Raw genomic sequence first — 110,927 nt, 5'->3', positions numbered from 1 at the left:
GATGATGAAACTGAGATAGAGGAAACTGTCGCAACGACCCTTGAGCCATCATGTGCAGAGCTGCCCCACCGGTCGAAAAACCCGGAATCCGGGCATCGGTACTGCGTCGGTATCACGTCGGTATTGCGTCGGTGCGCCGGGCCGTTGCGTGGCCCGGCCCGCAACACCCGTGCAAAACCTCAGCCGAGCGCGTAGCCCGCGCCGCGGACCGTGCGCAGCGGGTCGTTGCCGCCGTACTGGCACAGCGCCTTGCGGAGCCGTCCGATATGCACGTCGACGGTCCGGGTATCGACATAGATGTCGCGGCCCCAGACGCGATCGAGAAGCTGTTCGCGCGACCAGACGCGGCCCGGTTTTTCCATGAAGGTCGTGAGCAGCCGGAATTCGGTCGGACCCAGCTTCAGCACGTTGCCTTCGCGCGTCACTCGGTGGGTTTCGCTGTCGAGGATGATGTCCTCGTATTCCAGGCGCTCGCCGACGGTGGCGGGCCGCGTGCGGCGCAGCTGGGCGCGGACACGGGCCATCAGCTCGATCACGGAATAGGGTTTGACGACGTAATCGTCGGCCCCGGTTTCCAGCCCCCTCACCCGGTCGACCTCTTCCGATCGGGCCGAGAGCATGATGATCGGCACGCCACGGGTTTCGGCGCGCATCTTGAGCTGACGGCAGACCTCGATCCCGGAAACATTCGGCAACATCCAGTCGAGCACGATGATATCGGGTGCGGCTTCGTTGACGAGCATCAGGGCTTCTTCGCCGTTTTCAGCGCGGGAGACCTGGAATCCCTCGGCTTCCAGGTTGTAGGCCAGAACCTCGCGCTGAGCAGGTTCGTCTTCGACCACCAGGACGGTGGGTTGATCAGGCATTTCTCTTCATTCCGCTTAGGACGCCTGAGGAGACAGCGACGTGTCGGTCGATGTCTTGTCCTGCTTGGTCCGGTCTTCTTCCGGCGTGTCGCCGGTGACGAGGTAGATCACCTGTTCGGCGATGGACGTCACGTGGTCGCCCATCCGTTCGGTGTTCTTGGCCATGAAATGCAGATGCATGCAGGCCGTGATGTTGCGCGGGTCTTCCATCATGAAGGTCAGGAATTCGCGGAACAGCGCATTGTACATCTGGTCGACATCCGCGTCGCGGTGGATGACGTCCTGCGCCTTGGTCACGTCGCGCTGGATGTAGCTGTCGAGCGCGTCCTTGAGCATCTCGTTCACCTCGCGCGCCATGCGGCGCAGCGCGGCCTGGGAGCCGTTGATCGGGCTCATGTTGGCGAGGATCGAGGTGCGCTTGGCCATGTTCTTGGCGTAGTCGCCGATGCGTTCGAGGTTGGCGGAGATCTTCATCACCGTCAGGACGAGGCGCAGGTCTCCCGCCGTGGGCGCGCGCAGGGCAATCAGGCGGGCGGCGTCCTCGTTGATCATCTCTTCGAGTTCGTCGATGGCCTTGTCCCCTACCCTGACCTTCTCGGCCAGTTCCTCGTCGCGGGTCTCGAGCGACTGCGCGGCGTCGAGGATCGCGGCCTCGACGAGGCCACCCATCTTCATGATCTTGGCCTGGATGCCTTCGAGGTCGCGGTCGAAGGCCGAGGCGATATGCTGGTCAGTCATTATGTCCTCCGTGGGCGGTGTGCCCCTGGGAATGGGCTTAGCCGATACGGCCGGTGATGTAGCTTTCGGTGCGCTTGTCGACCGGGTTGGTGAAGATCTGGCCGGTCTCGCCGTATTCCACGAGGTTGCCCAGGTGGAAGAAGGCGGTCTTCTGGCTGACCCGTGCGGCCTGCTGCATGGAGTGGGTCACGATGACCACGCTGTAATTCTCGCGCAGTTCGTCGATCAGTTCCTCGACCTGGCCGGTGGCGATCGGGTCGAGCGCCGAACAGGGTTCGTCCATCAGCAGCACTTCGGGTTCGGTGGCCACGGCGCGGGCGATGCACAGACGCTGCTGCTGACCACCGGACAGGCCGGTGCCGGGCGCATGAAGTCGATCCTTAACTTCATCCCATATCGCCCCGCGGCGCAAGGATTTTTCCACGATCTCGTCGAGGTCGGCCTTGTTCTTGGCCAGGCCGTGGATCCGGGGGCCGTAGGCGATGTTGTCGTAGATCGACTTGGGGAACGGGTTGGGTTTCTGGAACACCATCCCGACCTTGGCGCGCAGCTGCACCGGGTCGACCTTGGCGTCGTAGATGTCTTCGCCGTCCAGCAGGATGTCGCCCTCGACACGGCAGATGTCGATGGTGTCGTTCATCCGGTTGAGGCAGCGCAGGAAGGTGGACTTGCCGCAGCCCGAAGGGCCGATGAAGGCGGTCACGGTCTTGTCTTCGATCTGGACGTCCACGTCCTTGATGGCGTGGGTGTCACCGTAGAAGACCTGCACCTTGTGTGCGGCGATCTTGGTCGTATTCTGGGTCACTTTCTGCTCCGATGCGGGTGCGTCGTACATGGGTCTAACTCCTTCTTACCACCGGCGCTCGAAGCGTCGACGCAGAATGATTGCGATGATGTTCATGGTCATGAGGAACAGCAGCAGGATGATGATGCCGCCCCAGGCCTTTTCGTAGAAGGCCACATCGGCGCGGGCCGCCCATGTGTAGATTTGTGCGGGCATGGCCGAGTTCGGATCGACAAAGCCGGCGGCGATGCCATCGGGATAGCCGCGGGCGACGAAGCCGACCATGCCGATCAGCAGCAGCGGCGCGGTTTCGCCGAGCGCCTGGGCCAGGCCGATGATGGTGCCGGTCAGGATGCCGGGCATGGCCAGCGGCAGCACGTGGTGGAAGACCGCCTGCATCTTGGAGGCCCCGACCCCGAGCGCCGCATCACGGATCGACGGCGGCACCGCCTTGAGCGAGGCACGGGTCGAGATGATGATCGTCGGCAGGGTCATCAGCGTCAGCACCAGGCCACCGACCAGCGGCGCGGATTGCGGCAGGTGCATGAACTGGATGAAGACGGCAAGGCCGAGGATACCGAAGACGATCGACGGCACGGCGGCGAGGTTCGAGATATTCACCTCGATCAGGTCGGTCCAGCGGTTCTTGGGCGCGAATTCCTCGAGGTAGATGGAGGCCGCGACCCCGATGGGCAGCGCCAGGAAGAGCACCACCAGCATCATGAAGAAGGAGCCCACCACGGAGGCGCCGATGCCGGCCCCGCCGGGGTTGTCCACGCCCGAGTCGGCGCCGGTGATGAAGTTCCAGTTGAAGGCCTGGCGGATGATCCCGGCCTCGGCCAGGGCGTCCACGAGGTCGAGGTCGCTGAGCTGGAGGAAGCGGCTTTCCTGCAGCCCCTCGCGGGTCACGCGGCCCTTGTAATAGCCGTCCACGCGGGAGGACGACGACAGCTCGAAGCTGACCGGCTGGCCCAGTTGATCGGGGTTGGCCTGGTAGAATTCGCGGATATTGCCGCCGACCTTGCCCATGATCCGTTCGATCGCGGCGGCGTCGAACTCGACCTGCATGCCGCTTTCGGTCAGCTGGTCCTGCAGCTGGGCGATGAACAGCTGCTCGTAGGCCTTGGTCTTGAAGAGCTGGCTTTCCGCCTCTTCGTACTGGGCCTGGGTCACGGTGAATTCCACGTCCGCCACCGTGGTGGTGTAGGCGGGCAGACCCGAGCGCAGGATCGAGAACAGCAGCACGATCAGGAAGAAGAGCGCGACGGCGATGGCGGTGATGCCGTAGGCCTTGAAGCGGGCCTCGCTGGCATTGCGGCGGCGGGTGCGGTCGTCGAGCGTCAGCAGGGACGATTTGCGAGGGGTCGCCGCGCCGGGGTTGGTGGCTGCGTCGGTCATTCGTACTGCTCCCGGTATTTGCGCACGATGAAGAGCGCGAAGATGTTGAGCCCGAGCGTGATGACGAAGAGCGTCATCCCCAGGGCGAAGGCAACGAGCGCCTCGGGCGAGGCGAAATCGGCGTCGCCGGTCAGCTGCGACACGATCTTGGCGGTGACGGTGGTCATCGCTTCGAACGGGTTGAGCGACAGCCGGGCCGCGGCCCCTGCCCCCAGCACCACGATCATCGTCTCGCCGATGGCGCGGGACGCGGCCAGCAGGACGGCGCCGACGATGCCCGGCAGCGCGGCCGGCATGACCACCTGCTTGATCGTTTCGGACTTGGTCGCACCCAGGCCATAGGACCCGTCGCGCATGGATTGCGGCACGGCGTTGATGATGTCATCGGACAGCGAGCTGACGAAGGGGATCAGCATGATGCCCATGACGAGGCCCGCGGTCATCACGGCGGTGCCCGCCTGCATGATGCCCAGCCCTTCGTCGCCGAAGACCTTCAGCAGCATCGGCCCCACCGTCAGCAGCGCGAACAGGCCGTAGACGATAGTGGGGATGCCGGCCAGCACCTCGAGCATCGGCTTGGCGACCGACCGCACGCGGGAGCTGGCATATTCCGACAGGTAGATCGCGGCGAAGAGCCCGATCGGCACCGCAACGGCCAGCGCCACGATGGAGATGTAGAGCGTGCCCCAGAGCAGCGGCAGCACGCCGAGGTCGGACGACCCGCCGCGACCCGAGAAGCTGGGCGCCCAGTTCAGGCCGAAGAAGAAATCGGCCGCCGGGTAGAGGCGGAAGAACTCGATCGTGTTGAAGACCAGCGACAACACGATGCCCAGCGTCGTCAGGATCGCGATGGACGCGGCCCCGATCAGCAGCATCCGCACGCTGAATTCGACGGTGTTGCGGGCGCGGAAATCCTTTTGCGACTCGCGCAGGCCCCAGGCCGCGCCGAGCAGCGCCAGAAGGATCACCGCGATGGACATGTACAGCTGCAGGCTGGAGGACAGGACCCGGTATTCCTGCGCGGCGCGCATGATCGGCTGGGTCACTTCGGAGGTGACGATCTGGCCCGCATCCTTCAGACGCTGGGTGACATCGGCCATGTCCGCGCGGGCGCTGGTGGCGAATTCCTCGGTCATGAGGCCCTGGTTGACCGCGTTGCTCAGACCTTCGGCGGTGCGGCGCACTTCGGACATGACCAGTCCGCGCGAGGAGTTGTCGGGGATCGCCGTTTCCGACAGCATCCCGGAGACGTGGGTGTTGATGTAGACCGGCTGGACCAGCAACCAGATCACCATCAGCACCAGCGCCGGAACGACGGCTTTGATCGCGACATTGGAGCCGTAGTAGGACGGCAGCGAATGCAGGTGGCGGGCGTCGCCCCCCGCGGAGGCCATGGCGCGCTGCCTGCCCAATATGTATCCGACCGCCCCTAGCGCGAGCACGATCAGAACAAGCCACAAAATCGGCATTGTTCCTGTCCTTCGTTTCGAGAAATTACCAAAAAGGAAAAGGAGGCGGCTGAATATGCCGCCTCCTTCCGGTCAGGCTGAATTACATGCCCGAGCCCATGGTCTCTTCGTTGGACACGGCCGCCTGGGTGTCGGCCAGTTCCGGATCGGCCACCAGGCCGTAGTTGGACAGCGGGCCGCCGGGGCCTGCGATTTCGTCAGCGACGAAGAACTGGGCGTAGTCCTTCAGGCCGGGGATCACGCCGATATGTGCTTTCTTGACGTAGAAGAACAGCGGGCGCGACACCGGGTATTCGCCGGACGCGATGGTTTCGGTGGACGGGGAGATGCCGCCCATGGTCGCCACTTTCAGCTTGTCGGTGTTGTTCTCGTAGAACGCCAGGCCGAACACGCCGATGCCGTTGGTGTTGGCGTCGATACGGGCCAGGGTTTCGGTGTAGTCGCCGTCGATGTCGACCGACTTGCCGTCCTGACGCACGTCGAGGCAGGCGTCTTCGGCGTCGTCTTCGGACATGCCTGCGGACATCATGGCTTCCATCGCGCCGGTGGCTTCGCAGCCTTCCAGCAGGACCTTGTCTTCGAAGACTTCACGGGTGCCGTGCTTGGTGCCCGGGATGAACATCGCGATTTCGGCATCCGGCAGGTCGCCGTTGAACTCGGACCAGCTGTTGTAGGGGTTGTCGACGATTTCGCCGTCAACCAGCACCTTGGCGCCGATGGCATTGAAGATGTCGGAGGGCTGGAACGCGGTGAAGGCCGGGCCGGATTGCTGGGATGCAAAGACGATCCCGTCATAGCCGATGCGGACTTCGATGATGTCGGTCACGCCGTTTTCGGCACAGGCCTTGATCTCTTTTTCGCGGATCGCGCGGGAGGCGTTCGCCACGTCGATGGTGTTTTCGCCGACGCCTTCGCAGAAGCGCTTCAGGCCAGCGGAGGAGCCGCCGGATTCGACGACCGGGGTCGGGTAGTCGGTGTTTTCGCCGAACAGCTCGGCCACGATGGAGGCGTAGGGCAGAACGGTGGAGGACCCGGCGACCTGAACGTTGTCACGGGCGGCAGCGGCGGTTGCGGAAACGGCAGCGATCGCCACGGCAGAGGCGGTCAGTTTCATCACGGACATGGATTGCTCCTGGATTTGTGTGCTGGCCACCATCCCCGGTGACCTCACTGTGCCTCCTATTGGGGCGCTGCTATGCTTTTGTGAACGTTTTGTAACGGTTTCATGACAGTGGCCTTTGACGTGTCGTCAGCCTGGTCGCGATTTCCGGCAGGGCGCCAGGGTGACGGGCGACGCAAAGGATTGCCGTCGCGCAATTGCGCACGGCCTTTTAGGGATTTTTCCTAATATTTCCAGAGCTATGCAGGCGTTACTGCATCGGCAGGCTGATCACGAAACACGACCCCTGCCCCGGTTCGGACAGGATGCGCAATCTTCCGCGGTGCCGTGTAACAATATGCTTAACGATGGCCAGGCCCAGCCCGGTCCCGCCCATTTCCCGCGATCTGTGACTGTCGACGCGGTAGAAGCGTTCGGTGAGTCGCGGAATGTGAACGAGGTCGATCCCCGGCCCCTGGTCGTGGAAGGCGATCTCGACCCCCGGGCCGCGCAGGGCGGCGACATCTTCGGAGGTCGTGACCTCGACCCGGACCTGCTTGCCCTTGCCGCCATATTTGATCGCGTTCTCGGCCAGGTTGGTCATGACCTGGCGCAGCTGATCCTCGTCGCCCAGCACGCGGACGTCTTCGGTGGGTCCGGTCTGCACCAGCGACACATCCGATTCCGCGGCGACCGGTTCCAGCGCCCGCAGTACCGATCCGAGAATCGCCGCCACGTCGACCCGGTCGGTCGGGCGCACCCGTTCCTCGGCCTCGACCCGGCTGAGCGACAGCAGATCGCGCACCAGCCGTTCCATGCGATGCGCCTCGCGCTCCATGATGCCGAGGAACCGGTCCTGGGCGGCTTCGTCCCGCCGGGCCGGGCCGCGCAGGGTTTCGATGAAGCCGATCAGCGCGGTCAGCGGCGTGCGCAATTCATGGCTGACATTGGCGACGAAATCCCGCCGCATCTGCCCCACCTGTTCGAGCGAGGTGACATCCTCGAAACAGAGCAGCACACCCTCCCCCGCGCCGGTGTCGATATGAGAGGCCGTGACCTCATAGGTCAGATCGCGCCCGGCCTCGCTGGTCAGGTGGCGGGTACGGCGGACCTGGTGGTCGCGCAGGCATCCCTCGACCGCGTCCAGCACGGCCGGATGGCGGATCGCGGTGATGAAATGGCGCCCGATGATGGCATGGCCCAGCATGGTGCGGGCACCGCTATTGGCAGCCAGGATGCGTTCGCCCCGCCCGATCAGCACCGCGGGCAGCGGTATGGCCTGCAGAAGCTGGCTCAGGAAGGCTTCGGTCATCGGTGGGGTCCTCGGACGGTCAGAGCGGTTTCAGACCGTCCCGAAAGCGGCGCATGTTGTTCTGGTAGCTCAGGGCAGAGGCGGCGAGGCGCTGTTCCCATTCCGGCCCCAGCTCCTTGACCACCTTGCCGGGGCTGCCCAGCACCATGGAATTGTCGGGGATCACCTTGCCTTCGGTGACCAGCGCACCGGCGCCGATCAGGCAATTCTTGCCGATGACGGCGTTGTTGAGGATCGTGGCCCCCATGCCGATCAGCGAATTGTCCCCGATCGTGCAGCCATGCAGCATCGCTTTGTGACCGATCGTGCAATTCTCGCCCACGGTCAGCGGACAGCCCATATCGGTGTGCATCACCGTGTTTTCCTGCACGTTGGAGCCCCGCCCGATCACGATGGGTTCGTTGTCGCCCCGCAGGGTTGAGCCGAACCAGACCGAGGCGCCGCTTTCCAGCACGACCTTGCCGATGACATTGGCGTCGGGGGCGACCCAGAAGTCGCCATCCTCGGGGGTTTCTGGCGCGTGGCCGTCAAGCGCGTACAGGGTCATTGGCTCTCCTCGAATTCCGAATGAAGTTTCAGGACGTGGTCGGTCAGGCGTGGCTGCTGGGTGCGCCGCAGGCGGGACGCGGTGAGGATCGCGCGCAGCTTTTGCTCGGTCGCGTCCAGATCGTCGTTGATCAGGACGAAATCATAGGCATCCCAATGGCTTATCTCGTCCCAGCTTTTCTGCATGCGCTTGGCGATGACCTCTGCGCTGTCCTGGGCGCGTTCGTTCAACCGGCGATGCAATTCGGTGATCGAGGGCGGCAGCAGGAAGATCGACAAGGTGTGCTGACCCAGCGATGAATTGCGGATCTGCTGCGCCCCCTGCCAGTCGATGTCGAACAGAACGTCCTGCCCGGCATCGATCGCCTCCTGCACGGCGGCCTTGGGGGAGCCGTAGAAATTGCCGAACACATGGGCATGTTCCAGCATGCCCGATTGCGCGACCTGGGACTTGAATTCCTCTTCCGACAGGAAGTGATAATCGCGGCCATCGACCTCTCCGGGACGCGGCGCGCGGGTGGTGGCGGATACCGAGAAGCTGATGCTGGGATCCCATTCCCGCAGCCGCTTGGCCAGGGTCGACTTCCCCGCGCCCGAAGGCGAGGACAGGATGATCAGCAATCCGCGGCGGTTGGTCTGGGTCTGTGTCTGGGCCATGGCCCCCTCCGATCCGCGGGCGTCGCGTTACTGTGTCACTTGACCGGGAATTTGCAGGTTTTTGGCCGCAGGGCAAGCCGATGGGCGACGGGGTGCCTTGCGCGGAATATAGCTAAGTCACTGTATCAGTTGGGTATCAACAAAAATGTCGGGTTTGGGAAAGCATTCTGCCGTGTCAGAGGGGCGCTGCCCCTCGGCCTGCGGCCTCACCCCGGAGTATTTCTGGCAAGATGAAGCGGGGGCGTAGCACCCCTATTCATCTGGCCGACAAATATCCCGGGATTCTCAAGGGCAGCGCCCTTGAGCGCCCTTGCGGCGTGAGCAAAATCAAATCCTGTGCGCCGCAGGCGCGCCTATGGGTCGGGTGGGGTTATTCCAGGTTCTGGACCTGTTCGCGCATCTGTTCGATCACCGCCTTCAGCTCCAGCCCGATGGCTGTCAGGCCCTTGTGCTGGGATTTGGAACAGAGGGTGTTCGCCTCACGGTTGAATTCCTGGGACAGGAAATCGAGCTTGCGACCGGCCGGGCCGTCATCCTGCAACAGCGCGCGGCCGGCGGCGACATGGGCGGTGAGGCGGTCAAGCTCTTCGGTGACGTCGGCCTTCACGGCGATCAGGGCAAGCTCCTGGGCGAGGCGCTGTTCGTCGGCCTGGATCTCGGCCTCCTTCACGCGGGCCAGCGCGGCGTGAAGCGCGGCCTGCATGTCGGCGCGGCGGGTGTCGAGCAGTTCGGTCGCCTCGCCCACCAGCGCCTCGATCCGGTCGAGATGGCCCATGAGCAGATCACAGAGCGCCCTGCCCTCGCCGGCGCGCATGGCCAGGAAGCTGTCCAGCACAGGCGCGAAATCGGCCAGCAGCGTGGCAGTCAGCGCCTCCACGTCGTCCTCTTCCACAGCGGTTTCGAGCACGCCCCGCATGGCCAGGATGTCGGTCGGAGTCGAGGGCGCGAGCGAGACGCCACGCTGCATCGCCGTATCCTCGACCGCCGTCAGGGCGTTCATCACCTGGTCCAGCACATGGGTGTTCAGGGCCAGCCCGCCATGGCTGTCCTCGCGGGTGATCCGCAGGCCGAGGGTGACATTGCCGCGGGCGACGGCCTCGGTCAGGCGCGACTTCAGCTGCGACTCGAGCCCGGTCAGCCAGTCGGGCACGCGGATCCGGATATCGAGCCCCTTGGCATTGACGGAGCGGAGGTCCCAGCTCCAGCTATGGGGCCCCTTGCTACCCTGGCCCGCGGCGAATCCGGTCATGGAGTGATGCATCTGCCTGCCTCTTTTTGGTCATGAATCCCGGGGATTCTGGTTACCACATTCTTTCACGCGGACCGGGGCCAGGCAACGCGCCCATTGGAAACAGCCTTGTTCTCTTGAGCGTTAACCATTTCCTGAAAATTCGCAGCGAATGGGGCGAGAATGTGGCATATTCATACTTGAGTAACCGACATGCATTAGAGCGTTAAAGTCTGCGGGGGCAGGACGGGCGCGCCTGGTGCGAAAGATAGCCCATACAGGACCCTCATCATGCCCACGGACCCTCATTCGGACCAGAAGGTCGTCACAATGTCCCAATTCGCCTCTGCCAACCGGTATCAGCCTCTGCGCGAGGTCGACGCCTATTGGGAAGCCCTCCGCGCCGGGCGGCTGGTGCCCCGGCGGTCGGATATCGACCCGAGGGGCATCGAACGAGCGCTGGAATATGCCTTCATCCTGGAACGGATCGCCCCCACCCTGGCGCGGCTGCGGATCGCCGGGTCGCATCTGACCGACCTGATGGGGATGGAGGTGCGGGGCATGCCGTTGTCGGCGCTGTTCGCATCCAGTTCCCGCAACGCCATCGGGGATGCGCTGGAAGAGGCGTTTTCCGGCCCGTCCAAGGTCGAGTTGGTGCTGCGTGCCGAACGCAGCCTCGGCAAGCCCGAGATGGAGGCACGGATGATCCTGTTGCCGCTGAAGAGCGACCTGGGCGATATCAGCCGCGTGCTGGGCTGCCTGTGCACTTATGGCGCCATCGGACGGGCGCCGCGGCGCTTCGAATTGCTGAACCAGGAGGTCACCCCGCTGCTGGGCGATGCCCGGATCCGCGAAGGGATCGAGACCGCGCCGGATGACGAGGAAGACGACGACATGCCGGAGGTCGAGGCGCCCACGAAACGCAAGGGCAAGCCGCGCCGGACCCGGCTGGGTCTGTCGGAGGACCAGACCCGTTTCGAACCCGGCCCGAAGCCTTACCTGCGGCTGGTGCGCACCGATACCGAGGAGTGATCGGGGGCCTTCCCCGCCTTCACCCGGGACACAAAAAAGGCGCCGTAACCTACGGCGCCTTTTGTGTTTTCCGTCAGTCGGGCGTCAGCCGTTGGCGACCAGCCGGCTTTCACGCAGCTGGGTCAGCTCCTCGGCGACGAGGAAGGCCAGTTCCAGCGATTGCGACGCGTTCAGGCGCGGGTCGCAGGCGGTGTGGTAGCGGTCCTTGAGGTCTTCGTAGGTCACCTCTTTCACGCCGCCGACGCATTCGGTCACATCGAGGCCGGTCATCTCGAAATGCACGCCGCCGGGGATCGTGCCCTCGGCCCGGTGCACCCCGAAGAACTCCTGCACTTCGCGCAGGACCGCGTCGAAGGGACGGGTCTTGTAGCCGGAATTCGACTTGACCGTGTTGCCGTGCATCGGGTCGCAGACCCAGACCACATTGGCCCCTTCGGAGCGCACGGTGTCGATCAGGCGCGGCAGGTTTTCCGCAACCTTGCCGGCCCCGAACCGCGCGATCAGGGTCAGGCGGCCCATCTCGTTCTGGGGGTTCAGCTTGGCCATCAGGACCTTGAGATCCTCGGCGGTCATCGAGGGGCCGCATTTCAGGCCGATCGGGTTCTGGACGCCGGAGGCGAATTCCACATGGGCACCGTCGGGCTGACGCGTCCGGTCGCCGATCCAGATCATGTGGCCCGACCCCGCCAGCCAGCGGCCGGTGGTGGAATCGACACGGCAGAGCGCCTCTTCGTATTCCAGCAGCAGGGCCTCGTGCGAGGTGTAGAAATCCACCTGACGCAGGGTGTGCTGACGCTCGGCGTTCACACCGGCGGCGCGGATGAAGTCCAGCGTGTCGGTGATCCGGTTGGCCATGTCGCGGAAGCGTTCGGCCTCGTCCGACTCGGTGAAGCCGAGGGTCCAGCGGTGCACCTCGTTCACATCGGCATAACCGCCGGTGGAGAAGGCGCGCAGCAGGTTCAGCGTGGCCGCGGCCTGGGTGTACGCTTGCAGCATCTTGGCGGGATCGGGGATCCGCGCCTCGGGCGTGAAGTCCAGATCGTTGATGATGTCACCGCGGTAGGAGGGCAGTTCCACCCCATCCATGGTTTCGGTGTCGGAGGACCGCGGCTTGGCGAACTGGCCGGCCATGCGGCCGACCTTGACCACCGGCACCTTGGCGCCGAAGGTCAGCACCATGGCCATCTGCAGCATCACCTTGAATGTGTCGCGGATGCCGTCGGCCGAGAACTGGTCGAAGGCTTCGGCGCAATCGCCGCCCTGGAGCAGGAACGCCTCGCCACGCCCGGCCTGGCCGAGCGCCTCTTTCAGGCGGCGGGCCTCACCGGCAAAGACCAGCGGCGGATACTTGGACAGCTTCGACTCGACGGCCTCAAGGGCTGCCTGATCGGGATAATCGGGCATCTGGATCCGCGGTTTGCTGCGCCAGCTGCTTTTGCTCCATCCGGTCATCTTTGGCTCCTCCGCCAGGATTCAATGTGCGCGGGGTTATAGACAAGGCTGGCGGTGAGCGCTACCGCCAATTGCCCGGTTGCGGCAACAGTGTTTCACGCAGCGGGTCATAAACGACACTTGCGGTCGCTCAAACACCGTGACAACGTCTTTCAATTCTCGGAACCAGGAGCTCGGGGGCCATCACATTGACCGACAAAGCGTCGCATTTTGTGTTTGTCCTGTTGGACAATTTCTCTCTGTTGTCATTCGCATCGGCCGTCGAGTGCCTGCGCATCGCCAACCGCATGTCCGCGCGGACCATTTTCACATGGGAGCTGCAAAGCGAGGGCGGCGGCATGGTGAGTTGCTCCGCCGGCACGACCTTTGCCACGGATGCGCCCCTGGGAGAGCTGCGGCGCGAGGATACGATCCTGATCTGTGGCGGGCTGGACATCCAGAGCGCCACGACGAAACCCCTGCTGAACTGGCTGCGACGCGAGGCACGGCGCGGGCTGGCGATCGGCGGGCTGTGCACCGCATCCTACACGATGGCACGCGCGGGCCTGCTGGACGGCAAGCGCGCCACCATCCACTGGGAGAACCAGGACAGTTTCTCGGAAGCCTTCGAGGACGTGAACCTGACCAAGTCGGTCTTCACCCTGGATAACGGGCGGATGACCACGGCCGGCGGCACGGCATCCATCGACCTGATGTTGAAACTGATCGCCGACAAGCAGGGCGAGGACCTGGCCAATTCGGTCGCCGACCAGCTGATCTATTCCTCGATCCGGACGGACCAGGACACGCAGAGGTTGTCGGTGCCGACCCGGATCGGCGTGCGCCATCCCAAGCTGAGCCTCGTGATCCAGATGATGGAGCAGAATATCGAGGAACCGATTTCGCCCGCCATCCTGGCCCGCGATGTCGGCATGTCGACCCGCCAGCTGGAGCGGCTGTTCCGCCGCTATCTGAACCGCTCGCCCAAGCGCTATTACATGGAGCTGCGGTTGCAGAAGGCGCGCAACCTGCTGATGCAGACCGATATGAGCGTCATCAATGTGGCGCTGGCCTGCGGGTTCTCTTCGCCCTCGCATTTTTCGAAATGCTACCGGACGCAGTACAACACCACCCCCTATCGCGAACGCGGATCCCAATCCACGCGCCTGCCGATCTGACCCGCAAGGAAGGCTGTCGGTCGTCCGATGCCGGCGGCTTGGTTGTGCCTGCGGTTTTTTTCGGTGCGCTATAGGCTGACAGGTTCACGGTGAAAATGTCAGAAAAGGGAAAGCTGATCGCCCTTTCGAATGGGATAAGCGAACAAATCGGTTCGTAATGGGATGCTTTGCGTTTCGAACCCCAGCCGTCGGGCGGCATGGTCGAAGCGGGCACCGATCATCTTGGCATAGACGCCCTCTCCGCGCATGCGGCGGCCCCACTGCGCATCGTAAAGCTGCCCGCCATGCATTTCCCTGAGCCGGTTCAGCACCTTGTCGGCCCGGTCGGGGACGTGGGTGCGCAGCCATTCCTCGACCAACGGCGCGACTTCCAGCGGCAGGCGCAGCATGATCCAGGACGCGGCGCGGGCCCCGGCCTCACGCCCCGCCTCGAGCAGCGCCTCGACCTCGGTATCGGTGAGACCGGGCACGATGGGCGAGGTCATGATGCGCACGGGGATGCCGGCCTCTGACAGGGCGCGGATCACCTGGAGCCGCTTGGCCGGGCCGGGCACCCGCGGCTCCATCCTACGGGACAGCGCCGGATCGAGCGTGGTGACGGAGATACCGACGGAACAGAGCCCCTGCCCGGCCATGTCAGACAGGATGTCGAGATCGCGGAGGATGCCCGCCCCCTTGGTCACGATCGCCACGGGATGGCGATAATCGCGCAGCACCTCGAGACAGGCGCGGGTGATCCCGCGATCATGTTCGACCGGCTGATACGGGTCGGTATTGGTGCCGATGGCAATCGGCGCGACGCGGTACTTGCGGGCCCGCAATTCCTTTTCAAGCACCTCGGCCCCGTTGATCCGGGCCGTCAGCCGGGTTTCGAAGTCGAGCCCCGGCGAGAGGCCCAGATAGGCATGGGTCGGCCGGGCAAAGCAGTAGATGCAGCCATGTTCGCAGCCGCGATAGGGATTGATCGACCGGTCGAAGGGCAGATCGGGGGACTTGTTGTAGGTGATGAAGCTGCGCGCGACCTCCTCCCGGACCTCGGTGCGGATCTGGGGCAGGTCCTCTTCCATGTCCCAGCCGTCGGATTCGGTCAGCCGGTCCTGCGCCTCGAACCGGCCGGAGCGGTTGGACACGGCCCCGCGCCCGCGCCGCTGCTGCGGGTCGATCTGCTGATCGGGTCGGGAATCGCGAAGGTCGGGCCTGGACATGGGCGCAAACATGGAACGAAACAGGAACGTTCGCAAGATGCCGCAATATTCACCGGAGGGCTTCCCCATGATCTAGATGAATATTTTTCTTATTCGTCCCTTAGTGAATATTCGCTAAGGTCGGAACATCACCCTGTCATGTCGCAAAAGGCGAAGTGCCCCTGCGACAAAAAGGACAAGGCTGAAGACGAACAGGCATTCCGCCAATACCCGAGGTAGCCAATGTCGGACGACGAAGACGATATCATCCTTTCCGAACTCAACGACGAGGAGCTGGTCGAACAGATGTTCGACGATCTCTATGACGGTCTGAAAGAAGAGATCGAGGAAGGTGTGAACATCCTGCTTGAACGCGGATGGCAACCCTATGACATCCTGACCAAGGCACTGGTTGGCGGCATGACGATCGTAGGCAACGATTTCCGTGACGGTATCCTCTTCGTGCCCGAGGTTCTTCTGGCGGCGAACGCCATGAAGGGCGGGATGGCCATCCTGAAGCCGCTGCTGATCGAAACCGACGCGCCCCGCATGGGCAAGATGGTGATCGGCACCGTGAAGGGCGACATCCACGATATCGGCAAGAACCTGGTTTCCATGATGATGGAAGGCGCCGGATTCGAGGTGATCGACCTGGGCATCAACAACGCGGTCGAGGCCTACCTGGAAGCCATGGAATCGGAAAAGCCCGATATCCTGGGCATGTCCGCCCTGCTGACCACGACCATGCCCTACATGAAGGTCGTGATCGACACGATGAAGGAACAGGGCATCCGCGACGATTACATCGTTCTGGTCGGCGGCGCGCCGCTGAACGAGGAATTCGGCAAGGCCATCGGCGCAGACGCCTATTGCCGCGACGCGGCCGTTGCGGTGGAAACCGCCAAGCAGATGGTCGCGCGCAAGCATAACCAAGGCGTGGCGAGCTAAGGCTCCCATGCCGGGCCCAGTGCCCGAAAGGACCAAGTCATGCATGCTCCGAGTGATGCGGAGTTGACGGAACACGGGATGGCGGCCACGGGAACGGGCCGCCTTCTTGTTCTGGCCTGTGGGGCCCTGGCGCGGGAAATCCTCGCGCTGATCCGGGTCAATGGCTGGGACCACGTGGACCTGCATTGCCTCCCCGCCATCCTGCACAATTACCCCAACAAGATCACCGGCGCGGTGCGAGAGGCGGTGATCGAGCGGCGCGATGGCTATGAAAAGGTCTTTGTCGCCTATGCGGATTGCGGCACCGGCGGCGATCTGGAAAAGGCCTGTGCGGAGCTTGGCGTCGAAATGATCCGCGGCCCACATTGCTATGCCTTCTTCGAAGGGCTGGACGTGTTCACCGGGCGGGACGAGATCTATTCCTTTTACCTGACGGATTTCCTGGCCCGCCAATTTGACACGTTCATCTGGCGCGGGCTGAAGATCGACCGCCACCCGGAGCTGTTGCCGATGTATTTCGGCCATTACCGCACGCTGGTTTACTTGGCACAGACCGATGACCCCGCGCTGACGGAAAAGGCGCAAGCGGCGGCGGAGAAGTTAGGGCTGCGTTTCGAACGGCGGTTCACCGGCTACGGGGAGTTGGCCAGCGCGCTGGAGGCGGCGGTTTGATCCCTTCATTGACCGAGGATTGCGGCCAGTGCGCCGCGCTGTGCTGTCTGGCGCTGGCCTTTGACAAGGGCGAGGATTTCGCCATCGACAAACCCGCCGGCACGCCCTGCCCGCATCTGGCGCAGCATGCGTGCAGCATCCATGCGCGGCTGGAGGATGAGGGCTTTCCCGGCTGTATCCGCTATTCCTGCACCGGTGCCGGGCAGCGTGTCGTGCAGGAGATTTTCGACGGCCAGAGCTGGCAGGACGACCCGGCGCTGACCCGTCCGATGATCGACGTGTTCCGCGGCATGCGCGAGGTGCAGGAGCGCCTGGCCCAGCTGAGCGCGGCGCGGGCCTTGTCGCTGGATGAAGCGGACCGGGCGGAGTGTGACCGGCTGATCACAGGCCTGTTGCCCGATCACATCGACCGCGCGGCGGTGGAAAATTTCCCCGGCTCGGCGCAGCAGGACGAGATCGACCGCTTCGTGAAATCGCTACGGCGCTACGTCTTCAAGGGCTAGGACCGCTTCGCGCGGGGTCTGAGCCGTGGCACGTAAGCGATTGGGATCAGGCGGCTTCCGCCGCGACCTCGCGGATGCGACCGATCATGGCGCGCACTCCGTTCGATCGCTGCGCCGACAGGTGATCCTGCAGGCCAAGCCGCGCCAGTTCGCCCTGTGCATCGACGCTGGTGACCTGGCCCACGGGCAGGTCATTGTAGAGCGCGCGCAACACCGCGATCAGCCCACGCACGATCATCGCGTCGCTTTCGCCGTCGAAGCGGAAGGTGCCATTGTCGATCTTGGGAAACAGCCAGACCTGGCTGGCGCAGCCATCGACCTTGTTGGCCGGCACCTTGAGCGCGTCCTCGAGCGGGTCCATCGCCTTGCCAAGCTCGATCACGTGGCGATAGCGGTCTTCCCAGTCTTCCAGAAACTCGAAATCCTCGACGATCTCTTCGAATGCCGGTTGCGCCATGATGCTCTCCTGGTGTCGTGGCGGTGAGGTAAGCCGGGCGGGCGGGCTTGTCCAGTCGCCGGAACCGCTTTTCAAGCGCCCGCCAATGCGTTACCCCATGGAGGCCCAAGAAAGGTCAGAACATGCGCAAGACGATCCCGCTTCTTCTGATGACTGCGCTGGTGGTGGCCAGCTGCGGTCGTGTTGCCGATAGCCGGTTCAATCCGCTCAACTGGTTCGGTCGCGCCGAATCCCGTGCGGTGAGCGCTGGTGAGGCGAACCCGCTACTGCCGCGCCGGGCCCTGACCCTGCGCCCGGCCGAGCTGGACAATCGCACGCCCGTTGCCCAGATCACCGGACTGAACGTGGAACGCCTGCCCGGCGGTGCCATCGTGCGCGTCACGGCCGTGTCGGCCCGCCAGGGCGCCCATAATGTCGGTCTGAAGCCGGTTCTGGACGAAACGGTGCCTGCGGATGCACTGCGCTTCCTGCTGGTGGCGGATCAGCCGGGATATCCCGTGGGGTCCGAACCGACGCGCCGGATCAATGCCGGGGTCAAGCTGACGGATCAGGACATGGCCGGGATCCGCCGGATCGAGGTTCAGGGCGCACAGAACATTCTGACCGTGCGCCGCTGACCTGACAGCGTTTCAAAGTTCGACGATATCGACCTTGCCGTTGCGTGCGGCGAGGCCGACCTCACCATTGCACAGCCGCATCGCCGCTTCGCCGAAGACATCGCGCCGCCAGCCCTGGAGCGCGGGCACGTCGCGTTTGCCTGCGGACATCGCGTCGAGGTCCGAGGTCGCGGCGATCAGGCGGGGCGCGACCCCTGCCCCGTCGGCCTTGGCCTTGAGCAGAACGCGCAGCAGATCGGCGAGCGCCGGATCGACCTGGAGCTTGTCGCGTTCCTTGTCAGGCTTGGGCAGGTCATCGGCAGAGGCCTCCATCCCGCGTTTGACCGCGGCGAGGATACCGTCGGCGATCTCGCCCTTGCGGGCCTCGCGCAGCAGCAGGCGGGACCGGCTGAGATCCTTCATGCTTTGCGGTTTGGTCGAGGCCAGTTCGACCAGCGCATCATCCTTGTAGACCCGGTTGCGGGGGACGTTATTGCGCTGCGCGTAGGCTTCGCGGAATTCGGCCAGTTCCTTGACCAGCCCCAGGAACCGCGCGGAGGAGGTACGGGTGCGCACGCGCTGCCAAGCTTCTTCGGGGCGGGAGATATAGGTTTCCGGCGAGGTGAGCGTCTGAAGTTCTTCCTCGACCCAGGCGGCGCGTTTCTGCTTTTTCAGCTTGTCGGCCAGGAATTCGTAGATCTTGCGCAGGTGGGTGACATCGGCCACCGCGTATTTCTTCTGCGCATCGGTCAGCGGACGGCGCGACCAGTCGGTGAAGCGCGAGGATTTGTCGAGCTGTTCCTTGGCGATGCGTTTCACCAGCGTTTCATAGCCGACCTGTTCGCCGAAACCGCAGACCATCGCGGCGACCTGCGTGTCGAATAGCGGTTCGGGAATGACCCCGGCATCGACATAGAAGATCTCGAGATCCTGGCGCGCCGCGTGGAACACCTTGACCACGGAGCGGTCGCGGAAAAGCTCGTAAAGCGGTTCGAGATCAAGACCGTCGGCCAGCGGATCCACGAGAACCGCGTTCTCGTCGGTCTCGCCGGGCATGGCGAGCTGGATCAGGCAAAGCTGGGAGTAATAGGTCCGTTCCCTCAGGAACTCTGTATCGACAGTGACATAGTCGAACTGGGCGGCTTCCGTGCAGAACTCGGCGAGTTCTTCGGTCGTGGTGAGTGTTCGCATAAGGCCCTTGGCATGGTGAATACGAGGTCGGGTCATCCGACGGTCTAGCCCGTATATGCCATTCCGGGGGCCTTGGGAACCTGTTAAGGCGCGAGGTCCAATCGCGTCCGGTCACCGGCGGCAAAGCGGCGCAGCGCCTGGGGGTAGAGGCGGTGTTCCTGGGTCAGAACCCGGGCGGCCAGCGCATCGGGCGTGTCCTCGGGCAGGATCGGCACGCGCGCCTGGCCAAGGATCGGTCCGTCATCCAGTTCGGCGGTGACCTCGTGCACGGTGCAGCCGGCCTCCGTATCGCCGGCCTCGATCGCGCGAGCATGGGTGTGCAGCCCGCGATACTTGGGCAGCAGCGAGGGGTGGATATTGAGCATCCGCCCCGCGTAATGGCCGGTGAAGGTCTCCGTCAGGATGCGCATGAACCCGGCGAGGCAGACGATATCGGGCGCGGTGGCGTCGATCACGCGGATCAACTCGGCCTCGAATGCAGACCGGTCGCCCTTGAAGGGGCGGTGATCGACGATTGCCGTGGGCACGCCCATCTCGGCCGCCTTGCGGATCCCGCCCGCATCGGCCTGGTTCGACAGGACAAGAACGGGGCGCGCGGGATGGTCGCCCTGCATGCTCTCCACCAGCTTGACCATGTTGGAACCGCCGCCGGAAATCAGGATCGCGACGCCTTTGGTCAAAGAAGGTGGCCCTTGTAGGACACGCCGCGGCCCGCGGCGACGCGGCCCAGCTGGCACACGGTTTCGCCGGCTTCGGTCAGGGTTGCGGTCAGCGCCTCGGCCTGATCGGCGGCCACGACCACAACCATGCCGATCCCGGCATTGAAGGTCTTGAGCAGTTCGGCCTCGGCCATGCCGCCTTGCTGGGCGAGCCAGGCAAAGACCGGCGGCAGGCGCCAGGCATTCAGGTCGACTTCGACCCCCAGCCCGTCGGGCAGGACCCGGGGCAGGTTTTCGGTCAGGCCACCGCCGGTGATATGCGCGAGGCCATGCACGCCACCGGCGCGGATCGCGGCAAGCGCGGGCTGAACGTAAAGCCGGGTCGGCGCCAGCAGTGCCTCGCCCACGGTGCCATCCTGCCAGGGGCACATGTCGGACCATTTCAGACCGGACGTCTCGACGATGCGGCGGACCAGCGAATAGCCGTTGGAATGCACCCCGTCCGAGGCGAGGCCCAGCAGCACGTCGCCATCGCTGACACCGGCGGGCAGGTCGGCGCCGCGTTCCATCGCGCCCACGGCAAAGCCCGCGAGGTCGAAGTCGCCGTCATGGTACATGCCGGGCATCTCCGCGGTCTCGCCCCCGATCAGCGCACAGCCCGACCCTTCGCAGCCCTTGGCGATGCCTTCGATGATGCTGGTCGCCTGGTCGAGCTCCAGCTTGCCGGTGGCGAAATAGTCGAGGAAGAACAGCGGCTCCGCCCCCTGGCAGACCAGGTCGTTGACGCACATGGCGACAAGATCGATGCCGATCGTGTACACGTGGCCCGTGTCGATGGCGATCCGCAGCTTGGTGCCCACGCCGTCGGTGGCGGCGACGAGGATCGGATCCTCGTAGCCCGCGCCCTTGAGGTCGAACAGAGCGCCGAAGCCGCCCAGCCCGGCCATCGTGCCCGAGCGCGCAGTGCGCTTGGCCGCCGGTTTGATCCGTTCGACCAGTTCGTTGCCGGCGTCGATATCGACCCCTGCATCGGCATAGGTGATCCCGTTTTTCTTGTCGCTCATCTGGCCCTCCGGATGGTTGCGCCTGCGATAGAACAGAGCGGAGGGCATGTCCATGGCCAGAGGCCCGGATGCGTCAGTTGATGCGCCTGGTCAGGCGCTCAGATCGCGGTCAGGCGATAGCCGATGGGCGCCTTTTCCACCCGCCACGGGCCGGGACGCGGTACATGGGGGCCGGTGATCGGCGTGCCGTCCTGCGCAATTTTGGCAAAGAGCGCCTGACGCGTGGCGCGGGCCTGGTCCGGGTCGATGTCGAACAGCACGCCCCAATCGGGTTCGGCCACCTGGAAGGTCGCGGAATGGATGATGTCGCCCCAGATCAGCAGGCTGTCGCCGCCATCGTCGATCCGGATGCCGCAATGGCCGGGCGTGTGACCGGGCAGCGGCACCATGGTGAGGCCGGGGGCGATCTCCGTTTCGCCGGTGATCTCGCGGCGTTGCTGGGCATAGGGCAGGCAGGCGCGGCGCGTCACATCGATGGAGGCCTGTTCGCGCCCCCCCGGTTTCTTGCTGGCATAGAAGGCGTCATCGAAGAAATGATCCCAATCCCCTGCCCCTGAGACCAGCTGCGCATTGGGAAAGCGCATGGTGCCGTCGGGTTCGACCATCTGGCCTACGTGATCCACATGCAGATGGGTCATGGCCAGTCGGGTGACGCGGGTCGGGTCGATGCCCGCCTGCTCCATTGCCGCGACGAATTTGCCGGTCGTGTCGGAATAGCCATCGGGTGCGCCGGCATCGACGATGGTGATCTCGTCCCCGTCCTGGATGGCGAAGCCCTGGATCGGGATTTCCACAGTCTGGCCGTCATATTCGTGGCCGGCCTGATCGGCGGCGGCGCGGGCGCGGTCCATGTCGAAATTCGGGAACAGCGTGTTCGGCGCCCGCCCGTAGCCATCGACCAGCCACGTCACCGTGAACCGGCCCACCTTGTGCGAATGCGTCATCGACCCCTCCCCGGGTTTGTTAACCGTCGGGTCAGGATAGGACGGAACGGGAAAGGACGCCAGAGCGGCGCCCTTTCCAAACTCTATGGGATCAGAAATCCTTGACGAATTGGGGTTCGCCCTTGTCGTCATCCGCCGAGCCCTTGGTCGAGGCCAGGCCGCCACCGCTGGTGCCACTGCCCAGCTGGGTGCCGATGATCAGCAGCAGCATCCCCAGAACGACGACGCTGGCGGCGACGCCGGCATTGTTGGTGCCGCAATTGGTGTAACAAGCCCTGGCCGGGGCCGGTGTGACCGCAAGAGAGCCGGCAACGCCGACGGCGCAGAGGAATGTGGTAAATTTCTTCATTTTCATACCCTTTGTTGTCCTTACCAGTTTTCAGGCGTTAACCCGCCCTTGATTGGCCCCTGCACGAACAAGCGGTGTCAGGTTACCCAGTTGATCCAGTTTGCCCAAAGCTTTTATTTCGGTCGCACTTCCCTTGCGTCAATTTTGATGGCCGATCAGCCACACCCGCTTCGGCAAAGCCCGTGATGCTTGACGCTATTTGGCGCTTTGCCTAATCAGGGATCAGGCGGGCCTGTAGCTCAACGGTTAGAGCAGAGCGCTCATAACGCTTTGGTTGCGGGTTCAAATCCTGCCGGGCCTACCAAACCTCCGCCAATCGCCTAACTTCCCTGCATGCGTTTCGAAGATGTGCTGCATCCGACGCCCCAGGGGCTGTATTCTCCGCCGGGGGATTTCTGGATCGACCCGGTCGTTCCGGTGCCCCGCGCATTGATCACCCATGGCCATGCGGATCATGCGCGGGCCGGGCACGGCGCGGTTCTGGCGACGCGGCAGACGCTGGACATCATGGCGCTGCGCTATGGCGAGGGTTTCACCGACACGCGGCAGGAGGCCGGGGCAGAGCCCGTCGATATCGGCGGCGTCACGGTGCGGTTCGTGCCTGCCGGTCACGTCCTGGGATCGGCGCAGATCGTGCTGGATCACGGCGGCAAGCGGTTCGTCGTGTCGGGCGATTATTGCCGCCATCCGAACCCCGCCTGCGCCCCGTTTGAGCCCGTCCCCTGCGACGTGTTCGTGACCGAGGCGACCTTTGCCCTGCCGGTCTTCAAGCACCCCGATCCGGCCGAGGAAATCGCCCGGTTGATGCAGTCGCTCGCGGCCTTTCCCGACCGGGCGCACCTGGTCGGAGCGTATGCGCTGGGCAAGGCGCAACGGGTCATCGCCCTGATCCGGGAGGCCGGCTGGGACAAGCCGATCTATATCCATGGCGCGTTGCAGAAATTGTGCGATTACCACGCCGACCAGGGTATCGCACTTGGTGAGCTGCGCGCCGCAACCAGCGACAAGACCGACAAAAAAGCCTATGCCGGGCAGATTGTGATCGCGCCGCCCTCGGCCTTCAACGCGCCCTGGGCGCGGCGCTTTCCCGACCCGCTGATCGGCTTTGCCTCGGGCTGGATGCAGATCCGGAACCGGGCCAAGGCGCGGGGGGTGGAGCTACCGCTGATCCTGTCGGACCATGTCGACTGGCCCGACCTGACCCGCACCATCGAAGAGCTGGATCCGGAGGAAACCTGGATCACCCATGGGCGCGAAGATGCGCTGATGCGGTGGTGCGAGATGACGGGCCGCAAGGGGCGTCCGCTGCGACTGGTGGGCTACGAGGACGAGGTGCCGGAATGATCGCCTTTGCCGACCTGCTGGAGCGTCTGGCCTTTACCCCGGCGCGGAACGGAAAGCTGCGGCTGCTGGTCGATTTCTTCGGCGCGCGCAGTGACCCGGAACGGGGCTATGCGCTGGCCGCCCTGACGGGCGATCTTGAGCTTCGGTCCGTAACCCCGTCGCTGCTGCGGGGGCTGGTGGCGGAGCGGGCGGACGAGACGCTGTTCGCGCTGTCCTATGATTTTGTCGGGGACCTCGCAGAAACGATCGCCCTGATCTGGCCGGAACCCGACGACCCGGTTTCGCCGCCCCTGCCCGACCTGGTCGAGGAATTGCAGACGACCGGCAAGGCCGCCCTGCCCGGGGTGATCGCCGCACGGCTGGACCAGATGGTCCAGTCTGAACGCTATGCCTACCTCAAGCTGGCCACCGGCGGGATGCGGGTCGGGGTGTCGGCGCGGCTGGCGCGGTCGGCGCTGGCGCAATACGGCGATCTGCAGGTGACCGAGATCGAGGAGCTGTGGCACGGCCTCGAGCCGCCCTATACCGTGCTGTTCGCCTGGGCAGAGGGCGGTGAGAAGCCGGTGAATGCCGCCCGCGCCCCGTTCCGCCCCGTGATGCTGTCGACGCCCATCGACCTGGATGACCTGCGCGCCCTGCCCCCCGACGACTACGCGGCCGAGTGGAAATGGGACGGGATTCGCGTGCAGGCCGTGTCGGACCAGGGTGAAAGGCGGCTCTATTCCCGGACCGGAGAGGATATCTCGCGCGCCTTTCCCGACCTGATCGACGCCATGGCGTTCGAAGGCGCGTTGGACGGAGAGCTGCTGGTCAAGCGCGGCGATCGCGTCGCGCCCTTCGGCGATCTGCAGAAGCGCCTGAACCGAAAGACCGCGCCGAAAAGCCTGCTAGCCTCTCATCCCGCATTCTTGCGGATATATGATATCATGGTCGAGGATGGACAGGATTTGCGAGAGCTTCCTTTCACAAAACGGCATGATCGGTTGTCGGCGATGGTTTCGGCGCTGGATCCGCTACGGTTCGACCTGTCGCCGCGACTGGACTTCGCCACATGGGACGACTTGGCCGCCCTGCGCGCCGATCCGCCCGACCAGGTGATCGAGGGCGTCATGATCAAGCGGCGCGACAGCCCCTACCTGGCAGGCCGGATCCGGGGCCATTGGTACAAGTGGAAACGCGATCCCATGCGCATAGACGCGGTGCTGATGAATGCGCAGCGCGGGCATGGCAAACGGTCGGGCTATTACTCGGATTTCGGCTTTGGCGTCTGGGATGGCGATACGCTGGTGCCGGTGGGCAAGGCCTATTTCGGCTTTACCGACGAGGAGTTGGTCGAGCTGGACCGTTTCGTGCGCCAGAACACGACCGACCGCTTCGGGCCGGTCCGCGCGGTCAAACCCGACCTGGTGCTGGAGATCGCGTTCGAGGGGCTGAACCGTTCCAAGCGGCACAAATCCGGGGTTGCCATGCGCTTTCCCCGCATCGCCCGGATCCGACGGGACAAGCCCGCCGCCGAGGCGGACCGGATCGAAACCCTGCGGGAGATGCTGCCGGATCCGGTCGATCCGGCCTAGCGCGCGATCACGATATCGGCCTGCAGACCACCCAGGCGATCCGACACGCCAAGGCGCAGCACGCCGCCATGGGCGCGGGCGATATCCGTGGCGATGGCCAGCCCCAACCCCACGCCCGAACCCTTGTTCTGGTTGCGCGCAGGTTCCAGCCGGGCAAAGGGGCGCATCGCCTCCTCCCGCCTGTCCGGAGGGATGCCGGGGCCGTCATCCTCCACCCGGATCCGCAGGGACTTGTCCGTCAGGTGCACCGAGACCTCGGCCCGCGTGCCATAGCGCTGCGCATTGGACAGCAGGTTTTCCACCGCCCGCCGCATGGCCATGGGGCGCAGGCGGATCTCGCCTTCGCCCTCGGCCTCGGCCAGGGTCACGGCCCCGCCCATCCGGTCGGCATCGGCCACGATATGCGAGACAAGCGCGATCGGATCGGTCTTTTCCACCTGTTCGGACGCCGCACCACGGGCGAAGGCGAGGAATTCCTCGATCAGCATCTGCATCTCTTCGACATCGCGTTCCAGCGGTTCGCGCTCTTCGTCGTCGAGCATCGACAGGCCCAGTTTCAGCCGGGTCAGCGGCGTGCGCAGGTCGTGACTGACCCCCGAGAGCATCAGCGTGCGCTGTTCGATCTGCCGTTCGATCCGCGCCCGCATCGCCAGGAAGGCGGCACCGGCGGCCCGCACCTCGACCGCGCCGGCGGGTTTGTAGGGCATGGTCTGGCCCTTGCCGAACGCCTCTGCCGCCTTGGCAAGCCGGGTGATGGGGCGCAGCTGGTTGCGCAAGTAGATGAAGGCGACGATGGTCATCAGCCCGCCGAAAAAGACCATGTTGACCAGCAATTGATGCGGGTTCGAGGCCGACACCTGGCTGCGCGGGAAGGTCAGGCGCATCGGCCCCTCGTCACTGTCGAGATAGGCGCGCACGATGTAGTCGTCGGGCATTTCGACCGCCAGCAATTGCGGCAGGCGCTCTTTCAAGGTGCGAATGACCGACACGCCCGACAGGTCGTACCAGCGCCGCAGATCCCGCGGTGGCACGCTTTCCGCGGGCGCGACCGTGATGTCGAGCGCATTGGCCAGCGCGTCCCGCTGATCGGGCGGGATTTCCGCGACCAGAGCCAGTTCGGAGCTGATCGCGCCGGTCATCTGGGTGGTCACGCCCTCGAAATGGCGCTGAATGAAGACGACGGACACGACCAGCTGCACCACCACCACGGGCAGCACGAGGATCAGCGCGGCCCGGCCATACAGGCCGCGCGGCACATATCGTTTGAGCCAGGCAAAGGTCATGGTCTAGGTTGCACCCGTTGAAGACAAGCCGACAGAAGCACAGGACTTTCCCATGTACCACCCCGATGCGTTCAATCCCGTTCCCGGCCGCCCCGAAGAGGTCGCCCCGGGCGTCCGGCGCATCCTGTGTGACAACCCGTCGGCCTTCACCTTCCGCGGCACCAACACCTACCTGGTGACCAATGGCGGCGGCGTCGCGGTGATCGATCCCGGCCCGCTGGACGTGATGCACCAGCAGGCGATCCTGGATGCCCTGCGCGATGGCGAGACGATCACTCATATCTTCGTCACCCACGCCCATTCCGATCACTCCCCCCTCGCCCGGCCGCTGGCAAAGATGACCGGCGCCCCGGTCCTGGCCTATGGCGATGCCACGGCTGGCCAGTCCGATGTGATGCGGGCGCTGGCCGCGCAAGGCGGGCTTGGCGGCGGCGAAGGGTCGGATACCGGATTCGCCCCCGACATCGTCCTGGAGGACGAACAGATCGTCGAGGGCGATGGCTGGCGTCTGCAGGCGCTCTGGACGCCTGGGCATCACAGCAACCACATGTGTTTCGACCTGGCGCTGGGCAACGGGGGATTCGGCACCGTCTTCGTGGGGGACCTGGTGATGGACTGGTCGACATCCATCGTGTCGCCCCCCGATGGCGACCTCACCCAGTTCATGGACAGCTGCCGCCGCATGCGCGCGCGCCCCGCCGATCTGTACCTGTCGGGCCACGGCGACCTGCTGCGCGCCCCGCATGAGCGGCTGGACTGGCTGATCACGCATCGCGAACACCGCGAGGCCGGCATCCTGACCGCGTTGGAGGCCGGTCCGGGCAATGCAACCGACCTAGCCGCGCGGGTCTACACGGATATCGACCGCAGGCTCCTGCCCGCCGCCGCGCGGAACGTCTTGGCGCATCTCATTGATTTGCATTCGAAAAATATGGTTTCGCATGACGGAGAGTTGACCGCCGACACCGTCTTCGCCCGCATCTGAGGGCCTTCGAAGAAAAATCACAGCTTTATGTCGAAAAGGCTCTGGACGGGGGATTCCGCTGTTGCTATACGCCCCCTCGTGTTCCGGCGTAGCTCAGCGGTAGAGCAGTTGACTGTTAATCAATTGGTCGTAGGTTCGATCCCTACCGCCGGAGCCAAAATCCTCTGAAGCCTTGTGACAGACCTGATCTGTCGGGCTGATCCGAAGGTGGATCGAGAGGTTTCTTCTACGCAATAATCCGTTTGGCATCGCGCGAGGCATCCCCTTGCGACACAACCGTTTGCGCCCAGCGAAAAACCCCGCGCCACGAGGTCGGGGCACGGGGTTTTGAGACGTGATCGTTTCGACTTCAGGTCGTTACGCGGCACCCTTTGGATGCCGCGCAAGGCTCAATTCTCGCGGGTCAGGCGTTTGAGCAGGGACGAGGTATCCCAGCGGCCGCCGCCCATGCGTTGCACGTCCTTGTAGAACTGATCGACCAACGCGGTGACGGGCAGCGAGGCGCCGATCTCGTCCGCGGTGGTCAGGCAGATATCCAGATCCTTGCGCATCCAGTCCACGGCAAAGCCATGGTCGAACTCGTCATCCAGCATCGTCTGGTAGCGGTACTGCATCTGCCAGGAGCCCGCTGCACCCTGGGAGATCACCTCCACCACCGCGGCGCCGTCCAGCCCGGCCTGCTGAGCGAAATGCAATGATTCCGACAGGCCTTGGACGAGGCCGGCAATGGCGATCTGGTTGCACATCTTGGTGATCTGGCCCGCACCGATTCCGCCAAGGCGACGGCAGATCTTGGCATAGGCGTCGATGATCGGTTCGGCCCTGGCAAAGATGTCCTCCTCACCGCCGCACATCACCGACAGTGCGCCATTCTCGGCCCCGGCCTGACCGCCGGAAATCGGCGCGTCGACATAGCCGATGCCGCCACCGGCGGCGATGGCGGCCAGGTCACGGGTAACCTTGGCGGATACGGTGGTGTGATCGACGAGGATCGCGCCTTCCTCCATGCCGGCGAAGGCCCCGTCCTTGCCGGTGCAGACCGAACGCAGATCGTCATCGTTGCCGACGCAGGTCATCACGAATTCGGCACCTTCCGCGGCCTCGCGCGGGGTCTTGCCCATGGCGCCGCCATGCTGCTTGACCCAGGCCTCGGCCTTGCTGGCGGTGCGATTGTAGACCGTGACCTCGTGGCCGGCGGCCTGAAGATGCCCGGCCATGGGATACCCCATCACCCCGAGCCCCAGGAATGCGACTTTTGCCATGCTCTTTCCCCCTGTTCCGGCTTGCCCTATAGCTTGTGTCGGGCTGACAGATCAAAAGCAAGGGCCGAAGGCAAGGCCAGGACAAAGGACGGGGCGCATGTTGGGCAAAGTGTTTCAATGGCTGTTCCGGATCGCGACCGGTCTGGTCGTGCTGGCCGTGATCGCGGTGTCGCTGGTCTACTGGTTCGCCGCTCGGTCCCTGCCCGACTACGACAAGACCCTGAGCGTCGAGGGACTGAGCGCCCCGGTCGAGATAGTGCGCGACAGCGCCAATGTCCCCCATATCTTCGGTGAAACGGACGAGGACGTCCTGTTCGGCCTCGGCTATGCCCATGCGCAGGACAGGATGTGGCAGATGCTGACCATGCGCTGGACCGTGCAGGGCCGCCTGTCAGAGGTGTTTGGCACGCGTACCGTCGATATCGACAAACTGCTGCGTCGGCTCGACCTCTACAATGTTGCGCGGCGCTCGCTGGAGGTCCAGGACGACGCGACCCGGGCCAAGCTGGATGCCTATGCCGCCGGGGTGAATGCCCGCCTCGACGAGGTGAATAACGAAGCCCTGGGGCGCGGCGCGCCGGAACTGTTCCTGTTCAACGCGCCGATCGCCCCCTGGACGGCCGCGGATTCGCTCGCCATGGGCAAGATCATGGCGCTGCAACTCTCGGGTCACATGGCGAACGAGGTGATGCGGGCCCGGACCTCCCTCGCCCTGCCCGACCCAGAGCGGCTGCGCGACATCATGCCGGACGCCCCCGGCGCCGGGATCGCCGCGCTGCCCGAATATGCCGCGATGTTCCCCGGCCTGCCCCGCTATGCCGAGGGCGCGGGGTTCTCGGAGGATCCGTTGTCGCCGGTCAATCCCGTGGCCCTGGCCGGCGCGTCCAACGGCTACGCCGCCGCGCCCTCGCGTTCGGCCGCCGGTGGCACGCTGCTGGCCAATGACCCGCATCTGGGCTTTACCGCGCCCGCCATCTGGTACCTTGCCCGGCTGGAGCTGCAATCGGGCGGCGTGATCGGCGGCACGATCCCCGGCATTCCGTCGGTGCTGACGGGACGGTCGGAACGGCTGGGCTGGGGGCTGACCTCGTCCTACATGGACGACCAGGATGTGCATATCGAACAGCTGAACCCCGAAAACAGCGAGGAATATCGCGGGCCCGAGGGGTTTGTGCCGTTCGAAACCCGCCGGTCGATCATCCGCATCAAGAATGCCGACCCGATCACCATCACCCTGCGCGAAACCGTCAACGGCCCGGTCCTGTCGGGCAGCGATTACAACCTGTCGACCGTGACCCCGCCGGGCCATGTCGCTTCGGTGTCCTGGACCGCGCTGGAGGACGAGGATTACACCATCGCCGCCGGGATCCGGCTGATGTCGGCGGGCGATATCGACGAGGCGCTGACCGCGCTCGAGGGCTTCACCGCGCCCAGCCAAGTCATCACCCTGGCCGATCAGCGCCGGATTGCCATGAAGGTGCTGGGCAAGATGCCGGCGCGGGATCCGGCGCACCGATCTGAAGGACGGCTGCCGACACAGGGCTGGCTGCCGGAAAACCGCTGGAACGGCTACCTGCCCGACAGTTCAAACCCGGTCTTCATCGACCCCGAGGGCGGCATCCTGGGCAATACCAACAACAAGATCGTCGACCGGGCCTTTCCCGAACATGTCTCCTTCCTCTGGGGCGACACGCAGCGCATCCATCGCTGGCGGCGGCTGATGCAGAACCGGCAGGTCCATACCCGCGACAGTTTCATCGAGGCGCAGCTGGACACCGTGTCCTTCACCGCGCGGTCGCTGCTGCCGCTGATCGGCGCCGATCTGTGGTTCACCGGAGAAGCCGCGCCCGAGGGCACGCCGGAACGCCTGCGCCAGCGTGCGCTGGAACTGCTGGCCGACTGGAACGGAGAGATGAACGAACACCTGCCGGAACCGCTGATCTATTCCGCCTGGCTGCGCGCCTTGCAGATGCGCCTGATCCAGGACGATCTGGGCCCGCTGGCCGAGGAATTCATCCACGTCCAGCCGCTCTTCATCGAACGGGTCTATCGCGATATCGACGGTGCCTCGGCCTGGTGCGATGTCCGGCAGTCCGGCCCGACGGAAACCTGCGTGGACATTGCGCGCATGGCCCTGGACGATGCGCTGATCTGGATCGACGAGACCTATGGCGACGCGCTTGAAAGCCTGCGGTGGGGCGATGCGCACCAGGCCACCCATGATCACCAGATCCTGGGTGACGTGCCGGTGCTGCGCCATTTCGTCAACATTCGCCAATCCACCAGCGGCGGCACCAACACGCTGCTGCGCGGGGCGACCAAGGGCACCCTGCCCGACCCGTTCCTGAACGTGCATGGCGCGGGGTATCGGGGCGTTTACGACTTTGCCGACCCGAATTCTTCGGTCTTTGTCACGTCGACGGGACAATCCGGCCATCCCCTGTCGCAGCATTACGACGACCTGGCTCAGTTGTGGCGGCGCGGGGAATACGTGCCCATGTCGCTGGATGCGGACCTGGCCCGCGCTGCGAACGAAGGGATCACCGTCCTGCAACCCCGGCAGTGAGCCACACCGCCCTCCTCGGGGGGTGCCAAGCTGCCTTTGCCGCGCTACCCTTGGTGGCGAAGAGGAACATGACATGACACCGATCGCGCTTGGCCGCTCCGGCCTGACCATTTCCCCCGTCGTCTTTGGCGGCAACGTCTTTGGCTGGACGCTGGACGAGGCGGGCTCCTTCGACATGCTGGACCGGATGGTCCAGACCGGGATCACCACAATCGACACGGCGGACGGATATTCCCGCTGGGTCGAGGGCCATGAAGGCGGTGAAAGCGAAACGATCATCGGCAAATGGTTCGCCAGCCGTCCCGGAATGCGGGACAAGGTGCAGCTGATAACCAAGGTCGGGACCGAGGTCTTCGGCGGTGGCGGGCTGTCGAAAGACTGGATCACCACGGAGGTTGAACACTCATTGAAGCGCCTTCAGACCGACCGGATCGACCTCTACTTCTCGCATTTCCCCGATGACGGCACCCCGCACGAGGAAACGCTGGCCGCCTATGACACCCTGATCAAGGCCGGCAAGGTGCGCGCCATCGGCGCGTCCAATTTCACCGCCGAGCAGCTGACAGCCGCGCAATCGGCGGCAGAGGCGAACAGCCTGCCCGCCTATGACGTGATCCAACCGGAATACAATCTCTATGCCCGCGAGCGGTTCGAAGGCCCGATCGCCGACTTCGCCCAAGCGCATAACCTGGGTGTCATCCCCTATTTCGCACTGGCGGCCGGGTTCCTGACGGGCAAGTACCGGACAGAGGCCGATCTGAAGGGCCCGCGCGGCGAACGCAGCATCGGGCGCTACATGAACGAGAAAGGCCAAGCCATTCTGGCAGCAATGGATTCTGTCGCCGAAGATACCGGTGCAAGCCATGCCGCCATCGCGCTGGCCTGGATGCGGCAACGGCCCGGTGTGACCGCGCCGATCGCCTCGGCCACCTCGGCCACGCAATTCGAGGCGCTGATTGAAGGCGCGACGCTAAGTCTTTCGGATGACGCGATGAATGCCCTGACCAAGGCCAGTGCCTGACGCTCAGAGCGTCGCGAACTGCGCCTTCTGCTTGGCGGTCCAGCGCAGGGTCAGGTCGAAGCCTGTTTCGGTCTGAACCTCTTCCAGCACGACCCCCTGTTCGAACAGCCAGGCGCGGGATTTGCCCGCGTCGAAGGGCAGTGAGATCGTTTCGGTCACGTGGCCGGTTTCCAGCCCCTGCTCAACCGCGCGCAACAGGTTCTCCAGCCCGAATCCGGTGATGGCCGAAATCGGATAGGTGTCCTCTTCGCGCTCGGCGCGGGCGATCAGTGCGGGACCTTCCTCTTCGCCCAGACGGTCGACCTTGTTCCAGACCTCCAGCACCGGCACGCCCTCGGCCAGCCCCAGATCCGACAGGATATCCAGCACGTCCTGCGCCTGCTCTTCTGTCTCAGGATGTGAGATGTCGCGCACATGCAGGACAAGGTCCGCTTCCAGCACTTCTTCCAGAGTGGCGCGGAACGCGGCGACCAACTGCGTCGGCAGATCCGAGATGAAGCCCACCGTGTCGGACAGGATGACCTCTGGCCCGTTATCGGGCAGCCGCACCCGACGCATAGTCGGGTCGAGCGTGGCGAACAGCATGTCCTTGGCCAGAACATCCGCCCCGGTCAGCCGGTTGAACAGCGTGGATTTGCCGGCGTTGGTGTAGCCCACCAGCGCGACGATCGGAAACGGCACCTTGGCCCGCGCCTTGCGGTGCAATTCGCGCGTCTTGACCACCCGTTCCAGCTGTCGCCGCAGGCGGGTCAGCTGTTCGTCGATGGCGCGGCGGTCAGCCTCGATCTGGGTTTCACCGGGGCCGCCGACGAAGCCCAATCCGCCCCGCTGGCGTTCCAGGTGGGTCCAGGCGCGCACCAGCCGGGTCCGCTGATAGCCAAGCGCGGCCATCTCGACCTGCAGCACACCTTCACGCGTGCGGGCACGATCCGAGAAGATCTCGAGGATCAGCCCGGTCCGGTCCAGAAGCTTCACGCCCCATTTCTTTTCAAGGTTCCTCTGCTGCTTGGGCGATACGGGGCCGTCCACCAGGACAAGCTCCACCTCGTTTTCCTTCAGCAGAGCGCCGAGTTCCTCGATCTTGCCGGTGCCGAACAGCGTCGCCGGGATCGCCTTGGCCAGACGCACAATGCCCGACCCGATCACCTCGAGGTCAGGGAGCGCATGGGCCAGCGAGACCGCCTCCTCCAGCGCATATTCCGGCGCATGGCGGGTGTCTTCGCCTTTCAACTCGGGATGCAGAACCCAAGCCCGTGTGAGGGGCTTATCGTGCGGGATCACTGGTTGTCTTCGCCCTCATAGAGGCTGATCGGCTGGGCGGGCATGATCGTGGAGATCGCATGCTTGTAAACCAGCTGAGACTGCCCGTCTCGACGCAGCAATACACAGAAATTGTCAAACCAGGTGATGACGCCCTGAAGCTTTACACCGTTGATCAAGAAAATGGTGACGGGAACCTTGGTCTTGCGCACATGATTAAGGAATGCGTCTTGAAGGTTCTGTCTGTCGGAAGCCATATTTATTAGCCTTTTGTTCTTGTTCTTTGTCTTCACTGTGCCGCAATGCGGCATTACCCTCTAGCGCGAACCAGTATGGGCATGGAAACCGGCCATTTCCAGCCCCATTTTTTCAATTTATGCAACAGAGACGCCATTTTGCGTCAGTCACGCCACAGATCTGCGTTCAACAATGCAATGATCGCCAGCAATTCCAACCGGCCCAGCACCGTACCGGCGGCAAAGACCAGTTTTGCCTGCCAGCCAAGGTCCACCAGATGGATCGGATTGTCCCCAGCCAGCGCCAGCAACGGCCCCGTGGAGGTCAGCGCGGCAATCGACAGAATCGTCGCCTGTTCGAAGCCCTGCCCGAACAGCGTCAGCAGCGCCATCAGCAGGGCCAGCGTCATCGCGAAGAGCATGAAGAAAATCCAGGCGTGGTAGGCGCCCTCGCGCCCGATCCGCCGCGCAATCACACCCAGCCCCGAAACAGAGTTCGGATGGACCAGTTTCTGCATCTCGCGCAACCCGTTGAGGTAAAGCGCGAAAACCCGCATCAGCTTGACCCCGCCCGCGGTGGTGGCGACCCCGCCGCCCATGATCGCCAGCCCCATCAGAACCATGCCCGGTGTGTTCAGCCCGGACCAGACCTGCGCGGCGTTCCAGTCCGCGCTTTCGAAGCCATTGGTCGTCAGGAAGGACAAAACGGTGAAGAGCGCGCCCCAGAGCGCCCGAAGCCCCAGCATCAGGTTCTCGCCGGCATCGACCTCGAACGCGGCGATCCAGTGGCGCAGGAACAGCAGAAGCGGCACACCGACGACGATCATCAGGGCCAGACGCAATTCCGGGTCCTGATGCAGGGCAAACCGCGACACGGCGGTGTCGGATGTGAAGCTGACCCGGCTGAGCGCGAAGATCAGGAACAGGAAAATCACCATTTCCCCCGCAATCCCGCTTTGGGCATTGGGCAGGCCGCCGACCGGGGATATCCCGCTGGTCGCCATCGTCGACATCGCGTGGCACAGTGCGGTCAGCGTGGTTTCTCCGTTGACCAGCAACAGGATCCACAGCACGCCCGTCAGGAAGGTGTAGACCGGGGCCAGCTGCATCGTGTTCCGCACCACGCGGCGCAACAGGTCGGCGCGCTGGAACCGGGTGATCCCGGCATCGGACTGGCCGGGCGCCGCGGCGAATGTCACTTCGAACCCGCCCAGGTTCAAGGGCGCCAAAACGGCCGCCGCCGCCACCCAGATCAAAAGACCGCCCATCCAGCCGACCTGCGCGCGCCACAGCTCCAGCGCCGGGTTCAGGCGGCCGGGCATGTCGAAGATCGTGGCGCCCGTCGTGGTCAGGGCCGACACCATCTCCACGTAAGAGTTCAGGAAAGAGGTCGAGCGCAGCGCCTCCTGGAACGGCACGGCGAGATAGGCCGGGATCAGCACGTAGGTCCCCAGCAGTGACAAAAGGCCGATCAGGTCGTTGTTTCGCCCGGTCAGGCTGCGCTTGCCCCGGGCCAGCGCGATCAGCAGCGTGGCGAACAGGCCCATGAGCCCTGCGTAGAAGAAACTCCGCGCGGTGTGGAATTCCTCGATCGCCAGCGCGAAGATAGCGGGCACCAGCATGGAGGCCGCGGCGACCGCCACGAGGACAAGGAACAGGGGTTGTTCTGAAAAGCGCAGGCGCATCGGTTCAGAAATAGTCGATGGAGACCTGGAGCAGCCGTTCCACCTCTGGCACGTCATCGGCAAGCGCGAAGATCAGGATGACGTCGCCCGCCTCGATCTTGGTGTGGCCCTGCGGCTTGATGACCTTGCCGTTCTGCTGGATCGCGCCGATCAGCACGCCTTCGGGGAATTCGATGTCGCGCACGGTGCGGCCCGCAATCGGCGAGGTCGAAAGCACCTCGGCCTCGATCACCTCGGCCTCGGCATCGCCGATGGAATAGACGCCGCGCACCCGTCCATGGCGGATATGGCGCAGGATCGAGGACACGGTGGTCTGGCGCGGGTTGATATGCGCGTCGATGCCAAGGTGCGACATCAGCGGCACCAGCGTCGGGTCGTTGATCAGCGCGATGGCCATGGGACAGCCGATCGCCTTGGCGCGCACGGCCGCCAGGATGTTGGTCTTGTCGTCATCGGTGACACAGAGGATCGCATCGGCGCGGTGTATCCCCGCCTCGCCCAGCAATGCCTTGTCCAGACCGTCGCCATTCAGCACGATGGTCCGCTCCAGTTCGTCGGCGGCATGTTCGGCGATCTTGCGGTTCTTCTCGATCACCTTGGCGCGAATGCCGCGGCCCTTCTTCTCGAGGCGCCGCGCAACGGCGAGGCCGACATTGCCGCCCCCGACGATCACCACGCGTTCCTGGGTGCGCACGGTCTTGCCGAACACTTCCAGCGTGCGGGGCACGTCCTCGTCCACGACACAGACATAGCAGGCATCGCCCGGGAACAGCTGGTCATTGGGATCGGGGGCAAACAGCCGCCCTTCCCGCCGGATGCCGACCACGATGGTCCGTAGGGTCGAGAAGAGGTCGGTCAGCTGCCGCAGCGGCGTGTTCACCACCGGGCAATCGTCGTCGATGGTGATCCCGAGGATCTGCGCCTTGCCGTCGAGGAAAATCTCGGTGTCGAAGGCCGCCGGGGCCGACAGGCGCTGCAATGCGGCCTCCGCCACCTCGCGTTCGGGGCTGATCACCACGTCAATCGGCATGTGGTCGCGGCGGTAGAGATCGGAATAGATCGCGTCGAGATAGCTCTGCGAGCGCAGGCGGGCGATCTTGCGCGGGATGGCAAAGACCGAATGCGCCACCTGGCAGGTCACCATGTTGACCTCGTCGGAATAGGTGGCGGCGATAATCATGTCCGCATCCCGCGCACCGGCGCGGTCCAGGATATCGGGATAGGAGGCAAAGCCGGCAATCCCCTGCACGTCCAGGGTTTCCGTCGCGCGGCGCACCAGTTCGGGGTTGTTGTCCACGACGGTGACGTCGTTGTTTTCCCCCGACAGGTGGCGCGCGATCTGCCAACCGACCTGCCCCGCGCCGCAGATGATAACTTTCATCCCTTGTCTCCCGGGGATTTCCTTATCGTCAGACACATCGCATGACAGAAGCCGCGCAGGGGGTCAAACGAATTGTCCTTCCCGGTAGAACCATGCAAGTCTGCGGCATGATGATTGCACGTTCCCTGCTCTGCCCCGCCCTTCTGGTCGCTGCGCTGCTGCCCGCCTGCACCCGCGAGATCTACTATCGCGAAGGCGCCAGCCAGGCGCAGATTACCGCTGCCCAGGATGCCTGCGTCGCCCAGGCCTATCGCGAGGCGCCGGTGCGCACGGTGACCACGGTCCTGCCCGGCACCTTCATCCCGGAACGGCAGGTCTGCGATGGCGCGGGCAATTGCCAGACGATCCCCGCCCGCTTCGGCCCGCCGCAGATCGTCAGCACCGACGCGAATGAAGAGTTGCGCAAAGCCGTGCAACGAAAATGCATGGTTGATGCAGGGTATTCCCGCGTTCAACTGCCGATCTGCGATCAGAATGTTCGAAATTCGCAACCGCCCGCGATCACGCGCACCCTGCCCCCGTTGACCGGGCAAAGCTGCCTCGTGCCCCGAGGTGGCGAGGCGTTCCAGATCATCACACCCTGATCAGAGGCCTTGCGGTGCGGGGCGTTGCGCGCCCCGCTCGCCTTACGCCTCGTCGTCGTCATCCTCGACCCGGGCGACACGCGCCCCGGCCTTGGATGAGGTCACAACGCCCAGCGATTTCAGCTTGCGATGCAGCGCCGATCGCTCCATCCCGACGAATTGCGCGGTTTTCGAGATATTGCCGCCAAAGCGATTGATCTGCGTCAGCAGATATTCGCGTTCAAAGGCCTCGCGCGCCTCGCGCAGCGGCAGGGTTGCCAGCGCACCGGACAGCACGACGCGGCCATCCTCCGACGGTTTCTCGTCCTCTGCCGGGACCTCGCGCGCCTCGATCTCTCCGGTGCCGTCGCCCAGGATCAGGATCCGTTCGATCACGTTGCGCAGCTGGCGCACGTTGCCCGGCCAGACCATGGTCTGCATCAGCGCCGCCGCCTCGTCCGACAGGACGCGCATCGGCAGACCCTGGGTCTTGTGCAGCGCGTCGATGAAATACTGCGCCAGGACGGGAATGTCCTCGCGACGATCCGCCAGGCTGGGCACGTCGATCGGCACCACGTTCAGGCGGTGATACAGCTCCTGCCGGAAGGTGCCCGCCGCGATCTCGGCCTCCAGGTCCCGCGAGGTGGACGAGATCACGCGCAGATCGACCCGCACCTTGTCCGACCCACCGACGCGCAGGAATTGCTGGTCCACCAGCACGCGCAGGATCTTGGACTGGGTGCCCATGGGCATGTCCGCGACCTCGTCGAAATAGATCACGCCGCCATGGGCCTCTTCCAGCAGGCCCGGTTCGATCCCGCGATCGGCGCTTTCGCGCCCGAACAGGACCTCCTCCATCCGGTCGGCTTCGATCGACGCGCAGGACACGCAGACAAAGGGCCCGTCGGCACGGTTCGATTCCGCGTGGATATAGCGCGCCGCGACCTCCTTGCCGGACCCGGAGGGGCCGTTCAGCATGACCCGCCCGTTGGACTTGGTCACCTTGTCCAGCTGGCCCATCATGCTGCGGAACGAGGCCGAGTTGCCAACCATCTCTGCCGATTGCGTATCGCGCCGGCGCAATTGCTGGTTTTCCCGCCGCAGCCGCGAGGTTTCCATCGCGCGCCGGATCACCACCAGCAGCTGGTCGATGTTGAACGGCTTCTCGATGAAGTCGTAGGCCCCCTGCTTGATGGCCGCGACCGCGATCTCGATATTGCCGTGGCCCGAGATGATGACGACCGGGATATCCGGATTGTCGCGCTTGACCGTCTTCAGGATGTCGATCCCGTCCATCCGGCTGTCCTTCAGCCAGATGTCGAGGATCATCAGCGACGGCGCCTCGGTGTTCAGATGCGCCATGCATTCATCGGAATTCCCGGCCAGACGCGTGGCATAGCCCTCGTCCTCCAGGATGTCGGAGATCAGTTCCCGGATGTCACGCTCGTCGTCGACGATCAGGATATCGCTCATGTTCCCTCGCTCGCTTTTTTCTTGTCCGGAATCCCGCTGGCGACAGCGCCCGCAATCAAAGGCAGGCGGATGATGGCGCAGGCGCCCGAATGGGTCAGGCCCTCGAAGGGCTCCGCATCGTCAAGCCGCAGCGTGCCGCCGTGCTCTTCGATGATCTTCTTCACGATCGGCAGGCCCAGCCCGGTCCCCTTGTCTCGCGTCGTGACATAGGGTTCGAACAGGCGGGCACGGTCTTCGGGCAGGCCGACACCGTTGTCCGAGATGTGGATCTCGGCCCAGGGCGCGGTGCCCTCGGCGGTTTCCTCCAGCGTGGTGAAGGCGGTGACGTGGATCGCCGGGCGGTAGCCCTCGGGCGCATCGCGGTCACGCAGCGTTTCCGTCGCCTCGCCCGCATTCTTGATCAGGTTGGTCAGCGCCTGCCCGATCATGGTGGCGTCCAGGTCCGCGGGCATTCCCCCCTTGGGCAGAGCCGCGGTGATCTCGACATCCGGCTGGCCCGATTGCTGCAACAGGACGGCGCCCTGCAACAGGTCGCGCAGATCCTCCTGGTGCTTTTCCGGTTCGGGCATGCGCGCGAATTTCGAAAACTCGTCGACGATGCGCCGCAGGTCGCCAGTCTGGCGCACGATGACCTCGGTCAGGCCTTCCAGGTCCTCGGCGGTCGGTTCGTCCAGGTAGCGCGAGAACTTGCGCCGGATCCGTTCCGCCGACAGCTGGATCGGGGTCAGCGGGTTCTTGATCTCGTGCGCAATGCGGCGGGCCACGTCGCCCCAGGCCGCCATTCGCTGCGCGGTCACAAGGTCCGTCACATCGTCGAAGGCGACCACGTAGCCCTCGCGACGGCCCTCGGTATTGCGCCGTGTCGCCATGCGGACCAGCAGGGTTTCCTGGCGTCCCGACCGCACGACCTTGATCTCGGATTGCAGGGTCTGGCCGCCACTGTCGCGCAGCTGATCGAAGAGCGGCCCGAACTCCGGCACCGCGACCGAGATCGCGACATTCTCCTGATCCTCACGCCAGTCCAGCAACCGCTCGGCCGAGCGGTTGACGAAGGTCACGCGCCCCTCCCGATCCAGCCCGACCACGCCGGACGTGACCGAGGACAGGACGGAATCGAACAGGCGCCGGCGCTGTTCGATCTGGTTCGTGTTCTCCAGAAGCGCTTCGCGCTGGCCCTTAAGTTGGCTGGTCATCTGGTTGAAATAGCGTGACAACATGGCGATCTCGTCATCGCCCTCTTCCTCGGCAACCCGCACATCCAGATCGCCTGAGCCGACCCGTTGCGCCGCCCCGGTCAGACGCCCCACGGGCCGCGACAGACGTTCGGCGAACCACAGGCCCAGCCACACGGCGGCTAGGATCAGGATGACCGCGAAGCCGATATAGAGCAGCCCGAATTCGAACAGGACCCGACCCCGTTCGCTCTCCAATTGCTGGTAGAGCCGCACGGTTTCCTGGGTATTGTCCAGCAGCGACAGGATCTCTCCGTCCACGTCCCGGCTGACATAAAGGAAGCGGTCGACATAGGCGTCGAGTGGCAGAAGCGCGCGGAATTCATTGTTGTCCCAATCCTCGATCAGGACATAGCCGTCCTGGACCGCCTGGTCCAATTGCGCGGCGGACGGTTCTTCGTAATCGAAGAGGTAGGACCGTTCGCCTCGCGACCGGATCTCGCCCGCCCCGTCGATCACGTAGGCCTCGCGCAGGCCGCGCTGGATCTGGTTCTGCCCCGAGGCCAGCAATTGCCGGATGACCGCATCGGTGATCAGGAAATCCCGCTGTTTCGCCGCATCGAGGAACCGTGCCAGTGCACGGGCATCCTCCTCTAGGTCCTCGCGATGCTCCTGTTCATAGGCCCGTGCAGCGGCCAGCGATGTGCCGACCACCTGCCGCACACGATCCGAAAACCAGCCCTCGAGACCGATATTGATCGTCAGGACCGCGAAGATCGCGACCGAAACGGTGGGGATCAGGGCCATGATGGCAAAGACGCCGGTCAGGCGCAGGTGCAACCGGCTGCCCGCCGACCGTGCCCGCCGGGCCGACACCATGCGGATCACCCGTTGTGCGACAAGCGCGGCAACCAGCAGCACGTAGACAAGATCGGCCAGCAGAACGAGGCGGAGGTTGAGGGACGACGCGCCCTGTTCGAACGGCCCCAGCACCAGGAAGGTGGCCAGCACGAGGACGGGCCCCAACAAGACCAGACCCAGCGTCGCCGCGTTCTGAAGACGCCGCTGTCGTCTGAGCCGGGACAAACCGGCCCATGTCAAATGTCGTGCCCGGGATGCCACAGGCCGCCTCTCAATAATGTGCTGCATTCTTGCAGCTACCGCCATATATTGTGGTCCTATCCCGTAATGACACCGGGAGGCCACTATTCTGTTGCGGTTTTACATCAATTTTCTGCGACGTGTCACGCGAATATCCAGATCGGTGATCTTCTTACGCAACGTATTCCGGTTGATCCCCAGCAGGTCGGCGCATTTCGCCTGGTTCCCGCCCGTCGCTTCCAGGGCGATCTCGATCAGCGGCAGCTCCATCTCTTTCAGGATGCGCGCGTAAAGGCCCGGCGGCGGCAGCATGTTGCCGTGCAGGTCGAAATAGCGCCGCAGATGCCGCCCGATCGAGGCCGACAGCTTTTCGGCATCCTCGACGCCCGCGGCCGGTTCGGTTTCGGGCTGAGAGCCCAGCACGGCGGCGACCTCGGCCTTGGTGATCTCGTCGGTGCGCGCGGTCAGGCCAAGGCGTCGGATGGCGTTTTCCAGCTGCCGCACGTTGCCAGGCCAGGGATGCGAGCGCACCATCTCCATCGCCTCATCGGTCAGGCTGCGCAACGGCTGGCCCTCGCGTTCGGCGCGGGCAAAGAAATGCTCGACCAAAAGCGGGATGTCATCCACGCGGTCGCGCAAGGCGGGCGCATGGATGCTGGCACCGGACAGCCTGTAGAACAGGTCCTGGCGCAGCCGGTCCTCTTCCATGGCGCGGTTCAGATCCGCCTGGCTGGTGGCCATGAAGCGCGGCAGGCTGTCGGCATCGCCATCCATCATGCGCACGATCCGGGCCTGCACCTCGCTGGGTATATCGGTGACCTCGTCGAACAGCACCGTGCCGCCCTTGGCGCGGGCCAGGACCTGCGCCGGTCCCTCGATATCCTGCAGGTCCGAGGCCGCGGCGGTGATGAAGGGCAGCGTGCGGCGGTCGCTGAAATCATGGATCGCCTTGGCGATCAGCGATTTGCCCGTGCCGCTTTCGCCGGTGATCAGCACCGGCAGGTCGGTGTTCAGCACCCGCGCGATCAACCGGTAGAGCGCCTGCATCGACGGCGTACGCCCGACCAGGGGCAATTCGTCAGGGCGGTCGTTATCCTCGGCCTGGCCGGCGGGGGCCGCGGTGCGCCGCCGGGCTTCCAGCGCCCGGGCGGTGCGTTTCATCAGGTCGGGCAGGTCGAATGGTTTGGGCAGGTAGTCGTAGGCCTCGGCCTCGGCGGCCTGGATCGCCGTCATGATCGTGTTCTGCGCCGAGATCACGATGACCGGCAGACCGGGCCGGTCCTGGGCGATCTTGGGCAGCATCTCCAGCCCGTTCCCGTCGGGCATCATCACGTCCGAGATCACGACATCGCCCTTGCCCTCGGCCACCCATCTCATCAGCGTCGTCAAGGAGGACGTGGCATGAACCTTGCACCCGGCCCGTGTCAGCGCCTGTGTCAGCACCGTACGGATCGTGCGGTCGTCATCGGCAACAAGTATCGTGCCATCCATGCTCAGCTCTCCTTGGGTTTGGGCTTTGTCGGGTCCAGCGGCAGGGACAGGCGGAAGACCGTCTTGCCCGGCACCGACGTGACGGAAATCCACCCGTCATGGTCCGATATGATCTTGGACACCAGCGCCAGGCCCAGCCCGGTGCCGTTCTCGCGCCCCGATACGAAGGGATCGAAGATATCCGCGGCGATCTCGGGCGGCAGGCCCGGGCCATCGTCTATGATCTCGATCTGAAGCGGTACGGGCTTGCCTCCCCCATCGGCCCGCCGCAAACGAAAGGAATGCTCGAAATAGGTGTGCAGCCGGATCGTTCCGCCGCTCTTGTCCGCCGCCTGGGACGCGTTCTTGAGCAGATTCAGCACCACCTGGAGCAATTGGTCGGGATCACCCAGTGCCAGCGGCAGCGAGGGATCGTAATCCTCCACGATCTTCATATGCGCGCCAAAGCCCAGCAGCGCGGACCGGCGTGCGCGATCCAGCACGTCATGGATGTTCACCGGACGCAGGTCGGGCATGGTCAGGTTGCCGAATTGCTCGACCTGTTCCAGCAGCTTCACGATGCGCCGGCTTTCGGCGACGATCAGGTCGGTCAGCTCGCGGTCCTCGGCGCTCAGGTTCATCGACAGCAGCTGTGCCGCCCCGGTGATCCCGGCCAGCGGGTTCTTGATCTCGTGCGCCAGCATCTCGGCCATGCCGATGGCCGATTTCGCCGCCGACTTGACCGTGTGGTCCTGGGTCAGCCGACCTGCCAGTTCGCGCGGCGAGATGAGGAACAGCATATGCCCCTCCTGCCCGCTAAGCGGTGCGATCTGCAGGTTGCAATGCAGCGGCGCGCGGTCACCGGTACCCACATCCACATCATTGACGAACAGCGGAGAGGACGTGGCCCGCGCCCGTTGGAACGCATCTTCCAGCGGGCTGTCGATCATCACCTTTTCCCAGACCTTCACGCCGTTGATCGACTTGGACGAGGTGTTCAGGAACCCCTCCGCCGCGGCGTTGATCGCGATGATGTTGTCCTCGGGATCGAGGACCAGCGCCGGCACCGGCAGCGAGTTCCAGACCGCGTCGTCTTCGATCATGCGGCCGCCCTCTGACCTTGCGCAGGGCGCAGTGCATCGGGCAACAGCGCCAGCACCTCGGCCGGGTCCAGCGCCCGCAGGACGCGCCCGCGCAGCCCGGTCTCCGTGCCTGCCTGATCCATGTACCAACCCAGCTGCTTGCGCGCGACGCGCAGCCCCAGATCCTTGCCGTAAAAGCTCAGCATTGCCTCGTAATGTCCTGAAACCACTTGGATCAGCGCGTCGCCTTCGGGGGCAGGCACAGCCGCCTCTCCACCCAGGTCGCGACAGATATCCGCCGCGGCCCAGGGCCGTCCCTGGATACCACGCCCGATCATCACGCCCGCCGCGCCGGACGCGTCCAGCGCCGCCCGCGCACTCGCCCCGTCGACGATATCGCCATTGGCCAGGACCGGGATCTCCACCGCCTCGACAACGTCGCGGATCGCATGCCAGTTGGCCCGGCCCTTGTAGAACTGGCACCGGGTCCGGCCATGCACGACCAGCATCCGAACGCCCGCGCCTTCGGCCAGTCGCGCCAGGTCGGCGGCGTTCAGGCTCTCGTCGTCCCAGCCCAGACGCATCTTCACCGTCACCGGCACATCGACCGCATCGGCCACCGCCTCGATGATCCGCAGCGCCAGGTCCGGGTCGCGCATCAGCGCCGAACCCGACAGCCCGCCGGTCACCTTCTTGGCCGGGCAGCCCATGTTGATGTCGATCACCCACGCGCCCGAGCCTTCGATCTGCCGCGCCGCCTCTGCCATCTTGGCAGGCTCTCGCCCGGCCAGTTGTACAGAGGTCGCCGCCCGTTCCAGGCCCAGCTCCGCCCGTTCCCGCGTGCCGGGACGGTTGGTCAGCAGCTCACCGCTCGCGACCATCTCGCTCACCACCAGGTCCACGCCGAACCCCACGACGAGGTCGCGCATCGGCAGGTCGGTGATGCCGGCCATGGGGGCCAGGGCCACATATGGCCGGGTCATCTGTGGGTCATCCGGAAGGGACATGCCTAATCCTTGTGCAATAGCCTCTGGTTAGCCCGAGTTCGGGGGAAGCTCAACGTTATCAAAAGCAGTTTACGCCTCAGAACTGCGCGATTGCCCGAATTTTAATCACAAATGGCAGCGCGGGTTCGGATGGACGGGGGCGCCCATAGCCCCTATTCAATCGCCATGGAAGAGTCTGCCCTGAAATTCGTGACAATCCTCGTCGCAGCCGGCCGCGGCACCCGCGCTGGCGGAGGACTGCCGAAACAATGGCGCGACCTGGCCGGACGGCGTGTCGCCGACTGGACGCTCGCCGCCTTTGCCGAAACCGGTCCCGTCGTCGTGGTCCTGCATCCCGACGACATTGACATCCCCCTGCCCGACAGCGTGCATCGCGTCCTTGGCGGCGCGATCCGCAGCCTGTCAGTCAAATGCGGGCTGACCAAGGCGTGGGAGCTCGGCGCGACCCATGTCCTGATCCACGACATCGCCCGGCCCTGCGTCACGCCCGCGGTGATCGCCGGCGTCACGAGCGCCCTGGCCGATGGCGCCATCGCCGCGGCCCCCGGCCTGCCTGTCAGCGACGCGCTCTGGACCAGCGACGGGGAGACGATCACCGGCACGCGCGACCGCGGCGGCCTGTTCCGCGCGCAGACGCCGCAGGGATTCGAAATCGGCCCGATCGCCGCCGCCCATGACGGGTTCGAGGGCGAGGCCGCCGACGATGTCGAGGTTGCCCGCTCCGCCGCGCTGCCCGTCACTCTGACCGAAGGGGACGAGGACAATATCAAGATCACCCATCCCGCCGATTTCGACCGCGCCGCCCGGATCCTTCGCGCGCGGGCGCAATCCGGCGCCAGCAAGGACCCTTCGACCATGGATATACGCCTTGGCAATGGCTACGACGTGCACGCCTTCTGCGATGGCGATCACGTGATCCTCTGCGGGATCAAGGTGCCGCATGACCGGGCCCTGCTGGGCCATTCCGATGCCGATGTCGGGATGCACGCCATCACCGACGCGATCTACGGTGCGCTGGCCGAAGGCGATATCGGCCGTCACTTCCCGCCGTCCGACCCACAATGGAAAGGCGCCGAAAGCCACATCTTCCTGGACCATGCGGTCCAGCTTGCCACCCGGAAAGGATTTGCCGTGTCCAATATCGACTGCACCCTGATCTGCGAGGCGCCCAAGATCGGACCCCATGCCGGTGCAATGCAGGCCGAACTGGCCCGCATCACGGGGATCGAGGTCTCGCGCATCTCGGTCAAGGCCACCACGTCGGAGCGGCTGGGCTTCACCGGCCGGAAAGAAGGGATCGCGGCCATCGCCACCGCGACTCTGGTGTCGGCATGAAAGCGGCAGAGCTGATCGGAACCGTCGCCGGTGTCGGCCATCTGCGCCCCGCTTCCGGCACCTGGGGCAGCCTGGCGGCGCTTCCGCTGCTCTGGGCCGTGCACCAGATCGGCAGCTTCCCCCTCGTCGTGCTGGCCACGCTCGTCGTCTTCTTCGCCGGCTGGTGGGCGACGCGGGCCATGACCGCGGGCCGCGACAACCATGACCCGTCCGAGATCGTGATCGACGAGGTCGCGGGCCAATGGGTGGCGCTATTCCCCGTCTCCTACGGTGCGATGTTCGCGGGCGTGCCGATCACCGCGCTCTGGCCCGGCTGGGTCGTGGGCTTCCTGGCCTTCCGCCTGTTCGACATCCTGAAACCCGGTCCCGTGGGCTGGGCGGACCGGCGCGACGACCCGCTGGGCGTGATGCTGGACGATGTGATCGCCGGGGCGCTGGCCGCGCTGGTTGTCGCGATCTCGGGCGCGCTCTATCATGTCTTCCTGATGTGACGCCCCACGCGATCCCAAAGGGGCGTCCGGAGGAGGACCCGACATGCCCATCACCGCCACGCCCGATGCCGTCCTGCATGCCTGCGAAGAGGCCGGACTGACCCTTGTCACCGCAGAAAGCTGCACTGGCGGCATGGTCTGCGCCGCGCTGACCGATATCGCCGGTTCGTCCAAGGTCGTCCTGGGCGGCGTGGTCAGCTATTCCAACGGGCTGAAACAGGGCCTGCTGGGCGTGACCACCGACACCCTGAAAACCCATGGCGCCGTGTCCGAGGAAACCGCGCAGGAAATGGCCTCGGGCGCGTTGGAGACATCCGGTGCCGATCTGGCCGTCGCGATCACCGGCATCGCCGGTCCCGGCGGGTCGGAGACCAAGCCCGAAGGGCGCGTCTGTTTCGCCCTCGCGCGCCGCGATCAGCCGGTTTTTCACGAGACGGTGGAGTTCGGCGCCCTGGGCCGCGAAAACGTCCGCGCGGCGTCCTGCGCCCATGCCCTGGGCCTGCTGCTGGCCGGTGCCAAGGGCGAGCTGTGATCCTTCACGATCCGTTACGCCGCTTCAGGCGTAATCTGAACCGGCCAAGCTAACGCCTTGGGTCGAAATACTAATCGGAATGCCCAGTTAGCCGCCGATAAACGCTCCGATCACCGCGGGCTCTGCCGCATCGGTCACCAGCGCCTCCGCATCTGCGGCGCGGTTGCCCAGCAGTGATACGGCCTTGGCACGGATCTTGTCGGTCTTCACGTCCAGCCCTAGTGGCGCATCGAGGTCGTGGAACACCTCGCGCTCTGCCCCGTCCGTCAGGCTCAGTTTCAGGCGCGCCTGCATCTCGCTCAGCCCGTCATCCGCTGTCACCGAGACCCGCGCCCGTAGCGCCTGCAAATCGGGCCGCGCGCAGGTATCGGCGGTGTAGCTGTCCAGCTGCGCGGTATCGATCCCCAACAGCGCCATCGGCAGCACCGTGGTGTAGGAAAATTTCGCCCCCAGCCCCGTCTCCGGCGCGGGCTGGTTGCAGACCGACATCCAGCGCGGATGGGTGGTCACCGCGATCTGCGACACCTCCGCAGAGTTCAACGGCAGCATCTCGGCCATCGCCTCAAGCGAGGCATGCAGGCCGTGACAGCAGGCATGGAATTTGTGGCTGATCCCGCTCAGGTACCAACTGTCGCCCAGACCGATCAGTCCAGCCGGATCGCCAATGCCGTGATGCGTCTCGCCAAAGCCCTGCGCGCCGTCCAGCCCAGTCGGTGCGGCCTCGAACCCGCGGGCGACCAGCAGCGCGGCCTCCACGCCCGTCGCAGCCGCGATCCCGGCATTGTAGGGTTTGCCCATGGTGCCGAACTGGCTTTTCAGCCCCGCGGCACGGGTTCCGGCCAGGCCCAGCACCATGTGCAGCGCATCGCCGTCCAGCCCCAGCAACCGACCCGCCGCCAAGGCGGCACCGAAGGTCCCGGCGGTTCCCGTCTGATGGAACCCGACCTGGTAGTGATCGCGCCCCAGCCAGACCCCCACACGGATCGAGGCCTCGATCCCGATCAACGCCGCCTGCTGCAAGTCCTCGCCCGACGCGCCGACCAGTTCGGCCGCGGCCAGCGCGGCCGGAAACACCGCGACCGAGGGATGCCCGATATGGGCGAAATGGGTGTCGTCGTAATCCAGCGCATGAGAGGTCGCGCCATTGACCAGCGCCGCCGCCCGCGCAGGCATGCGCGGCCCGCCAAAGCTCGCCGCCTGGGGCGCGCCGCCTTCGGAAACAGCCATGTCACGGGTGATGCGTGCGACAGGTTCGTCGCGTCCGGCCAGGCCGCAGGCCAGCCAGTCCAGCATGGACAGCCGCAGGATCGCCCGAACCTCGTCGGGACAGCCCGGATCGGGCGTGGCGGCAAAGTCGGCCAGGGCGCGGGCGATGGTCATGGGATCCTCCTCCGGAAAACCGAAGGCGATCCTAGCCTGCCTCGTCCGCGCCCGAAAGCCCGTCTTCAGGGGCCCGGGTCAGGGACCCATGGCCCGTCCCGGCCTCAGGCCGACACGTTCATCGGATCGCCCAGTCGCTGGGGTTCCGAGTTCTGGTTGGCATAGGCCGCGTTCGCGCCCTCCTTGCCTGCGCCCAGGGGCGTGAACGGATCGTCCGAGATCTCGCCCAGCAGAGCCGCCGAAGCCGCCTTTTCCTGTGCCGCGATCGCGGCGCGGCGGGCAAAGTCCACCGCGACGACCTCGTCGCTTTCGCGGGTGTCCAGCTGAGCGGAAACACCGCTCATCACGTCTTCATCCTCGGACGAGTTCCAGTAGGAATTCGGCGTCGACGAGGTCGGCGCGTAATCCGGGTTTTCGGTCGTCACGATCGGCTCTTCGGCCGCTTCGGTGACGGGTTCGACGATTTCTACGACTTCTTCGGTCGGCGCGGGGTCATTATTCGCCCCTTGGCTACCGCTCCCACTCCCAGTGGTCACCTGACCATTGGGAGTGAGAACATTGCCCAGCAGATTGAGCATGGTGTTCTCCAGGTTTGACGTTTCTACCGAGGAAGGAAGGTGACCCGGAAATGCGGTTCAAATGTGGTCGGGCCAAGGCCCTACCGCCATGATCAATGATACTTTCGCAATGTCGCTATTGCAGAAATGTTAACACATCTTACCGAAGTGTTAACGTCACGGAGCCCCGTAGAGCACCTTCGCCCGGTCCTCGAAAGCCCGCACGATCCGCTGCATCGCCTCGTTGAAAACAACGCCGATAATGCCCTGGAGCACCGCGTTCTTGAATTCGAAATCGACGAAGAAGGACACCTCGCACCCGCCCTCTGCATCGGCGAAGGCCCAGTTGGACTTCATGTAGCGGAACGGACCGTCCAGGTATTCGGTGTCAATCTTCATGTCCTCGGGCCACAGCACCACGCGCGACCCGAACCGTTCGCGGAACACCTTGAACGAGATCACGAGGTCCGCCAGCATCACCTCGTGATCGCCCTGGTCATCGCGGGACCGCACCCGCGCCGCGGCACACCACGGCAGGAATTGCGGATAGGATCCCACATCGGCGACCAGATCGTACATCTGCTGTGCGGTATATGGCAGGTGGCGGGTCTCGGAATGGCGGGGCATCTTTTCTCAAACGTCGCGTTTACTTAGGCCCCCCATGTCGTATGGTGAGCCCGCAAGTTCAAGGATGGATCATGACCACGCGTCCATATGTCATCGACCAGATGATCTCTGCCAAGAAGATCGCCGCCCGGATCGAGGCGCTGACAGAAGAGATCAAGCAGGAATTCCCCGAAGGCGAACGGCTTGTTGTCGTGGGCCTGCTGCGCGGGTCCTTCGTCTTCATCGCCGACCTTGTCCGCGAATTGCGCGACCGCGAGGTCGAAGTCGACTTCATCGAGGCCTCGTCCTACGGCAATTCCATGGAATCGAGTCGCGAGGTCCGGATCCTCAAGGACCTCCGCGGCGAGATCGAGGGCCGCAACGTGCTGGTGGTCGAGGATATCGTCGATACCGGCTACACGCTGCACCACGTGATTCACATGCTCAAGGCCCGCAACCCGGCCAAGCTGCGCACCATTGCCCTGCTCGACAAACCCTCCCGGCGGGAGGTCGATTTCAAGGCCGACTGGACCGGGTTCGAGATCCCCGACGAGTTCGTCGTCGGCTATGGCATCGACTACGCGCAATGCAATCGCAACCTGCCTTATATCGGCAAGGTCCGCTTCACCGAATGAACCCGATCTGGTTTCTCCGCATGGCCAGGTGGGCGCGCAATCCGCCCTCGGCCAAACGTGTGAAACTGGTGCTGGTGGTGATCGCCATCTGCGCGGTCATCATTGCCGCGGAGCGCATCTTCGGCTTTCCCGAATGGCTGGAACCGGCCAGCGTCCGCGCACCAAACCGTGTCATCACGAATTAGTCAAAGCATGACATATTCCCCTGCGTTAACGTGGCCACGTGATTGTCCTTTCAGGGAGTTTTGACATGAACAAGTACCTAGCAGGCCTGGTGATGGCCGGCCTCACAATGGCAGGCTCGGCATTCGCCGAAAGCCACATGAGCGAAGAGGACCTGATGAAGGCCGTCACCGCCCGTCAGTCCACGATGAAGCTCTATGCCTTCAACCTCGGCACGCTGGGCGCCATGGCGCGCGGCACGATCGACTACAACGCAGAGGCGGCAGAGGCCGCGGCGGGCAACCTCGTGAAACTGTCCTCGATGAACCAGATGGCGTTCTGGCCCGCTGGCTCCGACATGGAATCCCTTGAAGGCACCAAGGCACTACCGGCACTGTGGGAAGACATGGCGGGCGTCGGCGAAGCCGCCACCGCAATGACAGAGGCCGCCGTCGCGATGGAAGCGGCCGCCGGCACCGACCTGGCCTCACTCCAGGGTGCCATGGGCGCGCTTGGCGGTGCCTGCGGCGGGTGCCACAAGGCCTACCGCGCGTCGGATTGATCCGGTCCGCAGACCAAACACCGGACCGATGATCGGCACCTAAACGGCACCAGACAGGAGACAGGGCCATGTATACATTTCTCAGATTCGTGGCCCTTCTCTTCTTCTTCGGGCTCGCCTGCTTCTACCTCGTCACGATCCCGCGCACCCTGCCCGAGGAAACGATGGCCGATCTGACGGGCGATGCGACCCGCGGCGAACAGGTCTTCTGGGCCGGCGGCTGCGCCTCGTGCCATTCCGCCGCCGAGGCCGAGGGCGAAGAGCGGCTGGTGCTGGCCGGCGGTCGCCCTTTCGCCACCGAATTCGGCACCTTCTACGCCCCCAATATCAGCCCCTCCGACGCAGGGATCGGCGGGTGGAGCCAATATGACCTGGCCAATGCGATGATGCGCGGCGTGTCGCCCGGCGCACAGCATTACTACCCCGCCTTCCCCTTTACCTCCTACACCAAGGCCGACCCGCAAGACATTGCGGACCTTCATGAATTCATGCAGACGCTGCCGGCCTCCGATACGCCGAACACGCCGCATGACGTGAGCTTCCCCTTCTCCATCCGGCGCGTTCTGGGCGGCTGGAAACTGCTTTTCTTCCGCGAGGATTGGGCTCTGGCCGAGGCCCCGACCGAACAGGTCGAACGTGGCCGTTACCTGGTCGAGGCGCTTGGCCATTGCGCCGAATGCCACACGCCGCGCAACGCGCTTGGTGGGCTCGACACCGACCGCTGGCTGGGCGGCGCCCCCTCGCCCGATGGCCGTGGCAGCGTGCCCAACATCACGCCCGGCGGGCTGGACTGGTCCGAGGTCGACATCGCCGCCTACCTGAAATCCGGCTTCACGCCCGAGTTTGACAGCGCCGGTGGCGAGATGGCCGAGGTGGTGCAGAACATGTCCAACCTGACCGACGACGACCTTGCCGCCATCGCCGCCTACCTCAAGGCCGTGCCGCCTGTCGAACCGCCTGCGAATTGATCCTTCCCCGGCGCCGAAAAGTGCTACGCTCATGACGGGAACTTGAACGACTCGGCTCACGCATGACGACTGTTACGGTGATCGGCGCCGGACCTACGGGTCTGACCGCCGCGGTGGAACTGGCCCGCCTGGGCGCAAAGGTACGGATTTTCGAAAAACGTGACGGGGCCTCGAACCTGTCCCGCGCCGTCGGCATCACGCCCGGCTCCATCGAGCTGCTGACCCCCTGCGGCGCCGGTCCCGCGATCGAGGCCGAGGCGATCCGCTTCGAAGGGCTGACCATGCACAGGGGCGACCACCCCGTGCTGTCCCTGCCCCTGAACTTCGATGCGCGCTCCTCGCTCCATGGCCTGCCGCAGGACCGGACAGAGGCACATCTGATCGACGCCCTCGCCCGCTACGGCGTGCAGGTCGAATACAACCGCGAACTGACCAACCTGCATATCGAATCCGACCGCGTCACCGCCTGTTTCGGCCGCCATATCGAGGTCTCGTCGAAATACCTGATCGGCGCCGATGGCGCCCATAGCCGCGTCCGCACGACGCTGGGCATACATTTCCTGGGCCATGACTTGCCCGGCCGCTGGTCCATTGCCGACGTGCACTCCGCCAGCTGGCCGCACAAGACGCGCTTTTCCGGCTACCTGCTGCCCCAGGGCCATGTTTGCGTCGTCGTGCCCATGGCCCCCGACCGCTACCGCGTGATCGCCGATGCCGACGACGCGCTCAAGGCGTTGCCCGTGAAGATGCAGGTCGACGAGGTTCACCGCACCGGCAGCTTCACCATCCAGGTCCGCCAGGCCGAACAATATCGCAAGGGGTCCGTCTTCCTGGCGGGCGATGCGGCGCATGTGCATTCCCCTGTCGGCGGGCGTGGCATGAACCTTGGCATCGCCGATGCCGCCGACCTGGCCCGCCGGATCATGGACGGCACCACCCAGGGCTATGACGAGGCGCGCTATGCCGAGGGTGAGCATGTCATCCAGATCAGCGAACGCGGCCGCCGCATGCTGCAAAGCAAGGGCGCGGCCAAGACCGCGCTCTTCGCCACCATGTCGGTGATCAGCCACACGCCGCCCGCGCAGCGCGCCATCGTGCATCAATTGCTCAGCGGGTGATCCGCAGGCGCGTAGGGATCAGGATCAGGCCTGCCCCAGCCGCTTCAGCCGGTTCTCCCGCAGCCGGGCAAAGTCGTCGCCGGCATGGTATGACGACCGCGTCAGCGGCGTTGCCGAGACCATCAGGAAGCCCTTGTTATAGGCCGTCTTCTCGTAGGCGGCGAATTCCTCGGGCGTGACGAAGCGGTCCACGGCATGGTGCTTGGGCGTCGGCTGCAGGTACTGGCCAATGGTCAGGAAATCGATATCCGCGGCGCGCATATCCTCCATCACCTGAACCACCTGCTGACGGTTCTCGCCCAGGCCCACCATGATACCCGACTTGGTGAACATCGTCGGGTCCAGCTCTTTTACGCGCTGCAACAGTCGCAGCGAATGGAAATACCGCGCGCCCGGCCGCACCTCGGGGTAAAGCCCCGGCACGGTTTCCAGGTTGTGGTTGAAGACGTCCGGCTTGGCCTCGACGACCACTTCCAGCGAGCCGGGCTTCGAGCGGATGAAATCCGGCGTCAGGATCTCGATCGTGGTGCCCGGCGACCGGTGACGGATCGCGCGGATCGTCTGGGCGAAATGCTCGGCCCCGCCATCCTCGATATCATCCCGGTCGACCGAGGTGATGACGACGTGGTTCAGGCCCAGCTTCTGCACCGCATCCGCGACGCGGCCAGGTTCGAAAACGTCCAGGTCCTCGGGCGGCTTGCCGGTGGCGATGTTGCAGAACGAACAGGCCCGGGTGCAGACCTCGCCCATGATCATCATCGTCGCATGGCCCTGGGACCAGCATTCGCCCGCATTGGGGCATCCCGCTTCCTCGCAGACCGTGACCAGCTTGTGCTCGCGCATGATCTTGTGGGTTTCGAAATAGCCCTTCGAGGTCGGCGCCTTGACCCGGATCCAATCCGGTTTCTTCGGCTGCGGGTTGTCGGGGCGGCGCGCCTTTTCGGGGTGGCGCTGTTCGGGGATCTTGAGATCACGCATGGGGTCTTGCCTTGAACTGGGCCGGTGCAGGCCTGCCCTCCTCGGCGGGCCTTTCCGACAACATATACCTGCAGGCGGCACTTGGCCAGTGACGCCTCGGCACGCAAGCCTGCCATGACTTGTCTGCAAGCCCTTTTGCTGCGGCTGCGCGATTCCCGGTCAAACCCATGACAAGGATATGAAAGTTCCTGCCGCAGCGCAGAATTCGACTTGAGGCCCGCCTTGGAATCGCTCTAACCCCTCGCGCAACATTCTACCCCATCCCGAGACAGGAGAGCCCGATGCAAGCCGGCCAGAAACTTCCCGACGTCACCTTCCGCACCCGTATCCGCGACGAAAGCATTGGCGGCTCCAACCCCTTCCGCTGGGAGGACAAGACCACCGCCGATTACTTCGCCGGCAAGCGGGTCGTGCTGTTCTCCCTGCCCGGCGCCTTCACGCCGACCTGCTCTACCTACCAGCTGCCCGGCTTCGAGGACAATTTCGCCACCTTCCAGGAGCACGGCATCGACGAGATCTACTGCATGTCCGTCAATGACAGCTTCGTCATGAACCAGTGGGCCAAGGCCCAGGGCATCCAGAACGTGAAGGTGATCCCCGACGGCTCCGGCGAATTCACCCGCCGCGTCGGCATGCTGGTGCGCAAGGACAACCTCGGCTTCGGCCTGCGCTCCTGGCGCTACGCGGCGATCATCAATGACGGCGTCGTCGAAGCCTGGTTCGAAGAGCCCGGCATCTGCGACAACCACGGCGAAGACCCCTACGGCGAGTCGAGCCCGGAAAACCTGCTGACCTACCTCACCGAAGCCGCCAAGGGCGCCGCAGCTTGAGGGTTCGGTTCAGAGTGACGACAAAGGGGCCGGCAACGGCCCCTTTTTTGTTGGTGCTCCCACCGTGATCCCGGCCGGGGATCGGTAGGCAGGGATATGTCGTGAAGAGCGGACGTTCCGAACCCCTGCGACCTGCACCTCAGCCTGACCAAAGACCCACGCAGTTTCGCCCCACCACTGCCATCACTTGGCCGACCGCCGGCAGCGATCCGAGCAGTAAACGACCTGCTCCCAATCCCGAGCCCACTTCTTGCGCCAAGCGAACGGGCGCCCGCAGACCGGGCAGACCTTGGTCGGCAGGTCAGACTTTTTGCGCATTTTCATGGAGGTGGAGATTAGGGCGGTGCCTTTGGGGAGCAAGGTATCTCAGTGGTGTTATCGCCGGATTTTGGGCTATGGCCGAACTTGACCTGCTAGATCCGCGCTGCGACGAAGTTTTCACATTGCTGCCATTCGTACAACTTGGAGTGGCTATTGGCCTTGAACGTAAGGGCTGGAAGATCGGCTAGCAATCAAGATCTCCTCTTGGAAGTTTGCCTCAAAGGAAAGACGATTTTACTCACGCCAATGTCCGTTGCTCATGACCTTCGGCATAACTCTGATAGCGTCCTTTGTAACGCAACTCCGAAAAGACGATTAGTGCAATCATCTCGCGAGCGTAGAGCATGCATTCCCAAAGATTATCGTCATCCAAGGATTTCCCTTGGTGTACAATCGAGACGCGCTGTTTATTAAGCCGTCTGATTAGACTTTGATTGAACACGTCGGACGGGAGGCCGTACTTTTCGATAACCGCGTTGATTTTTTGGGACAAGGGCGCTCGGTTGATTTGCTTGATATTGCTTACGAGTACATCTCTTTCGTCGTGGTTCAGCCCAAATGTGGCCAAGGCTTGAATCAGTGCATCTCGGATGGGCTTGAATTTGGTCTTTCGAAGCAGAGTTGACGACGCGTCCGGGACGAGGCTGTGTAAGATCGTTTCGATCGCGGTCATGAGGGTCAGGTAACGAACCTCGTCGATGGACGAGTCGTTGTTGAGCCAGCCCACAGCTTGCCAGACAGCATCAGGGAACGTGTCTTCGCATTCGAAGCGCGCTACCAAAGCAGCAACGAACTCCGATTGATCTAGGAAATGGATTGCGGGAAGGTGCGCGGGACGGCCACCTCCGTTGTAGAATGTCGCAATCACATCCTCCGGACGATAGACCTCCAACAATGCGATTTGTAGCCGCCCTCCGTGGCCAAACTGCAGCCCCTTCCAGACAAACTCTGCAAGTGCTTCGGCGTCATGATACCAACTATCACTTGGTCGCTCACCACTAAATTCGACGAAGATCGCGCCGCTCACATCGTCAGAGGACATTACCTTGTTGGCGCCTTGGACAACAACCCTGCCAAGCTGCGCCTGTACCGGGCTGGGGCGAAAGCTCTTAAATCCCCGGAGCGCCAGTTTCAGCGCAACTGTCGGCTCTTTTGAGGTGACTTTTCGAGGAACAGTGATCGACGCTTCTCCCGTTCCAAGCCGAATTTCGTGACCTTCGCTACCGGATTGTAATCCGCGAATTTCCATATGCGGAGATGAGAACTTGCTGCCATCGGCGCTCTCGCCTGTCAGGGTGATGGAGCCAGCATGACTACCGGGGCGCCCCATGCATTTGCTCAGTGCAACATATGCCTCGCCAGACACCTGTATAGGACCAACAATCAGGCGACAATCGTCTCCAGCATAGGCGACAAATGCGATGTCTTGTTCGAAGTCAGCTGCCGATATCTTTCCTTCGAAAGATGTCATCTTATACACGCTATCATCTATTGTTTTATTCGAAGGGGCCATAATCTCTCTCTTTTTATCAGCGTGTACGCCATAATAACACCCGATCCGCTAATATCCCTAATGACGAATTACACGGAATCTCTGGATCTCTACTTTGACGGCCCCCGCAGCCATTTTGCTTTGTACTCCCGGCCGACCTCTCGCGCGACGAGGCAGTTGGACAGCAAAACACTTTAGCTAGATCGGGTCGGCCTATCCGCATACTCGCGTTTGCCAGCATTTGAGATCATACACCGAACGGGCAGAAAGTGTCCGCCTTTGGGCCTTCAGTCTAAACCTTTCGCATCTCCTGCGAACTTTAGCTTCCCACCCCAATTACCAACTCAGGAAGGCTCGAAAACCCACTCAGAAGCGTCAGCTTCCCCCCTCACAACAAAACCGACCGGATCGCCAGCGCCACGACGCCCAGCACGGCGACGCTGGCGCTCCATAGGGCGACGAACCATAGCCAACGGCGCCAGTGTTCGCGCATCAGTGGTACCCCTCCTCCGGGTCGGTCTTGCCGCGGAACACCCAGTAGGCATAGGCCGTGTAGCCCAGGATCATCGGGATCAGAACGAGCGCTCCGGCCAGCAGGAACCACAGCGACGACTCCGGCGCGGCGGCTGCGGCGATGGTGATCGCGTGCGGCACCATGTAGGGGTAGAAGCTGATCCCCAGCCCCACGAAACACAGCCCGAACAGCAGCAGCGCCGACACGAAGGGCCAGACGTCATGGCGCCTCCGCATGCCCGTCACGAACAGTGCGGTCGTGCCCAGCATCGCCACCGGCACCCACAGCGTGAAATAGACGTTCGGGCGGTCGAACCAGCGGTCCAGGTACAGATTGTCCAGCATCGGGGTCAGGATCGACACCAGCCCCACCAGGAACAGCGTCGCCGCCCCCGCGATCCAGGCCGCCTGCCGCGCCGTGTCGCGCAGCGGGCCTTCGGTCTTCATGACCAGCCAGGTCGCGCCCAGCAGCGCATAGCCCATGACCAGCGCCAACCCGGTCAGCAGCGAAAACGGCGTCAGCCAGTCCCAGTAGCCGCCCGCATAGGCGCGGTTCTCGACCTCGATCCCCTGCACCAGCGCGCCCAGGATCACGCCCTGCGCCAGCGCCGCGGTGACCGATCCGAAGAAGAAAGAGATGTCCCAGAGGATCTTGTGTTCGGGCGTGCGATGGCGGAACTCGAACGCCACGCCGCGGAAGATCAGCGCCAGCAGCATCACGATCACCGGCGGGTAGAGCGCCGGCATGATCACTGCATAGGCCAGCGGAAAGACGGCGAACAGGCCCCCGCCGCCCAGCACCAGCCAGGTCTCGTTGCCGTCCCAGACCGGGGCGATCGTGTTCATCGCATGCGCTCGGTGACGGTCGCCGCCCAGCACGGGAAACAGGATCCCCGTGCCCAGGTCGAACCCGTCCAGGATGACATAGGCCAGCACCGCGAAGGCGATCAGCCCGGCCCAGATGAAGGAAAGTTCAACGCCGATATCCATCACGCATGTCCTCCGCCAGATTGGGTCCCTTCGGAATAGGCCACGGGGCCGGCGGTCCGGTTCGGACCCATTACCGGGTCGGGATCCCCGCCCGACGGTGGCCTGCGCATCAATAGCAGCAGGTAGAGCGTTCCGATCCCGAAGATCACGAAATAGACCACGATGAAGCCGATCAGCGACGCGGTCACTGCCTCCACGTCCACCGGAGAGGCCGAATCCACCGTGCGCAACAGCCCGTAGACCGTCCAGGGCTGGCGCCCGACCTCGGTCGTGATCCAGCCGCACAGCACCGCGACGAAACCCATCGGCCCCATGGCCACGGCCGCCCGGTGCAGCCCGCGCCGGTTGAACAGCGCCCCGCGCCACCACGACCAGACACCCCAGGCCCCCAGGCCCAGCATGGCAAAGCCAAGCGCCACCATGATGCGGAAGGTCCAGAAGACCAGCTCGGCCGAGGGGCGATCCTCGGGCGCGAAATCCTTCAGGCCGGGAACCGGCGAGGTCAGGTCATGGGTCAGGATGATCGAGGACAGGTAAGGGATCTCGACCGCGTAATGCACCGTTTCGGCCGCGTCGTCGGGAATGCCAAACAGGATCAGCGGCGCCCGGCCTTCGGGATGGCCCTCGTAATGGCCCTCCATCGCGGCGATCTTGGCGGGCTGATGTTCCAGCGTGTTCAACCCGTGCAGGTCGCCGGCGACGATCTGCAGGGGCGCGGTGACGACCAGCATGCCCATGGCCATGGCGAACATCATGCGCGGCGCATCGGCCGACCGGTCGCGCAGCAGGTGCCAGCCCCCGACCCCGCCGACGACCAGCGCGGTCGTCAGGTAGGCCGCCAGCACCATGTGAACGAAGCGATACGGGAAGGACGGGTTGAAGACGATGGCCCACCAATCCTCGGGGATGAACTGCCCGGCCGCGTTGATGGCGTAGCCCGCGGGCGTCTGCATCCAGGAATTCACCGACAGGATCCAGAAGGCCGAGCCCAGCGTGCCGATGGCCACCATCAGCGTGGCAAAGAAATGCAGCCTGGGTCCCACGCGGGACCGCCCGAACAGCATCACGCCCAGGAACCCGGCCTCGAGGAAGAACGCCGACAGCACCTCGTAGCCCATCATCGGGCCCAGGATCGGGCCGGTCTTGTCGGAAAAGACCGACCAGTTGGTGCCGAATTGATAGGACATCACGATGCCCGAAACGACGCCCATGCCAAAAGCAACGGCAAAGATCGTCTTCCAGTAATCGAAAAGGCGCATGAAAACATCACGCCCGGTCCATAAATGCAGCCCGTTCAGAACCGCCAGATAAGAGGCAAGGCCAATCGAAAAGGCCGGAAAGATAATGTGAAAGGCCACGGTAAAGGCGAATTGGAACCGGGCCAATTCCAGTGCAGTCGCGTCAAACATGGTGCCATCCGCATTAGATACATTTGTATCTAAGGTATGGCATCCCGTTGGTATTCAATGCCCTGCGCCATTCTGCCCCGCCCCGTGGCGGGTTGCCGCAACCAGATCTTCGCCGGTGCGGGTGATGATTTCGGCCAATGCATCGAACCACCCGCCCTCGGGCGACGTCGCACGGCGCACCAGTCCGATCTCGCGGAACGGTTCGGGCGATGCGAACCGCAGCAAAGTCAGGTCGCGCGCCTCCGTGGCCACGGCCAGCTCCGGCAGCAGCGTCAGGCCGAACCCCGCCGCGACCAGCCGCGACAGCGTCGCCAGCGACGATGCCCCCATATTCACATGGGCATGGCCCTGCCCGCGTCCGCAGACCTCCAGCGCCTGGTCGGTCAGGCAATGACCGTCCTCCAGCAGCATCAACTGGCTCGGGCCGATCTCGTCCGGCCTCAGGGTTTCCGCCCGGGCACCAAGGGCGGCCATCCGCCCCTCCGATCCGGCCAGCAGGAACCGGTCCTGGAACAGCGGCCGTTCCAGCACGCCCTCGCCGCCCGCCGGAAGCGCCAAGATCGCGGCATCCAGCCGGCCCTGGCGCAGATCGTCCAGCAGCCGGGCGGTCTTGCCCTCCTGCACCTGCACGTCCAGCGCGATATCGCCCGCCCGCAATCGCGCCAGCAGTCCGGGCAGCAGGTAGGGCGCGATGGTCGGAATCACCCCGAGCGCCAGCTTGCCCGACAGCCCCTCTTTCCAGCGGGCCGATTCCTCCATCCGCCGCATCTCGGCCAGGACGGCATCGGCATGATCCAGGATGCGCCGCCCGAACGGGGTCAGCACCACCTGCCGCGCCTTGCGTTCGACAAGTGCCGCGCCCAGCTCGGCCTCCATTTCCTTGATCTGCATCGACAGCGCGGGCTGCGAGACCCGGCAGGCCAACGCGGCACGGCCGAAATTGCCCTCCTTGGCGAGGGCCTGGAAATAGGTCAGCTGGCGCAGGGTCACATACATAAGCGGACCTTATCGTTTTGCGTCTGTTTGGCAATCTGCCCTGACAATGGGCATCCCCCCGGGTGGATCCGCCCGCCGGGACGGCAAATGTCGCTTTTTCCACGCGAGCGCCGGAATCCGCGCCTCTCGGACCGGATGCGCGGGATATGGTCTGGGAAACCCCGGCATCCCGCCGGGCCCAGAATTGTGAGGGCGTGACATGAGCGAAGCGGCAGCACGGACACGGCGCGGCAGATCCGGAGGCGGCGCGGCACGACGCGCGGAACGGACGGCCGTGACCATCGACACGGCCCCGACCATCACCCGCAACATCCCCAACATGGAGCTGTTGAACGAAGAGGCGCTCGAGATCATCGAGGCCAACGCCGAAACCGTTCTCGAAGAGATCGGCGTGAATTTCGTCAACAACCCCGGCGCGCTGCAACGCTGGCGCGACGCCGGTGCCGATGTGCAGGGCGAACGCGTGCACATCCCCCGTGGCCTGGCCCGCAAGCTCTGCGCGACGGCCCCGTCCACCTTCACCCAGCACGCGCGCAACCCCGCGAAGAACGTTGAAATCGGTGGAAAAAACCTGGTCCTGGCCCCGGTCTACGGCCCGCCCTTCGTCCGCGATCTGGACGGCGGCCGCCGCTACGCCACGATGGAGGATTTCCGCAATTTCGTGAAGCTCGGCCACATGTCCAAATGGGTCCAGCATTCCGGCGGCACCGTCTGCGAACCCACCGACCTGCCGGTGAACAAGCGGCATTTCGACATGCTGCGCGCCCACATGACCCTGACCGACAAGCCGTTCATGGGCTCGGTCACCGAACCCTCCCGCGCGCAGGATTGCGTCGACATGTGCGGCATCCTCTTCGGTGAGGATTTCGTCCAGCAGAACACCGTGATGACCTCGCTCATCAACATCAACTCGCCGCTCACCTTCGACGACGTGATGATGGGCGCGCTCGAGGTCTACGCAGCCAACAACCAGGCCTGCATCATCTCGCCCTTCATCGTGGGTGGGGCCATGGCGCCCGTGTCGGTCGTCGGCACCCTGACCCAGGTCCTGGCCGAGGTGCTGGCCGGCATCGCCTATTCCCAGCTGGTCCGCCCCGGCGCGCCGGTGATCTTCGGCGCCTTCGTGACCTCGATCGACATGAACTCGGGCGCGCCCACCTTCGGCACCCCCGAAGCCTCGCAGATCCTCTACGGCGCCGGCCAGCTGGCCCGCCGCCTGGGTCTGCCCTTCCGCTCCGGCGGGTCGCTCTGCGGCTCCAAGCTGCCCGACGCCCAGGCCGCCTATGAAACCGCCAACACGTTGAACGCCGCTCTGCTCGGTGGCGTCAACTTCATGCTGCACGCCTGTGGCTGGCTCGAAGGCGGCCTGGTCTCCTCGTTCGAGAAATTCGTGCTCGACGCGGACCAGCTGGGCACCCTGCACAAGATGGCCGCCGGCGTCGCCTATGACGAAAACGCCCAGGCCATGGACGCCATCCGCGAGGTCGGTCCGGGTGGCCATTACCTGGGCTGCGCCCACACCCAGGCGAACTTCAAACAGGCCTTCTGGCGGACCGAGGTGCTGGATTACAAACCCTATGAGACCTGGGACGAGGAAGGCGGGCGCAATTCGCAGATCCTCGCCAGCGAACGGGTGACCAAGCTGCTCAACAGCTACCAGGCCCCGCAGCTCGACCCCGGCATTGCCGAGGCGCTGGCCGGCTATGTCGCCAACCGCAAGGCGGAAATGCCCGACGCCTTCATGTGATCCTTCCCGCGCCCCGACCAGGGGCGCGCGGCTCTCTCAGACCAGCTGGAGACGGCGCAATTCCCGCGCCTCGCCCATTAGGGCGATCAGCACCATCAGATGATCCGCCGCCGCATAGCCCGGCATGCGGCTCACCCGACAGGCCTCCATCGCCTCTTCCTGTTCCAGCAACGCCATCATCGCCGGGCCGCACCGCGGCACCCGGCCCAGCAACACCGGCAGGTCACGTTCGCGATCATAGCCGTCCGCGCCCTTCTGCGCCGCTGTCACCATCAGTTGCGGGCGGCGCAACGCGCCCAGCTTGCCCATCAGATCCTGCATGTCATCCTCCAATTCTCTGGATGGCAGGCAGGTTGGCACAGCCCAAGGTTGCGTTGCCCAAAGCCCGATTATGAAGAACGGTGCCCCCGGAATTCATTCACCTATTGGAAACAAACTCCTTAAACATGGTTAATTGTTAACCTTTAGGAAACTATTAACGAGTCAGTCTCAAGGCTCGCTGGGGTACAGTTTCCGACACGTGCGACAAGGCATTTCGCCGCTCGGGAACATGAAAGGAGTGTTGCCATGAAACAGGAGCTGACGGAGCATAAACACGCGCTGCCACATTGGGTGTCAGAGCCCGTCCGCCGTTATATTGCTCATACGGAGGGGGGTCTGTCGATCCGCGCTCTGGCGCGGGAGGATGGCTGCCACGCCTCCACCATCTTGCGCCAGATCCGCCAGGTCGAAAACGCCCGTGACGATCTGCTGGTGGACGAGGCGCTGGCGGTTCTGGGGCGATGCGGCACGCGCGATACTGTTTCGGAATTCGAAACATCTGGGCGCGACATGCCGGGCTTTTCCCCGGACGAGGCGCAGGCCATGCCCGCCGATCTGGAAAAAGAGGCCGTGCCGGTGCTGCGCCGACTGGCTCAACCGGGCGCTGTCCTGGCCGTCGCGCAGAAAATGGATCGCGCCGTAATCGTGCGGGACACGCCCGACGGCACGACCCACAGGCTGGGCGTTGTCGAACGCCGGATCGCCCGCGCGCTGGCGCTGAACCAGTGGATCAGCTGCGCCAATCCCGGCGCGGTGTCGCAATACCGGCTGACAGTGTCGGGGCGCAACGCGCTGAAAGACCTGATCGCCAGTGCCGAGAACCGCGCCTTCGGCTTTGCGGAAGGCCCCGCCGCCTTCCGCCGCGCGAAAGAGGAAAAGCGCAACGCGCAGCGCCAGAGGATCGGCATCCTCGACACGCCGGTCCTGGCCCTGTCGCGCCGCCGGGATCGAGACGGCTCGCCCTTCCTCTCGGGCGATCTCGTCCGCGCCGCACAGCGCATCCAGGACGATTTCGAATTGGCGCATATGGAACCGCGGGTTACCACCAACTGGAACGATTACCTGACCGCCGGGACCTCCGGCCCCGGTCGCACGGGGGATCGTCCGTTGCGCGGAGCCGCCGCTGCCCGCGAACGGGTCAGCGCCGCGCTGGCCGCGCTCGGGCCGGGCCTGGGCGACGTCGTGCTGGAATGCTGCTGCCGGATGCAGGGCCTTGAAACGGCAGAGAAAAAGCTGGGCTGGTCCGCCCGGTCCGGCAAGATCGTCCTGCGCATCGCGTTGCAGCGCCTGCGCCAGCATTACGACGGGTTGAACGACGGGGGCGGGTTGATCGGTTAACCGCCGACCAGCCATCCCACCAGGTAGGCCACACCGGCGCAGACCGCGCCCACCAGCACCGTTTCGCCGGTGGACCTGACCAGCCCTTCATGCGTCGCGCGCCAGCGCAGCAGTCCAAGGGCCATCAACGCGCCGAAAGTGGCCAGCACCGACAGAACGAATGTCCTGTCCGAGGCCTCCATCAGGAAATAGGGCGCGATCGGCACGCAGCCGAACAGCACGAAACTGCAGAATGTGACCAGCCCGTCGATCGCCGGGCTGCCGTCGGACGGGTCCTGCAGCCCGTGTTCATAGCGCATCATCATGTCCGCCATCACCTCAGGGTGGCGCACCACGATCCTGGCCATCTGCCCGGCCTCGTCCCGCGGCAGACCGCGCTGCGCCATCAGCTGCGCCAGCGCCGCCTGTTCCGCCGCCGGATCGCTGGCAATTACGCGCAGCTCTGCCGTGCGGCGCGACCGGTAAAGATCGTTCTGCGCCCGGCCGGACAGGAATTCTCCCAGCCCCATCGACACCGCATCGGCAAACAGGTTCGCCAGGCCGAAGACCAGAACCGCCAGCCCGCCGATCTGCGCCACGCCCTCGGCCTGAGCGCCTGCAAAACCCGCGACGATGGCGAATGTCGTGACGATCCCGTCATTGCCGCCATAGACGATCTGCTTGACGAAATCCTGCACGCGCTGGCCGAAACCATGCGGCTTGTGGCGGTCCTGTAGGGGATCAAGGGTCATCGGCGTCTCCGGCTTGTTCGGATGTCATCGCCCAGCCCGGCCGATGCCGCAAGCCCGGCATAGGGTCGCATCGCCCCCCGGCCACCTGCCCGACAGCCCGCCGAACCGGCAGCCCGGCCCGTCACTGTGCCGCGCGCGCTCAATTCGCTTGCGAAGGACACGCGCCCGATCTAGAGCATCCCCATGACCGAGACAGCCCACGACCGCCTCCTCATCATCGACTTCGGCAGCCAGGTGACGCAGCTGATTGCGCGCCGCCTGAGAGAGCTGAGCGTCTATTGTGAAATCCACCCCTACCAGAACGTCACCGACGCCTTCCTGGCCGATTTTGCGCCCAAGGCGGTGATCTTCTCCGGCGGTCCCGATTCGGTGATGCGCGAGGGCTCGCCCCGCCCGCCGCAATCGGTCTACGACCTCGGCGTTCCGATCCTCGGCATCTGTTACGGCCAGCAGGTGATGATGCACGACCTCGGCGGCCGCGTCGAAGCGGGCGAACACGCCACCGCAGAATTCGGCCGCGCCTGGGTCACGCCCACCGACCACAAGGACGATTTCCTCACCGGCTGGTTCCTCGACGGCACCGGCCGCGAACAGGCCTGGATGAGCCACGGCGACCACGTCTCGGAAATCGCCCCCGGGTTCCAGGTCCTCGGCACCTCCCCCGGCGCGCCCTTCGCCATCACCGCCGACACCGACCGCCGCTTCTACGCCGTCCAGTTCCACCCGGAGGTGCACCACACCCCCAACGGCAAGACGCTCTACGAGAATTTCGTCCGCATGGCCGGCTTCTCGGGCGACTGGACCATGGCCGCCTACCGCGAAGAGATGGTCCAGATCATCCGCGACCAGGTCGGCGACGCCAAGGTCATCTGCGCCCTTTCCGGCGGGGTCGACAGCTCCGTCGCCGCCGCCCTCATCCACGAGGCGATCGGCGAGAACCTCACCTGCGTCTTCGTCGATCACGGCCTGCTGCGCCTGAACGAGGCCGAAGAGGTCGTCGGCATGTTCCGCGACCACATGAACCTCTCGGTCATCCACGCCCAGGAGCAGGAGCTCTTCCTCGGCGAGCTTGACGGCGTCTCCGACCCCGAGACCAAGCGCAAGATCATCGGCCGCCTCTTCATCGACGTCTTCCAGAAATACGCCGACCAGATCGAGGGCGCGCAATTCCTCGCCCAGGGCACGCTCTACCCCGACGTGATCGAAAGCGTCTCCTTCTCCGGCGGCCCCTCCGTCACGATCAAGTCGCACCACAATGTCGGCGGCCTGCCCGAAAAGATGGGCCTCAAGCTGGTCGAACCCCTGCGCGAGCTCTTCAAGGACGAGGTCCGCGCCCTGGGCCGGGAGCTCGGCCTGCCCGACAGCTTCATCGGCCGCCATCCCTTCCCCGGCCCCGGCCTCGCCATCCGCTGCCCCGGAGAGATCACCCGCGACAAGCTCGAGATCCTGCGCAAGGCCGATGCCGTCTATATCGACCAGATCCGCAAGCACGGGCTCTATGACGAGATCTGGCAGGCCTTCGTCGCCATCCTCCCCGTCCGCACCGTCGGCGTCATGGGGGACGGGCGCACCTACGATTACGCCTGCGCCCTGCGGGCCGTGACCTCGGTCGATGGCATGACCGCCGATTACTACCCCTTCTCCCACGACTTCCTCGGAGAGACCGCCACAAGGATCATCAACGAGGTCAAGGGCATCAACCGCGTGACCTACGACGTGACGTCGAAGCCGCCGGGGACGATTGAGTGGGAGTGATTGGGGGTGAGGTTTCGGGCCGATTCTGTGGTGGATCGGGCAAGACGCTGTGTGGGCTATTAAGCCGATATATCGGATGCTGCACCTTTAACGAATGAGCTTGAAACGGCCATCGCTGACACTGGTCAGGACGTGGACGGTACGCAGCGGGTCTTCACTTGTAGTGCAAAAGGGCTTTCATCCCTAAGTGACGCTGGACCGCCGGTTTAGCCACCTGAAATGCATGACCGTCAACGGGAAAAAGATGAGCCAAAGAATTGGCTTCGATTTTTGTTTATCCCGGCGATCTCATCCAGCATATCAACGAGTGGATCCGTCTTTTCCTTGTGCTCTAGGAACTGATCTTGGCGAAAAGCATCACTGATTTTTGGGGGCTTTCCAAGAAAGAACAACTTATCCTTCGAGTATATTTGAGTTATATCGTTTACCCAATCTACCATCCAAGGAGCTACGCTGAGCGAAGCGCAATTGGGGGTTCTTCGCATTGAGATTGGCGTACAAAAATAAACGCACAAATTAGGGGTCAACGGAATTAGGGTTCGTCCCTGGATCCGATTGACCACTAAGCCACCAGTGAGCCAATCTAAACCTCCATCCCCGACAATAAACTTCTTTAGAGGAGAGTGCATCAGCACAAAATACTGGTTCGACATATGCCCGTTTAGACAGAGCTTTTTTGCGGTCCGGTATCTTTGTGCCATATTGCCTTTGCCAACTTCCTCATCGGGAGGGAGGCCCATCATCTTCGGATATCCCTCGTAACGGGAACGATTCCCAGGGCTGCGAATCAGAAGAGAATAAATAAGCAATAGAAGGTTTCGGTGAATCTCGTCGTTCAGGTGATAAAACCTGCAAATATCACGAAGTGGCCGTTCCTTCCTTCCGAGCATCTTTATGAGAGTTAGAAATTCTTTGGGCGTCCTACCGAATGGTTTCATTCCTTGAAGAGTGGATATTATCTCGTGCACTTCGTTATCAATATCAAATTCATCTTCAAAGTTACTTTCCCAATCGGAGCCGCGAAAGATGGTGTGGCCATGTTTCTTGAAGCCAATTTTCCTGTTATCGGAGCGTTTTTTTTTGATCGCGCCATCCGGCTCGATCCAAGAAACATCGCCGGCTCTATCTGCCCAGTATCTTTGCAGTCCAACGGGCCACCAATGATGGTTCTTCGATTTTTTTCCACTTGCCATTCACTGCCCCCATATTTTAATACAGCGTATGGGATAACTGACTTTCAGCTCAAGCTGAATTTAGGTGGACGCTTATGTCATACGCGGCGAACAACCGCCTTCCAACCTAGGAAATTTTTGCCATTTACGCAAAATGTCGCAAGCTGCCGTAGGACATTTTTCGGCGAATGACCGCTCTCCGCCCAATCCGGCCAACTCCCCCCAAACCTTGCCAACCCACGCCACATCTGCCATCCACTCCCCCCATCGACCCTCCATGGAAGGCCCGCAGGCATGACCAAGTCCGGCACCATTCTGCAGCGCTGCGAGGCGAAGGGGCTTCGGTTGACGTCTCAGCGGCGGGTGATCGCCTCCGTGCTCGACATGTCCCGCGATCATCCCGATGTCGAAGAACTCCATGCCCGGGCCGCGCGGCGGGATGCGGCGATCTCGCTCGCCACGGTCTATCGCACCGTCAAGACGCTGGAAGAGGCCGGTATCCTGGAAAAGGTCGATTTCGGCGACGGGCGCGCGCGCTATGAAGATGCGGAACGCGATCACCACGATCACCTGATCGACATGGAAAACGGCCGCGTCATCGAATTCGTCGACCCCGAGATCGAGGCGTTGCAGGAAAAGATCGCCCGCAAGCTGGGCTTCGAATTGCTGGGCCACCGGCTGGAGCTTTATGGCCGCCCCCTGCCCGATCCCGACGCCGACAGCGATTAGCCGCGCCGCGCAGCTGTCCGGCCCCGTCGCCTGCCCACGCGCCTCCGTCCTTGCGTCCCCCTCTCGATCCGTCCCTGGCCGCTCTGGCGCGTCGGCGTTTTGCACCGACCGGATACCGACGCAATACCGACGTGATACCGACGTCCCGTTCGGGACGTTAACCGGCTTTCTGCGGGGCGTGCCGGGGGCGACAACCGGCGCGGATCCGGGGCCTCCGCTACTCCTCGCGTTCGGTGGTGAAGGTCAGCGGGAACCCCGCCTGGCGGCCCAGCTCCGTCGCGGTTTTCGCTTTCTCTTCAGCGACTTCGCGGGTAAAGACCGCCACGACGCAGGCGCCCCGTCGATGCGCCGTCATCATCACGCCAAGCGCCTCGCTCTCGCCCATGCGGAACACCGCCTGAAGCACCTTGGTCACGAACTCCCGAGGCGTGAAATCATCGTTTAATAATATGACCTTATAGAGCTTTGGCCGCTCTGTCCTGACCTTGGTTTCGGTCGTCAGGTCGCGCTCGTCATCCAGCATCCGCACGTCCCCCCGACCACCATTGCCGATCCCGCTCTGCTTGGCCAGAACGTATTGATAAACAGGCGCAAATTCGGGCTTTGCCGCCCGCGATGCCGCCTGTTTGCGCAAACCTTCCGCCCGGGTCTTTTCTTTGCGCGGACGGGTGCTTACAAGCCGGTCAAACGCATTTTGGCCAGGGAACCGACCCAATGAGCACCATTATCGACATCCACGCCCGCGAAATCCTAGACAGCCGCGGCAACCCCACCGTCGAAGTCGACGTGACCCTCGAAGACGGCTCCATGGGCCGCGCCGCCGTCCCCTCCGGCGCCTCCACCGGCGCCTACGAAGCGGTCGAGCGCCGCGACGGCGACAAGGCCCGCTATTCCGGCAAGGGCGTGCTGGAGGCCGTGGCCGCCGTGAATGGCGAAATTGCCGAGGAATTGCTTGGACTTGACGCCACCGACCAGATCGGGCTCGACATGGCGATGATCGAGCTGGACGGCACCGACAACAAGGGCCGGCTGGGCGCCAACGCGATCCTGGGCGTGTCCCTGGCCGCCGCCAAGGCCGCCGCGGATTTCACCATGCAGCCGCTCTACCGCTATGTCGGCGGCACCTCGGCCCGCACCCTGCCCGTCCCGATGATGAACATCATCAATGGCGGCGAACATGCGGACAACCCGATCGACATCCAGGAATTCATGATCATGCCGGTCGCCGCGGACAATATCCGCGACGCGGTCCGCATGGGGTCGGAAGTGTTCCACGTGCTGAAGAAGGAGCTGTCCTCCGCCGGCATGTCCACCGGGCTGGGCGACGAGGGCGGTTTCGCCCCCGAGCTGGGATCGACCCGCGACGCGCTGGATTTCATCCTCAAGGCCATCGAAAAGGCCGGCTACAAGCCTGGTGAGGATATCTACCTTGCCCTCGATTGTGCCGCGACCGAGTATTTCGAGAACGGCAAATACGAGATGAAGGGCGAAGGCAAGTCCCTGACCGCGCAGGAAAATGTCGACTACCTGGCCGCGCTCTGCGCCGATTATCCGATCATCTCGATCGAGGATGGCTGTTCCGAGGACGATTGGGACGGTTGGAAGATGCTGACCGACAAGCTGGGCGACAAGGTGCAGCTGGTGGGCGACGATCTGTTCGTCACCAACCCCACGCGTCTGGCCGAGGGGATCGAGAAGGGCGTTGCGAACTCCATGCTGGTCAAGGTGAACCAGATCGGGTCCCTGACCGAAACGCTGCGCGCCGTCGATATGGCCCACCGGGCCCGCTATACCAACGTGATGTCGCACCGGTCCGGCGAAACCGAGGATGCCACCATCGCCGACCTCGCCGTCGCCACCAATTGCGGTCAGATCAAGACCGGCTCGCTGGCGCGCTCTGACCGGCTGGCCAAGTACAACCAGCTGATCCGTATCGAGGAAATGCTGGGCGAAGCCGCCGAATATGCCGGGCGGTCGATCCTGAAGTGACCCGCGGCGGGGCGGCCTACCTGCTCCATGCCGTCCTGGCGCTCGGGGTGGAAATCGCGGTCCTCGTGGCCGTCTTCCGCCTCGGCAGCACGATGATCCCAGGTTGGGCCGGCCTTGTCGCCGGCCTTTTCCTTTTGGCTTGTGTCATCGTTCTCTGGGCCCGCTGGGGGGCCCCGAAAAGCGGCCACCGCCTGAAAGGTCGCCCGCTGCTGGTCTTTAAAACCGCAATCTTTTCCCTGGGCGCGGCAGCCTTCTGGGCGGTGGACGGCACGCTGGTGGCCATGATCTTCGCGGTGATCTGTGTGCTTCACCTGGCGCTTGCGGTGGCCATCGACGCGCTATAGCCTTCATGCCTCCCACCGATGCGTGACAGGATACAACCATGCCCACATTGCTGATCCGAGAGGCTTTTGGCGAGGAGGATATGCGCCATGTTCGTGCGCTGTGCCGCGACTATCGCGCGCTGCTGGCCGACCGCACTGCGGATCGCCCGGATATCCTGAAGACCTATTACGATTCAGAGAGTTACGAGGCGCTCCTGCAACGTCTTCCGGAGATGCATACGGCCCCAGATGGCGCGATTTTCCTGGCCTTCCTGGACGATCAGCCAGTCGCCTGCGGGATGCATCACCGGATCGGGCCCGAGACCTGCGAAATCAAACGGGTCTTCGCCACAGAGGCCGCGCGCGGCCACGGCGCGGGGCGCGGTATCATCGAAGCGGTGATGGAGCGCGCCCGGACGGATGGCTACCGCGAAATCAAGCTGGATACGATGATCCGCCTGACCGAGGCGATCGGGCTATACCGCAAGCTGGGCTTCGAACCCTGCGCGCCCTTTTACGACCTGGATCCGGCCTTTGAAGGACTGGTGGAGTTCTACGGTCGCCCGCTCTGACCTTGCCGCGCCGCAGCGCAGCGCTTAGCCTGCGGCCATGGACATGTCCCCCGCCACCGGAACGACCCTGCCAGAGCTGGACGCCGAAACCCGCGCCGCATTGACCGCGCGGCGGGACGCGCCGGGGGTGATCCGGGCGGCGTTCCATTTTGGCGCGATCGGGCTGTGTGGCGCGGGGATTGCGGCGGATGTCGCACTCTGGCCGCTGCTGATCGTCGTGCAGGGTGTGCTGATCGCCTTTCTCTTCACGCTCGAACACGAGGCGACCCATGGCACGCCCTTCCGCAACCAGCGTCTGAACGAATGGGCCGGGCATCTGGCCGGGGCCGCGAACCTCGTTCCGTTCCTCTGGTTTCGCTATTTCCACCTGGCGCATCACCGGCACACCAACCTTCCCGACAAGGACCCGGAGCTGGATGCGCCCAAACCTGCCACCCGTCTGGGCTGGGCTTGGCATGTCAGCGGGCTGCCGTTCTGGTGGGCCAATATCCGGTTGCTGGGCCGGCTGGCACGCGGAGAGGAACGGCCGGATTACCTGCCCTCCCGCGCCCGCCGGCGGGCCGAGCGCGAGGCGCGGGTGCTGCTGGGCCTATATGCCGTGGCGCTGGCCTCTTTGCTCGTGTCGCCGGTGCTGTTCTGGGTCTGGATCCTGCCGGCGTTGATCGGTCAGCCCGCGCTGCGCGTCTACCTGCTGGCGGAACACGGCGATTGCCCGCAGGTTGCCAGCATCCTCGACAATACGCGCACGACGCTGACCAACCAGCTGGTGCGGCTGATCGCGTGGAACATGCCCTACCACGTCGAACATCACGCCTATCCCAACGTGCCCTTCCACGCCCTGCCCCGGCTGCATCGCCGGATGCGCGATGCCCTGCGTGTCACCGCGCCCGGTTACGCCGCCTTCACCCGCCGCTACCTGTCCCGCCGCCCCTGGAGAGCCTCATGACCCTGACCGATCAGACCGGAATGACCGCCGACGAGATCATCGCCCACCTCAACCTCGCCCCCCATCCCGAAGGTGGCCACTACAGCGAGACATGGGCCGATCACACGTCGGAGGGGCGCCCGGCGGGCACCTGCATCTACTTCCTGCTCAAGGCCGGAGAGCGGAGCCATTGGCACCGGGTCGATGCCACCGAGATCTGGCATTTCTACGCCGGTGCCCCGCTGATCCTGCGCATTGCCGAGACGGAAGATGGCACCGCTGTGCCGCATCTGCTGGGCCCTGACCTGGCATCGGGTGCCGCGCCGCAGGGGATCGTGCCCTACATGCACTGGCAATCGGCAGAGACCACCGGAGACTGGACGCTGGTGGGCTGTACCGTGTCGCCGGGCTTCCGGTTCGAGGGGTTCGAGTTGGCCAAACCGGGCTTCGATATCCCCGAATAACGGCCCGTGGCCCAAGTTTACCCAAATTAATTTTGCGGGATGTGAAACCATCCTGCGCGACCTCCCGTGGATCATGGCATCGGACGGGGCGAAACGCTCCGCCCCACAACACAAACGGGAGCTATGACATGAAAACCACCATCAAAGCCGCATTGCTGACGACTGTTCTGGGCGCCACCGCCGCCCTGGCCGCCAACCCCATGGTCGGGGGCGCGCCGATGTTCGAGGACAAGAACATCGTCGAGAACGCCGTGAATTCGGCCGATCACACCACGCTGGTCGCCGCCGTGAAGGCCGCGGAACTGGTCGAGACGCTGCAGGGCCCCGGCCCGTTCACCGTCTTCGCCCCGGTCAATGCCGCTTTCGAGGCGCTGCCCGCAGGCACCGTCGAAACCCTGCTTGAGCCGGAAAACAAGGGCATGCTGCAGAAGGTCCTGACCGCGCATGTCGTGGCCGGCGACTGGTCCGGGACCGAGATCATGCGGATGGCGCAGAACTCCTCCGACGGATTCTACCACTTCAACGCAATGTCGGGCGATGCCCTGTCGGCGCAGGTGAAGAACGGCAGCCTCTATATCTTCGACGAAAGCGGCAATGCCGGCAAAGTGACGATCTCGGATGTCGATCAGTCCAACGGCGTGATCCACGTGGTCGATACCGTGCTGGTGCCGAAATAAGGACAAATCCTGCGAGCAGCAGGTGCAGGCGGTTTGAGAGAGCCCGCCTGTCCGGGCGGGGCAGCAATGCCCCGCCCTTTTTCGTGCGTCCTGCGTGGGGATCAGTTGCCGCGATGCGCCTGCACGTACGCCACCAGCGCGCGGGTCGACGGGTCCTTGTCGGCGCCATCGGCATCACCCGCCAGAACCGGGGCCAGCGACTTCGCCAGTTCCTTGCCCAGCTCCACGCCCCATTGGTCGAAGGAGTTGATGCCGAGGATCACGCCCTCGACAAAGACCCGGTGTTCATAAAGTGCCACGATCTGGCCCAGCATGTTCGGCGTGAGCTTGGGGTAGATCATCGTCACCGAGGGGCGGTTGCCCGGGAAGACGCGATGACGCGCCTGGCGTTCCAGCTCATCCCCGGTCAGGCCCTTGGCCTCCATGATCTCGCGCGCTTCCTCCAGTGACCGACCGCGCATCAGCGCCTCGGACTGGGCCAGGCAATTGGCGACCAGCAATTCATGATGATGGGCCAGGTCAGGTTCGTGGCCCTCTGCCGCGACAAGGAATTCGCAGGGCACGATGCGGGTGCCCTGGTGGATCAGCTGGTAGAAGGCATGCTGGCCGTTGGTGCCCGGCTCGCCCCAGACGATGGGGCCGCTTTCGACGCCCAGTTCGCTGCCATCCATGGCGACGGATTTGCCGTTGCTCTCCATCTCCAGCTGCTGGAGGTAGGCAGGCAGCCGCAGCAGGCGCTGGTCATAGGGCAGCACGGCGCGGGTGGCATGTCCCATGCCCTGGTTGTGCCAGATCCCGACCAGCGCCAGCATCACCGGCATGTTCTGATCGAAGGGCGTGGCGCGGAAATGCGCGTCCATCATGTGACCACCGGACAGGAAATCGCGGAAATGGTCAGGGCCGATAGCAATCATCAGCGATAGCCCGATGGGCCCCCAGACGGAATAACGCCCGCCGACCCAATCCTCGAAGCCAAAGACCCGATCCGGCGCGATGCCGAAATCCGCGGTCAGGTCGTCAGCGGTGGACAGGGCGACGAATTGCGCGGCCGGATCTTTGACCGTCTCGGCCATCCACCGCTTGGCGGTTTCGGCATTGGTCATCGTCTCGATCGTGGTGAAGGTCTTGGAGGCGACGATGACCAGAGTCGTCGCCGGGTCCAGCCTGTCGAGCGTTTCACGAATATGCGCCCCGTCGATATTCGACACGTAATGCACCCGCGGCCCGTCGCACCATGGCGACAGGGCGTGATGCGCCATGACCGGGCCAAGATCGGACCCGCCGATGCCGATATTCACCACGTCGGTGATCTGGCCGCCTGCCCCGGTGAACGTGCCGGAGCGGACGGCGTTGGCGAAATCCTCCATCCGTGTCAGCGTGTCGAGAACACCGGGCATGACGTCCGCGCCGTCGACCATGACCGGATCGGCAGACAGGTTGCGCAGGGCCGTGTGCAACACGGCGCGACCTTCGGTTTCATTGATCTCTTCACCGCTGAACATGGCGTCGCGACGGCTGGCAAGATCGGAGGCTTCAGCCAGTTCGATCAGCGCGGCGCGGTCGTCCTCGTCCATCTGCGTCTTGGAGTAATCAAACAAAAAATCCTCAAACTGAAGAGAGAAATCCGATTCTCGATTTCCCTTTTCGAACATTTTTGCGATATCGCGATCCGCAGCCGCGGCACCGCGCTTTTCAATCTCGCTCCACATATGAACCTCCTTGCCGGCCAGAATGGGCCGGGTTGTCATGCGGCGTAATGGATATTGGCGCCGTCCAGAAGACAGGCGACCGGCGCCTCCTTCGGGGTCAGTTTGGCAGCCTTTTCAATGGCAGTTTTCTTGTCTTCACCCATGATCAGCACGTGGGTGTCGAGCGCCCCGCGCAGCACCGGCGCGGTCAGGGTCACGCGCGGCTCCGGCGCGCCGGGCGCACGCATCGGCAGCAGGATCGGTGCCTTGTCCGACAGACCTTCTTCCAGCCGGTCGGCCCCGGGGAAAAGCGACGCGGTGTGCATGTCGGCGCCCATGCCGATCAGCAGGACGTCGATGGGCAGGTGCGGAACGATGCCGCGGGTCAGGTCGTCCAGCCGGTCCTCGGGCCGGGCGCCATCGGCATAAAGCGGGATCATCCTCGCACCGGAGGCGGGCCCGGTCAGCAGGCGCTGACGGACCAGCGCAGTGTTGGAGCGCGGGCTGTCTTCGGGCACCCAGCGTTCATCGGTCAGCATGATGTCGACACGGTCCCAATCCAGATGCACCTGCGACAGCGCATCGAAGACCGGCCCCGGAGAGGTGCCGCCCGGAACCGCCAGGCAGACCCGTTCGCGGTGGTGCAGGCCCGACATCAGGCGATCGGCCAGAACCTCTGCCAAGTCGAGCGCCAGCAGGTCGCGGTCGGGGTAATCGTGCCAGATCATGGTTTAATCTCTCTCCAGCGGCGGCCATCGCGATGCATCAGCGCCAGCGAATCCTCCGGGCCGGACGACCCGGGTTCGTAGGTCACCGGGCGGTCGCCGCGTTCCTCCCAGCCCGCGATGATCGGGTCGGTCCAGGCCCAGGCGGCCTCGACTTCGTCACCGCGCATGAACAGCGTCTGGTTGCCCCGGATCACGTCCATGATCAAGCGCTCATAGGCGTCCGGCACGTCCTCTGCCTCGGGACCGAGCGCTTCGGCGAACGTCATGTCGAGAGGCACGTCGACCAGGCGCATGCCCCCCGGCCCCGGTTCCTTGATCGTCACGTCCAGGTCCATGCCCTCGTTCGGCTGCAACCGGATGGTCAGGATGTTGCGGTGGCGCCCAGCCTCGGGGCCAAAGATCGAATGCGGGGTTTCCTTGAACACCACGGCGATTTCCGAGGCCCGCGCGCGCAGCTTCTTGCCGGTGCGCAGGTAGAAGGGCGTACCGGCCCACCTCCAGTTGGAAATCCCGACGCGCATGGCGATAAAGCTTTCAGATGAGGCACGCGGGTTTTCCACGTCCTTCAGGTAATCGCTGCCATCCTCGGACCGGCCATATTGGCCCCGGACCATGTCCTTGGGTTCGACCGCGTTGAGGGCGCGGATTACCTTGAGTTTTTCGTCGCGGACGGCATCGGGGTCGAACTGCGCCGGCGGTTCCATCGCGATCAGGCAGAGCAGCTGCATCAGGTGGTTCTGCACCATGTCCCGCATCGCGCCGGACCGGTCGTAATATTCGCCGCGTCCGCCCACGCCCACCGTTTCGGCCACGGTGATCTGGATGTGATCGACATATTGGGAGTTCCACAACGGTTCGAACAGCATGTTGCCAAAGCGGACGGCCATGAGGTTCTGGACCGTTTCCTTTCCCAGGTAATGGTCGATCCGGTAGATCTGGCTTTCGTCGAAATGCTGGGCCAGCACGTCGTTCAGGGCGCGCGCGGTGTCCAGGTCCCGGCCAAAAGGTTTCTCGACCACGATGCGGCTTTCACCGTCGGCCATGCCGTGACGGTGCAGGCGTTCAGCCAGGTCGCCGAACAGGCTGGGCGCGACGGAGAAATAGAAGGCGCGCACCCGGTTGGGATGCATCATGCTGGCCAGCTTGTCCCAGCCCTCTTCGCCCTTGGCGTCGACATGGACATAATCAATGCGTTCCACGAAGGCCTCGATCGTGCCGGCCTCGCAGGTGGTGGAGGTGTTGAACTCGGCAATCGCGTCGGCCACCATCTGACGGTATTCCGCCTGGTCGTGATCCGACCGCGCGGCCCCGATGATGCGGGATTCGTCTTCCATCTGCCCCGAGCAGAAGCGACGGAACAGCGCCGGCAGGATCTTGCGCCGGGCCAGGTCGCCAGTGCCACCGAAGATGACGAGGTCGAAGGGATCTACGGGGATGACGCGGGATACCATGCGGTCTTCCTTTGCTGCCTGCGCGCGCGAGTTTGGGCGCTAACATAGCGCCGGATCGGCATTTCACAATGCCGCTAGCCGGATTCACACCCCTTTCATTGGCCCTGTCCACCCGATACTCCTGTTCGGAACGGACATTTTTGCGCGCGGAGCGGACATGAAAGATCACCCTGCCCCCAATTCGGGCAAATTCGACGACCCGCTTACATGTGCCGACGGTCAGGCCCGCGCCAGCGTCAGGATGGAGGGGATCCGGACCTTCTGGGTGAATACCGGAACGCTGTGCAACATCGCCTGCAGCCATTGCTACATCGAAAGCTCTCCGACGAACGACGCGCTGGTCTATATCACGGCCGAGGAAACCCGCCGCCACCTGGATGCGACACTGGCCGCAGGTCACCCGGTCGAGGAAGTGGGTTTTACCGGCGGAGAGCCGTTCCTGAACCCCGAATTCCCGCAGATGATCGAAGATGCGCTGGCCCGTGGTCTGCAGGTGCTGATTCTGAGCAACGCGATGAAGCCGATGATGCGGCCCCGCCCGATGGCAGCGTTGGAACGCCTGCACCGCGCCCATCCCGGCCAGATCACGGTGCGGGTATCGCTGGACCATTACGCCGCCGGTCCCCATGACGCCGAACGCGGTGCCGGGGCGTTCGACGAATCGATCCGGGGGATGCGCTGGTTGCGTGACCTGGGGGTCGGCCTCGCGGTGGCCGGACGTGGCTTCACGGATGAGACGGAGGCCCAGATGCGCGCAGGCTATGCCGCGCTGTTCGAGGCCGAGGACCTGCCGATCGACGCCGCCGATCCAAGCCGCTGCGTGCTGTTCCCGGAAATGGACATGAACGCAGAAGTGCCCGAAATCACAACGGCTTGCTGGGGTATTCTCAACAAGAACCCGAAGGATGTGATGTGCGCATCATCGCGGATGCTGGTGCATCGGCGCGGCGCGGCGGAGGCCAGTTTCGCCGCCTGTACCCTGCTGCCCCACGAGGGGCAGTTCGACATGGGCAGCGGGGTTCCGCGCATCGGCGAAGACGTGGCGCTGAACCACCCGCATTGTGCGAAATTCTGCGTGTTGGGCGGCGCCAGCTGCGCCGCCTGATCGAGGTCTGAAGGCCTTCAGTGCAGGGTGAATTCACCGGCGCAGTTGCGCCATTCCCCCGGAGAGATCTCCTTGCGGTGCGTGAAGCGGACCGAATGCAGCGGGCCTTCGATCTCTGACTGCCAGAATTCTATGAATTTGAAGAGCTTGGGATGGTCCGGCGCCAGGTCGTAATCCTGCCAGACAAAGGTGTTCAGCACGTTCTGGTGATCGGGCATCCGGTAGATGAATTCCGCCGTCGTCAGACCATATCCGCGGAGCATCAGTTCCGTTTCGCTCATCGTCATCTCATACCTCTTTTTGTTGGTTATGAGGAAATGATGCGCGAGACGTATTAATTATCAACAAAAACAGTATGCTAGCAGCCACCCTCGATGGCTGCCAAATCCAGTGTCCGGGGGCCATTGCACCCCAGAAAGGGTGGGTGCTATAGTCTGGCACAACAAGATATAGAAGCTGCCAAAGAACAGGCTCCGACAGTGACGGATACTCCCGAACCCCCTGAGAACGAAGAGGAAATCCCGCGCCCGTCCTATGACGGTCCGACGGTGTCGATCACCGACGAGATGCGGACGTCCTACCTCGATTACGCGATGTCGGTCATCGTGGCCCGTGCGATTCCCGATCTGCGCGACGGGTTAAAACCTGTGCATCGCCGCATCCTCTTTGCCATGCACGAAAGCGGCAACACCCACGACAAGGCGTATCGCAAGTCCGCCCGCCCCGTCGGCGACGTCATGGGTAAGTACCACCCGCATGGCGACAGCGCGATCTATGACGCGCTGGCCCGGATGGCGCAGGATTTCTCGATGTCGCTGCCCTTGCTGGATGGCCAGGGGAACTTCGGTTCGATGGACGGGGACAAGCCCGCGGCCATGCGTTACACCGAGGTCCGGATGGACAAGCCGGCGCAATACATGCTGGCCGATATCGACCGCGATACCGTCGATTTCCAGGACAACTATGACGGCAAGGACCGCGAACCCTCGGTTCTGCCGGTCCGCTTCCCGAACATGCTGGTCAACGGGGCCGGTGGTATCGCTGTCGGCATGGCAACGAACATTCCGCCCCACAACCTGGGCGAAGTGGTGGATGCGACGCTGGCGCTGATCGAAAAGCCCGACATGTCGATCGAGGACCTGATCGAATACGTTCCCGCCCCCGACTTTCCGACCGGGGGTGTGGTGCTGGGTCGGTCCGGTGCGCGTAAGGCCTATACCGAAGGCCGCGGCAGCTGCATCGTGCGCGCCAAGACCCACGTCGAAGAGCTTCGCAAGGAACGCTACGCGATCATCATCGACGAGATCCCCTACCAGGTGAACAAGTCCTCGATGATCGAGAAGATCGCCGAACAGGTCCGCGAGAAGAAGATCGAGGGCATCGCCCACGTTCAGGACGAATCCGACCGGCACGGTGTCCGCGTTGTGATCGAACTGAAACGCGATGCGACGCCCGACGTGGTGCTGAACCAGCTGTGGCGCTTCACGCCGATGCAGACCTATTTCGGCTGCAACATGCTGGCGCTGAACGGTGGCCGCCCCGAGGTTCTGACCCTCTACGGCTTCCTGTCGAACTTCATCACCTTCCGCGAAGAGGTCGTCGCGCGGCGCACCGCCTACCTGCTGCGCAAGGCGCGTGAACGGTCCCACATCCTGTGTGGTCTGGCCGTGGCCGTGTCGAACGTGGACGAGGTCGTCGCGACGATCCGTGCCTCTGCCGATGCGGCCGAAGCGCGTGAAAAGCTGATGACCCGCCGCTGGCCGGCCGAGGAAATCGCGCCCTATATCCAGCTGATCGACGATCCGACCCATCGGATGAACGACGACGGCACCTACAACCTGTCCGAAGCGCAGGCCCGCGCCATCCTGGAACTGCGCCTGCAGCGCCTGACCCAGCTTGGCGTCAAGGAAGTGACGGACGAGCTTGAGGAACTGGCGGGCAAGATCAAGGAATACCTTGAAATCCTCGCCTCCCGCGAGCGGATCATGGGCATCATCTCGGACGAGCTGCGCGAGGTGAAGGAATTGTTCGCCGTGCCGCGTCGCACCGAGATCGTCGACTGGTCCGGCGACATGGAGGACGAGGACCTGATCGAACGCGCCGACATGGTCGTGACGATCACCCAATCCGGTTATATCAAGCGGACCCCGCTTGAAGATTTCCGCGCCCAGAAGCGTGGCGGCAAGGGGCTGTCGGGGATGGCAACGAAGGATGACGACGTGGTCACGTCGCTCTTCGTGGCAAACACCCATACGCAGCTGCTGTTCTTCACGACCGACGGCATGGTCTACAAGCTGAAGACCTGGCGCCTGCCGCTGGGCGGCCGGACCTCCAAGGGCAAGGCCATCGTGAATATCCTGCCGATCCCGACCGGTGTCTCCATTGCAGCGATCATGCCGGTGGACCGTCCGGAAGAGGATTGGGGCGACCTTCAGATCGTCTTTGCCACCTCGGCCGGGACCGTGCGCCGCAACGCGCTGTCGGATTTCACCAACGTCATGCGCAACGGCAAGATCGCGATGAAGTTCGAAGGCGACGCCGAAGGCATGCGCCTGATCAACGCGCGGATCTGCGGCCCCGATGATGACGTGATGCTGTTCACCCAATCGGGCCGGGCCATCCGGTTCCGTGCCTCCGACGTGCGGGTCTTCAACTCCCGCAACTCGGTCGGGGTGCGCGGAGTGAAGCTGAACGACGATGACGAGGTCGCCTCGATGTTCGTCCTGCCCAGCTTTGCCGCGGAATCCGACGAACGGGCCTCCTACCTCAAGATGCGCCGCGCCATGGCGGGCGATGTCGAACAGACCAACGACGAGGAAGAGGGCAACGCGGACATGCCGCTGCCCCAGGACCGCTATGCCGAGATGTCGGCCGCCGAAACGCTGATCCTGACGATCACCGCGGGTGGTGCCGGCCACATCAGCTCCTCGCATGATTATCCGCTGCGCGGTCGCGGCGGGATGGGCGTCACCGCCTGGGAGAAATCCATGCGCACGGGCGAGGTCATCGCGGCCTTCCCGGTCGAAATGGACGACCAGGTGATGCTTGCTACCTCCAAGGGTCAGTCGATCCGCGTTCCGGTTGATGGAATTTCCTTCCGGTCGCGCAGTGCGGGTGGCGTTCGTGTGTTCAATACCGGTAAGAATGAAACAGTTGTCTCGGTCGCGCGGATTGCCGACCAGGGAGAAGAGGACGACGCAGAGGGAACGGAAGAGACGTAATGCTTAAGGGGGCGGAATCGCAGGTCGAGAACTGGGATGATCTGCGGTATCTCATGGCGGTGCACAAGACGGGCTCCATGAGCGCGGCTGCGCGGTTGCTCAGCACCAATCCGGCAACCGTGTCGCGCCGCCTTGCGCGTCTCTCCGAAGCTTTGGGCTACGAACTGTTCCACAAGACCCCGGACGGCTGGGTCGCCAGCGAGGCGATCGGACCCCTGCTGGAAAGCGTGACCAGCTTCGAAGGCGAGATCGAGAGTTTTCTCAACGCCAACGAATCCACCGCTGGTCAACTGTCGGGCGCGATTTCCATTGGCATGCCGGGGTCGCTGGCCGTTGGCGTGCTGTACCCCAAGATGGGACGGCTGGTCACCGAACATCCCGGTATCCGGATCAGCCTGCACGCCCAGACCTACCGCGATACGCTGGGCGAAAACGACCTGATCATATCTCCGCTGCGGCCGCAGCAGGGCCGCCTGATCGTACGTCCTATCGGCACGGTCCATTCCAATATCTACTGTTTCGAGGACTCGCCCCGTGACGGCGCCTGGATTGGCCTGCTGCGCAATCACGACCCCTACGAGCCGATGCAGCGCGCCATGTCGCTGATGGGCGGGCGTCCGCCGTCGATGCGGGTCGAGACGTTGCACGACGTGTCAGAGGCGATCCGCAAGACCCGCCTGCCCGGCCTGACCCTGCGCATGGATGCGATGACGGAACCCGGCCTCACGCTTTACGACAAGAACAGCCCCGACCTCGAGACACCGCTGTACCTGTGCTATCACGAGACGCGTCGCCGTGATCCCTTGTTGCAAGCGGTGATTGATTGGGCAACCGACGCATTCGATACCGCCGACGCGTTGTAGGTCGCAAATCTGATGCTATTTGGCATCAGGTTGACGACATATAGTGTCACCATTCATGCAAAGACGCACTTGCTGGACTAAAGGCCTTGTCGGATCAACCATGACGTGCAATACCTATGCTTGTAACTAGGTTGCTTGGTTTCACGGTTCGAATACGCCTCAGCGATGGCGATCTGGGCATCTACCCTCGTCCACATTGTCTAGCCACGCGTCCGTGAACACCTGCTCCACCACAAGGTGGAAGGTACCCGTAATGTCATAGGGTTCGTTCGACCCCGGAATGTGCAGAAGTTCCGCTGACGTGACGGTTTCGATGATGGTTTGACGTTTCTACCCCGTCATACCCTCTTTACTGGGTCGGCCCGAACAGCCGACCCAATTTTTTTGGGTATACCCATCCCTTCAGAACCCGTCAGAGATCGTAGAGTTCAGAGAACTTCGCCTCGATATAGTCGAGCAGCGGGCCGGCCGTCGGCGCAGCACCACAGGCGCGCGTGATGACCTCTGCGGGGCGATAAAGCCCGCCATGCTGCTGCACGTTCTCGCGTAGCCAGGCGGTGGCGGCAGCGGTGTCGCCCTGCGCCAGGTCGCTGTCGAGCGACGGCAAGGCGTCCCGCATTGTGGCATGCAAGCAACCGGCATAGACATTGCCCAGGGAATAGGTCGGGAAGTAGCCGAACAGCCCCACGGACCAGTGCACGTCCTGCAGGCAGCCCAGCGAGGCGCGCGGCACGGCATAGCCGAAATCCTTCTCGAACCGCTCGTTCCATGCGCTTTCCAGGTCGGCTGCGGCCAGGTCGCCGGAAATCAGCGCCCGCTCCAGATCGAAGCGCAGCATGATATGCAGGTTATACTGAAGCTCGTCCGATTCCGTGCGGATGAAATCCTTCCGCACCCGGTTCACCGCCGCATAGAAGGCATCCGGCCCGTCGAGGCCCAGATCGCCGAAGGTGTCGGTCATCTGCCCGTAGAGCCAATGAGTGAACGCACGGGAGCGCCCCAGCTGGTTCTCGTAGATCCGGCTCTGGCTTTCATGCACGCCCATGGACACACCGCCGCCCAGCGGGGTCAGCGCGTAATCGGGGTTGATTCCCTGTTCGTAACAGGCGTGCCCGACCTCGTGGATCGTGGAATATAGGCAATTGAACGGATCGGTGGCGCTAGTCCGCGTGGTGATCCGCACGTCCGACCCGGAGCCGGAGGAGAACGGATGCACGGACTTGTCCAGCCGCCCGCGGGTCAGGTCGTAACCGAAGGTCCTGGCCAGTTTCACCGCCAGCGCCATCTGCTTGTCTTCGTCGAATTCCCCGGTCAGGCCTTCGGGCGCGGGTTTCTCAAGCACCTTTTCGCGCAGCGCACGCAGGCGTGGCCGCATCTCGCCGAACATCGCCTCAAGCTGGGCTGCGGTCATGTCGGGCTCGTAATCGTCCACCAGCGCGTCGTAGCGGTCGCCGCCATCGGCCAGCGCGGTGCCCTCCTCCTGCCGCAGGCGCACAACCTCGGCCAGGACGGGGGCGAAGGCGGCGAAGTCGTCTTTCGCCCGCGCCTCGGCCCATTTCCCCTGCGAGATCGATGTGACCCGCGCCAGTTCCGCCGCCAGCCGTGCCGGCACCTTCATGGTGCGGTCATAGGTACGCCGGATATGGCGCAGCTTGGCCGCGTCGACCTGCGACAGCTCTGCCCCGTCGGTGGCCGCCAGCCATTCGCCGATCCGGGGATCGGTCCGGCGCGCATGCAGGATCGAGGACAGGGCCGCCATTTCCTCACCGCGCTGCTCGGCCGCGCCACGGGGCATCATGGTCTCCTGGTCCCATTCCAGGCGGCCAGAGATACCGGCCAGCGCCTCGGTCTCGTGCTGGAAGGCCAGCAGGTCTTCAAGCGCGGCTGTCTGCGTGTTGGTGGCGGTCATCACTTACCTCTGACGGATTGGGGAACGGGATAGGCGGCGTGGAACCGTGCGCGCAGGATCAGCACGAAGGTCGCCACGGCCAGCAGCTGGTGGGTGATCGCGACGTGAAGGTAGGCACCGGAGATCACGGTGTAGATACCCAGCAGCACCTGCCCCGTCAGCGCCACGAAGGCGACGGTAAAGGCGCCACGCGTCACCACATGCGCAGACCGGCGCCCCCGCAGCAGAACCATGATCGAGAAGGCGAACAGCACATAGCCCGTCATCCGATGGATGAACTGCACCAGTCCCGGATTTTCCAGGAAGTTGCGCCAGGCCGGTTCCAGCATCATCGGATCCGGCGGCAGGAAGCCACCGCCCATGGTGGGCCAGTCCGTATAGCTGCGCCCCGCATCAATGCCGGCGACCAGTGCGCCGATGATGATCTGCAGGAAGGCGAAATGGGTCCAACCCGTCGCCAGCGAAAACAGCTTGTCCTCTTTCGAGCGGCGCGCCTGCATCAGGTCCCGCTCTTCCCGGCCCAGCAGCATCGTGTACCATGCGATGAATCCGAGGATGATGAAGGCCAGCCCAAGATGCGTCGCCAGTCGGTAGGACGCGACGTCCAGCATCGTGCCCTCAAGGCCCGAGGACACCATCCACCAGCCGATTGCACCCTGCACACCGCCAAGCGCACCGATGAAGAACAACCGCCCGGTCCAGCCCGGCGGTATGCGCCGCGCAGCCAGAAAGCCGAAGAAACCGATGGCCCAGACAAGGCCGATCACGCGGCCCAGCTGACGGTGCCCCCATTCCCACCAGTAGATCGTCTTGAAGTCGTCCAGCTCCATCCAGGCGTTCTGGACCTGGAATTCGGGGATCTGTTGGTATTTCTCGAACTCCGATTGCCAATCGGCCTCGTTCATCGGGGGCATCGCCCCGGTCAGCGGCCGCCACTCGGTGATCGACAGCCCGCTATCGGTCAGACGTGTCAGCCCGCCCACGGCAATCATCACGACGACGAGCGCGAAAAGCAGCATCAGCCACAGCCGTATCCCCTTGCGGGCCCCGCGCCGGGCGCGGTCGATCCCGCCCTTGGCGATCTCGGGCCGGGTTTCGTCGGTCACTTCCTCGAAAAGCTTGCGTTTCTCGGCCATCGGCACGTCCTTCTGTCGTCTGAGCGGAACCTAGTCGCCGCCCCCTGCCCCGGCAAGTCAGTCGCCGCGCTCTTTCCACCGGACCATCTGACGCAGGACCCCGTGCAGCATCTGCACATCGGCCCGGGTCAGCGGCATCCGGGACCACAGGTTCCGCAGGTTGAGCTTCATCCCTTCGGCCTTGTGCTCGGGGAAGAAGAAGCCCGCCTCGTCCAGCCGGCTTTCGTAATGCTCGGCCAGTTTCTCCATCTCGATGTTGGAGGCCCATTCGGTCCCCGCCAGTTCCACCCGTTCAGCCTGGGCATCGCCGGTCTGGCGACGCCATTCATAGGCACAGAGCAGCACGCATTGCGCGAGGTTGAGAGAGGCGAAGTCCGGGTTCACCGGCACGTTGATCAGCGTGTTGGCCCGCGCGATGTCGTCGTTTTCCAGCCCCGCGCGTTCCGGGCCGAACATCACGGCGACCTTTTCGCCGCGCCCGATCATCTCGGCCGTCATCTCCATCGCGCGTTCGGGGGTGACGACGGGCTTGGTCAGCCCGCGGGCCCGCGCGGTGGTGGCGAAGACATGGGTCCGGTCGCCAAGCGCATCGGCCGTGCCGTCGAACAGCCCCGCCTCGTCCAGAAGCCGCCCGGCCCCCGAGGCCATGGCGACAGCACGCTGGTTCGGCCAGCCGTCACGGGGATCGACGATCCGCATCCGGTCCAGGCCGAAATTCCACATCGCCCGCGCGGCGGCGCCGATATTCTCGCCCATCTGCGGGCGGATCAGGACGAAGACGGGCTGGGACATGGGCTCTCCTTTTGTTGCCTGCCTCCTAGCCTTGCGCGGGCTTCTGAACAAGCCTTTGCGCGGCGTCGCGTTCGGCGCTATACCCCCGTGACTTGACGGAGAATCCCGCATGGCCGACGCAGAGCAGCCGCAAATCTACCTGATCTCACCGCCCGAGTTCGATCTGGGCACCTATCCCGAGGTGCTGAAGGCGGTTCTCGACGCACGGGAAATCGCCTGCGTCCGACTGGCGCTGGCCAGCCGGGACGAGGATCGCCTGTGCCGCGCCGCCGATGCGGTGCGCGAGGTCTGCCACCAGGCCGACGTGGCATTGGTGATCGACAGCCATATCCTGCTGGCCGAACGGATGGGGCTGGACGGTGTCCACCTGACCGACGGTGCGCGGTCCGTCCGCAAGGCCCGCAAACAGCTGGGCGCGGATGCCATCGTGGGCGCCCATTGCGGTGCGTCGCGGCATGACGGCATGAATGCCGGCGAGGCGGGCGCGGATTACATCAGCCTTGGCCCGGTCGGTGCGACGGCGCTGGCCGATGGTGAACAGGCCGAGTTCGAGCTGTTCGAATGGTGGTCGCAGATGATCGAATTGCCGGTCGTGGCCGAAGGCGGTCTGGATGCCGATTTGGTGGCGAAACTGGCGCCGGTCACAGATTTCTTCGGTGTCGGCGACGAGATCTGGTCCGACGACGACCCGGCCAATGCGTTGCGCAGCCTGCTCGCCCCGCTGGGCTGAGCCTCCTACTCGATGATCTGACGTTCGGGCGGCATGCCGCCCCGCACCGCCGCTTCGCAGGCGCGGGCCAGGGCCTTGCGGTCGGCGAAATCGGCGACCCGCAGGGGCGGATGATAGATCACCTCGACCTCGCCCTGCTTGCCCGCACCCAATACGCGGACCAGGTGCCAGCCAAAGCTCATCTCGCCCCACCATCCGTAGAACCGCGGATCGGCACCCTCGGGGGCGCGATAGACCATGGTGACGGGCTGGATCTTGAGCGTGTCGCGCAGGGCCGGATCGAAGAAGGCGGCGAAAAGCGTCGTCTTGAACGGCAGCACCCGCATCGCGTCGGTCGAGGTGCCTTCGGGGAAAAACAACAGCTTATGACCCAGGGATAACCTTTCGCGGAAGGTCTGCTCCTGCTGTTTCGCCTCGGACCGGACGCGGTTGATAAAGATCGTACCGGTGGCCCGCGCCAGGATCCCGATGCCCGGCCATCCACGCACCTCGGCCTTTGAAACGTAGTAGACCCACTTCGCCGCATGCAGGGTGAAGATGTCGATCCAGGCCACGTGGTTTGCGACGATCGCGCCGTGCTCCTTCATCGGGGTACCGGTGACCCGGAACCCCATGCCCGAGAAGAAAAAGAATGCGCGGCAGACCACCTGGGTCAGGTAGGGCGTCCAGGGGCGGCGCATCCCGTGGATCAAGCGCTCCACCTGCCGCAACAGGACCTGGATCAGCAGGCAGATCGCGATGAAGGTCCCAAACGGCACGGCCCGCAGCCAGAAGCGCAGCTTGGTCGCCCGGTCGAGCGGCGGCTGCGGCGCCTCTACCTTGTCCGGGTCCCAAGTCACGCGGCGCCCCGTCCGTATAGCCGGGCCTGTGCCTCGCTCATCTGCGCGGTGTCCAGCACCAGGCATACGTCGGTCGTGTTGAACGCATGATCCACGAAGGCGCCGTCGCCGACAAAGCCGCCAAGCCGCAGGTACCCCTTGATCAGCGCCGGCACGGCCCGCATCGCGGCGGGGCGGTTCAACTCGGCCTCCGGGATCAGGTCCATGCTCTGATAGGCCTCCTCCCGCGTGCGAACGCGCAGTTCCGGCGGCGCGAGGTGCCGGTGGTGCAGCAGCGACAGCGGCGCGGCAAGCGGTGCGATATCGGTGCCGTGGAAGGATGCGGTGCCGAACAGGATCTCGATCCCGCGTTCCTGCACGTAGTCGCCAAGCGCCGACCACATGTGGAACATGCCCGTGCCGCCGCGATAGTCGGCATGCAGACAGGACCGGCCCAATTCCAGCAACTTGCGACCCGATTGGCGCAGCACCGTCAGGTCGTATTCGTCCTCGGAATAGAATTGCCCGACCCGCACTGCGCCGTCATCCGTCAGCAGGCGATAGACGCCGACAACCTGGTCCCGCGCCGTGTCGCCCCGCGACCTATCCAGCAAGAGCAAGTGGTCGAATTCAGGGTCGAAGCGGTCTTTCTCAAGCTGGGCATCGTGATCGACCATCTCGCCATCGCTGCCCAGTTCCTGGACGAAAACGCGGTAGCGCAGATGCTGGGCGGCCTCGAGCTCTTCCGCGTCGCGCGCGAGCCGGACCGTGAAGTCGGGGTCGGGTCGTGGCATACGTTGGGGCCATCCTGTTGGTCGTGACGGAGGTTTACGGATTGCACAGGCCAAGCGCAATCCTTTCAGAGCGGCCATTCCTGGCAGTCCAATCGAAGCTGCCAAAAAGTTAAAGAGAACCGATTTCCGTTAACCTTAACGAAAGGTTCTCCCTCCATCCTGCCCGAGGGGGTTATCGAAACGTTCAGAATTGTGGGATGAGAGACACACGCGCGCCATCAATCACCACCTTCCCGGCCTCGGGAAAATTGACGGTGATGCGTCCGCCGATGTTGGATTGGACCTGTCCGACGCCCCAATCCGGCTTGTCCGGGTGAAGGACACGCATGCCCGGCTCCAGCAGTGAGTTGAGATCGTCCATTCCGTCACCTTTCCCATTCCTTGAAGGAGGTAGTCATGGCCAGTCATACCCGAACGATCGCGACGCTGATAGGCTCGCGCATCTGTCATGACCTGATTTCGCCCATCGGCGCCATCCAGAACGGGATCGAGCTGCTGACGATGGAGGGCAAGACAGGCCCCGAGATCGCCCTGATCGAAGACAGCGTGCGCAACGCGTCGGCCCGGATCCGCTTCATGCGGGTGGCCTTCGGCATGGCGGGCGGCGGTCAGACGATGGGCCGGGCCGAGATCACCTCGATCCTCGCCGATCTGGGGCAATCGGGGCGCGTCCAGTTCGACTGGCAACCCACAGAGGATTGCGTGCGCACCGCAGTGCAGGAGGTCTTCCTGGCCCTGATGTGCCTGGAAACGGCGATGCCGCGCGGGGGTCCGATCACGATCAGCAAGGTCGATGGCGCCTGGACCATCTCCGGCATGGCTGAAAAGAACCGCCCCGATGCGCGGCTGTGGGATATTCTCTGCGGGGCGGATCCGGGGGGTGACGCGGTGTTGCCCGCGCATGTGCAGTTCACATTGCTGCCCGAGATCCTGAACGATCGCGGCGTCCGGGCCGAAGTTGCCTCCGACCCGGATCTGATGACGATCCGATTCCCGGCCTGAGCGTCAGCCGCGCACCGTTCCCTTGCCTTCGACCAGGTATTTGAAGCTGGTCAGCTGCTCGGCCCCGACAGGGCCGCGCGCATGCATCTTGCCGGTGGCGATCCCGATCTCGGCGCCCATCCCGAACTCGCCACCATCGGCGAACTGGGTGGAGGCGTTGTGCATCAGGATCGCGCTGTCCAACCGTTCGAAGAACCGGTTCGCCGTCTTCTGATCGTCGGTCACGATACCATCGGTGTGGTTGGAGCCATAGGTGCGGATATGGGCAATCGCCTCGTCCACGCCATCGACGATCTTGGCCGCGCAGATCATGTCGAGGAATTCCTTGCCGAAATCCCCCGCTTCGGCCGCGACGGTGCCGTCGACCTGGGCCAGATCACCATCGGCCCGCACCTCGACCCCGGCCTTGACCAGCGCATCGACCACCAGCGGGCCGTGTGCGTCGTAGAAGGCGCGGTCGACCAGCAGGCATTCCATCGCCCCGCAGATACCGGTGCGGCGGGTCTTGGCGTTCAGCGCCAGTTCCACCGCCATGGCCGGGTCGGCCTTGGCGTCGATGTAGAGGTGACAGATCCCTTCGAGATGGGCAAAGACCGGCACCCGCGCCTCGCGCTGCACCAGCCCGACCAGCCCCTTGCCGCCGCGCGGCACGATCACGTCGATGAAATCGGTCATGGTCAGCATCTCGCTCACCGCGGCGCGGTCCCGTGTCGGCACCAGCTGGATCGCGGTTTCGGGCAGGCCCGCCGCCTTCAGCCCATCGACCAGGCAGCCATGGATCGCCGTGGAGGAATGGAAGCTTTCCGACCCGCCCCGCAGGATCACCGCATTGCCGGATTTCAGGCACAGCGCCCCGGCATCGGCGGTCACGTTGGGACGGCTTTCGTAGATCACGCCCACCACGCCAAGCGGCGTGCGCACGCGGCGGATATTCAGCCCCGACGGCATGTCCCATTGCGCGATCACGTCGCCCACCGGATCCTTCTGCGCCGCGACCAGTTTCAGCCCGTCGCGAATGTCGGCGATCCGGTCCTCGGTCAGCTTCAGCCGGTCCATCATGGCCGGGCTCAGCCCCTTGTCGGCACCAAAGGCCATGTCCTTTTTATTGGCCGCGATGATTTCGGCGCGTTTCGCCCAGATCGCATCGGCCGCGGCGTTCAGCGCCTTGGTCTTGACCTCTGGTGCGGCGAAGGCCAGTTCGGCAGAAGCAGCACGGGCGGCTTGTCCAAGCTCGGCCATCACCTGCGGAATGTCGTCCAAATCCTTCATAACGCTTTCCTTTTTCATTCAGCGGATGTGAGGACCGCCAGGTCATCGCGATGCACCAGGGCGGCCCTGCCGGGATAGCCCAGGATCTCCTCGATCTCGTCGGAGCGGTGGCCGGCAATGCGCCGCGCCTCGTCCGAAGTATAGCGGGTCAGGCCCTGGGCCAGCACCTCTTCGGCGGGGCCGGTCAGCTCAACCGGTTCGCCGCGCCCAAAGCGCCCTTCGACACGCGCCACGCCCGCGGGCAGCAGCGATTTGCCCTGTCCCATAGCGCGCACGGCCCCGGCATCCAGCACCAGCCGGCCCTTAGGCTTCATCGACGCGATCCATTTCTTGCGGGCGGTCTGCGGGTCGCCCTTGGCCAGGAACCAGGTCGCCGGGGCGCCCTCCTGCAGCCGTCGCAACGGGTTCAGCGGCGCGCCTTGCGTGATCGCCATGGCACAGCCGCCAGCGGTCGCCGTCTTGGCCGCCATCACCTTGGTTTTCATGCCGCCCTTGGACAGGCCAGACCCGGCATCACCCGCCATCGCCTCGATCTCGGGCGTGATCTGGACCACCCGGTCCAGCCGCACCGCCAGCGCATCGAGCGAGGGGTTCGCAGTATAAAGTCCATCGACATCGGACAGCAGGACCAGCCGGTCGGCCCCGACCGTCACCGCGATCTGAGCGGCCAGACGGTCATTGTCGCCATAGCGGATCTCGTCCGTGGCGACCGTGTCGTTTTCGTTGACGATCGGCACCACGCCGAAGCCCAGCAGCGTTTCCAGCGTCGCGCGGGAGTTCAGGTAACGCCGCCGGTCGCCGCTGTCCTCCAGCGTGACAAGAACCTGCCCCACCTTCAAGCCATGACGGCCAAGCGCGTCCGCATAGGCGGCAGCCAGCCCGATCTGGCCGGTCGCGGCGGCGGCCTGCGCCTGTTCCAGAGACAGGACACCCTGTCCCAGCCCCAGAACGCCGCGCCCCAGGGCGATGGAGCCAGACGACACAAGAACCACGTCAGCGCCCTGCGCCCGCAGGTCGGCCACATCGTCGGCCAGGCTTTGCAGCCAGTCGCGACGCAGAGCCCCGGTTTCACGGTCCACCAGCAGGGCAGAGCCGATCTTGACCACCACGCGGCGCGCATTGGCCAATCCGGTCTCGTTCAGGCTCGCGCCAAGGTCTGTGTCGGTCAGGGCTGCCAAGGCTCGTCCTCGCCTGTGTCTTCTTCCTGCTTGCGGCGCAGGCGATCTTCGCTGATCTGGGCCCGCAGGGCGCGAAGCACGTCGGTCGTGCCTTCCTGCGACGCACCGGACATCAGCATGACCGGGCCACCGACGGCGGCCTCAAGCTCTTCCTTCAGCATCTCGCGCAGCTCGTCATCCAGCGCGTCGACCTTGTTCAGGACGGTCACACGCGGTTTTTCGGCCAGGACGCCGCCATAGGCCTCAAGCTCGTTGATGATGGTGCGGTAATCGTCGCCCACGTCATCGGCGGTACAATCGACAAGGTGCAGCAGCACCGCGCAGCGCTCCACATGGCCCAGGAACAGGTCGCCCAGGCCCTTGCCCTCGGACGCGCCCTCGATCAGGCCGGGAATGTCGGCCACGACGAATTCCGCCCCATCGACGCCGACGACGCCCAGGTTGGGATGCAAGGTGGTGAAGGGATAATCCGCAACCTTGGGCCGCGCATTGGAGGTCGCGGCCAGGAAGGTCGACTTGCCCGCATTCGGAAGGCCCAGCAGACCGACATCGGCGATCAGCTTGAGCCGCAGCCAGATCGTCCGCTCGACCCCTTCTAGGCCCGGATTGGCCCGGCGCGGCGCCTGGTTGGTCGAGGTCTTGAAGTGCGCGTTGCCGAAGCCGCCATTGCCGCCCTTGGCCAACACGACGCGCTGGCCCAGTTCGGTCATGTCGGCGATCAGGGTTTCCCCGTCATCCTCGAGGATCTCGGTGCCGACGGGCACGCGCAGGATGATATCGTCGCCGTCCGACCCGGTCTTGAGCCGGCCCATGCCGCCCTGCCCGTTCTTGGCGAAGAAATGCTGCTGATAGCGGAAATCGATCAGCGTGTTCAGGCCGTCCACGGCCTCGGCGATGACATCGCCACCGCGTCCGCCATTGCCGCCATCGGGGCCGCCGAATTCGATGTATTTCTCGCGGCGGAACGAAACGCAGCCGTTCCCGCCGGACCCGGAGCGAATATAGACCTTTGCGAGATCGAGGAACTTCATCTTTTTCTCCTGCCGCAAAGGTGGATTAGCTCAACGCCCCACGCGGCTCAATTCAGTTTTCGGATATACGTCCAGGTCGCGACCTTGGCATTGCGCGCGACCGAGAAGCTTTCGGCGTCGCCGGTGTAGACGAAACCGGCATTTGTCAGCACCCGCGCAGAGGCGGGATTGTCCTGGAAGACCGAGGCATAGATCGTGCCATTGCCCAGCGGGTTGGCCGCGATCAGCGCCGTGATGGCAGCAGAGGCGACACCGGTATTCCACCAGGCCGGCGCGACCCAATACCCGATCTCGGATTGCGATCCGCCCTGTGGTCCCGGTTCCATCCGGTCGAGTGAGATCACGCCCTTCAATTCGGCCCCACCACGGTCCGACGCATCCATCGCCCAGACGATTTCCGGCGAATCCTCCGCCAGAACGCGGGTCAGGAAGGCCTCTGTCGAGCCCGGCGGCAGCGGATGCGGAATGGACGTGGTCATGCGGGCCACGCGTTCGTCGGCACCATAGAATTCGATCAGGCCGGCATCGGCCTGGCGCAGCGGGCGCAGCTTGAACCCGTCGGCCTCGATCACCGGGGCCTTGGTCGTCATCTCGTCCATCCTGATATCCTCCTGATCAGGTCGGTCCCGAAACGGGAAAGGGGACCGGCCCTTGCCGATCCCCCTGATGTCACATCACCTTTAAGGTCGGCTTACTCAGCGGCCTCCGCCACTGGGGTGACCGAAATAAAGGTGCGACCTTTCAGGCCCTTATGGAACTGAACGTTGCCTTCGACGGTCGCGAAGATGGTGTGGTCCTTGCCCAGGCCCACGCCTTCGCCCGGCCACCACTTGGTGCCGCGCTGACGCGCGATGATGTTGCCCGGGATGACGGCTTCGCCACCGAATTTCTTGATGCCAAGGCGGCGACCGGCAGAGTCGCGACCGTTACGGGATGAACCGCCAGCTTTTTTATGTGCCATGAGTCAGTTCCCTCTTACTTGATCTTGTCTTTGGCCTGTTCGACCCAGCCTTCACGCTCGATCCGGCCTTTGAAAGACAGTTTCTCATCCATTTCGGCGATGTCCGCTTCGGTCCATGCCGCGATCTGCGCGAAGGAAGTCACACCGGCTTCGAGCAGTTTCTTCTCCAGAGCGGGGCCAACACCCGACAGCTCTTTCAGGTCGTCGGCACCCTCGGCCTTGGCGGCCTTCTTGGGAGCTTCGGCCTTGGCTTCGGCTTTCGGCGCGGCGGCCTTCTTCTCGGCCTTGGGGGCAGCAGCGGTAACAGCGGCACCCGAAACGGAACCCGCGCCAACGGCAGCCTTGACGCCGGATGCGCCGGCACCTTTGGCCAGGATGTCGGTCACGCGCAGCAGGGTCAGCTGCTGACGGTGGCCCTTCTTGCGCTGCGAGGAGTGCTTCCGGCGGCGCTTGACGTAGTGGATAAGCTTTTCGCCCTTGATCTGCTCGACGACCTCGGCCTGAACGGCTGCGTCATCGACCAGCGGCGCACCAACGACCAGATCGTCACCACCCACCATCAGAATTTCGTTGAACTGGACTTTTTCACCGGCATCGGCAGCCAGCTTTTCCACACGGAGCACATCGCCGGATTGAACGCGATATTGCTTACCGCCGGTCTTCAGGACCGCAAACATGAGCATCTTCCTTTTCCACCGCGTCCTGTGGTCCCCGTTGCCGGGCGTTTCGGGTTTCCCCACCGTCGAACAGCGCGCCCTTTCGGGGCTGTATTGATCATGACCCGGTCAAGCCGAATGCCTGCCGGAGATGCGGGCAGTTACGCGCCTTTGCCAAGCAAGTCAAGGCCCCGCACCCCGGAACGGGTCACAATTCCTCGGACATCAACTGATTGGCCACCGCCAACCCAAGCGCCCGGTATTGCTGACCGTACAGATCGCCGAACCCGGCGAACAGCGCCCGGTTCAGACGCCGACCGGCCTCACTTTCCGAGAACTCGATATAGGTGCGGATCTCGTCGTTGCTAAGAGGTTCATACGCAAGTGTCAGGTAGGCACGCAGCCATTCCTCCGTATCCTCGCGGTTCTCGCCCGCCTGGTTCCAGACCCGGTCGAGGATCTCCTGCTCGGACATCTCGAACAGCTCGGCATTGGCGAGGCCCTTGTAGAAAGCGAAATTGGTGTTCATCGCGCCGGAGATGTTGAAATCCACGAGGTCATTGGCCGTGATGAATTCCTCGATCAGGTCTGCCCGCTCTTCCGGCACGTTGTCGCCGCGGACCTTTTCGCGGGCCGCTTCCTCGATATCCGGGTCCAGGAAGGCGCGGCGCGCATCGGTTTCCAGCGCGATGATGCGCAGGCCCAGGGGCGATTCAAAGAAGTCGATGATCGGGTCCGGATCGGCCCCGGCCAGATCCTCGGCAAAGCCGTCGCGCATCATCTGGGCCATCGTCTCGCCGTCGTAGATGCGGGAAATCGCGCTGCGCCATCCCTGCCCCGGTACTGCAGGCAGGTAATCGGCGGCGATATCCTCGCTCATGTCGCGGCCTTCGATCTGCATGATATCCAGCGCTTCGGTCAACGACAGCGCCGACCAGATGCGGTCCATCTCCTCGGCCGGGATCGCGGCGGGCGCCTCGGCCCGCGCAGATTGCGCCATTGCCGGCACAACCGGCGCCGCGCCAAGGGTCAGTGCGATCGCAAGTGTCAGATAAGGTTTCACAATTCCTGTCCCGGATTGATCTCGGCCAGCTTTTCGGCCACCAGTTCGAAGCGATCCGCCATGATCTCGAACTGGACGGCGTTCATCAGCTCGTAAACTTCCTGCATCAGCGGATGCTCGAGCGCTTCGGTATACTCAACAAGTTCCTCGTCGGTAAACGACTTGTAGGTCGCGGCAGAGCTGGCCAGCCCCGACAGCCGCATCGACTGCATTGTTTCCTCGGCCTGTTCGGCTTGCGCCGCGCGCAGCCCCTCCTCGTCGACACGCAGACGGATCACACCGGCCTCCTGCGCCGCCATCAGGAACCGCACTTCCAGCTCGTTCGCGGCGCGCAGGGATTGTTCCTCGGACCCGATCGCATCCAGCATCCGCTCAAGCACGTCGAGACGCGGATCATCCTCGGTCGTCATCTGGGCCAACAGGCGCCCGCCCTCCTCGCGCTTTTCCTCGCGGTCGCGCAGATGGCTTTCGTTTTCCGCCTCGACCAGCCGCTGCCCCAGGTCGGAGGCATAGAAATCCGCCGCATGCGCCAGGGCCTCGTCACTCAATGTCTGTTCCAGGATGCGCGTCGCGTCTTCCTGCATGTCCTCGACATCGAAGACGTCGCTGCTCATCAGCGTCCAGGCCGCGCCGAAATCCTCGGCTTGCAGGCCCAGCATGCGCGGCGCGTCCTCGGCCGACAGCTTGATCGATTCCAGCGCCACGTCGAACCCGGTCACGGTCAGGAAGGCCTCCACCTTGTCCCGGTCCGCCGCAACGGCCTGAACAGCGGTCAGGGCCATGGCAGCAAGGGTCATCACAACGGGTCTCAGGGTCTGTGCAAATCGCATTTCGGTCGACACCTCGGTTACGTGGCAGGGAAGAGTTTTCGCGTTCCCTTTCAAGGTAGGTCATTTACCGGCCCACGCAATGCAAAACGCCCCTTGCGCAGGGTGACAAACGCCGTTAGGAGGAGCCCCCAGACCCCCGCGGAGAGGTGCCGGAGTGGTCGAACGGGGCGGTCTCGAAAACCGTTGACCCTTCACGGGGTCCCAGGGTTCGAATCCCTGTCTCTCCGCCACTTTTACCCCTACGGGTGATGGCAACATCCTGAAAAGCAAAGACTTTAAGGGCAAGCCCCTTCCTCGGGGCGAACTTTTGCTCCACATTTTGCTACACATTTTCCGTAGAGAAAATGGCAGCGTCGGTTCGGAGGCGTCGTTCGCAACGCGGTGATGAGGGTTCGGCTTGCCCGACGGCCGTGACGCTCGGGCCAAGACTGGCAGGTTGGAGATCCCTACCAACTCCAAGACCGGCAATGCCGCCTGGCTCAAGATCCTGCCGGAACAGATCACTGCCGAAAGCGAGGCGCTGAAGTCCCTTGGCGAGGCCGACGCCGAAACCATCGCCCGCACCTTCCGCCGCGGCTGCGCCGGTTCGGTCGAGTCGCTGCTGGAGACGCTGGCGGGGCTTGGGATGGCCGAAATGACTGACGCAGGCCGCTATGCTACCTGACTGTCTTTCGACAATGCATTGCGACCGAAGGCGCCGAGGATTTCGCCGAGCGTGAGTTCATTCTGAACCTTCTCGGGCGTGACGAGGTAGTTGCCCCACGCTCCTACTGCGATAGAGATAGTCCCATCACGCCGGGTGGTAAGGACATGTCGCTTGTCGCGAATACCGTATGCGTTTTCGGTTCCGAGAACCGGGATCCCCTTTACCTTGTCACGATACCACTGCGTAGATTTTTCCTGCGTGCCATATTGGATGGCGTCGTCCGATATCACCGCAATATCCGGGCGCATGATCTGAAATAACTCGGCGCATTTCCCGTTTTCACGCCCGTGATGAGAAGTCACGAACACCTGGGTGCCTACCAGAAGCCGCTGGAACTCCTGATTTCTCAGCATCATCTGCCACCCTGCCGTTTCAAGGTCGCCACCGAAAAGGATCGTGAAGTTTCCCCACCTGAAGAAGGTCGCCAGGCTCAGGTCGTTCGTTTCCGTGAAGTGCGTCCCAAATCGGCAGTAGAAATGAACGACTTGAACTTCGCCGGTGTCAGGCCACCGCCCGATCAGACCCGGACCGAAGTCCCTCAGGACATTGTGCGCGGTTGACACACCCGTCCGCATCCCATCGGGCTTCATCGAGGCGAGAGCGCTTGCGGTTACTGTCGGGTTACTGAATACGCTGCGGACAGTTACCGTCCGTAGTAACTCGGAGAGGTCCTCGACATGATCCTCATCGAGGTTCTGGATCACCAGCAAGTCGATCGCGGTGCCGGCATAATGCACTGAGGGCGACCATCCGGGACGCTTGGCCCGCCCGCAGTCGATCATGTATCTCGCACCATTCGGGCATTCTACCAACGCGCAGAAGCCATGATCGACATCATGGATGGTTATGTGCATGACAAGACCTCACTACTGGCAGGGCGACTGATGGATGGCGCCGCCGTTACTGCGGCAAGGACATTCTGCACGAAGCGGACCCCGTAGTTTCGCGTGATCATCGATGCAGCGATAGCGACCAGGGCCAGTCCGGCCGCGTAAATGGCCGCGCCGTTGCTCCGAGGGGCGAGCATGAACGCAGCCATGCTAAGTGGTATCAGTGCGAGCCAGCAGATCACTGCGATATCGCGCGCCGCAAGATAAGTCTTGTGGGCGTTGCAGATACCTGGGTCGTCTCCGACCGCTTTACTCATGCGGTAGAAGAGCCGGTTCTGTTCAACTGGATCCGCAGGAAGCGGTCCGTATTCGCTCCGGAGCGCCTCCAGATCTACTCGGTAATCTTCAGCTGCGATTTTCGAGAATGCCCATGAACCCGGGAGCGGAGCCTTGAACCGCATATGTGCGATGCGATCCCGCCAACGCGCAGACAGCAACCCGAGCACGAACAGCCGAGTTATCTCCATCACGACGGCCGTCCCTGCCGCAACGCCGACAGGCTCAAGGAGATGCTGAAGGGTCGTGGGAAGCTGCATGTCAAAAAAACTTACGCCTCCTACGCAACCGGCGAAGGCGAAAGCGTGCGCCGCGATCACAGCCCGGACGGGGAACTTCACTTCATCCTTGAGGTCGCGCCCTTTGCTCGACATTGGCCCGAAACCACCTAAATCTGCCCGACGACCACCTGAGCCGCACCATATCTTGCGAATAACTTACCATAGGTCAGCATCAGCTCCAAGAAGTAAGTTCTGCATCCGTTCTCAGGTCAAGCGGCACACGCATCTTGGTCCCCAGCAAGCTCATGAGCATGTGAGATTCTTAGCTTCCGACCATCTCAAAGGCGCTGGATCAGAAACGTGTTGTGGCGAAGTCGGCAACAACAATCGTAACCAAGTCCTGAACTCCTTTCGCTGCTTACAGGAGTTCCTCATGCAGACCCCAGCCTATTCCCACGATGAAGTTTTCGCCGCCGTAATGGCCTTAACGGCCGCTGGCGAAACCCCGACGCGTGCAAATCTGTTCAACAAGCTCGGGCGTCGCGGCCAGTCGTTGACAGCCTGGAAAACCTATCAGGAGATGATTGCCGCGGGGCTGTTGGATCTCCCTCGACAGGTCATGGAAGAAGATAGCTCACCTGAGCTGGCCAAGGCCGAGCAGGCGCATAAGGATGCACTGCGCACCCTGACCGAGGTCGTAAGAGCCCAGACGGCGAAGCCCTATCAGGTTCGGCTTCAAGCGATGGAGAAGTCGTTGATCGAGCATACCACGACCGTCGCGGACCTGGAGGCCGTCGTCGGCGTGCTGGAGCAACACATTGAGCAGCTCGAAGCAGATCTTACACGCCTTCGCAAAGGCAACGGCCAGCGCTTGATCCTTTGAGAGCAACTGGAAGCGACGACGGGCAAGGCCTTGGGGCATGCGGTAATGAACTGCCCCTTTACCGCCGTGCGGCCCATTTGGATGGACCCGTCGCGCGAACCAGTTTCCTGCAATGGAACACCTCGACACACTCACACTCGTTGACGCGACGCCGGTCGCGTCTGGCATGGCTACCTCGGACTATGTGCGCCTGCTGCACCCCGAAGCTTCGATCGGCAAGGTAAACTTTCTAATCGCGGACCGGAAAGACCGGGCCGAGAGCAAGATCTCAGAGATCGCGGCCGCGCCTTTCTATGCGACCTGCGCAACAGAGCGAACGGCCTTTGTCTCCGTGAACCGTTTTCACGGCCATCGGGAAGATATGCGCCTTGCCGCACTGAACGCGATGTTCGTCGATCTCGACGCCGATCTCGCTCCAACTGGCCTTGTGGCGGACCCGGCCGCATGGCGCGCCAAGGTCAGGGAGATATGCGAGACTGCGGGGTTGCCAATGCCTTCGCTGCTGAACGCGACCGGGCGCGGCCTCGCCGCTATCTGGCTCATACGACCGTTGCCACCCCATGTGCGGGCACGATGGCGCGCGGCAATCCATGGCCTTATCACCCTGTTCAGGAGTGCCGGTGCCGATAAGTCGTGTTCGGATACCGCACGCGTTTTCCGCCTCCCTGGCAGCATCAATCCGAAGTCCGGCCGTGTCGTCCGCGTTGTCGGCGGAACGCTCCTGCGCTACGATTACGACGCCCTGGAGGACGCCATTTACACGACCCTTGGCCGGCCTACGCGGTGCCAGCTTCAGAAACGCAAGCTGCGGCATATGAAGACGGGAAAGCGTCGGTCGACAGACTCAGGGCTTACCCCCGCGGCGCGGTTCCAGCAGGTCCTGAATGACCTCGACAAGCTTTGCGTCCTCTGGGGAGGCCAAGTCCCAGAAGGCCGCCGCAACATCTTCCTGCATCTCTACGCGACCTGCCTGACACACCTCCGCGAGCCACGCGATATTGCGACGGCGATCGCAAGGATGGCCGCCGTCGCGACGCCCGGCCTTCCCGCGACAGAAGTCCGCAGCATTGTCCGGAACGCGGAGGACCGTGCGGCGCGGCCTCGGACGGTATGTCCGCTGGATGACGGCAGGTATCATTACTCCGGCGCTCAGGTCGCTCATCTTCTCGATATCACAGATGAGGAGGCGCGCGCACTGAAGCTCCAGCAGGTGTATTCGCCCAAAGAACGGCGTCGCAGGAAGGCCGAACGGCAACGAGAGCGCCGCGCCGCCGCCGGCGCCGTGTCACGGGCGGAATATCTCGATGCAAATACCATCTCGAGAGAGATGCCATGGACAGCGCAAGGCATGTCTCGTGCAACCTGGTATCGGAAGGGAAAACCAACGATTTCTGCGGATTTCACGACTCTTGCGGCATTTTTTCAGTGAGACAGGTCCGTGCCCGCTACAGGGGGCGAAGCCTTGCCGAAGGCTGGGGGACCGACATAGCCGAAATAAGGCCCTTTTCCCGTCCCCCCCCAACCGCGCCAAACCCGCCCACGGACCCAGATTTGACGATCCTTCCATTGATGCGTGCAGTTTCCCGGGAAATCGCTTCGTCGATGCCGCTTCGGGCCAATGTTGGGTTTCGCCACCGTGTAAGGAACGCCGCGTGGATACCCCAGACAGACAAACGCTGCTCGGTTTCGTCGAGGCAGCCATGAGAGCAGACAATCCGGACCTGCCATCTCTCCGGCTTGCCGCACAGGCCCACTATCGGCCAGGCTCAGGATTTGCATTTATCGAGGTCTACGGCGTTGACGATCAACGCGACCGGCGCCGCTGCATTCGGGCCGAAGCAAATCGCTTGCTCGGATTGTTGGGATGCAAGGTGGATCTTGAGGTCGGATACGATGTGTTCACTGTGTATCCCACTCGCCCCGAGACGGCGCACCAGCGTCTCAGAGCTCTCAAAGTTGTGCGTAAGGCTCAATAAATCGGCGGGTCCGACCACAGCGGCGGGTTTGCACCTTTGCCCAGGCTGGTGAAGCGCTTGTGACTTGCCACGACACTCTTGCTACGGAATGATGCGAATACGATGAAGAGATTCCTGTTCGCACTTTTCCTGGCCCTGACCGGGCTGATGATGGTGGCCGCTCCGGTCGCCGTCATGGCCATGTCCGGCTCCATGCTTTGCGAACAGCAGGCGAGCGTCAACATGCAGCATGCCGCGCAACAGACTTCGGCTGCTTCGATGGAACATTCCTACCATGGCGCGGACCACGGCATGCATCAGGTGGTTCCGACTTCGGATGAGGCCTCGACGGATTCGGCGCCGATCTGCTGCGATCATGCTTGCGTGGCTGAGCTGACGGTGATGCCCGCAATGCTGGGCAGTGGCCAGATCGCGTCGAGTGCGCCGCATGACCTGTCATCGTCCGACCTGACCGAACTGACGGAGCCGAACGGGCTGCGACGACCTCCGAAAGCGTGATCGAGCTGTCGTAGGGCGCTGTCCAGCGCCCGCCTTGCTGATCCCTCCTGGAGACCAATCATGAAGATTCTTTTGGCGGCCGCCGTGCCGCTTGCGCTCGCGGGCTGTTCACAGCCGTTCGAGCCCCCTCTTGCCGCGCCCCTCACTCGGGCCGCCGATCCAATGACCGCACGCGCGGCCCCAGCCGGGCCTGCCGTCGCACATAACTCACGCTCAATCGAAGCACCGGGCGACTGGCGCCAACTGAACAATGCGCAAGCGCCGGGAGGGTCGTCATGAACAGAACACTCAAGTTAGGCGTGGCGCTTGTGCCGCTGGCCCTTGCGGCCTGCGCGGATGCGGGTCTGGTCGGTCAGGCCTCGGCCCCAGGTGCAGGCTTCTCATTGGTGTCCAGCGGGACGAAACAGGCCACCGGCGCGTCGGGCGTCTGGGCTCAGTCGGCTGCTGAGGTGGCCGCGAACGAGGCTCGCGCCCGCACGCTTGTGCACCGGAAGACCATCGGACCCGACACCGCCGTGCAAGTGGCGCTGATGAACAATCGGGGTCTTCAGGCGGCCTATGCCGATCTGGGGCTCTCGGCGGCGGACCTCTGGGAGGTTGCCATGGGTCGGGTGCCCTCCTTCGGCGTAACCATCTCAGGGATAGGCGAGGTCGGGCTGGCCCGGTCGCTGGAAGCTGTGGTGACGGGCGCGATCCTCGACGCGGCGACCGTGAAGCCCCGCCGCGCGATTGCGCAGACAAAGTTCCAGCAGGCGCAGTTTGCCGCCCTTGGGGCGACGATCGCGTTGGCTACAGAGACGCGTCAGGCTTGGATCGACGCGGTCGCGGCCTTCGAGGCCGCCGCGCTGGTCGGACGAGCCCAAGGCACGGCGGATGCGGCGTCGGAGCTGGCTGCCGAACTCGGGCGCACAGGGGCGATGAACCGGGCCGATCAGGCGCGGGAACATGTGTTTACCGCCGAACTTGCCGCCGAACGCGCGGATGCCCGGCTGGAGGCGCAACTGGCGAAGGAGAAGCTGACCCGGCTCATGGGGCTCTGGGGTGCGGATATCGACTTCTATGTGCCGGATCGGCTGCCGGGACTGCCCGGTCGCAGGCCCGGCCGGTCGGATGTCGAGAAGCTGGCGCTGGAGCATCGCACCGATCTCGCCATCGGGAAGCTGGAGCTGGAGGCCATCGCCCAGGAATACCGGCTGGAGGGTCAGACGCGGATGCTCTCGGATATCGAGATCACCGCAGGCGCAGAGGTCGAGCGGTCCGACACGTCCACGGGACGGGAGACGGAGACCTCGCGCGTGCTGGAAGCGAGCTTCGAAATCCCGCTCTACGACACCGGCAAGCTGACCAGCCGCCGGGGAGAGCTGGCCTACATGCGCGCGGCGAACGAACTGGCGCAGGCGGCGGTGAATGCAAGGTCCGAGGCCCGGTCGGCCCATGCCGCCGTCACCGGCAAATACAACATTGCCCGGCACTGGCGTGATGAGGTTCTGCCGCTGCGCCGGACCATCGATGCGGAGGCGCTGAAGTCCTACAACGGCATGCTGACCTCAACCTTCGAACTAATCGCCGACGCCCGCGAGGGCCTTGAAGCCGAACTCAGCTATGCCGAGGCGAAGGCCGACTACTGGCACGCCGAAGCAGCCATGACCGCCGCCATCTGGGGTGGCGCGACAGGAGGTGCAGAATGAACCGCAGACAACTTCTTGCTGGTGGGGCCGGCCTTGCCATGGCCTCTGCCGCACAGGCGCAGACCCGGTTCCGGGACCTTCCCGAAGCGGCGAGCTATGACAGCCCGAACACGCAGGTCCCGCCGCGCCCCGCCAACGGCCCGGACTACAACCCGGTCGTCACGCTGAACGGTTGGTCACTGCCCTGGCGCATGAACGGCAATGTGAAGGAGTTCCACCTCGTTGCCGAGCCGGTCGAGCGGATCATGGCCAATGGCATGATGGCCCGGCTCTGGGGCTACAATGGCCAGTCCACCGGCCCGACCATCGAAGCCGTCGAAGGCGAGCGGGTGCGCATCTATGTCACCAACCGCCTGCCCGAACATACCTCGGTCCACTGGCACGGTCTGATCCTGCCGTCGGGGATGGACGGCGTCGGCGGCCTGTCGCACCCCGCAATCCCGCCGGGAAAGACCTTCGTCTACGAGTTCGACCTGACCAAGTCCGGGACGTTCATGTATCACCCGCACGCGGACGAGATGGTGCAGATGGCCATGGGCATGATGGGCCTCTTCATCGTGCATCCGCGCGATCCGGCCTTCATGCCCGTCGACCGCGACTTCGCCTTCCTGCTGGCCGCCTACGACATCGATCCGGGCACCTACATCCCGCGCGTGGCCGAGATGACCAACTTCAACATGTGGACCTGGAACAGCCGGATCTTCCCGGACATCGATCCGCTGGTCGTGAACAAGGGCGACCGGGTGCGGGTGCGCTGCGGCAACCTGACCATGACGAACCACCCGATCCACATGCACGGCTACGATTTCGAGGTCACCTGCACCGACGGCGGTTGGGTGCCCGAGAGCGCCCGATGGCCCGAGGTCAGCATCGACATCCCCGTGGGCGCCATGCGCGCCTACGAGTTCGATGCCATCCACGAAGGCGACTGGGCGATCCATTGCCACAAAAGCCATCACACGATGAACGCCATGGGCCACGACCTTCCGACCTTCATCGGGGCCGACAAACGCAAGCTCACCGGCATGATCCGGCGCGAAACGCGCGGCTACATGCCCATGGGCACCGCCGGAATGGCCGACATGGGTGAAATGTCGATGGAGATTCCCGAGAACACCGTGCCGATGATGACCGGCTGGGGCCCCTATGGCCCGCTGGAGATGGGCGGCATGTTCAGCGTCGTGAAGGTGCGTAACGGTATAGCGCCCGGCGATTATTCGGACCCCGGCTGGTATGAAAACCCGCCGGGCACCGAAGCCTGGGAATGGACCGGCGAGCTTCCCGAGGAGGCACGCAACACCAGCCCCGAAACCATCATCTCTCCCCGCGACCATGTGCGTCGCGGCTGATTTCCCCCGGTGCCCGGCCTGTCCGGGCGCATCCCCTCTCGTCTTGAAAGGACAAAAGAAATGAAAACTATGATCACGCTGGCCGTGACACTCTTTACCGCGACTGCGGCCATCGCGTCGGGCGACCACGCCGGATCTCATGATGCCGCCCATGGCACCATGGAGATGAGCATGGGCAAGATCACCAAGATCGACACCCAGTGGAACCGCCTGACCATCGACCACGGCCCTCTGGCCAACCTCGGCATGGAGGGGATGACGATGGTCTTCGAAGTCGCCGACCCGGCGATGATGGAAGGCCTCAGCGAGGGCCAGGAGATCGAGTTTGTCGCCGACCGCGTAAAGGGCAAGCTGACGGTCACTGAGATCGAGACCGAGTAATCCATCCGGTCAGTTTCGTGGTGGGGCGTTCCGGGACACCGGGGCGCCCCTTCCTGTGTCACGACCTCGTGTGGTTGCGATGGATCAAGGAAAATCGCTTCAATCTGCCAGACGATGAAGGCGCGATATCTCACCCCAGGAGGAAACCATGAAACGTCTCGCGATTCCCCTCGCGCTGCTCGCGCAACCAGCTTTTGCAGACCCGGAGGGCTATAATCACATGATGAACTGGGGTATGGCTACGGTCCCGGCATGATGTTCGGACCGGTCCTCTGGCTGATCGTTCTTGGCCTGATCGTGGCTGGGATCGTCTGGTTCGTCCGCCGCATGGATGGTCACGCGCCGGGCGGCAAGTCCCCTGGTGCGCTGGCAGAACTCGACATGCGGTTCGCCCGTGGCGAGATCGACGCCGAGGACTACGCCGCCCGGAAGAAGCTGCTGGCCGGCTGACCGGCGCTCACAATCAGGCTGTCAGTCGGCGGCATGCGTCCGCTGGCTCTGCACCTCCTGTGCCCGCTCGGGCCAGGTCGACCGGATAAAGGCGAGGATATCCAGCACCTCGTCTGCGGACAGCGTATCCTCGAAGGCGGGCATCCCGCTATTGAACCCGGTCACGCCCCAGGCCTCCAGCGCGGCCCGCCCCCCCTTGAGCGTGTATTCAAGGAGGAGCGGCGTATCGTGGTGCCAGGTGTGGCCGGTCACATCGTGCGGAGGCGCGGGCAGGATGCCGTCCTCTCCGGGCGTGCGCCAATCGGGCTGGCCTTCCAGCTTGGTGCCATGACAGGAGGCGCAGCTCTCAGCATAGAGAGCAGCACCGGCTTCGATGTCGCGATCCGATAGGCTGTGATCGGCCTGCGCCACCGTGGCAACGCAGGCAAACAGAACCGTGGCCAGCCTCATTTTGCGCGGAAGTCACCGTGGCAGGCACCACAGGTCTTCCCGATCTGCTGCATCGCCGGTCCAAGGTCCGCCGAGGTCTGGATGGTTCCGACCAACCCGCCCGAGACATCGGCAAGTTCCGTTGCATGTGCCGTGAATCTGTCGAAGTCGTCCCAGATGACCGGAAGGGCCTCGGACTTCGGATCAAGCGCCTTTTTTTCGAAGAGCGACGGGATATAGCCCGCCTCCTCCGAGATCTTGGCCAAAGCCGCGTCGATGGCTTCCGCGTCGAATACGGTCGCCCCCTTGGCCATGCTGCCGATGACCTTCATCTGCTTGGCCAGTTCCGACATGCCCATCATGCGGTTCATGACATCCGCATCCTTCACGCCGCTGTGGGCGAAGGCCGCGGTGCCGGTAGCGATCAGGGCGATGGCGATGTATTTTTTCATGATATTTTCTTCCTGTTGAGGGGATTAGCTTACATTGATCCAGGCGGTCATGCCTGACGCGGCATGGCCGAGCATGTGACAGTGAAACAGCCACTTGCCGGGATTGTCGGCGACAAAGGCGATCTCCAGCGGCTCGTCCGGATAGCTGAGGATCGTGTCGCGCATCGGGCCGAGCGTGCCGTCGTCGGCCACCTGCCGGAAATGCATCCCGTGCAGGTGCATTGCATGGGCAAAGGCGGTGTCGTTGGTCAGCTTCATCCGCACCGTCTCGCCCCGCTCAAGGCTGGCGAAAGGCGTGTCGGTTATGCCGACCTGTCCGGATAGAGCCCAGAACTGGCCTTGCCCCGCCATCTCGCGAAACCCCATGGAGCGGCCGTTCATCATGGCGCCGGACATCCGGCCCATGGCCCCTCCCTGTATGGCCATGTCGAGCCGACGGGCGCTGTCGATCCCCGGCACAGCCATATTGGGGTTTGGCGGCAGGGCGGCAGGCCCGTCTCGCTGGGTGGCAGAGGCCTTTCCCGCGACCGGGAACCGCGCCTGCGGTCGCCACTGGTCGTCATCGTCGAACCTGACGAGAGCCGCGGTCTCACCGTCCTCCGCCGTTACATCTACGATCAGGTCGATGCGCTGAGCGGGGGCGAGGATCAGCTCTGCCTCCACAGGCTCCGGTGCGGGCAGAGGCATGCCGTCCAGCGCGACGGTCCAGCCGTCGAGGCCCGCCAGCCGGAGCACGAAGATCCTTGCATTGGAGGCGTTGATCAAGCGCAGACGGAGGCGCTCGTTGGCCCTCACTTCGCGCGCGAAGTCAAAGGTCCCGTTGGTGCCCAGCAGGTTGCCCAGACGACCGCCGTGACTCAGGCTCATAGGATGGCCAAAGGGCTGCATGAACTGCGCGTCTTCGGGGTTCAGAAGCCAGTCGTCGAGGACCAGCACCTCGTCCCGGTCTACCTCTGGAGCCTCTGCCTCCTCGACGATCAGCGCCCCCGACAAGCCGCGCGCCACTTGCACGAATGAGTTGGTGTGCGCGTGATACCAGTAGGTCCCGGCGTCCGGCACGGCGAAGTCGTAGTCGAACGCTCCGCCCGGCGGGACGGCTTCCTGCGTCAGGCCGGCCACACCGTCCATCGCATTGTCGATACGGAAGCCGTGCCAGTGGATAGAGGTCGGCACCGGCAACTCGTTCACCAGTCGGCGGGTCACACGCCCGCCCTGAGCCACGCGCAGGAGCGGGCCGGGCAAGGTGCCGTCATATGTCCAGACCTCGGTCGGAGCGTATTTCGGCGGCGCGATCTGGGCTTTGGCAACGCGGGCGGTCAGCGTCTGTGGTCCCGTTGCCCGAACAGGGAGCGCGGCAAGGCCCGCCGTTCCTGCCATCGCGCCACAGAAGGCGCGTCTTGTCATACGAAGGGTCATGTTACTCGATCCCGTTGGCGCGCTGAAGTTCGCGGACATAGGCAACGATATTGCCAACATCGGCCTTGGTCAGCCCAGATTGGGCGGGCATGTCGCCGAAGGGCCAGTGATGGGCCCGAACTCCGTTCTGCACCGCCATCACGAAAGCCATGTCGGCGTGATGGTTCGGCTCGTAAATCTTGTGGACCAGCGGCGGGCCAAAACCCATCTTGCCGGTTGCGTCGGCCCCGTGGCAGGCGGCGCAGGTCGCGTCGAAGGCCCGCTGCCCCATCATGGCATCGGCGGACAGAGTGTCGGGCACCTTGATCGAGACGAGCGGTTCGCCTTCGGCGGGCGGCACGCTTGGCTCAGGGGCAGTGGGCCAGGTGAGGAAGTAGGCTCCGCCAGCAATGGCGACGACGGCCAGAGCGGCGGGAAAAATCTTGTTCATGGGTGATGATCCCGAAGGGTCCGGCCAGGCAGACCAGACAACTCAATGAACTGCGAGCAGTGTCGCAGTCGCGGCTTCAAAACCGTCAGGATCGTGGAGGTGGCAGGTCGCGGGAGAGAGTAATGGATCGCGCGTCGATCGTGTCGTTCGGGCGGATGGTGCGGGTCACCACCGGATCAATCGTAAACGACAGAGAGACCGGCAGTGCATGAACTGCCGGACCACAGCCCGCCGCGTGGTGACAGTCGACGCCCGAGGTGTGCCCGCCCATGGCGTCCATGCCCGAGCAGTCGGCGCATTCGCTATCCATGGTCCCGGCACCCATCTCGACATGCGGCATGTCATGCGCTTGTGCCGCCCCGGGCACAAACGCCCAGGCGGTGACGATCAGCGCGATGATGACGAGGATATGCCGCACGGGACCTCCGGATAAGTGACCGAACTATGACGCGATGCGTGTTGCAAGGTCAACTGCGGCGGGCAATCACACTTCCGTTCATCCGGTAAAAGCCCGCACGCCCATCCAGATCCCCATGAGCATCATCATCAGGTTCTCGGTCAACGAGATGAACCCGAGCGGCACATTGGAATCCCCGCCGACGCAGGCACACTTCAGTTCGCGCTTGTCGATGTAGACCGCCTTGAACACGCTCACCGCACCGATCGTCCCGATAAACAGCGCCACCGGGGCCGAGATCCACGGCAGGATCCCCGCCGTCATCAGGACGCCGGCCAGCGCCTCGCCATAGGGATAGACCTTGCCGTAAGGCACCCATCTTTTCGCCAGCAGGTCGTAGTTTAGGAACATGGTCGAGAACTGTTCGACATCCTGCAACTTCTGGATCGCCAGAGCCGACATCGACAGCGAGATGAACCAGACAAAGCTCTGCCATGTCAGAACGGTGCCATACTGATGCCAGGCCAGACCGAGCGCCAACAGCGCGCAGACCGAGAAGATCGCGATTACAGGCCGGTAACTGGTGTCACTCTGCTCCTCCTTCGGCGGGTCGATCCCGAGAAAGATGCGCAACTCGTCGTGGCCGCCGATCCGTTCGCCGTCGATGAAGGTCTGCGGAGTCGTCTTCACATCATGCTCGCGCATGAACGCGTCGGTTTCTTCCCGAGTTTTTAGGTGGTGGTCCTCCACATCATAGCCGTGCGTTTCGAGGAGATGCTTGGACTTCAGGCCATAGGGGCAGGTGTGCCGCGGCATGACCATGCGGTAGAGGGCGGCCGTCTTTTTGGTGTCCTTGGACATGTCGATCTCCTCAGTTCGCGCAGGTGAACTGGCCGCGGAACCCGGCGGTGTAGTCGGGCCCGGCTGTAACGATCAGGTCTTGCAGGTCGCCGTTTTCCGTCTGGTTGACCTTTGCAGTCAGCGGGTCGGCCTCAAAGCCGTCGCCGTCGGCCTCAAGCCGAACAAGGTCGCCGCTGATCCGGATCAACGCGCCCTCGTCGCCCGTCACCAGCACCGGCGGACTGGTCTCTGTATAAGTGAAGCGGCAGGCGACACCGTCGGGGAAGACCTTTGCGATATCAGCTTCGGTCAGGAACTCAGGGTCGACGGTCTTGACGACCTCGGACGACAGCGCCTCGGCAGCGTCCGTAAGCTCCGGCGCCGCGGCGGCGGGTCCCGGCTGCGCCTCACCATTGGCGGCGATGTCGGCGATCAGGTAGCGCATCTCCGCGACCTCCTTGTCCTGCGCGTAGACGATGCTGTCCGCCAGTTCGCGCACCCGGGGATCGCTCAGATTAGCGCGGGAGGAGGTCATGATCGCGATGGAATGGTGCGGGATCATCGCACTCATGTAAGAACGGTCTTGCACAGTCACCTGGCTACGCACCAGCCAGAGCGCCCCGGCGAAAACGACCACGGAGCCGGCGAAGATCAAGATGTTCGCGGTCCGGTTTTTATACATGCCAAGCATGAAAGCCAGCATCACGAAGGCCATAACGGCCCCCATGACCAGTGCCATGTAGGCCCGCGTTTCCGACCAGAAGATATGGCTGACGAGGTAGGTGTTCAGATACATCAGACCGAGCATCAGCAGGGTCGAAGTCGCGATCATGAGGAAAAAGCGGGCGTAGGCCATGGGGGTTCTCCTGTGGGTGTGTCAGGAGATCAACTACCTTCCAGTGGCTGGATGTTCCCGAAAAAGTCATGAAACCCGAGCGAGGCCTGACGAGATCACCGGGTCCCACCAGTTAGCCGCCGCGCAGGCGGTAGAGGAGAAAAAGGTGTTTCCGTCTGAATCGGCGCCACCCTATC

At 63.9% G+C, this 110,927-nt stretch carries 115 protein-coding genes and 3 tRNA genes; 48 read left to right on the top strand and 70 right to left on the bottom strand.

Features of this window, described 5'->3' with window-relative positions:
• Positions 1-179: 179 nt before the first annotated feature.
• The 10 genes from phoB to ATO9_RS18425 all read right to left on the bottom strand — a co-directional run bounded on the left by phoB (position 180) and on the right by ATO9_RS18425 (position 10,118).
• Complete coding sequence (phoB, locus tag ATO9_RS18470; RefSeq protein ID WP_043752907.1) at positions 180-866, bottom strand: phosphate regulon transcriptional regulator PhoB; 687 nt, start codon at positions 864-866, stop codon at positions 180-182.
• A gap of 15 nt (positions 867-881) precedes the next feature.
• Positions 882-1,604: a phosphate signaling complex protein PhoU gene (gene phoU / locus ATO9_RS18465; RefSeq protein ID WP_043752905.1), complete on the bottom strand. Its 723-nt coding sequence runs from the start codon at positions 1,602-1,604 to the stop codon at positions 882-884.
• A gap of 37 nt (positions 1,605-1,641) precedes the next feature.
• Positions 1,642-2,439 carry a phosphate ABC transporter ATP-binding protein PstB gene (gene pstB, locus ATO9_RS18460; protein ID WP_043752902.1) on the bottom strand — a complete coding sequence of 266 codons (798 nt, stop codon included), beginning with the start codon at positions 2,437-2,439 and terminating at the stop codon, positions 1,642-1,644.
• Positions 2,440-2,454: 15 nt separating this feature from the next.
• Positions 2,455-3,786 (bottom strand): phosphate ABC transporter permease PstA, encoded by a 1,332-nt coding sequence (gene pstA, locus ATO9_RS18455; RefSeq protein WP_043752900.1) that lies wholly within the window; start codon positions 3,784-3,786, stop codon positions 2,455-2,457.
• Entirely contained in the window at positions 3,783-5,255 is a 1,473-nt protein-coding gene (gene pstC, locus ATO9_RS18450) for a phosphate ABC transporter permease subunit PstC (RefSeq protein WP_043752897.1), read from the bottom strand. The genes pstA and pstC overlap by 4 nt, the downstream gene beginning before the upstream one ends.
• Positions 5,256-5,337: 82 nt before the next feature.
• Positions 5,338-6,378 (bottom strand): substrate-binding domain-containing protein, encoded by a 1,041-nt coding sequence (locus ATO9_RS18445; RefSeq protein WP_043752894.1) that lies wholly within the window; start codon positions 6,376-6,378, stop codon positions 5,338-5,340.
• A 247-nt stretch (positions 6,379-6,625) separates the two neighbouring features.
• The gene (locus ATO9_RS18440) at positions 6,626-7,666 is read right to left on the bottom strand and encodes an ATP-binding protein (RefSeq protein WP_043752890.1); all 1,041 of its coding nucleotides are present in this window, start codon (positions 7,664-7,666) and stop codon (positions 6,626-6,628) included.
• Between the two features lie 19 nt (positions 7,667-7,685).
• The gene (locus ATO9_RS18435) at positions 7,686-8,213 is read right to left on the bottom strand and encodes a gamma carbonic anhydrase family protein (protein ID WP_043752887.1); all 528 of its coding nucleotides are present in this window, start codon (positions 8,211-8,213) and stop codon (positions 7,686-7,688) included.
• Positions 8,210-8,869 carry a guanylate kinase gene (gene gmk / locus ATO9_RS18430; RefSeq protein WP_043752884.1) on the bottom strand — a complete coding sequence of 220 codons (660 nt, stop codon included), beginning with the start codon at positions 8,867-8,869 and terminating at the stop codon, positions 8,210-8,212. Before gmk ends, ATO9_RS18435 begins: the two co-directional genes overlap by 4 nt.
• 370 nt (positions 8,870-9,239) lie before the next feature.
• On the bottom strand, positions 9,240-10,118 hold the full coding sequence (locus ATO9_RS18425; protein ID WP_238318805.1) for a YicC/YloC family endoribonuclease: 879 nt from the start codon (positions 10,116-10,118) through the stop codon (positions 9,240-9,242).
• A gap of 270 nt (positions 10,119-10,388) precedes the next feature.
• Between ATO9_RS18425 and ATO9_RS18420 the strand changes: the two genes are divergently transcribed.
• Entirely contained in the window at positions 10,389-11,129 is a 741-nt protein-coding gene (locus ATO9_RS18420; RefSeq protein ID WP_043752878.1) for a PAS domain-containing protein, read from the top strand.
• An 84-nt stretch (positions 11,130-11,213) separates the two neighbouring features.
• On the opposite strand, the gene ATO9_RS18415 is transcribed toward ATO9_RS18420, so the two are convergent.
• Positions 11,214-12,581, bottom strand: coding sequence for a class II 3-deoxy-7-phosphoheptulonate synthase (locus ATO9_RS18415; protein WP_043752875.1), 1,368 nt, complete (start codon positions 12,579-12,581; stop codon positions 11,214-11,216).
• A 155-nt stretch (positions 12,582-12,736) separates the two neighbouring features.
• On the opposite strand from ATO9_RS18415, the gene ATO9_RS18410 reads away from it, so the two are divergent.
• A complete protein-coding gene (locus ATO9_RS18410; protein WP_052418456.1) occupies positions 12,737-13,738 on the top strand; it encodes a GlxA family transcriptional regulator in 1,002 nt (333 codons plus the stop codon).
• Between the two features lie 98 nt (positions 13,739-13,836).
• Here the strand turns inward: ATO9_RS18410 and ATO9_RS18405 are convergent, their stop codons facing one another.
• Positions 13,837-14,943, bottom strand: a complete 1,107-nt coding sequence (locus ATO9_RS18405) for a PA0069 family radical SAM protein (protein WP_156127910.1) — start codon at positions 14,941-14,943, stop codon at positions 13,837-13,839.
• 222 nt (positions 14,944-15,165) lie between these two features.
• Between ATO9_RS18405 and ATO9_RS18400 the strand changes: the two genes are divergently transcribed.
• From ATO9_RS18400 to ATO9_RS18390, 3 genes are read left to right on the top strand one after another with little or no spacing between them, the layout of a single operon-like run.
• On the top strand, positions 15,166-15,870 hold the full coding sequence (locus ATO9_RS18400; protein WP_043752869.1) for a corrinoid protein: 705 nt from the start codon (positions 15,166-15,168) through the stop codon (positions 15,868-15,870).
• Positions 15,871-15,909: 39 nt separating this feature from the next.
• Positions 15,910-16,542: a DUF1638 domain-containing protein gene (locus ATO9_RS18395; RefSeq protein ID WP_043752865.1), complete on the top strand. Its 633-nt coding sequence runs from the start codon at positions 15,910-15,912 to the stop codon at positions 16,540-16,542.
• Positions 16,539-17,045 carry a hypothetical protein gene (locus ATO9_RS18390; RefSeq protein ID WP_043752862.1) on the top strand — a complete coding sequence of 169 codons (507 nt, stop codon included), beginning with the start codon at positions 16,539-16,541 and terminating at the stop codon, positions 17,043-17,045. Before ATO9_RS18395 ends, ATO9_RS18390 begins: the two co-directional genes overlap by 4 nt.
• Before the next feature lie 46 nt (positions 17,046-17,091).
• Here ATO9_RS18390 and ATO9_RS18385 read toward each other — a convergent pair whose 3' ends face one another.
• Positions 17,092-17,502: a SufE family protein gene (locus ATO9_RS18385; RefSeq protein ID WP_043752858.1), complete on the bottom strand. Its 411-nt coding sequence runs from the start codon at positions 17,500-17,502 to the stop codon at positions 17,092-17,094.
• A 122-nt stretch (positions 17,503-17,624) separates the two neighbouring features.
• Between ATO9_RS18385 and ATO9_RS18380 the strand changes: the two genes are divergently transcribed.
• Complete coding sequence (locus tag ATO9_RS18380; RefSeq protein ID WP_043752854.1) at positions 17,625-18,119, top strand: hypothetical protein; 495 nt, start codon at positions 17,625-17,627, stop codon at positions 18,117-18,119.
• Between the two features lie 12 nt (positions 18,120-18,131).
• Here ATO9_RS18380 and rnd read toward each other — a convergent pair whose 3' ends face one another.
• The 5 genes from rnd to ATO9_RS18355 all read right to left on the bottom strand — a co-directional run bounded on the left by rnd (position 18,132) and on the right by ATO9_RS18355 (position 22,305).
• Positions 18,132-19,289 (bottom strand): ribonuclease D, encoded by a 1,158-nt coding sequence (rnd, locus tag ATO9_RS18375; RefSeq protein WP_043752851.1) that lies wholly within the window; start codon positions 19,287-19,289, stop codon positions 18,132-18,134.
• An 83-nt stretch (positions 19,290-19,372) separates the two neighbouring features.
• Positions 19,373-19,969 (bottom strand): phosphoribosylglycinamide formyltransferase, encoded by a 597-nt coding sequence (purN, locus tag ATO9_RS18370; RefSeq protein WP_043752848.1) that lies wholly within the window; start codon positions 19,967-19,969, stop codon positions 19,373-19,375.
• The gene (gene purM / locus ATO9_RS18365) at positions 19,966-21,012 is read right to left on the bottom strand and encodes a phosphoribosylformylglycinamidine cyclo-ligase (RefSeq protein WP_043752956.1); all 1,047 of its coding nucleotides are present in this window, start codon (positions 21,010-21,012) and stop codon (positions 19,966-19,968) included. The genes purN and purM overlap by 4 nt, the downstream gene beginning before the upstream one ends.
• A 98-nt stretch (positions 21,013-21,110) precedes the next feature.
• Positions 21,111-21,956 (bottom strand): MBL fold metallo-hydrolase, encoded by an 846-nt coding sequence (locus tag ATO9_RS18360; RefSeq protein ID WP_052418455.1) that lies wholly within the window; start codon positions 21,954-21,956, stop codon positions 21,111-21,113.
• Positions 21,957-22,047: 91 nt separating this feature from the next.
• On the bottom strand, positions 22,048-22,305 hold the full coding sequence (locus ATO9_RS18355) for a hypothetical protein (RefSeq protein ID WP_156127909.1): 258 nt from the start codon (positions 22,303-22,305) through the stop codon (positions 22,048-22,050).
• Between the two features lie 228 nt (positions 22,306-22,533).
• Between ATO9_RS18355 and ATO9_RS18350 the strand changes: the two genes are divergently transcribed.
• The 3 genes from ATO9_RS18350 to ATO9_RS18340 all read left to right on the top strand — a co-directional run bounded on the left by ATO9_RS18350 (position 22,534) and on the right by ATO9_RS18340 (position 25,223).
• A tRNA-Ile gene (locus ATO9_RS18350) sits at positions 22,534-22,609 on the top strand.
• 29 nt (positions 22,610-22,638) lie between these two features.
• Complete coding sequence (locus ATO9_RS18345; RefSeq protein WP_043752841.1) at positions 22,639-23,649, top strand: ligase-associated DNA damage response exonuclease; 1,011 nt, start codon at positions 22,639-22,641, stop codon at positions 23,647-23,649.
• Positions 23,646-25,223: a cisplatin damage response ATP-dependent DNA ligase gene (locus ATO9_RS18340; RefSeq protein ID WP_043752839.1), complete on the top strand. Its 1,578-nt coding sequence runs from the start codon at positions 23,646-23,648 to the stop codon at positions 25,221-25,223. Before ATO9_RS18345 ends, ATO9_RS18340 begins: the two co-directional genes overlap by 4 nt.
• Here the strand turns inward: ATO9_RS18340 and ATO9_RS18335 are convergent.
• On the bottom strand, positions 25,220-26,506 hold the full coding sequence (locus ATO9_RS18335; protein WP_043752836.1) for an ATP-binding protein: 1,287 nt from the start codon (positions 26,504-26,506) through the stop codon (positions 25,220-25,222). The genes ATO9_RS18340 and ATO9_RS18335 overlap by 4 nt on opposite strands.
• A gap of 52 nt (positions 26,507-26,558) precedes the next feature.
• Between ATO9_RS18335 and ATO9_RS18330 the strand changes: the two genes are divergently transcribed.
• Entirely contained in the window at positions 26,559-27,491 is a 933-nt protein-coding gene (locus ATO9_RS18330) for an MBL fold metallo-hydrolase (RefSeq protein ID WP_043752834.1), read from the top strand.
• Positions 27,492-27,573: 82 nt separating this feature from the next.
• Positions 27,574-27,648 (top strand) — tRNA-Asn (locus ATO9_RS18325).
• A 232-nt stretch (positions 27,649-27,880) separates the two neighbouring features.
• On the opposite strand, the gene ATO9_RS18320 is transcribed toward ATO9_RS18325, so the two are convergent.
• Complete coding sequence (locus tag ATO9_RS18320) at positions 27,881-28,753, bottom strand: NAD(P)-dependent oxidoreductase (protein WP_043752830.1); 873 nt, start codon at positions 28,751-28,753, stop codon at positions 27,881-27,883.
• Between the two features lie 97 nt (positions 28,754-28,850).
• Between ATO9_RS18320 and ATO9_RS18315 the strand changes: the two genes are divergently transcribed.
• The gene (locus tag ATO9_RS18315) at positions 28,851-31,319 is read left to right on the top strand and encodes a penicillin acylase family protein (RefSeq protein WP_043752826.1); all 2,469 of its coding nucleotides are present in this window, start codon (positions 28,851-28,853) and stop codon (positions 31,317-31,319) included.
• Between the two features lie 73 nt (positions 31,320-31,392).
• Positions 31,393-32,340 carry an aldo/keto reductase gene (locus ATO9_RS18310; RefSeq protein ID WP_043752823.1) on the top strand — a complete coding sequence of 316 codons (948 nt, stop codon included), beginning with the start codon at positions 31,393-31,395 and terminating at the stop codon, positions 32,338-32,340.
• A gap of 3 nt (positions 32,341-32,343) precedes the next feature.
• On the opposite strand, the gene hflX is transcribed toward ATO9_RS18310, so the two are convergent.
• The 4 genes from hflX to trkA form a co-directional block, all read right to left on the bottom strand.
• Positions 32,344-33,618 (bottom strand): GTPase HflX, encoded by a 1,275-nt coding sequence (gene hflX, locus ATO9_RS18305; RefSeq protein ID WP_043752950.1) that lies wholly within the window; start codon positions 33,616-33,618, stop codon positions 32,344-32,346.
• Positions 33,618-33,857 carry an RNA chaperone Hfq gene (gene hfq / locus ATO9_RS18300; protein WP_043752820.1) on the bottom strand — a complete coding sequence of 80 codons (240 nt, stop codon included), beginning with the start codon at positions 33,855-33,857 and terminating at the stop codon, positions 33,618-33,620. Before hfq ends, hflX begins: the two co-directional genes overlap by 1 nt.
• 143 nt (positions 33,858-34,000) lie before the next feature.
• Positions 34,001-35,521: a TrkH family potassium uptake protein gene (locus tag ATO9_RS18295; RefSeq protein ID WP_043752817.1), complete on the bottom strand. Its 1,521-nt coding sequence runs from the start codon at positions 35,519-35,521 to the stop codon at positions 34,001-34,003.
• 4 nt (positions 35,522-35,525) lie between these two features.
• Positions 35,526-36,902, bottom strand: a complete 1,377-nt coding sequence (gene trkA, locus ATO9_RS18290) for a Trk system potassium transporter TrkA (protein ID WP_043752814.1) — start codon at positions 36,900-36,902, stop codon at positions 35,526-35,528.
• Positions 36,903-37,009: 107 nt separating this feature from the next.
• Between trkA and ATO9_RS18285 the strand changes: the two genes are divergently transcribed.
• Positions 37,010-37,486 carry a hypothetical protein gene (locus ATO9_RS18285; RefSeq protein ID WP_156127908.1) on the top strand — a complete coding sequence of 159 codons (477 nt, stop codon included), beginning with the start codon at positions 37,010-37,012 and terminating at the stop codon, positions 37,484-37,486.
• Positions 37,487-37,528: 42 nt separating this feature from the next.
• On the opposite strand, the gene ntrX is transcribed toward ATO9_RS18285, so the two are convergent.
• The 5 genes from ntrX to dusB all read right to left on the bottom strand — a co-directional run bounded on the left by ntrX (position 37,529) and on the right by dusB (position 44,770).
• Entirely contained in the window at positions 37,529-38,938 is a 1,410-nt protein-coding gene (ntrX, locus tag ATO9_RS18280; RefSeq protein WP_043752812.1) for a nitrogen assimilation response regulator NtrX, read from the bottom strand.
• Positions 38,935-41,259, bottom strand: coding sequence for a sensor histidine kinase NtrY-like (locus ATO9_RS18275; RefSeq protein WP_081979656.1), 2,325 nt, complete (start codon positions 41,257-41,259; stop codon positions 38,935-38,937). The genes ntrX and ATO9_RS18275 overlap by 4 nt, the downstream gene beginning before the upstream one ends.
• Positions 41,260-41,331: 72 nt before the next feature.
• Entirely contained in the window at positions 41,332-42,702 is a 1,371-nt protein-coding gene (locus ATO9_RS18270; RefSeq protein WP_043752807.1) for a sigma-54-dependent Fis family transcriptional regulator, read from the bottom strand.
• Positions 42,703-42,704: 2 nt separating this feature from the next.
• Positions 42,705-43,784, bottom strand: coding sequence for a two-component system sensor histidine kinase NtrB (locus tag ATO9_RS18265; protein WP_043752804.1), 1,080 nt, complete (start codon positions 43,782-43,784; stop codon positions 42,705-42,707).
• On the bottom strand, positions 43,781-44,770 hold the full coding sequence (dusB, locus tag ATO9_RS18260) for a tRNA dihydrouridine synthase DusB (protein ID WP_043752802.1): 990 nt from the start codon (positions 44,768-44,770) through the stop codon (positions 43,781-43,783). The genes ATO9_RS18265 and dusB overlap by 4 nt, the downstream gene beginning before the upstream one ends.
• Positions 44,771-44,935: 165 nt before the next feature.
• On the opposite strand from dusB, the gene ispF reads away from it, so the two are divergent.
• The 3 genes from ispF to ATO9_RS18245 are packed head-to-tail and all read left to right on the top strand — an operon-like array spanning position 44,936 to position 47,128.
• Positions 44,936-46,105: a 2-C-methyl-D-erythritol 2,4-cyclodiphosphate synthase gene (gene ispF / locus ATO9_RS18255; protein WP_043752945.1), complete on the top strand. Its 1,170-nt coding sequence runs from the start codon at positions 44,936-44,938 to the stop codon at positions 46,103-46,105.
• The gene (locus ATO9_RS18250; protein ID WP_043752799.1) at positions 46,102-46,596 is read left to right on the top strand and encodes a phosphatidylglycerophosphatase A family protein; all 495 of its coding nucleotides are present in this window, start codon (positions 46,102-46,104) and stop codon (positions 46,594-46,596) included. Before ispF ends, ATO9_RS18250 begins: the two co-directional genes overlap by 4 nt.
• A 43-nt stretch (positions 46,597-46,639) precedes the next feature.
• Positions 46,640-47,128, top strand: a complete 489-nt coding sequence (locus ATO9_RS18245) for a CinA family protein (protein ID WP_043752796.1) — start codon at positions 46,640-46,642, stop codon at positions 47,126-47,128.
• An 87-nt stretch (positions 47,129-47,215) separates the two neighbouring features.
• Here the strand turns inward: ATO9_RS18245 and ATO9_RS18240 are convergent, their stop codons facing one another.
• From ATO9_RS18240 to ATO9_RS18225, 3 genes are all read right to left on the bottom strand, one after another.
• Entirely contained in the window at positions 47,216-48,508 is a 1,293-nt protein-coding gene (locus ATO9_RS18240; protein ID WP_043752793.1) for an MmgE/PrpD family protein, read from the bottom strand.
• A 104-nt stretch (positions 48,509-48,612) separates the two neighbouring features.
• On the bottom strand, positions 48,613-49,086 hold the full coding sequence (locus ATO9_RS23635; protein ID WP_052418453.1) for a hypothetical protein: 474 nt from the start codon (positions 49,084-49,086) through the stop codon (positions 48,613-48,615).
• A 156-nt stretch (positions 49,087-49,242) separates the two neighbouring features.
• A complete protein-coding gene (locus ATO9_RS18225; protein WP_043752782.1) occupies positions 49,243-49,692 on the bottom strand; it encodes a type II toxin-antitoxin system RatA family toxin in 450 nt (149 codons plus the stop codon).
• Between the two features lie 71 nt (positions 49,693-49,763).
• Here ATO9_RS18225 and hpt point away from each other — a divergent pair, with 71 nt between their 5' ends.
• The 5 genes from hpt to ATO9_RS18200 all read left to right on the top strand — a co-directional run bounded on the left by hpt (position 49,764) and on the right by ATO9_RS18200 (position 53,116).
• Positions 49,764-50,306, top strand: coding sequence for a hypoxanthine phosphoribosyltransferase (gene hpt, locus ATO9_RS18220; protein ID WP_043752779.1), 543 nt, complete (start codon positions 49,764-49,766; stop codon positions 50,304-50,306).
• Positions 50,303-50,491: a hypothetical protein gene (locus ATO9_RS18215; protein WP_043752777.1), complete on the top strand. Its 189-nt coding sequence runs from the start codon at positions 50,303-50,305 to the stop codon at positions 50,489-50,491. Before hpt ends, ATO9_RS18215 begins: the two co-directional genes overlap by 4 nt.
• Before the next feature lie 65 nt (positions 50,492-50,556).
• Complete coding sequence (locus tag ATO9_RS18210) at positions 50,557-51,030, top strand: cytochrome c (RefSeq protein WP_043752775.1); 474 nt, start codon at positions 50,557-50,559, stop codon at positions 51,028-51,030.
• Positions 51,031-51,098: 68 nt separating this feature from the next.
• On the top strand, positions 51,099-51,998 hold the full coding sequence (locus tag ATO9_RS18205) for a c-type cytochrome (protein WP_043752772.1): 900 nt from the start codon (positions 51,099-51,101) through the stop codon (positions 51,996-51,998).
• Between the two features lie 62 nt (positions 51,999-52,060).
• Positions 52,061-53,116 (top strand): FAD-dependent oxidoreductase, encoded by a 1,056-nt coding sequence (locus ATO9_RS18200; RefSeq protein ID WP_081979655.1) that lies wholly within the window; start codon positions 52,061-52,063, stop codon positions 53,114-53,116.
• Between the two features lie 24 nt (positions 53,117-53,140).
• Here the strand turns inward: ATO9_RS18200 and lipA are convergent, their stop codons facing one another.
• Entirely contained in the window at positions 53,141-54,094 is a 954-nt protein-coding gene (gene lipA, locus ATO9_RS18195) for a lipoyl synthase (protein ID WP_043752767.1), read from the bottom strand.
• A gap of 281 nt (positions 54,095-54,375) precedes the next feature.
• Here lipA and ATO9_RS18190 point away from each other — a divergent pair, with 281 nt between their 5' ends.
• Positions 54,376-54,924 carry a peroxiredoxin gene (locus tag ATO9_RS18190; RefSeq protein WP_043752765.1) on the top strand — a complete coding sequence of 183 codons (549 nt, stop codon included), beginning with the start codon at positions 54,376-54,378 and terminating at the stop codon, positions 54,922-54,924.
• Between the two features lie 183 nt (positions 54,925-55,107).
• On the opposite strand, the gene ATO9_RS23960 is transcribed toward ATO9_RS18190, so the two are convergent.
• The 6 genes from ATO9_RS23960 to ATO9_RS18170 all read right to left on the bottom strand — a co-directional run bounded on the left by ATO9_RS23960 (position 55,108) and on the right by ATO9_RS18170 (position 60,645).
• Positions 55,108-55,242 (bottom strand): DUF2256 domain-containing protein, encoded by a 135-nt coding sequence (locus ATO9_RS23960; RefSeq protein WP_081979658.1) that lies wholly within the window; start codon positions 55,240-55,242, stop codon positions 55,108-55,110.
• Positions 55,243-55,483: 241 nt separating this feature from the next.
• A complete protein-coding gene (locus tag ATO9_RS18185; protein ID WP_043752761.1) occupies positions 55,484-56,758 on the bottom strand; it encodes a hypothetical protein in 1,275 nt (424 codons plus the stop codon).
• A gap of 367 nt (positions 56,759-57,125) precedes the next feature.
• Positions 57,126-57,230, bottom strand: coding sequence for a DUF2474 family protein (locus ATO9_RS24375; RefSeq protein ID WP_156127907.1), 105 nt, complete (start codon positions 57,228-57,230; stop codon positions 57,126-57,128).
• Positions 57,230-58,240: a cytochrome d ubiquinol oxidase subunit II gene (cydB, locus tag ATO9_RS18180; protein ID WP_043752758.1), complete on the bottom strand. Its 1,011-nt coding sequence runs from the start codon at positions 58,238-58,240 to the stop codon at positions 57,230-57,232. The genes ATO9_RS24375 and cydB overlap by 1 nt, the downstream gene beginning before the upstream one ends.
• Positions 58,240-59,649: a cytochrome ubiquinol oxidase subunit I gene (locus tag ATO9_RS18175; protein ID WP_043752755.1), complete on the bottom strand. Its 1,410-nt coding sequence runs from the start codon at positions 59,647-59,649 to the stop codon at positions 58,240-58,242. Before ATO9_RS18175 ends, cydB begins: the two co-directional genes overlap by 1 nt.
• A 54-nt stretch (positions 59,650-59,703) precedes the next feature.
• On the bottom strand, positions 59,704-60,645 hold the full coding sequence (locus tag ATO9_RS18170; protein ID WP_043752752.1) for a hydrogen peroxide-inducible genes activator: 942 nt from the start codon (positions 60,643-60,645) through the stop codon (positions 59,704-59,706).
• A gap of 199 nt (positions 60,646-60,844) precedes the next feature.
• Between ATO9_RS18170 and ATO9_RS18165 the strand changes: the two genes are divergently transcribed.
• Positions 60,845-62,392 carry a trimethylamine methyltransferase family protein gene (locus ATO9_RS18165; protein WP_043752750.1) on the top strand — a complete coding sequence of 516 codons (1,548 nt, stop codon included), beginning with the start codon at positions 60,845-60,847 and terminating at the stop codon, positions 62,390-62,392.
• Positions 62,393-62,428: 36 nt separating this feature from the next.
• Here ATO9_RS18165 and ATO9_RS18160 read toward each other — a convergent pair whose 3' ends face one another.
• Positions 62,429-62,713 carry a DUF6477 family protein gene (locus tag ATO9_RS18160; RefSeq protein WP_043752747.1) on the bottom strand — a complete coding sequence of 95 codons (285 nt, stop codon included), beginning with the start codon at positions 62,711-62,713 and terminating at the stop codon, positions 62,429-62,431.
• A 246-nt stretch (positions 62,714-62,959) separates the two neighbouring features.
• Here ATO9_RS18160 and ATO9_RS18155 point away from each other — a divergent pair, with 246 nt between their 5' ends.
• Positions 62,960-64,051 (top strand): DUF6456 domain-containing protein, encoded by a 1,092-nt coding sequence (locus ATO9_RS18155; protein ID WP_043752745.1) that lies wholly within the window; start codon positions 62,960-62,962, stop codon positions 64,049-64,051.
• On the opposite strand, the gene ATO9_RS18150 is transcribed toward ATO9_RS18155, so the two are convergent.
• Positions 64,048-64,782: a VIT1/CCC1 transporter family protein gene (locus ATO9_RS18150; RefSeq protein WP_043752742.1), complete on the bottom strand. Its 735-nt coding sequence runs from the start codon at positions 64,780-64,782 to the stop codon at positions 64,048-64,050. The genes ATO9_RS18155 and ATO9_RS18150 overlap by 4 nt on opposite strands.
• Positions 64,783-64,965: 183 nt before the next feature.
• On the opposite strand from ATO9_RS18150, the gene guaA reads away from it, so the two are divergent.
• Positions 64,966-66,537, top strand: coding sequence for a glutamine-hydrolyzing GMP synthase (gene guaA / locus ATO9_RS18145; protein ID WP_043752741.1), 1,572 nt, complete (start codon positions 64,966-64,968; stop codon positions 66,535-66,537).
• A gap of 230 nt (positions 66,538-66,767) precedes the next feature.
• Here guaA and ATO9_RS24370 read toward each other — a convergent pair whose 3' ends face one another.
• Positions 66,768-67,730 (bottom strand): hypothetical protein, encoded by a 963-nt coding sequence (locus ATO9_RS24370; protein WP_156127906.1) that lies wholly within the window; start codon positions 67,728-67,730, stop codon positions 66,768-66,770.
• A 273-nt stretch (positions 67,731-68,003) separates the two neighbouring features.
• Here ATO9_RS24370 and ATO9_RS18140 point away from each other — a divergent pair, with 273 nt between their 5' ends.
• A complete protein-coding gene (locus ATO9_RS18140) occupies positions 68,004-68,438 on the top strand; it encodes a Fur family transcriptional regulator (protein ID WP_043752739.1) in 435 nt (144 codons plus the stop codon).
• A gap of 217 nt (positions 68,439-68,655) precedes the next feature.
• On the opposite strand, the gene ATO9_RS18135 is transcribed toward ATO9_RS18140, so the two are convergent.
• Complete coding sequence (locus ATO9_RS18135) at positions 68,656-69,072, bottom strand: ATP-dependent Clp protease adaptor ClpS (RefSeq protein ID WP_238318803.1); 417 nt, start codon at positions 69,070-69,072, stop codon at positions 68,656-68,658.
• An 80-nt stretch (positions 69,073-69,152) separates the two neighbouring features.
• Here ATO9_RS18135 and eno point away from each other — a divergent pair, with 80 nt between their 5' ends.
• The 6 genes from eno to ATO9_RS18105 all read left to right on the top strand — a co-directional run bounded on the left by eno (position 69,153) and on the right by ATO9_RS18105 (position 73,388).
• Positions 69,153-70,427: a phosphopyruvate hydratase gene (gene eno / locus ATO9_RS18130; protein ID WP_043752737.1), complete on the top strand. Its 1,275-nt coding sequence runs from the start codon at positions 69,153-69,155 to the stop codon at positions 70,425-70,427.
• Positions 70,424-70,771 (top strand): YrdB family protein, encoded by a 348-nt coding sequence (locus ATO9_RS18125; RefSeq protein WP_043752735.1) that lies wholly within the window; start codon positions 70,424-70,426, stop codon positions 70,769-70,771. The genes eno and ATO9_RS18125 overlap by 4 nt, the downstream gene beginning before the upstream one ends.
• A 38-nt stretch (positions 70,772-70,809) precedes the next feature.
• Positions 70,810-71,322 (top strand): GNAT family N-acetyltransferase, encoded by a 513-nt coding sequence (locus tag ATO9_RS18120; RefSeq protein WP_043752733.1) that lies wholly within the window; start codon positions 70,810-70,812, stop codon positions 71,320-71,322.
• A gap of 43 nt (positions 71,323-71,365) precedes the next feature.
• Complete coding sequence (locus ATO9_RS18115; protein WP_052418452.1) at positions 71,366-72,268, top strand: fatty acid desaturase; 903 nt, start codon at positions 71,366-71,368, stop codon at positions 72,266-72,268.
• Positions 72,269-72,288: 20 nt separating this feature from the next.
• On the top strand, positions 72,289-72,711 hold the full coding sequence (locus ATO9_RS18110) for a cupin domain-containing protein (protein ID WP_043752937.1): 423 nt from the start codon (positions 72,289-72,291) through the stop codon (positions 72,709-72,711).
• Between the two features lie 128 nt (positions 72,712-72,839).
• Positions 72,840-73,388: a fasciclin domain-containing protein gene (locus ATO9_RS18105; protein WP_043752731.1), complete on the top strand. Its 549-nt coding sequence runs from the start codon at positions 72,840-72,842 to the stop codon at positions 73,386-73,388.
• Between the two features lie 101 nt (positions 73,389-73,489).
• On the opposite strand, the gene pgi is transcribed toward ATO9_RS18105, so the two are convergent.
• From pgi to zwf, 3 genes are read right to left on the bottom strand one after another with little or no spacing between them, the layout of a single operon-like run.
• A complete protein-coding gene (gene pgi, locus ATO9_RS18100) occupies positions 73,490-75,097 on the bottom strand; it encodes a glucose-6-phosphate isomerase (protein ID WP_043752728.1) in 1,608 nt (535 codons plus the stop codon).
• 35 nt (positions 75,098-75,132) lie between these two features.
• Positions 75,133-75,804, bottom strand: coding sequence for a 6-phosphogluconolactonase (gene pgl / locus ATO9_RS18095; RefSeq protein ID WP_043752725.1), 672 nt, complete (start codon positions 75,802-75,804; stop codon positions 75,133-75,135).
• Positions 75,801-77,255, bottom strand: coding sequence for a glucose-6-phosphate dehydrogenase (gene zwf, locus ATO9_RS18090; protein ID WP_043752722.1), 1,455 nt, complete (start codon positions 77,253-77,255; stop codon positions 75,801-75,803). The genes pgl and zwf overlap by 4 nt, the downstream gene beginning before the upstream one ends.
• Positions 77,256-77,412: 157 nt before the next feature.
• Here zwf and ATO9_RS18085 point away from each other — a divergent pair, with 157 nt between their 5' ends.
• Positions 77,413-78,360 (top strand): radical SAM protein, encoded by a 948-nt coding sequence (locus ATO9_RS18085; RefSeq protein WP_043752719.1) that lies wholly within the window; start codon positions 77,413-77,415, stop codon positions 78,358-78,360.
• A 17-nt stretch (positions 78,361-78,377) separates the two neighbouring features.
• Here the strand turns inward: ATO9_RS18085 and ATO9_RS18080 are convergent, their stop codons facing one another.
• Complete coding sequence (locus ATO9_RS18080) at positions 78,378-78,647, bottom strand: usg protein (RefSeq protein WP_043752716.1); 270 nt, start codon at positions 78,645-78,647, stop codon at positions 78,378-78,380.
• 192 nt (positions 78,648-78,839) lie between these two features.
• Between ATO9_RS18080 and gyrA the strand changes: the two genes are divergently transcribed.
• Together gyrA and ATO9_RS18070 are read left to right on the top strand one after the other, a co-directional pair.
• Positions 78,840-81,581 (top strand): DNA gyrase subunit A, encoded by a 2,742-nt coding sequence (gyrA, locus tag ATO9_RS18075; RefSeq protein WP_202902161.1) that lies wholly within the window; start codon positions 78,840-78,842, stop codon positions 81,579-81,581.
• Complete coding sequence (locus tag ATO9_RS18070; RefSeq protein ID WP_043752714.1) at positions 81,581-82,444, top strand: LysR family transcriptional regulator; 864 nt, start codon at positions 81,581-81,583, stop codon at positions 82,442-82,444. Before gyrA ends, ATO9_RS18070 begins: the two co-directional genes overlap by 1 nt.
• A 412-nt stretch (positions 82,445-82,856) precedes the next feature.
• On the opposite strand, the gene ATO9_RS18065 is transcribed toward ATO9_RS18070, so the two are convergent.
• From ATO9_RS18065 to ATO9_RS18055, 3 genes are read right to left on the bottom strand one after another with little or no spacing between them, the layout of a single operon-like run.
• Positions 82,857-84,353 (bottom strand): carboxypeptidase M32, encoded by a 1,497-nt coding sequence (locus tag ATO9_RS18065; RefSeq protein ID WP_052418451.1) that lies wholly within the window; start codon positions 84,351-84,353, stop codon positions 82,857-82,859.
• On the bottom strand, positions 84,353-85,489 hold the full coding sequence (ctaA, locus tag ATO9_RS18060) for a heme A synthase (protein ID WP_043752712.1): 1,137 nt from the start codon (positions 85,487-85,489) through the stop codon (positions 84,353-84,355). Before ctaA ends, ATO9_RS18065 begins: the two co-directional genes overlap by 1 nt.
• 57 nt (positions 85,490-85,546) lie before the next feature.
• On the bottom strand, positions 85,547-86,281 hold the full coding sequence (locus ATO9_RS18055) for an RNA methyltransferase (RefSeq protein WP_043752709.1): 735 nt from the start codon (positions 86,279-86,281) through the stop codon (positions 85,547-85,549).
• Between the two features lie 109 nt (positions 86,282-86,390).
• Here ATO9_RS18055 and ATO9_RS18050 point away from each other — a divergent pair, with 109 nt between their 5' ends.
• Positions 86,391-87,011, top strand: coding sequence for a thiamine phosphate synthase (locus ATO9_RS18050; RefSeq protein ID WP_043752706.1), 621 nt, complete (start codon positions 86,391-86,393; stop codon positions 87,009-87,011).
• 5 nt (positions 87,012-87,016) lie between these two features.
• Here ATO9_RS18050 and olsA read toward each other — a convergent pair whose 3' ends face one another.
• The 3 genes from olsA to ATO9_RS23955 form a co-directional block, all read right to left on the bottom strand.
• Entirely contained in the window at positions 87,017-87,850 is an 834-nt protein-coding gene (gene olsA / locus ATO9_RS18045) for a lyso-ornithine lipid O-acyltransferase (protein ID WP_043752701.1), read from the bottom strand.
• A complete protein-coding gene (gene olsB, locus ATO9_RS18040) occupies positions 87,847-88,623 on the bottom strand; it encodes an L-ornithine N(alpha)-acyltransferase (protein WP_043752697.1) in 777 nt (258 codons plus the stop codon). Before olsB ends, olsA begins: the two co-directional genes overlap by 4 nt.
• 184 nt (positions 88,624-88,807) lie before the next feature.
• Positions 88,808-88,984, bottom strand: coding sequence for a DUF3553 domain-containing protein (locus ATO9_RS23955; protein ID WP_081979652.1), 177 nt, complete (start codon positions 88,982-88,984; stop codon positions 88,808-88,810).
• Between the two features lie 35 nt (positions 88,985-89,019).
• On the opposite strand from ATO9_RS23955, the gene ATO9_RS18035 reads away from it, so the two are divergent.
• The gene (locus tag ATO9_RS18035) at positions 89,020-89,625 is read left to right on the top strand and encodes a histidine phosphotransferase family protein (RefSeq protein ID WP_043752694.1); all 606 of its coding nucleotides are present in this window, start codon (positions 89,020-89,022) and stop codon (positions 89,623-89,625) included.
• A gap of 3 nt (positions 89,626-89,628) precedes the next feature.
• Here the strand turns inward: ATO9_RS18035 and ATO9_RS18030 are convergent, their stop codons facing one another.
• From ATO9_RS18030 to ATO9_RS17995, 8 genes are all read right to left on the bottom strand, one after another.
• Entirely contained in the window at positions 89,629-90,894 is a 1,266-nt protein-coding gene (locus ATO9_RS18030) for a glutamate-5-semialdehyde dehydrogenase (protein ID WP_043752692.1), read from the bottom strand.
• A 14-nt stretch (positions 90,895-90,908) separates the two neighbouring features.
• Entirely contained in the window at positions 90,909-92,072 is a 1,164-nt protein-coding gene (proB, locus tag ATO9_RS18025; RefSeq protein ID WP_238318802.1) for a glutamate 5-kinase, read from the bottom strand.
• Complete coding sequence (gene obgE, locus ATO9_RS18020) at positions 92,060-93,103, bottom strand: GTPase ObgE (protein WP_043752689.1); 1,044 nt, start codon at positions 93,101-93,103, stop codon at positions 92,060-92,062. The genes proB and obgE overlap by 13 nt, the downstream gene beginning before the upstream one ends.
• A gap of 47 nt (positions 93,104-93,150) precedes the next feature.
• Complete coding sequence (locus ATO9_RS18015) at positions 93,151-93,702, bottom strand: GNAT family N-acetyltransferase (RefSeq protein WP_202902160.1); 552 nt, start codon at positions 93,700-93,702, stop codon at positions 93,151-93,153.
• Between the two features lie 92 nt (positions 93,703-93,794).
• The gene (gene rpmA / locus ATO9_RS18010; RefSeq protein ID WP_043752683.1) at positions 93,795-94,064 is read right to left on the bottom strand and encodes a 50S ribosomal protein L27; all 270 of its coding nucleotides are present in this window, start codon (positions 94,062-94,064) and stop codon (positions 93,795-93,797) included.
• 14 nt (positions 94,065-94,078) lie between these two features.
• Positions 94,079-94,741: a 50S ribosomal protein L21 gene (locus ATO9_RS18005; RefSeq protein WP_043752680.1), complete on the bottom strand. Its 663-nt coding sequence runs from the start codon at positions 94,739-94,741 to the stop codon at positions 94,079-94,081.
• 187 nt (positions 94,742-94,928) lie between these two features.
• A complete protein-coding gene (locus ATO9_RS18000) occupies positions 94,929-95,783 on the bottom strand; it encodes a DUF2059 domain-containing protein (RefSeq protein WP_052418450.1) in 855 nt (284 codons plus the stop codon).
• A complete protein-coding gene (locus ATO9_RS17995; RefSeq protein ID WP_238318801.1) occupies positions 95,780-96,580 on the bottom strand; it encodes a DUF2059 domain-containing protein in 801 nt (266 codons plus the stop codon). Before ATO9_RS17995 ends, ATO9_RS18000 begins: the two co-directional genes overlap by 4 nt.
• 173 nt (positions 96,581-96,753) lie before the next feature.
• On the opposite strand from ATO9_RS17995, the gene ATO9_RS17990 reads away from it, so the two are divergent.
• Positions 96,754-96,843, top strand: a tRNA-Ser gene (locus ATO9_RS17990).
• Between the two features lie 206 nt (positions 96,844-97,049).
• Positions 97,050-97,277 carry a hypothetical protein gene (locus tag ATO9_RS17985; RefSeq protein ID WP_052418449.1) on the top strand — a complete coding sequence of 76 codons (228 nt, stop codon included), beginning with the start codon at positions 97,050-97,052 and terminating at the stop codon, positions 97,275-97,277.
• Here ATO9_RS17985 and ATO9_RS17980 read toward each other — a convergent pair.
• Positions 97,265-98,173: a ComEC/Rec2 family competence protein gene (locus tag ATO9_RS17980; protein ID WP_156127905.1), complete on the bottom strand. Its 909-nt coding sequence runs from the start codon at positions 98,171-98,173 to the stop codon at positions 97,265-97,267. The genes ATO9_RS17985 and ATO9_RS17980 overlap by 13 nt on opposite strands.
• Entirely contained in the window at positions 98,164-98,859 is a 696-nt protein-coding gene (locus tag ATO9_RS17975) for a hypothetical protein (protein WP_043752675.1), read from the bottom strand. Before ATO9_RS17975 ends, ATO9_RS17980 begins: the two co-directional genes overlap by 10 nt.
• Positions 98,860-99,139: 280 nt before the next feature.
• Here ATO9_RS17975 and ATO9_RS17970 point away from each other — a divergent pair, with 280 nt between their 5' ends.
• The 8 genes from ATO9_RS17970 (at position 99,140) to ATO9_RS17935 (ending at position 105,931) form a co-directional block, all read left to right on the top strand.
• Positions 99,140-99,589 carry a hypothetical protein gene (locus ATO9_RS17970; protein ID WP_043752672.1) on the top strand — a complete coding sequence of 150 codons (450 nt, stop codon included), beginning with the start codon at positions 99,140-99,142 and terminating at the stop codon, positions 99,587-99,589.
• A gap of 112 nt (positions 99,590-99,701) precedes the next feature.
• Entirely contained in the window at positions 99,702-101,018 is a 1,317-nt protein-coding gene (locus tag ATO9_RS17965; RefSeq protein ID WP_043752669.1) for a hypothetical protein, read from the top strand.
• A gap of 223 nt (positions 101,019-101,241) precedes the next feature.
• Entirely contained in the window at positions 101,242-101,565 is a 324-nt protein-coding gene (locus ATO9_RS17960) for a hypothetical protein (RefSeq protein WP_043752666.1), read from the top strand.
• A gap of 102 nt (positions 101,566-101,667) precedes the next feature.
• Positions 101,668-102,063, top strand: a complete 396-nt coding sequence (locus ATO9_RS17955) for a hypothetical protein (RefSeq protein WP_043752663.1) — start codon at positions 101,668-101,670, stop codon at positions 102,061-102,063.
• Positions 102,064-102,338: 275 nt separating this feature from the next.
• Positions 102,339-103,751: a TolC family protein gene (locus tag ATO9_RS17950; protein ID WP_052418448.1), complete on the top strand. Its 1,413-nt coding sequence runs from the start codon at positions 102,339-102,341 to the stop codon at positions 103,749-103,751.
• Positions 103,748-105,100 (top strand): multicopper oxidase family protein, encoded by a 1,353-nt coding sequence (locus ATO9_RS17945; protein WP_043752655.1) that lies wholly within the window; start codon positions 103,748-103,750, stop codon positions 105,098-105,100. Before ATO9_RS17950 ends, ATO9_RS17945 begins: the two co-directional genes overlap by 4 nt.
• A 60-nt stretch (positions 105,101-105,160) precedes the next feature.
• Complete coding sequence (locus ATO9_RS17940; RefSeq protein WP_052418447.1) at positions 105,161-105,481, top strand: copper-binding protein; 321 nt, start codon at positions 105,161-105,163, stop codon at positions 105,479-105,481.
• Between the two features lie 252 nt (positions 105,482-105,733).
• Positions 105,734-105,931: an SHOCT domain-containing protein gene (locus ATO9_RS17935; RefSeq protein WP_052418446.1), complete on the top strand. Its 198-nt coding sequence runs from the start codon at positions 105,734-105,736 to the stop codon at positions 105,929-105,931.
• A 21-nt stretch (positions 105,932-105,952) separates the two neighbouring features.
• On the opposite strand, the gene ATO9_RS17930 is transcribed toward ATO9_RS17935, so the two are convergent.
• From ATO9_RS17930 to ATO9_RS17900, 7 genes are all read right to left on the bottom strand, one after another.
• A complete protein-coding gene (locus ATO9_RS17930) occupies positions 105,953-106,381 on the bottom strand; it encodes a c-type cytochrome (protein ID WP_043752652.1) in 429 nt (142 codons plus the stop codon).
• A complete protein-coding gene (locus tag ATO9_RS17925; protein WP_043752650.1) occupies positions 106,378-106,812 on the bottom strand; it encodes a c-type cytochrome in 435 nt (144 codons plus the stop codon). Before ATO9_RS17925 ends, ATO9_RS17930 begins: the two co-directional genes overlap by 4 nt.
• A 24-nt stretch (positions 106,813-106,836) precedes the next feature.
• Complete coding sequence (locus tag ATO9_RS17920) at positions 106,837-108,228, bottom strand: multicopper oxidase family protein (RefSeq protein ID WP_238318800.1); 1,392 nt, start codon at positions 108,226-108,228, stop codon at positions 106,837-106,839.
• Between the two features lies 1 nt (position 108,229).
• Entirely contained in the window at positions 108,230-108,658 is a 429-nt protein-coding gene (locus ATO9_RS17915) for a c-type cytochrome (protein ID WP_043752647.1), read from the bottom strand.
• Positions 108,659-108,743: 85 nt separating this feature from the next.
• The gene (locus ATO9_RS17910; RefSeq protein WP_043752642.1) at positions 108,744-109,076 is read right to left on the bottom strand and encodes a hypothetical protein; all 333 of its coding nucleotides are present in this window, start codon (positions 109,074-109,076) and stop codon (positions 108,744-108,746) included.
• Positions 109,077-109,154: 78 nt separating this feature from the next.
• Entirely contained in the window at positions 109,155-109,916 is a 762-nt protein-coding gene (locus ATO9_RS17905) for a glutaredoxin family protein (protein ID WP_202902159.1), read from the bottom strand.
• A 10-nt stretch (positions 109,917-109,926) separates the two neighbouring features.
• Entirely contained in the window at positions 109,927-110,751 is an 825-nt protein-coding gene (locus ATO9_RS17900) for a DUF6692 family protein (RefSeq protein ID WP_043752639.1), read from the bottom strand.
• Positions 110,752-110,927: the final 176 nt, after the last annotated feature.

It is taken from the genome of Pseudooceanicola atlanticus, assembly GCF_000768315.1.
GTDB classification, from domain to species: domain Bacteria; phylum Pseudomonadota; class Alphaproteobacteria; order Rhodobacterales; family Rhodobacteraceae; genus Pseudooceanicola; species Pseudooceanicola atlanticus.
This window is presented reverse-complemented; position numbering and strand designations above follow the sequence as displayed.

Coding starts and splice junctions, on each gene's coding strand:
- phoB (WP_043752907.1), bottom strand. CDS start 866: ATGCCTGATCAACCCACCGTCCTGGTGGTCGAAGACGAACCTGCTCAG.
- phoU (WP_043752905.1), bottom strand. CDS start 1,604: ATGACTGACCAGCATATCGCCTCGGCCTTCGACCGCGACCTCGAAGGC.
- pstB (WP_043752902.1), bottom strand. CDS start 2,439: ATGTACGACGCACCCGCATCGGAGCAGAAAGTGACCCAGAATACGACC.
- pstA (WP_043752900.1), bottom strand. CDS start 3,786: ATGACCGACGCAGCCACCAACCCCGGCGCGGCGACCCCTCGCAAATCG.
- pstC (WP_043752897.1), bottom strand. CDS start 5,255: ATGCCGATTTTGTGGCTTGTTCTGATCGTGCTCGCGCTAGGGGCGGTC.
- ATO9_RS18445 (WP_043752894.1), bottom strand. CDS start 6,378: ATGTCCGTGATGAAACTGACCGCCTCTGCCGTGGCGATCGCTGCCGTT.
- ATO9_RS18440 (WP_043752890.1), bottom strand. CDS start 7,666: ATGACCGAAGCCTTCCTGAGCCAGCTTCTGCAGGCCATACCGCTGCCC.
- ATO9_RS18435 (WP_043752887.1), bottom strand. CDS start 8,213: ATGACCCTGTACGCGCTTGACGGCCACGCGCCAGAAACCCCCGAGGAT.
- gmk (WP_043752884.1), bottom strand. CDS start 8,869: ATGGCCCAGACACAGACCCAGACCAACCGCCGCGGATTGCTGATCATC.
- ATO9_RS18425 (WP_238318805.1), bottom strand. CDS start 10,118: ATGACCGGATTCGCCGCGGGCCAGGGTAGCAAGGGGCCCCATAGCTGG.
- ATO9_RS18420 (WP_043752878.1), top strand. CDS start 10,389: ATGCCCACGGACCCTCATTCGGACCAGAAGGTCGTCACAATGTCCCAA.
- ATO9_RS18415 (WP_043752875.1), bottom strand. CDS start 12,581: ATGACCGGATGGAGCAAAAGCAGCTGGCGCAGCAAACCGCGGATCCAG.
- ATO9_RS18405 (WP_156127910.1), bottom strand. CDS start 14,943: ATGTCCAGGCCCGACCTTCGCGATTCCCGACCCGATCAGCAGATCGAC.
- ATO9_RS18400 (WP_043752869.1), top strand. CDS start 15,166: ATGTCGGACGACGAAGACGATATCATCCTTTCCGAACTCAACGACGAG.
- ATO9_RS18395 (WP_043752865.1), top strand. CDS start 15,910: ATGCATGCTCCGAGTGATGCGGAGTTGACGGAACACGGGATGGCGGCC.
- ATO9_RS18385 (WP_043752858.1), bottom strand. CDS start 17,502: ATGGCGCAACCGGCATTCGAAGAGATCGTCGAGGATTTCGAGTTTCTG.
- ATO9_RS18380 (WP_043752854.1), top strand. CDS start 17,625: ATGCGCAAGACGATCCCGCTTCTTCTGATGACTGCGCTGGTGGTGGCC.
- rnd (WP_043752851.1), bottom strand. CDS start 19,289: ATGCGAACACTCACCACGACCGAAGAACTCGCCGAGTTCTGCACGGAA.
- purM (WP_043752956.1), bottom strand. CDS start 21,012: ATGAGCGACAAGAAAAACGGGATCACCTATGCCGATGCAGGGGTCGAT.
- ATO9_RS18360 (WP_052418455.1), bottom strand. CDS start 21,956: ATGACGCATTCGCACAAGGTGGGCCGGTTCACGGTGACGTGGCTGGTC.
- ATO9_RS18355 (WP_156127909.1), bottom strand. CDS start 22,305: ATGAAGAAATTTACCACATTCCTCTGCGCCGTCGGCGTTGCCGGCTCT.
- ATO9_RS18345 (WP_043752841.1), top strand. CDS start 22,639: ATGCGTTTCGAAGATGTGCTGCATCCGACGCCCCAGGGGCTGTATTCT.
- ATO9_RS18340 (WP_043752839.1), top strand. CDS start 23,646: ATGATCGCCTTTGCCGACCTGCTGGAGCGTCTGGCCTTTACCCCGGCG.
- ATO9_RS18335 (WP_043752836.1), bottom strand. CDS start 26,506: ATGACCTTTGCCTGGCTCAAACGATATGTGCCGCGCGGCCTGTATGGC.
- ATO9_RS18330 (WP_043752834.1), top strand. CDS start 26,559: ATGTACCACCCCGATGCGTTCAATCCCGTTCCCGGCCGCCCCGAAGAG.
- ATO9_RS18320 (WP_043752830.1), bottom strand. CDS start 28,753: ATGGCAAAAGTCGCATTCCTGGGGCTCGGGGTGATGGGGTATCCCATG.
- ATO9_RS18315 (WP_043752826.1), top strand. CDS start 28,851: ATGTTGGGCAAAGTGTTTCAATGGCTGTTCCGGATCGCGACCGGTCTG.
- ATO9_RS18310 (WP_043752823.1), top strand. CDS start 31,393: ATGACACCGATCGCGCTTGGCCGCTCCGGCCTGACCATTTCCCCCGTC.
- hfq (WP_043752820.1), bottom strand. CDS start 33,857: ATGGCTTCCGACAGACAGAACCTTCAAGACGCATTCCTTAATCATGTG.
- ATO9_RS18295 (WP_043752817.1), bottom strand. CDS start 35,521: ATGCGCCTGCGCTTTTCAGAACAACCCCTGTTCCTTGTCCTCGTGGCG.
- trkA (WP_043752814.1), bottom strand. CDS start 36,902: ATGAAAGTTATCATCTGCGGCGCGGGGCAGGTCGGTTGGCAGATCGCG.
- ATO9_RS18285 (WP_156127908.1), top strand. CDS start 37,010: ATGATGATTGCACGTTCCCTGCTCTGCCCCGCCCTTCTGGTCGCTGCG.
- ntrX (WP_043752812.1), bottom strand. CDS start 38,938: ATGAGCGATATCCTGATCGTCGACGACGAGCGTGACATCCGGGAACTG.
- ATO9_RS18275 (WP_081979656.1), bottom strand. CDS start 41,259: ATGCAGCACATTATTGAGAGGCGGCCTGTGGCATCCCGGGCACGACAT.
- ATO9_RS18270 (WP_043752807.1), bottom strand. CDS start 42,702: ATGGATGGCACGATACTTGTTGCCGATGACGACCGCACGATCCGTACG.
- ATO9_RS18265 (WP_043752804.1), bottom strand. CDS start 43,784: ATGATCGAAGACGACGCGGTCTGGAACTCGCTGCCGGTGCCGGCGCTG.
- dusB (WP_043752802.1), bottom strand. CDS start 44,770: ATGTCCCTTCCGGATGACCCACAGATGACCCGGCCATATGTGGCCCTG.
- ispF (WP_043752945.1), top strand. CDS start 44,936: ATGGAAGAGTCTGCCCTGAAATTCGTGACAATCCTCGTCGCAGCCGGC.
- ATO9_RS18250 (WP_043752799.1), top strand. CDS start 46,102: ATGAAAGCGGCAGAGCTGATCGGAACCGTCGCCGGTGTCGGCCATCTG.
- ATO9_RS18245 (WP_043752796.1), top strand. CDS start 46,640: ATGCCCATCACCGCCACGCCCGATGCCGTCCTGCATGCCTGCGAAGAG.
- ATO9_RS18240 (WP_043752793.1), bottom strand. CDS start 48,508: ATGACCATCGCCCGCGCCCTGGCCGACTTTGCCGCCACGCCCGATCCG.
- ATO9_RS23635 (WP_052418453.1), bottom strand. CDS start 49,086: ATGCTCAATCTGCTGGGCAATGTTCTCACTCCCAATGGTCAGGTGACC.
- ATO9_RS18225 (WP_043752782.1), bottom strand. CDS start 49,692: ATGCCCCGCCATTCCGAGACCCGCCACCTGCCATATACCGCACAGCAG.
- hpt (WP_043752779.1), top strand. CDS start 49,764: ATGACCACGCGTCCATATGTCATCGACCAGATGATCTCTGCCAAGAAG.
- ATO9_RS18215 (WP_043752777.1), top strand. CDS start 50,303: ATGAACCCGATCTGGTTTCTCCGCATGGCCAGGTGGGCGCGCAATCCG.
- ATO9_RS18210 (WP_043752775.1), top strand. CDS start 50,557: ATGAACAAGTACCTAGCAGGCCTGGTGATGGCCGGCCTCACAATGGCA.
- ATO9_RS18205 (WP_043752772.1), top strand. CDS start 51,099: ATGTATACATTTCTCAGATTCGTGGCCCTTCTCTTCTTCTTCGGGCTC.
- ATO9_RS18200 (WP_081979655.1), top strand. CDS start 52,061: ATGACGACTGTTACGGTGATCGGCGCCGGACCTACGGGTCTGACCGCC.
- lipA (WP_043752767.1), bottom strand. CDS start 54,094: ATGCGTGATCTCAAGATCCCCGAACAGCGCCACCCCGAAAAGGCGCGC.
- ATO9_RS18190 (WP_043752765.1), top strand. CDS start 54,376: ATGCAAGCCGGCCAGAAACTTCCCGACGTCACCTTCCGCACCCGTATC.
- ATO9_RS23960 (WP_081979658.1), bottom strand. CDS start 55,242: ATGCGCAAAAAGTCTGACCTGCCGACCAAGGTCTGCCCGGTCTGCGGG.
- ATO9_RS18185 (WP_043752761.1), bottom strand. CDS start 56,758: ATGGCCCCTTCGAATAAAACAATAGATGATAGCGTGTATAAGATGACA.
- ATO9_RS24375 (WP_156127907.1), bottom strand. CDS start 57,230: ATGCGCGAACACTGGCGCCGTTGGCTATGGTTCGTCGCCCTATGGAGC.
- cydB (WP_043752758.1), bottom strand. CDS start 58,240: ATGGATATCGGCGTTGAACTTTCCTTCATCTGGGCCGGGCTGATCGCC.
- ATO9_RS18175 (WP_043752755.1), bottom strand. CDS start 59,649: ATGTTTGACGCGACTGCACTGGAATTGGCCCGGTTCCAATTCGCCTTT.
- ATO9_RS18170 (WP_043752752.1), bottom strand. CDS start 60,645: ATGTATGTGACCCTGCGCCAGCTGACCTATTTCCAGGCCCTCGCCAAG.
- ATO9_RS18165 (WP_043752750.1), top strand. CDS start 60,845: ATGAGCGAAGCGGCAGCACGGACACGGCGCGGCAGATCCGGAGGCGGC.
- ATO9_RS18160 (WP_043752747.1), bottom strand. CDS start 62,713: ATGCAGGATCTGATGGGCAAGCTGGGCGCGTTGCGCCGCCCGCAACTG.
- ATO9_RS18155 (WP_043752745.1), top strand. CDS start 62,960: ATGAAACAGGAGCTGACGGAGCATAAACACGCGCTGCCACATTGGGTG.
- ATO9_RS18150 (WP_043752742.1), bottom strand. CDS start 64,782: ATGACCCTTGATCCCCTACAGGACCGCCACAAGCCGCATGGTTTCGGC.
- guaA (WP_043752741.1), top strand. CDS start 64,966: ATGACCGAGACAGCCCACGACCGCCTCCTCATCATCGACTTCGGCAGC.
- ATO9_RS24370 (WP_156127906.1), bottom strand. CDS start 67,730: ATGGCAAGTGGAAAAAAATCGAAGAACCATCATTGGTGGCCCGTTGGA.
- ATO9_RS18140 (WP_043752739.1), top strand. CDS start 68,004: ATGACCAAGTCCGGCACCATTCTGCAGCGCTGCGAGGCGAAGGGGCTT.
- eno (WP_043752737.1), top strand. CDS start 69,153: ATGAGCACCATTATCGACATCCACGCCCGCGAAATCCTAGACAGCCGC.
- ATO9_RS18120 (WP_043752733.1), top strand. CDS start 70,810: ATGCCCACATTGCTGATCCGAGAGGCTTTTGGCGAGGAGGATATGCGC.
- ATO9_RS18115 (WP_052418452.1), top strand. CDS start 71,366: ATGTCCCCCGCCACCGGAACGACCCTGCCAGAGCTGGACGCCGAAACC.
- ATO9_RS18110 (WP_043752937.1), top strand. CDS start 72,289: ATGACCGCCGACGAGATCATCGCCCACCTCAACCTCGCCCCCCATCCC.
- ATO9_RS18105 (WP_043752731.1), top strand. CDS start 72,840: ATGAAAACCACCATCAAAGCCGCATTGCTGACGACTGTTCTGGGCGCC.
- pgi (WP_043752728.1), bottom strand. CDS start 75,097: ATGTGGAGCGAGATTGAAAAGCGCGGTGCCGCGGCTGCGGATCGCGAT.
- pgl (WP_043752725.1), bottom strand. CDS start 75,804: ATGATCTGGCACGATTACCCCGACCGCGACCTGCTGGCGCTCGACTTG.
- zwf (WP_043752722.1), bottom strand. CDS start 77,255: ATGGTATCCCGCGTCATCCCCGTAGATCCCTTCGACCTCGTCATCTTC.
- ATO9_RS18085 (WP_043752719.1), top strand. CDS start 77,413: ATGAAAGATCACCCTGCCCCCAATTCGGGCAAATTCGACGACCCGCTT.
- ATO9_RS18080 (WP_043752716.1), bottom strand. CDS start 78,647: ATGACGATGAGCGAAACGGAACTGATGCTCCGCGGATATGGTCTGACG.
- ATO9_RS18070 (WP_043752714.1), top strand. CDS start 81,581: ATGCTTAAGGGGGCGGAATCGCAGGTCGAGAACTGGGATGATCTGCGG.
- ATO9_RS18065 (WP_052418451.1), bottom strand. CDS start 84,353: ATGACCGCCACCAACACGCAGACAGCCGCGCTTGAAGACCTGCTGGCC.
- ctaA (WP_043752712.1), bottom strand. CDS start 85,489: ATGGCCGAGAAACGCAAGCTTTTCGAGGAAGTGACCGACGAAACCCGG.
- ATO9_RS18055 (WP_043752709.1), bottom strand. CDS start 86,281: ATGTCCCAGCCCGTCTTCGTCCTGATCCGCCCGCAGATGGGCGAGAAT.
- ATO9_RS18050 (WP_043752706.1), top strand. CDS start 86,391: ATGGCCGACGCAGAGCAGCCGCAAATCTACCTGATCTCACCGCCCGAG.
- olsB (WP_043752697.1), bottom strand. CDS start 88,623: ATGCCACGACCCGACCCCGACTTCACGGTCCGGCTCGCGCGCGACGCG.
- ATO9_RS23955 (WP_081979652.1), bottom strand. CDS start 88,984: ATGGACGATCTCAACTCACTGCTGGAGCCGGGCATGCGTGTCCTTCAC.
- ATO9_RS18035 (WP_043752694.1), top strand. CDS start 89,020: ATGGCCAGTCATACCCGAACGATCGCGACGCTGATAGGCTCGCGCATC.
- ATO9_RS18030 (WP_043752692.1), bottom strand. CDS start 90,894: ATGAAGGATTTGGACGACATTCCGCAGGTGATGGCCGAGCTTGGACAA.
- obgE (WP_043752689.1), bottom strand. CDS start 93,103: ATGAAGTTCCTCGATCTCGCAAAGGTCTATATTCGCTCCGGGTCCGGC.
- ATO9_RS18015 (WP_202902160.1), bottom strand. CDS start 93,702: ATGGACGAGATGACGACCAAGGCCCCGGTGATCGAGGCCGACGGGTTC.
- rpmA (WP_043752683.1), bottom strand. CDS start 94,064: ATGGCACATAAAAAAGCTGGCGGTTCATCCCGTAACGGTCGCGACTCT.
- ATO9_RS18005 (WP_043752680.1), bottom strand. CDS start 94,741: ATGTTTGCGGTCCTGAAGACCGGCGGTAAGCAATATCGCGTTCAATCC.
- ATO9_RS17995 (WP_238318801.1), bottom strand. CDS start 96,580: ATGACCCTTGCTGCCATGGCCCTGACCGCTGTTCAGGCCGTTGCGGCG.
- ATO9_RS17980 (WP_156127905.1), bottom strand. CDS start 98,173: ATGCACATAACCATCCATGATGTCGATCATGGCTTCTGCGCGTTGGTA.
- ATO9_RS17975 (WP_043752675.1), bottom strand. CDS start 98,859: ATGTCGAGCAAAGGGCGCGACCTCAAGGATGAAGTGAAGTTCCCCGTC.
- ATO9_RS17970 (WP_043752672.1), top strand. CDS start 99,140: ATGCAGACCCCAGCCTATTCCCACGATGAAGTTTTCGCCGCCGTAATG.
- ATO9_RS17965 (WP_043752669.1), top strand. CDS start 99,702: ATGGAACACCTCGACACACTCACACTCGTTGACGCGACGCCGGTCGCG.
- ATO9_RS17955 (WP_043752663.1), top strand. CDS start 101,668: ATGAAGAGATTCCTGTTCGCACTTTTCCTGGCCCTGACCGGGCTGATG.
- ATO9_RS17950 (WP_052418448.1), top strand. CDS start 102,339: ATGAACAGAACACTCAAGTTAGGCGTGGCGCTTGTGCCGCTGGCCCTT.
- ATO9_RS17945 (WP_043752655.1), top strand. CDS start 103,748: ATGAACCGCAGACAACTTCTTGCTGGTGGGGCCGGCCTTGCCATGGCC.
- ATO9_RS17940 (WP_052418447.1), top strand. CDS start 105,161: ATGAAAACTATGATCACGCTGGCCGTGACACTCTTTACCGCGACTGCG.
- ATO9_RS17935 (WP_052418446.1), top strand. CDS start 105,734: ATGATGTTCGGACCGGTCCTCTGGCTGATCGTTCTTGGCCTGATCGTG.
- ATO9_RS17930 (WP_043752652.1), bottom strand. CDS start 106,381: ATGAGGCTGGCCACGGTTCTGTTTGCCTGCGTTGCCACGGTGGCGCAG.
- ATO9_RS17925 (WP_043752650.1), bottom strand. CDS start 106,812: ATGAAAAAATACATCGCCATCGCCCTGATCGCTACCGGCACCGCGGCC.
- ATO9_RS17920 (WP_238318800.1), bottom strand. CDS start 108,228: ATGACCCTTCGTATGACAAGACGCGCCTTCTGTGGCGCGATGGCAGGA.
- ATO9_RS17915 (WP_043752647.1), bottom strand. CDS start 108,658: ATGAACAAGATTTTTCCCGCCGCTCTGGCCGTCGTCGCCATTGCTGGC.
- ATO9_RS17905 (WP_202902159.1), bottom strand. CDS start 109,916: ATGTCCAAGGACACCAAAAAGACGGCCGCCCTCTACCGCATGGTCATG.
- ATO9_RS17900 (WP_043752639.1), bottom strand. CDS start 110,751: ATGGCCTACGCCCGCTTTTTCCTCATGATCGCGACTTCGACCCTGCTG.